The organism is Burkholderia sp. MSMB1588 (assembly GCF_001546925.1).
Classification (GTDB): domain Bacteria; phylum Pseudomonadota; class Gammaproteobacteria; order Burkholderiales; family Burkholderiaceae; genus Burkholderia; species Burkholderia humptydooensis.
This window is the reverse complement of record NZ_LNJS01000001.1, coordinates 2843064-2956481: the sequence shown is the minus strand read 5'-3', so window position 1 is coordinate 2956481 and position 113418 is coordinate 2843064. Positions and strand designations below refer to the sequence as shown.

The following is a 113418-nucleotide window of genomic DNA, read 5'->3' as shown; positions in this document are numbered from 1 at the left end:
TGAATCAGAGGCTTGTCGACGACCGGCAACATTTCCTTCGGGCTCGCTTTCGTCGCGGGCAGAAAGCGGGTGCCGAGGCCGGCAACGGGGAATACGGCTTTTGTGACTTTCAGCATCGGGCGTCGAACCTTCCATCGAAGACGTTAAACGTTTGCGTGCGAGCCGGCGGCGCGTAACTGAATATGAGCGATGCCGGCGATGCACACGCGGTAAAGCGATGGTAGGGCTGTTTGAATTGTTTGGTTACGCTAAATATAGGTTCAATCGGACAGGCTACTCACGATGCCGATTCGATCAACCGTCGATGGACGCACGTGCGAAGAGAAAGCTGCGGACATCCATGATGTTTGCGATGAGCGCGCCCGGCGCTCGGTGTAAGCGCGTCGCGTCGCGTCCAACTTGGAGCGAAAAAAAGGCCCGCCCGCAACGGCGCGCGCAGGCAGGCCAATTCCGAGTGATCGGAAGGTTCGCCGCTCGGGGGGAGCGGCTGGCCGGGAGCGAGTATGAGGGCGGACGCGCGAGCGCGCCTATCGTTCTGTCCGATTCGGCGTAGCAATTGACCGATGGCTACTGCAAGTCGATCGCGGATCGAGAGCCGATGCGAGACAGACGAGGCGCCCGTGGCGTCCCGGTCGATGCCAGTGAGGCTCGCGCGCGTGATGGCGCGGCGTGCGCGCGTTTGCGGATCGTCATTTGGCGGAATGCGGCGGGATTATGTCGGATGGGCGCGGCATGCATGCGTTAGTCTGCGCGGGCGAATGCGCATCGGGCAGGCGAGCGCGTTTGCGAGAACGTTTGCGGACATACGCGTTCGTCATCGAAACGGGGCAGACATGGAAGAAGAAACAGACGTGCTCGAGGAGATTGCGGAATTCAATCGGCGGTATCTCCGGCTCGCCCGACGTTTGCTGTGCGAGGACAACGAACGTACCCGGACAATGCTTGGCATCTCGAACGAGTTGGCGATTTGGCTCGATACGTTGACGCCGGCTCAACTCGAACGGCTCATGGACGGCGGCGAACTCGTTTGCCAGTTTCGTGCCGACGCGATGCCTGGGCGGGCGTGAGCCGATTCGATCGGCGAAAGGAGAACCGGGGTTGCGCTGGGACTTCGTCGGGTGTCACCAATGCGCACGTGCATGCGCGCTCGCAACCCAGCCAGCCCCGATCGTTCGCGATTTCGCCGCTTCGTATGGCGTAGGTCATGATGCGAGCGATTGCTCGCGCCGAGACTTGCCCGATCGCGGGGCGACCATACGCGAAAAATGGCTCTCAGCCAGTCCCCACGCTTCGGCCGTGAAGTCGCTCGTGCGCATATCCGTTGCGAACGTCGATGGCCGTGCCGTCGCTCGCACTTCGATTGCAGTTCCGGCTACGAATAGTCACCGTATCGACGCAATTGCATCGAAGTGTCGAGATCGGCGTTGATCCGCTGAAATCGAATCGCGTCGCGCCAGTGGGTGCGCTCGCCGCACAAGAGTCCGCGCAACAATCGGACGGCAGTCATGCCATGCGGGGGACGCGTGAACATGAATCGATTCGTGCCGGCAGGTATCGCGTTGATCGAAGGCGGGCTGATTGCGCTTGCGCTGGCCGTGGCCGCTTATGTCATACGCCGGGCGACGTTTGCGATCGAGGCGATGTGAACCGGAAAGGGCGGGGCGGTTGAGCGCGAAGCAGAGATTCGTTCGAGCGCGCCGTGTCGACGTGTCGAGTTGCGCCTCGCTCATGGGGCGGGCATCTCGTTGCGGCGCGCCGGCGTTTGCGGCGATGTGGATCGGGGCGACAGTGCGCGCGCCCGTTGACGTTGCCTGTTGATGCGAGGCGGACGTGAAGTGGCGCAGTTTGCCTTGCGTTGCTTGTCGTCGATGTCGCGGGGGCGATGTGCATCATCGGGCGTTGCTGACGCCTCGACTCGGCACAGACGACGCAGACACGAAAAGGGCCCGGCGCGAACGCCAGGCCCTCGATGTCTTTGGTAGGCCGTACTGGATTCGAACCAGTGACCAACGGATTAAAAGTCCGCTGCTCTACCAGCTGAGCTAACGACCCAAAAGAGGCAAAATTATAGCGGCCGCCCGGTGGGAATGTCAACCCATCGATCGGCCGCGTCGCACGCCGTCACTTGATCGCGTCCAGCTTGCTCTGTGCCGTTTCAGCCGCATTCGAGCCGGGGAACTGCGACACGACCTGCGCGAAAGTCTTCTTCGCGGCTGCCTTCTGGCCTTGTTCGAACTGATTGGTGCCGATCGCGATCAGCGCATCCGCCGCGCGGGGATGCTGCGGATAGTTCTTCACGATGCCTTGCCACGTCGCCGTCGACCCCTTGTAGTCGCGCAGCGCGTACTGCGCGTTGCCGAGCCAGTATTGCGCGGTCGGCTGATAGGGGCTTTGCGGGTACTTGGCGATGAACGCGCGGAACGAAGCCGCGGCGTCCTTGAAGTTACCGTTGCGGAACTGCTGCGACGCCGCGTTGAACGCGTCCGTTTCACCCGGCTGCACCGTGCCTTCGACGCCATCCACCGTCGTCTTCTGCGGCTCGAATTTTTTGAGCCGCGCATCGAGATCGGTGTAGTACTCCTTCTGTTGACGCTCGAGCGTCGTCAGACGGTTCGTCAGATCCTCGTTCTCGCCGCGCAGCGTCGCGACCTGCTGGTTCAACTGGTCGAGGCGGTTGGTCTGATCGAGGATCGTGCGTTGCGCGGCGCCGAGCTGGTTCGCGAGGCTGTCGGATTTGCTGCGCAAATCGAGCACCGCACGGCGTGCCTCGTCGTCATCGAAGAGGCCTGCGTGCGCCGGCGCGGCCGCGAGGGCCGCACCTGCCACGCACAGCGCGGCGGCCGTGCGCAGCCAGGAAAAACGGTGCGTCATACAGCGATTCTTCCGTTACTTACTGTTGATAGACGAGGTCTGCGCGGCGGTTCTGCGCCCACGACTCTTCGTCGTGGCCAAGCGCGACCGGCTTCTCCTTGCCGAGGCTCACGGCTTCCATCTGCGCATCTCCGACGCCGAGCAGCGACAGCGCGCGACGTACCGCTTCCGCACGCTTCTGGCCGAGCGCGAGGTTGTACTCGCTCGTGCCGCGCTCGTCGGTATTGCCCTGGATCAGGATGTGGCGCTGCGGATGGCTCTTCAGGTATTGCGCGTGTTGCTGCAGCAGTGACTGATACTGGTCCTGCACCGAGTAGCTGTCGAAATCGAAGTACACGCTGCGCTTCGCGAGCGGGCTGTTCGGATCGTTCAGCGGATCGACGGTCACTTGCGCGACGTTTTCGGGATTCGGTTGCGTGCTGACCGCGCCGCCCTGGTTCGCGTGCTCGTCGAGCTTCACGCCCGACTTACATGCGGCGAGCGCACCGATCATCAGCATCGCGAACGCCAGACGAAGTTTCTTCGACATCATGGTTACTCTCCTTGTGGTCATTGCATGAAGGGCCCCCAGGACGGCTCGCGGATCGCGCCGCCCTGAACGGACAAGATCTGCGGCGGCGCGCTGCCGTCGGACGGAACGGCAGCCAGCACGCTGCGGCCCCCCGATTGCGTAGCGTACAGAATGTACTGACCATTCGCCGCGAAGCTCGGCGATTCGTCGCGCGTCGTGTTGGTGACGGCGTTCGCCGCACCCGTTTGCAGATCCTGAACGTACAGCTTGAAGCCCCCGCCCGTGCGCGAGATGTACGCAAGCAGCTTGCCGTCCGGGCTGATGCGCGGACTCGTATTGTAGCTGCCGGTAAATGTCACGCGCTGAGCGGCGCCGGCGCTCTCGCCTTCGGCGGGCATCCGGTAGATTTGCGGCGCACCGCCGCGATCGCTCGTGAAATAGATCCACTTGCCGTCAGGAGAGTAGAACGGCTCGGTGTCGATCGAACTGCTGCGCGTCAAGCGGCGCAGCCCGGTGCCCGTCGAGCTGACGGAATAAATCTGCGTATTGCCCGTGAGCGACAGCGCGACGGCAAGCGTCTGGCCGTCCGGCGACCACGCGGGCGCGCTGTTGTTGCCTTTCTGATTCGAGATCACGTAGCGGCGGCCCGTCGGCAGATCGTGGATGTACACGACGGGCTTCCTCAGCTCGAACGACACGTACGCCACCTTCGTGCCGCTCGGCGACCATGCGGGCGAGATGATCGGCTCCTTGCTCGTCAGCGCGGGGATCGCGTTCTGGCCGTCCGAATCGGAGATCAGCAGCTTGTAGACGTTGCCCGTGCGCTGCACGTACGACAGGCGCGTATTGAAGACACCGCGCACGCCGAGCAGTTTCTGGTAGATGTAGTCGGCGATCTTGTGGCCGGTCTTGCGCATCCCCTCGTTGTCGTTCGACGTCGTGAGCGACAGCCCTCCGAGGCTTTGCTGCTTGATGGTGTCGTAGAGGATGAAATTGACCTTGTACTGGCCGTTTGGCTCGCGGTTCACGCTGCCCGCGACGAATGCGTTCGCGCCTTTCGCCTTCCACGCGCCGAAATCGACCGACGCCGTTTCCGGCACGGGCGTGCTGCCTGCATCGACGTTGGAGAATTTGCCGCTTCTCGCGAGGTCGGCGCGCACGACCGACGTGACCTGCTGCGGCAGGCTCGCTTCATTGACGAAATTCGCGGTGGCGATCGGAAACTGGGTGGAGCCGACGCCCGTGATCAGGACGTTCACCTGCGCGTGGGCGGCGCCCCCCGCGGCAATCAGACACGAGGCCACGAGTGCCCTGAAACCTAGCTTCGTCATCAAACTCATGCTTCTTGTTCCCGTATGTACGCTGCGCAACCGCAGAGACTCAAAAATACCCGATTCGTTCCCGGTGCGACGGCGGGAGTGTAAGCGCAAACGTGCTCATTCCGCCGCCTTGAAGGTAATCGTAATCTCGGATGGGGTGCGACCGTTGGTATCGGGCGGCAGCGGCACCGACGCCTGGATCGCGTTGATGACCGCCTGATCCCACCCCGAATTTCCGCTCGACCGGCGGATCGACGTGCTGAGCACATCGCCCGACGGCGTACAGCGGATCGCGACGACGGTCACGAGGCTGTCGCGCTCGCCCGCCCACACGATGTTCGGCTTCACGCGCCGGCGGACTTTGTCCGCATACCCCGGCGACGCCGCGTTGCCGCCCGAGCCCGTGCCGGTGCCGCTCTTCGCGAGGCCTTCGCCGCCGCCCGAGCCGCCGCCCGCGATGCCTTGCAACTGCGCGAGGCGCGCCTGGCGCTCCTTGTCGAGCTTCGCCTTCGCGGCGGCGTTCGCCTTGGCGGCCGCTGCGGCCTTCGCCGCTTTCTCGGCTTTCTCGGCGTCCGCCTTCTTCTGCGCGGCGAGTTGCTCCTGTTTCTTTTGCTGTTCGAGCTTTTGTTGCTCGAGCTTCTGCTGTTCGATTTTGCGCTGCTGCTCCGCCAACTGCTGCTGCCTGAGCTTCTCCGCCTGCTTCTGCTTCTCGCGCTCGGCGGTCTTTTGCGCAGCGAGTTGCTGCGCCTTCAACTGCTGCCGGCGCTGCTCCTCGAGCTGCGCCTCGCGGGCGGCCGCGGCCTGCTGCTCGCGCCGTTTCTGCTGCAGCGCGATGTCCGCTTCCTCGTTCTTTACGGGCGGCGGGGGAGGGGCGACTTTCACGGGCGGCGTCGGCACCGGCTGCGGCGTCGACGTGTCCGGCACCGACGTCCACAGCTCGGCTTCCGCACCGGCCGGCGTGCTGTTCTGCCAATGCACGCCGTGGTACAGGAAAAGCGCGAGCAGCACGTGCATCAGGGCGGCAAGCAGGAACGCGCGGCCTGTGCCGCGCTCGCGCGGCGGCCGGGGCGGATAGGCGGCGGTGCGCGACTGGCGAGGCTTCATTGCGATTTGACGAGCAGACCGACGCGCTTCACGCCGCGCGCCTTCAGATCGGACATCACGGTCATCACCGCGTCATATTGAACCGTCTTGTCGGCCGCGATCACGACGGGCTGATCCGGGTGGTCGGCCTGGCGCGCGGCAATGAAGCTGTTGAGCTCGGCCTTCGTCATCGTGTCTTCCTGCGACGCGCCCGAATCGCCCTTGTAGCGGACGCTGATCCTGCCGTCGGCCCGGATGTTGACGACGACGGGCGGCGTCTGTTCTTGCGGCGCGGCGTTGCCGACGGTCGGCAGATTGACGATCGACGGCGCGACGAGGGGCGCCGTCACCATGAAAATGACGAGCAGCACGAGCATCACGTCGATGTAGGGCACGACGTTGATGTCGGCCATCGAGCGGCGCGAGCGGCCGCCGCGCATGCTTGAACGAATGGGGGTGCCGGCCATCGCGTGCTCCTTATTGCGCCTGGCGCTGCAGGATGTTCGAGAACTCTTCGATGAACGTTTCGAAGCGGATCGCGAGACGGTCGATGTCGTGCGCGTAGCGGTTGTACGCGACCACGGCCGGAATCGCGGCGAACAGGCCGATCGCGGTCGCGACGAGCGCCTCGGCGATGCCCGGCGCGACGTTCGCGAGGGTCGCCTGCTGAACGTTCGCGAGGCCGCGGAACGAGTTCATGATCCCCCAGACCGTGCCGAACAGGCCGATGTACGGGCTCACCGAGCCGACGGACGCGAGGAACGACAGATTCGACTCGAGGACGTCCATCTCACGCTGGAATGATGCGCGCATTGCGCGGCGCGCGCCATCGAGGAGCAGCGCCGGATCGTTCAGACGTTTTTCCTTCGCCTTCAGGAATTCGCGCATCCCCGATTCGAAGATCCGCTCGAGCGCGCCGATCGTGTGGCGGTTGTTCGCGGCGCTCTGGTACAGCGCCTGCAGGTCGCCGCCCGACCAGAAGTCGCGCTCGAAGCGCTCGGTTTGCGCGCGGGCGCGGCGGATTGCGAACCATTTGCGGAAGATGAACGTCCACGACATCAGCGACAGGACGAGGAGAAGCCCCATCACCGCCTGGGCGAGCACGCTCGCGTTGAGGACGAGGGAAATGATCGACAGGTCTTGAGAAGTGTTCATAGAGGTTTGTGTAACGTCCCTTCGGGGAGGCCTGGCCAGGATGTATCCGGCCGGCGCGCTCCGGCGGCGTCCGGGTAGAGCGGTCGGCTGCGCGCCGCGCAGCCGGACAACTTTCCGCCGAACCCTGCTTAGTGGCGGATCATGGGGTCGAGTTCATCAGCTCTGTCTAAACGGCACTCACGCATACGCCGTTGACACGGCTGGCCGGCCGCTTGCGGCCGGTCCGCGCTCGAGCGCGGCGAAGACGGGGGGCGGAATCGCAGCCGGCTTGAATGCCGAGCGGTCGACGCAGCCGATCCGGATGCCGGCCGCGACGAGCAGCGTGTCACCCCGCCACGCCTGCTGTTCGAATTCGACGCTCGCGCGGCCGATGCGCGCGATTCTGCAGACGATTTGCAGCGTGTCGTCGAGCCGCGCCGGTGCGCGGTAGTCGAGGTTTGCGTGGCGGACGATGAAGATCGCGCCTGTTTCGTCGGCGACCCGGCTCTGGTCGATCCCGCATGCACGCAGCCACTCGGTGCGTGCGCGTTCGAAGAATCTCAGGTAATTCGCGTAATAGACGACGCCGCCGGCGTCGGTGTCTTCGTAATACACGCGGACCGGCCACGCGAAGTCGGGCGCCGCGTCGGGCTGTCGGCTGGGTTCGATCATGGCGCGCATTCTACCGGAACGGGCGACCCCGATTCCCCTGATTCGTAACGGAATGTTGCCTTCGCCGGACGGCCGCCGGACCGCGCGCGCGGCCCGGCGCCGCGCTTAGCCGCGGTGGACGGTGAGACCGGCGGGCGCCTGCGCGACGGGCATCATTTCGATCGTGTTGATGTTCACGTGCGCGGGGCGAGTGGCGATCCAGTAGATCGTGTCGGCGATGTCTTCGGCGGTGAGCGGCTGGACGTTCGCGTAGACGTTCGCCGCTTTCTCGTCGTCGCCGCGGTAGCGCACGTTCGAGAATTCGGTGCCGCCGCAGAGGCCCGGCTCGATGTCGGTGACGCGCAGCGGCGTGCCGATCAGGTCGGCGCGCAGGTTCAGGCTGAACTGGCGCACGAACGCCTTGGTCGCTCCATAGACATTGCCGCCCGGGTACGGATAGCTGCCCGCGACCGAGCCGAGGTTGAAGATATGGCCGCGGCCGCGCTCGACCATGCCGGGCAGCAGCGTGCGCGTGACCGTGACGAGGCCCGAGCAGTTGGTGTCGATCATCGTCTGCCACTCGTCGAGGCTCGCCTTGTGCGCGGGCTCGACGCCGAGCGCGAGCCCCGCGTTGTTGACGAGGACGTCGACCGCGGCGAATTCCGCAGGCAGCCCGGTCGGCACGGCCTCGACGGCCGCGCGGTCGCGCACGTCGAGCTCGATCGGCAACAGGGCGCCGCCGAGCTCGGCGGCGAGCGCGTCGAGGCGCTCCTTGCGGCGTGCGGAGGCGACGACGCGGTGGCCGCCCTTGACGAAGGCGCGGGCGATGGCGGCGCCGAAACCTGCCGACGCACCGGTGACGAACACGATCATTGCTGCTGCTCCTAAAACGAGGCTTGCTGGGGGGAACCCGTTAGCCTACTGGCATCGCGGCGGTGCGGCAAGGTGCGGCGGCGCTCGCTTGCGACACCCGCGGCAAACCCCCGCCCGGCGCGCCTCGTGGATTTGTCCCCCAATATGATTCGGGACAGCCGACGCGGTTGCCTATTCATGGCGCATCCAATAAACTAACGCGCTCAATACCCCCTGCGTGACTGGCGATACGGCCTTTCGGGGTCAAGGTGGAGCATCCCACCGTGAAGCGCAGGGCGTCGCTTTTGCCGTTCGCCTGGGCAGCCGTTGTGCGCGCCGCGTTGCGTGCTTTGCCGGTGGCTGTCCCGCCTCGCGTTCCTCGGAATCCTTCCGCCACGTCGAGCCGGTTGCGCCGCCGGCTGCGCGACGTCCTCGGCCACTTCGGTCAACCTGTACACACTTAACGGAAACCGTATGTTTGACAGAGCCCAAAGCACCATTGCGAACGTTGATCCCGAGATCTGGCAAGCGATCCAGCAGGAAAACGTCCGTCAGGAAGAGCACATCGAGCTGATCGCGTCGGAGAACTACACGAGCCCGGCCGTGATGGCGGCGCAAGGCTCGCAGCTCACGAACAAGTACGCGGAAGGCTATCCGGGCAAGCGCTATTACGGCGGCTGCGAATACGTCGACATCGTCGAGCAGCTCGCGATCGACCGCGTGAAGGCGCTGTTCGGCGCCGAAGCCGCGAACGTGCAGCCGAACTCGGGCTCGCAGGCGAACCAGGGGGTGTTCTTCGCGATGCTCAAGCCGGGCGACACGATCATGGGCATGAGCCTCGCGCACGGCGGCCACCTGACGCACGGCTCGCCCGTCAACATGTCGGGCAAGTGGTTCAACGTCGTGAGCTACGGCCTGAACGAGAACGAAGACATCGACTACGAAGCCGCCGAGAAGCTCGCGCACGAGCACAAGCCGAAGCTGATCGTTGCCGGCGCGTCGGCATTCGCGCTGAAGATCGATTTCGAGCGTCTCGCGAAGATCGCGAAGGCGGTCGGCGCGTACCTGATGGTCGACATGGCGCACTACGCTGGCCTGATCGCGGCGGGCGTGTATCCGAACCCGGTGCCGCACGCCGATTTCGTCACGACGACGACGCACAAGAGCCTGCGCGGCCCGCGCGGCGGCGTGATCCTGATGAAGGCCGAGTACGAGAAGCAGATCAACTCGGCGATCTTCCCGGGCATCCAGGGCGGTCCGCTGATGCACGTGATCGCCGCGAAGGCCGTCGCGTTCAAGGAAGCGCTGTCGCCGGAATTCAAGGCATACCAGCAGAAGGTGGTCGAGAACGCGCGCGTGCTGGCGGAAACGCTGGTGAAGCGCGGCCTGCGCATCGTGTCGGGCCGCACCGAAAGCCACGTGATGCTTGTCGATCTGCGCGCGAAGAACATCACCGGCAAGGCGGCGGAAGCGGCGCTCGGCAATGCGCACATCACGGTCAACAAGAACGCGATCCCGAACGATCCGGAGAAGCCGTTCGTGACGAGCGGCGTGCGTCTGGGCTCGCCGGCGATGACGACGCGCGGCTTCGGCCCGCAGGAAGCCGAACTCGTCGGCAACCTGATCGCCGACGTGCTCGAGAGTCCGGAAGACGCGGCGACGATCGAGCGCGTGCGCGCGCAGGTCGCCGACCTGACGAAGCGTTTCCCGGTCTATCGCTGATCGGCCATGCGCTGCCCGTTCTGCCGGCACGACGATACGCAAGTGGTGGATTCGCGCGTGTCGGAAGACGGCGCCGCGATCCGTCGGCGTCGGCGCTGCTCGGCTTGCGACAAGCGTTTCACGACGTACGAGCGCGTCGAGCTGGCGTTGCCGGCCGTCGTGAAGAAAGACGGCAGCCGCACTGAATTCGACCGCCGCAAGATCGTCGCGAGCATGCAACTGGCGCTGCGCAAGCGCCCGGTTGCAGCCGATGCGATCGACGCGGCGGTCGCCCGCATCGAATATCAGTTGCTCGCGTCCGGCGAGCGCGAAGTCCGCAGCGAGAAGCTCGGCGAGCTTGTGATGAACGAGCTGCGCCAGCTCGATACGATCGCCTACGTGCGTTTCGCGTCTGTTTACCGGCGGTTCGAAGACGTCTCCGAATTCGCGGACGTGATCGAGGAATTCCGCCGCACGGCGCCCGCGAAACCGCCGCGCAAGCGTTGAGCTTGCGCATTCCGTTTCCCGTTTCGTTTCCCATTCCATTCGTTTCTCCCGCGTAGCACGCGGTTGTGTGCTCGCCTGGGCGATTGTCGTGCGTCCGGCTGCGGCGCGCGACTCGGCCGTTCGGCAGATGGTCGGCGTTTGCCGGCGCGGGTACAGTCGGCGCATCGGATTCAAGGAGAGGTCGATGCGATCGGAGCGTGGCAGGCGAGCAATGGCGGGCTTCGTGCTCGTCGAGTTGATGGTCGCGCTCGTGCTGGTTGCGCTTGTCGCGACGCTGACCGTGCCGACGCTCGCCGGCGCTCGGATGCGTGATCGGGTCGACGCGCGTGCGCGCGTGTTCGGCGCATTGCTCGCCTATGCGCGCGGCGAGGCGGTGAGGCTCGGCAGGCGCGTAGTGCTGTGCCGCAGCGATGCGACTGCGAAATGTATTGCGGCGGGGCGGCCGTGCGACAACGGGGCGGCCGACTGGTCATGCGGCTGGACCGTCGCCGTCGCGGACGGCGAGCGCGGGACGCGCGTGTTGCGCCGTATCGCGCGTGATGTCCGAGTCGCCGTGACGGGCGCGACCGTCGACGTCATATTCACGCCGCCCGCGGGCCAGGTGATTGGCGGCTTCCGGAGTTTCGAATTTGCGCCGAGCGACGCATCGGGCGCGTGGCATGGCGAGCGCTGGCGCCGTTGCCTGCGGATCGCGGCGGGCGGTCGCGTGCGATTTGCCGAAGGCGGTTGCGGGGGGCCGGCATGACGTGTCCTCGGTCGATGCGCGGGAGCACGCTGCTCGAAGCGGCGATTGCGTGTGCGCTGCTCGCAGTCGCGGCGCTTGGCGTGGTTGCGGCATTGCTCGCGGCGATACGAGGCGAGCGCGACGCCTTGGCACGCGAGCAGGCGATGCTCGTCGCCGATTCGTGGGCGGAGATGGCGCGAGCCGGTGGGCCGTCGGGCATCGATTGGGACGCGTCGATGTCCGGATTGCGCCACGGGAAGCTCGTAGCGACGGCCTCAGGTGCGGGCATTTCGAGCGTACGGATCGAATGGGAACGGCCGGGGGCGGTCGCCGCGGGGCCGTTGCGTTGCGACGGCGATGTCGCGGCGGCACGCGCTGCCGCCAAGCCATGCGCGACACTCGCTTATGCATCGGCGGATCGCCTATGACGCGAGCGACACGCTGGCGCGCACACACGCTGATCGAGGTGATGATCGCGATGGCGCTCGGCTTGATGATCCTGCTTGCCGCGATGTCCCTCTATCGCGTGCAGCGGGCCGCCTATTCGGCTGCGGCCGATGCCGCGCGCTTGCGCGACGCGGCGCAGGCAGCGCTCGCGCTGATCGCGCAGCAGATCCAGATGGCGGGCTTCGTTCCGATCGACGCGCACGATGCGCGGCCGGTATCGGGGCTGTTCGGCTGCGCGGCGGGACGACCCGTCAACGCCGACGGGCACGCTGCATGCGATTCGCTGGCGAGCGGTTCGGACGGCCTCGTCGTCCGCTACGTAGGAGATGGCGTCTCCACGTGGCCGACGGCGGGCGGACAGGCGACGGACTGTCTTGGCCAGGGTGTCGGCGCGGCCGACACGCAGCCGCTGGTCGTCAACCGCTTTTACGCGCGCATCAGCGCGTCGACGGGCGAACCGGAGCTGTACTGCGAAGGCAGCGGCAGACCCGGCATCGCGCAGCCGCTCGTCGAAGGCGTCGAGCGCTTGCGTCTGCGCTACCGGCTGCACGGCGCCGCGCGATGGGCCGATGCATCGGCCTTGTCTGCCGACGACTGGGCCAATGTGACCGCTGTTTCCGTTTGCGTGCAAGTACGAGGCATGCGCACGGGGCGCCCGGTGCGTTACGTCGACTGCGAGGGGCGAATGGCGAGCGCGCCGGACACGCGCGCGAGACTTTCGTTGCGACGATATGTTGCGGTCCGTAATCGAGCCGGCACATGACGCGTTCCATAGTCGGGCTGCATGCGGAGCGACCACGGGTGGTCCGGAAACGTTCGACGCCGCGTGATGCGCCGCGGCGGCGCGAGTCGCCGATGCGCGGTTCGCGGGGCGTCGCGCTGCCGGGCGTACTCGCCTTGACGGCTTCGCTCATCGTGATGTCGTTCGCGTGGTTCGAGATCGCGAAGACGGAGGTCCAGCGCATGACGAGCGTCGCGAGCCGATCCATTGCATTTCGCGCAGCGGATGCCGCACTCGAAGCATGCGCGGACGCGCTGGAGAGTAGCGCGGCGCCATTCCCGTCGGCAAGCGGCGGTGGGACGCCGACGCGCGAGCCGAGCGGGTGGCGACAACCGGGCGTATTCGACGGCATCGGCGCATTCAGTCCGTACGCCGGATGGCCGGGCGCGGCGCAGGCGCCAAGCTGCTTGATCGAAGCGTGGAAGTTGCCGGCGCGCCCCGACGTGCGCGCCTACCTCGTGACCGCCCGCGGCGTGGGCGCGACGCACGATACGGTCGAGTGGCTGCAATTGCAGATTGCGATCGAGAGCGGGCGCGTCGAACGCAGGTGGCGCCGGGTCGTGGGAAGACCAGCATAGAAAGAAGAGGAAATAGCGATGTCGTGTACTGAACGCAGCGCGCGCTTGCGAGGCTTTACATTGATCGAAGTGGTCGTTGCGCTCGCGATCGTGGCCGTGCTCGCGGCGTTTGCCGTGCCGTCGTATCGCAGCCATGTCGAACGAGGGAACCGGCTGACCGCGATTGCCGCGCTATATCGCGCCGCACAGTACGCGGACGCGTTCGGTGAAGCGCCGCCCACCGCATTACCGGAAGGGATGAACCGGGCGCCCGATTCCGGCAAGGTTCTCTACGTGCTGCGGATCACGTTCGACGACGCGCGCGGCGGATACGCACTGGAGGCGAGTCCAGCCGCCGATGGAGCGATGCGCGACGACAAATGCGGCGTCTACGTGCTGCATGCAGACGGCACGCGCGAGAATCGCGTTGCCGAGGGAGGCACGTTCGATGGAGGCGCGCCGGGAACCGATGCGTGCTGGCGAGCCGGCTAGATGTGACGCGTCGAGAGCCGATTGCCCGACGCCGGAAACGGGGCAGCCGGTGCGATCGGATTCGCGGTCCGCGGCTGACGAGCGCTATGGGCGTGTGCTGCGCGGTGCCTCGGCGTCGGATGCGTCGTCGCCGTTCTTTGCCTGCTTCCAGATCTGGTAGGCCTCCCAAACCGCGAAGCCGACGGCGCCCCACTTGAGCGCGGGGCGCGCGCTCGCGCGCAGCAGCGCGCGCACGGGCTTTGCGAGCACGACGGACGCCAGCGAGCTCAACAGCGGATACTGGCTGACGAGCGCGCCGAGCATCGCGTTCACGTTCCTCGCCGACTTGCCGAGCGACCCGCCCGACACCCCGGGCACGAGAAGCTTCAGCCATTTGAAATGCGTGACGGACTGGCGCAGCTCGGCGCCCGCCTGCGCGAGCTCCAGGCGCTCGACGTCGGAGCGCAGGATCAGCAGTTCCTTGCGCAGCGCGCGGTACTGGGCCGCGCTCATGTGCCGCTTCTGCGAAGCGGCGTGGAATCGTTGTTCCGGGGCGGAGTGACTCATGGCGCGTCGACGTGGAGTGGGCGGGAAGAGGGGGAGCGCGGCCGCGCGTTCACGGCTTGCCGCGGAACAGCTCGCGGTCCTTTTCGAGTTCGTTCAGCGTCGCTTCGAACACGACGGGCGCGTTGCGCAGTCCCGAGCGCGCCCTCAGCCAGCAGGCGAACGCGCCGAGCGCGTAGAGCGCGGTGATGGCGGCGAGCGATTGCCAGCGGTAGGTATCCCAGAACGCGATCGCGACGAGCACCGTCAGGCTGATGAGCGCCATCGTCGCGAGCATCATCGCGGCGAGTCCGAGAAAGAGCACGCCCATCAGGCGTTCCTTCTCCTCGGCGAGCTCGATGCCGACGAGTTCGAGCCGGGTCTGCAGCAGAGCGAACACCGAGCCGAGCAGGCGGCGAAGCGGTCCGTGCCCGGACTGGTGCGATGAGGTTTCTGTCGTCATGGAAGAGGTGCTTGCGCGCGGAGAACGGCCGGCGCCGCAACGGGCCGGAGCGCATGGCCCCGGCCGTCGCGCGGAGGCGGGCGGGCCGGGGGCTGTCTCTCGCGGTGGCGTGCCGCGTTACTTGCGATTGATCAGAAGGCCGATCAGCACGCCGACGCCGGCCGCGACGCCGATCGACGTCCACGGATGCTCGTGCACGTAGTCGTCGGTGGCGCGCGCCGCCTTCTTGCCTTTCTCGACCACGACCACCTGAACGTCGGTCGCCTTCTCCTTCGCCTGTTTCAGGCGTGCAAGCGCCTTCTCGCGCAGCTCGGTCGCACGGTCGCCCGTGCTGCTCGCGGCCTGCTTCAGCAGGTCTTCCGCGTCCGCGAGAACAGTTTTGATATCCGACATCAGTTTCTCCTTGTTGACTTCAGACATTGCGACTCCCTTCTTGCCGAGGCGGGTTGTCCTACGGGCATCGTAGCGAAACCCGTGCCTGCGGGCGAGCGCGGCGGCCCGGCGCGCAGGCGGCGCAAGATCGCGCTTGAGTAGCATGGTAAACGACTTGCCGTGACAATAGAGAGCCGATCCGGAACGAAAAAGTTTCCGGGATTGTTAAATCGCGCCCGGCAAAAATGATAAAAAGGCATGAATATCTGACGGAATAATCGTTCGCTCCGGCCGCGGGATCACTTAAGCTAAAAAACTGTCCGGATGCATCGTGTGTCCGGGCACCCAACCCATGCAAGTTCAAGGAGCTGCAACATGAGTCTACGTCTTGGCGACATCGCGCCGGATTTCGAGCAGGATTCGAGCCTTGGCCGCATCAAATTCCATGAATGGCTCGGCAATAGTTGGGGTGTCCTGTTCTCGCATCCGGCTGACTACACGCCCGTCTGCACGACGGAGCTCGGCCTGACCGCGAAGCTCAAGGGCGAATTCGAGAAGCGCAACGTGAAGGTGATCGCGCTGTCGGTCGACAGCGTGGAGTCGCACAAGGGCTGGATCGACGACATCAACGACACGCAGGCGACGAGCGTCGGCTTCCCGATCATCGCCGACGGCGACCGCAAGGTCTCGGAACTCTACGACATGATCCATCCGAACGCGAACGAGACGCTGACCGTGCGCTCGCTGTTCGTGATCGATCCGAACAAGAAGGTGCGCCTCATCATCACCTACCCGGCGAGCACCGGCCGCAACTTCGACGAAGTGCTGCGCGTCATCGATTCGCTGCAGTTGACCGACAATTACAAGGTCGCGACGCCCGGCAACTGGAAGGATGGCGACGACGTCGTGATCGTGCCGTCGCTGCAGGACCCGGAAGAGCTGAAGCAGCGCTTCCCGAAGGGCTTCAAGGCGGTGCGCCCGTACCTGCGCCTGACGCCGCAGCCGAACAAGTAAGCGGCTTGCGCGCCGCGCGTTGACGCGGCTTGAAGGTCATGCGATAACGAAAGCCCCGGCACGGTCGCCGGGGCTTTTTCGTTTGCCGCGCCGCCTGGGCGATGCGGCCGCATCCGCGCGACGTTCGTCAAACTCAGAAGAACGCCTGAATCCCGGTCTGCGCGCGGCCGAGGATCAGCGCGTGAATGTCGTGCGTGCCTTCGTAAGTGTTCACCACTTCGAGGTTCACGAGGTGGCGCGCGACGCCGAATTCGTCCGAGATGCCGTTGCCGCCCAGCATGTCGCGGGCGAGGCGGGCGATGTCGAGCGCCTTGCCGCACGAATTGCGCTTCATGATCGACGTGATCTCGACGGCGGCGGTGCCTTCGTCCTTCATCCGGCCGAGCCGCAGCACGCCCTGCAGGCCGAGCGTGATCTCGGTCTGCATGTCCGCGAGCTTCTTCTGGATCAACTGGTTCGCGGCGAGCGGGCGGCCGAACTGCTTGCGGTCGAGCACGTACTGGCGCGCGATGTGCCAGCACGACTCGGCCGCGCCGAGCGCGCCCCACGCGATGCCGTAGCGTGCCGAATTCAGGCACGTGAACGGCCCGCGCAGGCCCTTCACGCCCGGCAGGATGTTTTCGTCGGGGACGAACACTTCGTCGAGCACGATCTCGCCCGTGATCGACGCGCGCAGGCCCACCTTGCCGTGGATCGCCGGCGCCGACAGGCCCTTCCAGCCCTTCTCGAGGATGAAGCCGCGGATCTCGTCGCGGCCGTCCTCGTCGAGCTTCGCCCAGACGACGAATACGTCGGCGATCGGCGAATTCGTGATCCACATCTTCGAGCCGGACAGCGAGTAGCCGCCCGGCACCTTCTGCGCGCGCGTGACCATGCTGCCCGGGTCGGAGCCGTGGTTCGGCTCGGTCAGGCCGAAGCAGCCGATCCATTCGCCCGTTGCGAGCTTCGGCAGGTACTTTTCCTTCTGCGCGTCGGAGCCGAATTCGAAGATGGGCACCATCACGAGCGACGACTGCACCGACATCATCGACCGATAGCCCGAATCGACGCGCTCGACCTCGCGCGCGATGAGCCCGTAGCTCACGTAGTTGAGGCCGGGGCCGCCGTACTGCTCGGGAATCGTCGGCCCGAGCAGGCCGACCTCGCCCATTTCGCGGAAGATCGCCGCGTCGGTGGTCTCGTGGCGGAACGCCTGCGTCACGCGCGGCGCGAGCTTGCCCTGCGCGTAAGCGTTCGCGGCGTCGCGCACCATGCGCTCGTCGTCGGTGAGCTGCTGGTCGAGCAGCAACGGATCGTCCCAATGGAAGGTTGCGGCAGCCATCTCGTCATCTCCTCACTTGACTATAGTTCCGCTATGCGGAACAATGTTTTGCAAATTGAACCCAGTGTATCACCGCATGAATTTTCCGACCATCGATGCCGACACGCTCGACGAACGCAAGTTCGTCGTCGCTCTCGCGCGGGGGCTCGATCTGCTGCGCGCGTTCAGGCCCGGCGAGACGATGCTCGGCAACCGCGACTTCGTCGAGCGCACCGGCTTGCCGAAGGCGACCGTCAACCGGCTCGCGTACACGCTTACCGTGCTCGGCTGTCTGCGCTACGACGACGCGCTCGGCAAGTACGCGCTCGATGCGGGCGTGCTGTCGCTCGGCTACGCGCTGCTCGCGGGCTCGGACACGCTCGCGCTCGCGCGGCCGCACATGCAGGCGCTCGCGCACGAGATCGGCGCGGCGGTGTCGCTCGGTTGCCGCGACGGGCTCGACATGATCTACCTGGAGACGATCCGCAGCGAGACGGCGCTGACGCTCGGGCTCGCGTCGGGGTCGCGGCTGTCGATGCTGACGAGCTCGATGGGGCGTGCGTATCTTGCGGTGCAGCCGCCCGACGCGCGCGCGGCGCTCTTTGCCGAGCTGCGCAAGACGGCGGGGAAGGGGCGGGCGGGGGCGGCGCTCGTCGACGCGGCGGAGCATGCGGTCGACGCATTCGCCGTCGATGGCTGCTGTTACTCGTTTCGCGACTGGCACGAGGACGTGAACGCTGCCGCCGTGCCGTTTCGCGAGCCGCGCGAAGGGCGCTGGCTGATTCTCAGTTGCAGCGGGCCGGCGTCGTCGATGGGCGAGGACGTGTTCCGCAGCCGGATCGGCCCGAAGCTGAAGGCGCTCGCCCGGCGGCTCGGGGAGCTGGGCTGAGCCGGCGCGGGACCGTCGCCGTTCGATTTGCCGCCGCGCGCGTCGAGGCGAGGCGGCATGCGGCTGCAATCGGTTGTATCGTAGATGCCGATTTTCATCGCTGTATCCCGGTGCCGCGTGAACAGGAGGTTTGTGATGTCGAGCTCGGAATCCCTGGAAGGCGGGTGCGCGTGCGGCGCAATTCGTTACCGGATCGTCGGCACGCCTGCGGACGCCGGCTTCTGTCATTGCCGGCTGTGTCAGCGGACGACGGGCGCCGCCGTGCTCGCCTGGGCGACGGTGCCGCTCGGCGCGTTCGAGTACGTGAAGGGCGAGCCGCGCGTGTTCGCGTCGAGCGCGTGGGGCGAGCGGCGCTTCTGCGCGCAGTGCGGCGCGCAGCTCGAATACCGGCGGTCGGATGCGCCTTCGACGGTCGAGGTCAATTACGCGACGCTCGACGATCCGTCGGCGATCACGCCGAAAGCGCATACGTGGTACGCGAGCCGCATCCCCGGCCTGGAAGTGGCGGGCGGTTTGCCGGTGCGCGACGACGGCGACCACTGAGCCGAGCCGGCGTCGCGCGAGCGCGGCCGCCCATCGCGCGCATTCCGCCCGGCGCGCGGCGCGCCGGGCGCTGCATCGCCCGCGAGCGCCCGCGTCCCGTCAGACCGCGGCCGGCTGCGAGAACACCGGCCCCTGCACGAGCCGCACGTCGTACTGACGCAGCAGCTCGAACTGCGCCTCGTCGACGACGTGATCGAAGATGAGCGGAATGCGCACGCGCTGCGCATAGCCGACGAGCGCCTTCACCATCCCTTCCCGCAGCGCGATCGCGGCGTCCATCTTGATGTAGTCGGGCCGCGCCATGTCCGATTCGACGGCGAGGATGCGCCCCGGATCGGGCAGCTTGTCGGCGACCTTGAAGCCGTAGTGCTGATAACTCTTCGTCAGATAGCCGAGGAACGTCTTGTGCGCGACGGCCGCCGCCGGCAGCTCGATCACGACGCGCTCGGGCGGTAGCCCGAAGCTCTTGAGCACGGTCGAGAAGTGCTTGCCGTGGTCGTACTTGACGCTCTTCAGCAGCCGTTCGTGCACGCGCAGGAACAGCAGGCCGTGCCGCTGCGCGCCGAAGAAGTTGATCGCGTGCAGGCTGCGCGCGAGCCGGTCGAGCGCGACGAGCTCCTGATCGTCGGCGACGGCGCCGATCGGATCGAACGGTGCGCCGCCCGCGTGCGTGACCGCCTGGAAGCCGAGTTCGTCGCCGTAGCGCTCGATCGCGTCGGAGAGCGACGTCGATTGCGGCGCGCCCGGCATCGACACGTCGTAGATCGGCTCGTAGACGCTCTCCAGCTTGAGACCGCGCAGGTGCGCGTATGCGCCCTGCGCGCCGTCTTCGAGCGCAAGGTGGTCGCACAGGAACGGGAGCTTGCCCGCGCGGGCGACGAGCTCGGGAATGGTGGGCGGAACCATGGACTCCGGAAGGAAGAAAGGCGGCCGAAACGGCCGCCGTATATGAACGATAGTAGCAGCGCCGCGCGCGATTGGCTGCGTGAGTTGCTCATATCGATATCGGTTCCGCGCCGACGCCTAGGGTATACGATGATTTCACTAATCGTAATTGGTTTTACTATTCGTAAATCATGATGTTGACGCAGATCAAGTAATCCGGTCAATCAGGCGCGCGGCTTGCCCGACGAAAGCGGCGCATCCCTCAATACGGAGCAAGGAGCGACAAATGGCGGGTGACAAGAAATTTGCATCGCAGGCGGATCTGGCCGAGAAGAAGGTGACGTTCGAGCGGCTGTCCGAGCACGCCTACGCCTATACGGCGGAAGGCGATCCGAACACGGGGATCGTCGTCGGCGACGACGCGGTGCTCGTCGCCGACACGCAGGCGACGCCCGTGATGGCCGAGGACGTGATCCGCCGGATCCGCGAAGTCACCGACAAGCCGATCAAGTACGTGCTGCTCACGCACTACCACGCGGTGCGCGTGCTGGGCGCGTCCGCGTACGGCGCCGACCACGTGATCGCGAGCCAGGACACATACGACCTGATCGCCGAGCGCGGCGCGGCCGACATGAAGAGCGAGATCGAGCGCTTCCCGCGCCTGTTCCGCTCGGTCGAGTCGGTGCCGGGCCTCACGTGGCCGACGCTCACGTTCAAGGGCGAGATGACGCTGCGGCTCGGCAGGCTCGAAGTGAAGATCATGCAGCTCGGCCGCGGCCACACGAAGGGCGACACGGTCGTGTGGCTGCCGCAGGACAAGGTGCTGCTGTCGGGCGACCTCGTCGAATACGGCGCGACGCCGTATGCGGGCGACGCGTACTTCCAGGACTGGCCGGCGACGCTCGACGCGATCGCGGCGCTCGGGCCCGAGAAGCTCGTGCCGGGGCGCGGCGCCGCGCTGAAGACGCCGCGGGAAGTCGCCGACGGCCTAGCGGGCACGCGCGCGTTCGTGAGCGAGCTGTACGCGAAGGTGAAATCGGGCGCGGCGGCGGGCCGGGACCTGAACGCGATCTACAAGGAGACCTACGCGCAACTGAAGCCGAAGTTCGGCGACTGGGTGATCTTCGACCACTGCATGCCGTTCGACGTGACGCGCGCGTTCGACGAGGCCACGCAATACCCGGACCCGCGGATCTGGACGGCCGAGCGCGACAAGGACATGTGGCACACCCTCGAAGGCTGAGCGCGGCGGGCGACATCATGACCATCGATTATCAGACGCTGAAGTTCGACTATCGCCCGCGCGCGGCCGGCGCGGACGAAGGCGAACCGCATCCGGCCGTCGTCGTCGGCGCGGGGCCCGTCGGGCTCGCGGCGGCGATCGATCTCGCGCAGCAGGGCGTGCCCGTCGTGCTGCTCGACGACGACGACACGCTGTCGGCCGGCTCGCGCGCGATCTGCTTCGCGAAGCGCACGCTCGAGATCTTCGATCGACTCGGCTGCGGCGAGCGGGTCGCGCAAAAGGGCGTGAGCTGGCACGTCGGCAAGGTGTTCCTGCAGGACGAGCTGATCTATGCGTTCGACCTGCTGCCGGAAGTCGGGCACGCGCGGCCCGCGTTCGTCAATCTGCAGCAGTACTACGTCGAAGGCTATCTGGCCGAGCGCGCGCTCGAGCTGCCGAACCTCGATCTGCGCTGGAAGAGCCGCGTGACGGGCATCCGGCAGACGCCCGAGCATGCGGAGCTCGACGTCGACACGCCGGAGGGGCCGTACACGCTGCGTGCGCGCTACGTGATCGCGGCGGACGGCTCGAAGAGCCCGCTGCGCGCGATGATGGGGCTCGACAGCCGCGGCCGCACGTTCAAGGACCGCTTCCTGATCGCCGACGTGAAGGTGAAGGCGCCGTTCCCGGCCGAGCGCTGGTTCTGGTTCGATCCGCCGTTTCATCGCAATCAGTCGGTGCTGCTGCACCGGCAGCCGGACGACGTGTGGCGCATCGATTTCCAGCTCGGCTGGGACGCCGATCCCGTCGCCGAGAAGGCGCTGGAGCGCGTGATTGCGCGCGTGCGCGCGCTGCTCGGGCCGAACGTCGAGTTCGAGCTCGAATGGGTGAGCGTCTACACGTTCCGCTGCCAGCGGATGGATAGCTTCCGCCACGGCCGCGTGCTGTTCGCGGGCGATTCCGCGCACGGCGTATCGCCGTTCGGCGCGCGCGGCGCGAACAGCGGCGTGCAGGACGCGGACAACCTCGCGTGGAAACTGAAGCTCGTGCTCGACGGCCGCGCGCCCGATCGCCTGCTCGACACGTATGCGCGCGAGCGCGAATTCGCGGCCGACGAGAACATCCGCAATTCGACGCGCTCGACCGACTTCATCACGCCGAAGAGTCCGATCTCGCGCGTGTTTCGCGACGCGACGCTCAAGCTCGCGCGCGACTGCGAGTTCGCGCGCAGGCTCGTGAACAGCGGCCGGCTGTCGGTGCCCGCCGTGCTCGCCGTTTCGCCGCTCAACACGCCCGATCGCGCGGGCGAGACGTTCGAGCGCGCGCCGGCGCCGGGCGCGGTCGCGCTCGATGCGCCCGTGCTCGCGAACGGCGCGCCCGGCTGGCTGCTGCCGCATCTGACGGGGGGCTTCGTCGGCATCCTGTTCGGCTCGATCGACGATGCGGGCGCGCTCGTCGACGCGACGCGCGGCCACGCGCTGCCCATCGCGCCCGTGCTCGTCGTGCCGAAGGGCGACGCGCGCGCGGTCGCGGGCGTCGACGTGATCGAGGACAGCGAAGGGCTCGCCGCGCAGCGCTACGACGCGCGCCCCGGCACGTTCTATCTGCTGCGCCCGGACCAGCACGTGTGTGCGCGCTTTCGCACGGCGGATGCAAACGCGGTGCGCGCGGCGCTCGCCCGCGCGATCTGCAACGCGTGAGCGAAAAAAAACATCGACCAAGACCAGGAGACACCCGATGCACCTCGACACCCGCTTGCGTCTGCCCGATCCGGACGCGTTCTACGAGGCGCTGATCGACATGCACCGCGATCTGCCCGACAGCGAGAGCCAGCTCGTCAACGCGAAGCTGATCCTGCTGCTCGCGAACCAGATCGGCGACATCGACGTGCTGCGCGAAGCGATGGCGCTCGCGCGCAGCGGCGCGGCCACGCTCGAAGGCGCGCCCGGCGCGCCTGCGCTGCGATGAGCGCGGGCGGGAGCGCGGCGCGCGTGCTCGAAGTCGAGCGCGTGATCGACGACACGCACCGGCCCGCGTTTCACGCGATGCTGCTCGCGCTGTGCGGGCTGTGCCTCGTGATCGACGGCTTCGACGCGCAGGCGATGGGCTACGTCGCGCCGAGCGTGATCGCCGAATGGGGCGTGAAGAAGCAGGCGCTCGGGCCCGTCTTCAGCGCGAGCCTGTTCGGGATGCTGCTCGGCGCGCTCGGCCTGTCGGTGCTCGCCGACCGGATCGGCCGGCGCCCCGTGCTGATCGGCGCGACGCTGTTTTTTGCGCTGACGATGCTCGCGACGCCGTTCGCGACGTCGATTCCGACGCTGATCGCGCTGCGCTTCGTCACGGGCCTGGGGCTCGGCTGCATCATGCCGAACGCGATGGCGCTCGTCGGCGAATGCAGCCCGAGCGCGCGTCGCGTGAAGCGGATGATGATCGTGTCGTGCGGCTTCACGGCCGGCGCGGCGCTGGGCGGCTTCGTCAGCGCCGCGCTGATTCCGGCGTTCGGCTGGCGCGCGGTGTTCTTCGTCGGCGGCGCGGTGCCGCTCGCGCTCGCGGCCGCGATGGCCGCGCGCCTGCCCGAATCGCCGCAACTGCTCGTGCTGCGCGGCCGGCACGACGCGGCGCGCGCGTGGCTCGCGAAGTTCGCGCCGCAGCTTGCGGTCTCGCCCGATACGCGGCTCGTCGTGCGCGAAGCGGGGCCGCAGGGCGCGCCCGTCGCCGAGCTGTTCCGCGCGGGGCGCGCGAGCGTCACGCTGCTCTTGTGGGCGATCAACTTCATGAACCTGATCGACCTGTACTTCCTGTCGAACTGGCTGCCGACCGTGATGCGCGACGCGGGCTATGCGAGCGGCACGGCCGTCATCGTCGGCACCGTGCTGCAGACGGGCGGCGTGATCGGCACGCTGTCGCTCGGCTGGTTCATCGAGCGGCACGGCTTCGTGCGCGTGCTGTTCGCGTGCTTCGCGTGCGCGACGGTCGCGGTCGGCCTGATCGGCTCGGCCGCGCACGCGTTCGTCTGGCTGCTCGCAGCCGTGTTCGTCGGCGGCTTTTGCATCGTCGGCGGACAGCCCGCGGTCAACGCGCTCGCGGGCCACTATTACCCGACGTCGCTGCGCTCGACGGGCATCGGCTGGGGCCTCGGCGTGGGCCGTGTCGGCTCCGTGCTCGGGCCGCTCGTCGGCGGGCAACTGATCGCGCTCGGCTGGTCGAACGACGCGCTGTTTCACGCAGCGGCCGTGCCGGTGCTGTGCTCGGCCGTCTTCGTGCTCGGCCTCGCGGGCGTGACGCGGCGGCGCGGCGCGCCCGCATCGAACGTCGCTTGAATGGAGAGAACGACAATTATGGCACTGAATTTTTCGAAACCGGGCGAAGCCGGCTACCAGAGCGGCTTCGCGAACGAATTCGCGACCGAGGCGCTGCCGGGCGCGCTGCCGCACGCGCGCAACTCGCCGCAGCGCGCGCCGTACGGGCTCTACGCGGAGCAACTGTCCGGCACCGCGTTCACCGCGCCGCGCGGCCATAACCGCCGGTCGTGGCTGTACCGGATCCGGCCCGCCGCCATGCACCGGCCGTTCGAGCTCGTGTCCGGCGAGCGCCGGATCGTCGCCGATTTCGGCGATTCGGACGACGTGCCGCCGACGCCGCCGAACCAGTTGCGCTGGGACCCGCTGCCGATGCCCGCGCAGCCGACCGATTTCGTCGACGGCTGGGTGACGATGGCGGGCAACGGTTCGGCCGCCGCGATGAGCGGCTGCGCGATCCACCTGTACGCGGCGAACCGCTCGATGCGCGAGCGCTTCTTCTACAGCGCGGACGGCGAACTGCTGATCGTGCCGCAGGAAGGGCGGCTCTTCATCATGACGGAGCTCGGCCGGCTCGACGTCGAGCCGTTCGAGATCGCAGTGATTCCGCGCGGCGTGCGCTTTGCGGTCGCGCTGCCGGACGGGCACGCGCGCGGCTATGTCTGCGAGAACTTCGGCGCGCTGCTCCGGTTGCCGGACCTCGGGCCGATCGGCTCGAACGGCCTCGCGAATCCGCGCGATTTCCTGACGCCGAACGCGTCGTACGAGGATCGCGAAGGCGCGTTCGAGCTCGTCGCGAAGCTCAACGGCCGGCTCTGGCGCGCGGACATCGATCATTCGCCGTTCGACGTCGTCGCATGGCACGGCAACTACGCGCCGTACAAGTACGATCTGCGTCACTTCAACACGATCGGCTCGATCAGCTACGACCATCCGGACCCGTCGATCTTCCTCGTGCTGCAGTCGCAATGCGACACGCCGGGCGTCGACGCGATCGACTTCGTGATCTTCCCGCCGCGCTGGCTCGCGGCCGAGGATACGTTCCGCCCGCCGTGGTTCCACCGCAACGTCGCGAGCGAGTTCATGGGGCTCGTGCACGGCGTCTACGACGCGAAGGCCGAGGGCTTCATGCCGGGCGGCGCGAGCCTGCACAACTGCATGTCGGGCCACGGGCCGGACGCGGAGACGTTCGAGAAGGCTTCCTCGATCGACACGTCGACGCCGAACAAGGTCGGCGACACGATGGCGTTCATGTTCGAGACCCGCACGCTGATCCGGCCGACGCGCTTTGCGCTCGACACCGCGCAGCTCCAGGCGAACTACTTCGAATGCTGGCAGGGCCTCAAGAAACATTTCAATCCGGAGCAACGATGAGCGCCATTCCCGACGCGCTGCGCGCGAGCCTCGATCCTTCCCGCAAGAGCTGGCTCGACGCGGCGAACGACGCCGCGTGCGACTTCCCGATCCAGAACCTGCCGTTCGGCGTCTTCAGCGATGCGCGCAACCCGTCGCGTCGCGCGGGCGTCGCGCTCGGCGACCGGATCGTCGACTTGGCCGAGCTCGCGCGCGCGGGCCTGTTGACGGTCGAGGGCGGGGCGGCCGTGTTCGAGCGGCCGGCGCTGAACGATTTCATCTCGCTCGGCCGCGACGCGTGGCGCAGCGTGCGCATCCAGTTGAGCGCGCTGTTCGAGCGCGGCTGCGCGCGGCTGCGCGACGACGCGGCGCTGCGCGCGCGCGTGCTCGTCGAGCAGCGCGACGCGACGCTGCATCTGCCCGTCGACATTCCCGGCTACACCGATTTCTATTCGTCGAAGGAACACGCGACGAACGTCGGCTCGATGTTTCGCGATCCGAAGAACGCGCTGCTGCCGAACTGGTCGGAGATGCCGATCGGCTACAACGGCCGAGCGTCGTCGGTCGTCGTGAGCGGTACGCCGGTGCGCCGGCCGAACGGTCAACTGAAGCTGGCTGACCGCGACCGTCCGGTGTTCGGCGCGTGCCGCAAGCTCGACATCGAGCTGGAGACGGGCTTCATCGTCGGCCGCGGCAACGCGCTCGGCGAGCCGATCGCGTGCGAGGACGCGGAGTCGCACATCTTCGGAATGGTGCTGCTCAACGATTGGAGCGCGCGCGACATCCAGCAATGGGAATACGTGCCGCTCGGGCCGTTCAACGCGAAGACGTTCGCGACGTCGATCTCGCCGTGGATCGTTACGCTCGACGCGCTCGAACCGTTCCGCACCGCGCAGCCGAAGCAGGCGCCGGAGCCGCTCGCGTATCTGCGTCACGGCGGCGAGCATGCGTTCGACGTCACGCTCGAAGTGCGGTTGAAGCCGGACGGCGCGGCCGGCGCGACGACGATCGCGCGCACGAACTTCAAGCACATGTACTGGACGATGGCGCAGCAGCTCGCGCATCACACGGTGTCGGGCTGCAACACGCGGGTCGGCGACCTGATGGGCTCGGGCACGATCAGCGGGCCGGCGAAGGATGCGTTCGGCAGCCTGCTCGAGCTGACGTGGAACGGCAAGGAGCCCGTCGCGCTCGCGGACGGCGGCACGCGCGCGTTCATCGAGGACGGCGACGAGCTGACGCTCGCCGGCTGGTGTCAAGGCGACGGGTATCGCGTCGGCTTCGGCACGTGCGTCGGGAAGATTCTGCCGGCGTTGAACCGATGATGCGGTAGGGCGCGCAGAGCGCCGCGACGCGACGGCGGCGATCACCGCATTGCGTCAACGCCCCTGCCGCGTGGCGCGCATCGGCAACGCGCGCCGCTCCCACAGCGCCGCGCCGACGAACGCGAGCGCCGACACGATCAGCACGCCGATCAGCGCGTCGCCGCCGAACTGCTCCATCAGCGCGCCCGCGACGAGCGGCCCGCCGAAGCTCGCCGCGCTCCACGACGCCGACACGAGCGAGCTCGCGGTCACGAGCGCCGAGCCGCGGAAGCGCTCGCCGCACGCGACGAGCGACAGCGTATAGACGCTGCCCGCCGCCGCGCCGAGCACGAAGAGGAGCGGCCAGCAGAGCCACGGCGTCGCGATGACGAAGGGCACGAGCGGCAGCAGCGCGAGCACGACGCCCCCCGCGCCGATGTGCACGCGCTCGCGGCCGAGCTTGTCGGCGAGCCAGCCGATCGGGAATTGCATCGCGGTGTCGCCGAACAGCAGGATCGCCGCGAACAGCACGGCCGCCTCGCTCGCGACGCCGCGCGCCATCGCGAAGAGCGGCAGCAGCGAGAGGGCAAGCGTGTCGAACAGCGCGAAGAACGCGGTGCCTGCGACGAGCGCGGGCATCTTAGGCATCACGCGCGTCCAGCGATCGTGCGCGTCGTGGTGCGGCTCGTCGGCGATGGGCGTCTTGCGGATCGACGCGAGCGACGGCAGCGCGAGCAGAAAGAGCGCGCCGCTCAACGCGAAGCGCACGTGCGTCATGCCGGCGATCTGGCTCACGAGCACGGGCCCGGCCATCTGGAACAGCGTGAAGTTCGTCGCGTAGATCGCGACGACGCGGCCGCGCGTCGCATCGTCGGCGAGCTGGTTGACCCAGGCCTCGCCGATCGTGAAGAGCAGCATCAGCGCGGCGCCGCAGACGACGCGCAGCACGCCCCAGACGGCGAGGCTCGACGTGAACTGCATCAGCGCGGTTGCCGCGGCGAGCACGATCACCGATGCGACGATCACCTGCCGCCCGCCGAGCCGCTTCGTGATTGCCGCGACGAACGGCACGACGGCGAGGCCGCCGCCCGCCTGCGCGGCGGTCAGCATGCCGACGATGCGGGTGCCGTGGCCCGCTTCGGTGAGCGCGAGCGCGGTGAGGGGGAGCGTCGCGCCCGTGCCCAGGCCGACGACGGCAACGCTGAGAATGAGCGCGAGAAAATCGCGGGTGAGGATCGTTTTCATGACGGCCGTGATGCTACCACCGGCGGATGGCCTGGCGTCGCGCCATTCCGAGCGATTCAAGCCGGCGCGCGACGCATGTCACGCGCATTCGGCCGGCCCCGGAACCGCGCGCCGCTCGAGCGACGCGGACCACAGCGTGAGCGCGAGCGCCGCCATCGCGAGCGCGGCGCCCGCCCACGGCAGTTTCGCGAGCGGCACGCCTGCATGGATCGCGGTGCCGCCGAGCCACGCGCCGAGCGCGTTGCCGAGGTTGAACGCGCCCTGGTTGAGCGTCGATGCGAGATTCGGCGCGTGGCTCGCGCGATCGACGATCAGGATCTGCAGCGGCGGCACGATCGCGAACGCGAGCACGCCCCACACGAAGATCGTCGCGAGCGCGGGCAGCGGCGCGCGCATCGTGCCCGCGAACGCGGCGAGCACGACGCCGATCGACGAGAGCGTCGCGACGAGCGACGGCATCCGCCGCCAGTCGGCGAGCTTGCCGCCGACGGTGCCGCCGACCGTCAGGCCGAGGCCGAACAGCAGCAGCACGAGCGTGACCTCGTGCGGCGTGAAGCCCGTCACGTCCTCGAGGATCGGCGTGATGTACGTGAACACGGTGAAGAGGCTCGCCGACGCGAGCACGCTGATGCCGAGCACCATCAGCACCTGCGGATTGCGCAATACGCTGAACTCGCGCGCGATGCCGGCCGCGGGCATCTCGAGGCGCTTCGGCACGCAAAAGGCGAGCGCCGCCGCCGCGAGCGCGCCGATGCCGGTGACTGCCCAGAACGTCGCGCGCCAGCCGAACGCCTGGCCGAGCGCGGTGCCGAGCGGCACGCCGAGCACGTTCGCGAGCGTCAGGCCCGTGAACATCAGCGCGATCGCCTGTGCGCGCTTGTTCGGCGCGACGAGGCTGCTCGCGACCACCGAGCCGATGCCGAAGAACGCGCCGTGGCAGAACGCGGTGACGACGCGCGCGACCATCAGCGTCGCGTAGCCGGGCGCGATCGCGCAAAACAGATTGCCGACGATGAACACGCCGATGAGCGCGAGGAGCGCCGCCTTGCGCGGCATCTTCGCGGTGACGACGGCGAGGATCGGCGCGCCGATCGTCACGCCGAGCGCATAGCCGGACACGAGCATGCCCGCCGCCGGAATCGACACGCCGAGGTCGCGCGCGACGTTCGGCAGGAGTCCCATGATGACGAACTCGGTGGTACCGATGCCAAACGCGGCAACGGCAAGGGCGAAGAGAGGCAGCGGCATGGACGACTCGCGGGAGGACCGCCGCGTCCGGCGCCGCGGGATGCGGCGCGCCGATGGAAGCGGGCGGAACAGCCGCGATTTTATCTCAGGGAAAACCCCGGTGTTTGGGGCCTGATCAGGTGTTGCGCGCAGGCGTCGGCGCGACGTCCCAGCCGTTTTCGTACAGGCACGCTTCGAGCGGCATCCGCGTGGCCCAGCGCTCCTCCTCGAGCATCGGCTTGGCGTAGAACGCGTCGACGTGGCCGAGGCACAGCACGGCGATCGGCTTGGCGCCGTCGGGCATCGCGAGCAGCCGGCGCAGCGCGTCGACGTCGAAGAGCGATACCCAGCCCATCCCGAGCCCTTCGGCGCGCGCGGCGAGCCACATGTTCTGGATCGCGCACGCGGCCGACGCGAGATCCATTTCCGGCAGCGTGCGGCGGCCGAACACGTGCCGCTCGCGCCCGTCGGCGAGCGCGACGACGAGCAGCTCGCCGCATTCGCGCACGCCTTCCACCTTCAGCCGCATGAACTCGTCGTGCCGCTCGCCGAGCGCGTCGGCGGTCGCGCGGCGCTCGGCTTCGACGAGCGCGTGGATCTGCTCGCGAAGCGCCGGCTCGGTCACGCGGATGAAGCGCCACGGCTGCATGAAGCCGACGCTCGGCGCGTGGTGCGCGGCGCGCAGCAGGCGCGCGAGCACGGCGGAATCGACCGGGGCGGACGTGAAATGGCGCATGTCGCGCCGTTCGAAGATCGCGCGGTAGACGGCGGCGATCGCGGGTTCGTCGAAACGCATGGTGGACTGGCAAGGCGGGTGAAGGCGAATCGCCGCAACGATAGCAGAGTCGCGCGGCGCGCCAATCAGGGTTCAGCCGATTCGTGGCGGCGCGGCGTCGTTCATGTCGAGGCGCGCGGCGCGCCGCGTCCGCCTTCGCCCGCCGCGCCGTCAGCCCTGCCGCCCGGCGTCGACGACGTTCCGCGGCGCGCCGTCCTGCCATGCGCGGATGTTCGCCAGCGTCGTGTGCGCGATCTCCGCGAGCGCCTCGCGCGTGAAGAACGCCTGGTGCGACGTGACGATCACGTTCGGGAACGTGAGCAGCCGCGCGAGCACGTCGTCCTGCAGCGGGCGGTCGGAGTGGTCCTCGAAGAAGAGCCCGCTTTCCTCCTCGTAGACGTCGAGCCCGAGATGGCCGAGCTGGCCCGTCTTCAGCGCGTCGATCAGCGCCTGCGTGTCGACGAGGCCGCCGCGGCTCGTGTTGATCAGCATCGCGCCCGGCTTCATCCGCGCGAGCGCATCGGCGCCGATCATGTGATGGGTCGCGGGCATCAGCGGGCAGTGCAGGCTCACGATGTCCGATTCGGCGAGCAGCGCGTCGAGCGGCACGTAGCGCACGCCGAGCGCGAGCAGCGCGTCGTCGTGCGGCGGCAGCGAATGCGCGAGCACGCGCATCCCGAAGCCCGCCATGATCCGCGCGAACACGCTGCCGATGAGCCCCGTGCCGATCACGCCGACCGTCTTGCCGAAGAGATCGAAGCCGAGCAGCCCGTTGAGCGAGAAGTCGCCTTCGCGGGTGCGCGCGACGGCGCGCGGCAGGCGGCGGTTGAGCGCGAGGATCAGCGCGACCGCGTGCTCGGCGACCGCATGCGGCGAGTAGGCGGGCACGCGCACGACGACGAGCCCGAGCCGGGCGGCCGCCGCGAGATCGACGTGGTTGAAGCCGGCCGAGCGCAGCGCGATGACGCGCGTGCCGCCTGCGGCGAGCGCTTCGAGCACGGGGGCGTCGAGCGTGTCGTTGACGAACGGGCACACGACTTCATAGCCGCGCGCGAGGATCGCCGTCTCCGCGTCGAGATGGGAAGGCTGGAAGTGCAGCCGGTAGCCGAACGACTGGTTGGCGGCATCGAACGAATCGTGGTCGTACTGCCGGCTGCTGAAAAGAATCACGCGCACGCTTTGCCTCCGGTAAAGGTGCGCATCAGTTTACTTCAGTCGGGCGTCACTGGAGTCCTGCGACGACGTCCGGGCGCTTCGCCGTGCCGGCTTCGCGCATGAAGTAGTGGCCGTTCGTCTCCGTCTTCTGCCCGCCGAGGTGATACAGCGCGTGCTCGACGAAGCTGCGGGTGCGCGCCGGCAGGAACTGGCGGTTCGGATAGACGATCGACAACTGCGTGTCGGGATCGTCGATCCGGTAGTCGCCGAGGATCCGCACCAGCTCGCCGCTTTCGAGCGCATCGGCGATGTAGCTTTCCGGCAGCACCGAAATGCCGGTGCCGGCGAGCGTCGCCGCGCGCACCATCGACGCGCTGTTGACCGTGTAGACGGGCTGCAGCGACACGACGTGCGTGAAGTGGTCCGGATCGACGAAGCGCCAGGTCGACGAGTGCTGGCCGGCCGGCAGCGCGATGCACGCGTGGCGCACGAGATCGTCGGGGCGGTGCGGCGCGCCGTGCCGCTCGATGTACGAAGGCGCCGCGCAGAGCGCGAGCGTGTTCGGCATCAGCGGATGGCCGATCAGCGCCGGATTGCCGTCGAGGCGGCCGCCCGTGACGAGGCCCGCGTCGTAGCCGGCTTCGATCACGTCGAGCGGCCCCTCGGTCAGCGTCAACTGCACGCGCACCTTCGGGTACTGGCGACGGTAGCTGTCGACGAGAGGGGTGATCCGGCCGGGCGACAGCAACCCGGACACGGCGACGCGCAGCGTGCCGACGGGCTCGTGCACCGCCCGTTCGACCGACGCCTCGAGTTGATCGAACTCCTCGAGGAGCGCCCGGCAGCCGTCGAGATAGCGGATGCCCGCTTCCGTCAGCGACAGGTTGCGTGTCGTGCGATGGATGAGACGCGTGTTCAGATGTGTTTCGAGCATCGCGATCGAACGCGTGACGAGCGCATTCGATACGCCGAGCTTGCGCGCCGCCCGGCGGAAGCTCTGCAGTTCGGCAACACATACGAAAACACGCATGGTCTGGATTTGGTTCATAGCTTTCGTTGGCCCATTAAATGATTATGTTGTGTTTTTCACCTTCGATCATGGCAAGCCGCCGGCTGTCGGATCAGCACAGGACTTGTCTTAAATAACGAATCATCGAAGGCTGGGCAAATTGTTCAATAAGCTGACAGCATCAGTCAACTAAATAATTATTTCATCCCGAATGTAATAAATCGGCCGCCGGCCCCGGCGATCCCCTATTTATGGGGCGTGAACCGATTCCGCGATTCGCGTGCGCGATATTCGGCGATTGGGCCGGTTTTAATCCCGGCAAGGCGGGCCGGGCGGTGCGCCGGCGCGGGACCGTTTCCATTTCGGGACTCCGCTGGTTCGGAGTGCGGCGCGCCGCGCGCAGGATGCCGTTCGCGTATTTTTTTGAGGATTTTTGTGTGCGAATTGCAATGAGGTGTACGGTTCTTTTCCTGCGCGGAACAAATAGTTTGCTGCGCCGCACAGAATGGTTAATGCAAGCTTTTACGGAAAGCTTGACGACTCGGCTTGCAAAAAATGATTTTTCGATTTAACGGGGAGTCGATTTGATGCCGGTTTGGCCTATTCGGGCGGGGCGGGCCGGAATTTTCCGGTGCGAGGCGCGAGAAAGAGTGCGGCGCCGGCATGTGCCGGGATGCGCGCGGCGGACGTCAACCCCCGATATGTCGCAGGGCGGCCCGGCCAGCGCGACCCGACGCCGCGCAAGCATCCGAAGCGCGCGTCGATCAAAACACTTGCGCATTGCATCGGTTCGCGGAATGATCGATCGATCACCGCTTTTTCCAACCCGTTGTCCTCCGCCAGCCCATGTCCACGACCGATCATTCGCCGATTCCCTGTCCCGTCGTCGTCCCGCTCGACGCGATCCTGCCCGAAGAACCGCTCCTCATGATGGGCGCCGGCCCGGTGCCGATCCCCGCCGCGGTCGCGAAGGCGAACACGATCGTGATCAACCACCTGGGCGCGACGATGGCGAAGATCATCGAGCAGGTGAAGGAAATGGCCCGCTACGTGTTCCAGACGCGCACGAAGTGGGTGCTGGGCGTCGCGGGGCCGGGCTCCGCCGCGATGGAGATGGCCGTCTCGAATCTCGCGTGGCCCGGCACGAAGGTGCTGTCGATCAAGAACGGCTTCTTCAGCGCGCGGATGGCCGAGATGGCGACGCGCGTCGGCGCGAGCGTCGCGACGATCGACGTGCCCGACCGCTCGGTCGCGAGCCTCGACGAAGTCGCCGGCGCGATCGCGCGCGAGCGCCCCGAGATCGTCACGATCGTCCACGGCGAGACGTCGAACACCGTGTGGAACCGCCATCTGAAGGAGATCGCGGCGATCGCGAAGGCGGCGGGCGCGCTCGTCGTCGTCGACGCGGTCTGCACGCTGTCGACGATGCCGCTCGACATGGACGCGTGGGGCATCGACGCGGTGATCACGGGCGGGCAGAAGGGGCTGTCGTCGATTCCGGGCGTGTCGCTGATCGCGTTCTCCGACGCCGCGTGGGAGCGGATGAAGAGCCGCCCGGAGCCGAACACGCACTGGTGCCTCGACATGGCGCTCGCCGAGAACTTCTGGCACAACGCCGGCTATCACTACACGGCGCCCGTGTCCGGCGTGCTCGCGCTGCACGAGGCGCTGCGGCTCGTCTGCGCGGAGACGCTCGAGAACCGCTACGCGCGGCATCTGCGCTGCTCGCTCGCGCTGCAGGCGGGGATCACCGGAATGGGGCTCGAGCTCTATGCACCCGAATCGTGCCGGCTGAACTCGGTCGTCGGCATCGCGGCGCCGGAAGGGCTCACGCCGGGGCTCATCTGCGGTCACATCTCGAAGCAGTATCAGGTCGAGATCTCGGGCTCGTTCGGCCTGCCGATCGTGCGGATCGGCCAGATGGGCGAGCAGTGCCGCGAGCACAATCTGTTCCGCACGCTGCACGCGTTTGGCCGCACGATGGTCGACCTGAAGGTGGACGTCGATCTGCCGTCGGGCGTCGCGGCGCTCGAGCAGGCGCTGTCGGGGCGCGCCGCGTGACGCGACGCGCGTTGCCCGGGCCGCCTACGTGGCCTGCATCGCGCGGCGGTACTCGCCGGGCGTCGCGCCATGCGTGTCGCGAAAGCGATGGCTGAGATGGGCGGCGTTCGCGTAGCCGCACTGCGCGGCGACCTGCGCGAGCGGCAGCGACGTCGTGCGCAGCAGCGTGCGCGCGCGGGCGAGGCGCTGCTCGGCGATCCACGCATGCGGCGCGCGGCCGAACGACACGCGGAACATCCGCGAGAAATGGTATTCGGACAGCGACGCGAGCCCGGCCAGTTCGCCGAGCGTCATCGGCTGCGTCAGGTACGTGTCGATGTAGTCGCGCACGCGTCGGCGCACGGCGGGCGCGAGCCCGCCCTTGAACGGCGCGTCGGCGTTCGTCATGCTCTGCCCGCGCAGCAGGAGGCTCAGCACCTCGTGCGCGGTTTCGTTCACGCGCAGCCGGCCGTCGGCGTCGTCCCAGCGCTCGAGCGCGAGCGAGCGGCATAGCGCGGCGACGCGCGCATCCTCGAAATACGTGCGATCGGCGAGCGTCAGCTCGCGCGGCTCGCGGTCGAGCTCGCGCACCGCGCGCTGCGCGAAGTGCTCGGGCAGGAAGTACAGGTGGACGAAGTGCATCTCGCCGCGCACCCACCAGCGCGATTCGTGGTCGCCCGGCAGCGCGCACAGCAGGCTCGGCGCGCCGTAGCGCGCGATCTTCTGCCGCTCGGTGCGGTAGCCGCCGTCCAGGTAGCACGACAGCGTGTGATGCCCGGGCTGCGCGTACACCGTCTCGCTTTCGTCGGTGACGCGCGTCCACTCGGCGATCGCGAGGTGATCGCCGAGCCACGCGAAGCGCTCGAGCCTCGCGTTCTCCTCGGAGAGCGTCCGGCAGACGGATTGCAGGCCGAACGGAACCTCGCCGCCGACGAAATCGGCGACGGGCACGGACAGGCGGGCGTCGAGCGGAGGCGAGGAGGGCGCGTGCATGATGGAGCGAGTATAAGCGCGCACGCGCGGGCGCAGCCCGGCCGCCGGCAAAAGACCGCAATTCCAGACAATCGGCGCCCGAAGCGAGGCGGCATAGTCGGAGTCCTCCTCTCGTCGTCGTGTTCGTCTTCGCACCGCTTTCGCTTTCGCCATGAATCTGTCGCTTTACGTCGTCACCGTGCTGATCTGGGGCACCACTTGGATCGCGATCAAATGGCAGTTGGGCGGCGTGCCGCCGCCCGTGTCGATCGCGTGGCGCTTCTGGCTCGCGGCCGCGGCGATGTTCGTGCTGCTGCGCGCGATGCGCAGGCCGATCCGGCCGCCGCGCGACGCATGGCGCTTTCTCGTCGCGCAGGGCGTCGCGCTCTTCTGCCTCAATTTCCTGTGCTTCTACTACGCGGAGCAGGTCGTGCCGAGCGGCCTCGTCGCGGTGGTGTTCTCGACCGCGCCGCTCCTGAACTCGATCAACGGGCGGCTGTTCATGGGGCGGCCGCTGCGGCAGTCCGCGATCGCGGGCGCGCTGCTCGGACTGACCGGCATCGGGTGCCTGTTCTGGCAGCAGATGGCGGGGCACGTCGACGATCGCGCGACCTGGATCGGCCTGGCAATCGCGTTGGCGGGCACGATGTGCTTCTCGGCGGGCAATCTGCTGTCGAGCCGGATGCAGGCGATGGGGCTGCATCCGCTCGCGACCAACGGATGGGCGATGCTGATCGGCGCGGCGATCCTGACCGCCGGCAGCATCGCGGCCGGACTGCCGCTCGCGCCCGATACGAGCCCGCGCTATCTCGCCGCGCTCGTCTATCTCGCGGTGCCCGGCTCGGTGATCGGGTTCACTGCATACCTGACCCTCGTCGGCCGGCTCGGGCCAGAGCGCGCCGCTTATTGCACGGTGCTGTTCCCGATCGTCGCGCTCGCCGTGTCGACCGTGTTCGAGGGCTACCGGTGGTCGCCGGTCGCGGTCGTCGGGTTGATGCTCGTCGTCGCCGGCAATCTGGTCGCGTTCGATCTGACGCGCCGGCTCTTCGTGCGGACCGCCTGAGCGGAGGGGCGTGGCGGGCCGTCGCGCGCGGGCGGCCTTTTCGTGTGCGTCGTCCGTTTCGTTCCGCAACCGGCGCGGCGCGCGGCCGCCGTCGGATGCGGCGTCGCCGGCCGGCCGCTCAGGCGGGCGCGCCGCTGCCGGACAGACGCGCCTGCCGCTGATACAGCGCCGTCGACAGCGCGACGCCCGCCGCCGCTGCGACGGCCGCGCACAGGAACACCTGCGGATAGCCGAACGCGCCCGCGACGTAGCCGGCGAGCGGCCCCGTGATCCCGAGCGACAGATCGAGAAACACCGAATACGCGGACAGCGCCGCGCCGCGGCTCGCGGGTGGCACGAGCGCGACCGCCTCGACGCCGAGCGCGGGAAAGATCAGCGCGAAGCCGAAGCCCGTCAGCGCGGCGCCGACGAGCGCGACGTGCGGCACGGGCGCGAGCCACAGCATCAAGAGGCCCGCGCATTCGAAGGCGAACGACACGATCGCCACGCGGAACCCGCCGTGCGTCTTGATCGTGTTCGCGAACAGCAGGCGCGCGCCGATGAACAGCGTGCCGAACACGGTCAGCGACAGCGCGGCATTCGGCCAGTGCCGCGCCGCGTAGTAGAGCGTGATGAACGTCGCGATCGAGCCGAAGCCGGCCGAGCCGAGCGCGAGGCCGAGGCCGTGCGGCAGCACGCGGGTGAACACGCTTGCATACGACATCCGCTCGCCGTGCACGAGCGGCACGGGCGCGATCCGCCGCGCGAGGCAGTAGCCGAGCGCCGCGAGCGCGATCACGAGCACGCCGAGCACCGCGGGAATCAGCGCATGTGAGATCGCGACGCCGACGGGCGCGCCGATCGCGAGCGCGCCGTACGTCGCGATGCCGTTCCACGAGATCACGCGCGCGTTGTGCGCGGGGCCGACGCGGCCGATCCCCCACAGGATCGCGCCCGTGCCGACGAGGCTTTCGCCGACGCCGAGCACGAGCCGGCTCGCGACGAGCAGCGCGATGCTCGCGGCCGGCCAGCGCGCGAACGCGAATGCGCAGAGCAAGAGCGCGCCGCTCGCGCCGCTCGCGGCGAGCCCGCGCAGCACGGTGCGCTTCGGGCCGAGCGTATCCGCGTAGCGGCCGGCGAGCGGCCGAGACGCGAGCGTCGCGAAATACTGCACGCTGATCGCCGCGCCCGCGACGACCGCCGAAAAGCCGAGTTCGTCATGAACGAAGCCCGGCAGCACGGCGAGCGGCAGGCCGATCGTCAGATAGCAGACGAACGTGAACGAGACGACGGAGACGATCTGCAGCGTCGTCGCGAACGCGCTGCGGGGGGAAGAGGCGGAATCGGCTGACATTGCGGGGACGGAACGAAGGCGAGCATCCGGTTGATGCGAAAGCCGAATTTTTACATGGAACCGGTTTTCCTGCAGGTACCGCTTAGTTAAACCACTGTGCAAGGCGGCATATCGCCGCAGCGATATAAACCGCATGCGCGGCCGGCTATGGGTTCCGGAATTTGACGGTGATAGCGTGCGAAATATGACGACGACGGCCGCGGCGGCGGTCCGCGCGCCGCTTGGGCACCGCTCGGGTGCCGCGCGCCGCCGCCGCGTCGGGTCGTGTCCCCATTTTCGAGAACGACGCAGCGAGAACGATGCAACATGAGTGAGCCGATTCGTTTCTATCATCGCCGGGCGATCCGCGAAGTCAGCGGCGCGGACGTGACCCGCACGGTGCTCCAGTATCTGCGCGAGGACGCGCATTGCACCGGCACGAAGGAAGGCTGCGCGGAAGGCGATTGCGGCGCGTGCACGGTCGTCGTCGGCGAGCTCGCCGACGCGGGCGGCGTCGAGTTCAAGGCGGTCAACGCGTGCATCCAGTTCCTGCCGACGCTCGACGGCCGCGCGCTTTTCACGGTCGAGGACCTGCGCCAGCCGGACGGCGCGCTGCATCCGGTGCAGGACGCGCTCGTCGAATGCCACGGCTCGCAGTGCGGCTTTTGCACGCCGGGCTTCGCGATGTCGATGTGGGCGCTCTACGCGCGGCACGGGCACGACGCGCAGCGCGCCGATCGCACGACGCCGTCGCGCGCTCAGATCGCCGACGCGCTCACCGGCAATCTGTGCCGCTGCACCGGCTACCGGCCGATCGTCGACGCGGCGGTGCGGATGTTCGACGCGCCGCCGCCGAAGGTTCACGTCGACGTCGCCGCGCTCGCGCGCACGCTGGAAGCGCTGCGCCGCGAGGGCACGTTCCACTACGAGCACGCGGGCCGATCGTTCGACGCGCCGCGCACGCTCGACGCGCTCGCGCGGCTGAAGGCCGAGAAGCCCGCCGCGCGCGTGCTCGCGGGCAGCACCGACGTCGGCCTGTGGGTGACGAAACAGTTGCGCGATCTGGGCGACGTGCTCTATGTCGGCCAGGTGCCCGAGCTGCGCCGGATCGCCGAGCGCGACGACTGGATCGAGATCGGCGCGGCCGCGACGCTCGAGGCCGCGTATGCGGCGCTCGCCGCGCATTATCCGGAGCTCGCCGAGATGTGGAAGCGCTTCGCGTCGCTGCCGATCCGCAACGCGGGGACGATCGGCGGCAACGTCGCGAACGGCTCGCCGATCGGCGATGCGATGCCGGGCCTGATCGCGCTCGGCGCGCGGGTCGTGCTGCGCGGCGGCGACGCAACGCGCGAGCTGCCGCTCGAGGCGCTGTATGTCGGCTATCAGAAGAAGGACATGGCCGAGCACGAGCTCGTCGTCGCGCTGAAGGTGCCCAAGCGCACCGGCGCGCGCGCGAACCTGCGCTTTCGCACGTACAAGTTGTCCAAGCGCTTCGATTCCGACATCTCGGCCGTCTGCGCGGCGTTCGCGTTCATCGCCGACGGCGATGCGATCCGCGCGCCGCGCATCGCGTTCGGCGGCATGGCCGCGACGCCGAAGCGCGCATCGCACGCGGAAGCCGCGCTTGCCGACGCCGTATGGGACGAGGCCGCCGCGCTCGCCGCGATGCGCGCGCTCGGTGACGACTACGCGCCGCTCACCGACATGCGCGCGACGAGCGCGTATCGGCTCGAGACCGCGAAGAACCTGCTGTACCGCTTCTGGCTGGAGACCCGCCCGCACGATCCGCTGCCCGCGTCGGCCGTGAACGTGCGCGAAGTCGCCGCCGAGCCGGCCGCCTCCTGACCGATCGACGCCAAGCGGAGCCATCGCATCATGAATCAGCAAGCCGAACCTTTCCTGAGCTTCACCGCCGACGCCGGGCGCGACGCGTTCAAGCAGGTCCACGTGTCGCGGCCGCATGAATCCGCGCATCTGCACGTGAGCGGGCGCGCGACCTACACCGACGACATCCCGCTCGTCGCGGGCACGCTGCACGCGGCGCTCGGCCTGTCCGCGAAGCCGCATGCGAGGATCGTGTCGATGCGGCTCGACGCGGTGCGCGTGGCGGCGGGCGTCGTCGCGGTGCTGACCGCGGCCGACATTCCGGGCGCGAACGATTGCGGGCCGATCGTCCACGACGATCCGGTGCTCGCCGACGGCGTCGTCCAGTACGTCGGGCAGCCGATGTTCGTCGTCGTCGCGGCGTCGCACGATGCCGCGCGCCGCGCCGCGCGTCTCGCGCAGATCGAATACGACGAGCTGCCGGCGATCCTGACCGCGCAGGCCGCGCGCGCGGCCGACTCGTACGTGCTGCCGCCGATGAAGCTCGCGCGCGGCGACGCGCCCGCACGGATCGCGCGCGCCGCGCATCGCGACGCGGGCGAACTCACGTTGGGCGGCCAGGAGCAGTTCTATCTCGAAGGGCAGATCGCGTATGCGGTGCCGAAGGAAGACGGCGCGATGCACGTGTACAGCTCGACGCAGCATCCGAGCGAGATGCAGCATCTCGTCGCGCACGTGCTGGGCCTCGCGTCGCACGACGTGCTCGTCGAATGCCGGCGCATGGGCGGCGGCTTCGGCGGCAAGGAATCGCAATCGGGCCTGTTCGCGTGCTGCGCCGCGCTCGCCGCCTGGAAGCTGCAGCGCCCGGTGAAGCTGCGCCCCGATCGCGACGACGACATGATGATCACCGGCAAGCGGCACGACTTCCATTACCGCTACGACGTCGGCTACGACGACGCGGGCGTGATCGAGGGCGTCTCGGTCGACATGACGTCGCGCTGCGGTTTCTCCGCCGATCTGTCGGGGCCCGTGATGACGCGCGCCGTGTGCCACTTCGACAACGCGTACTGGCTGCCCGACGTGTCGATCGTCGGGCGCTGCGGGAAGACGAACACGCAGTCGAACACCGCGTTTCGCGGCTTCGGCGGCCCGCAGGGCGCGTTCGCGATCGAGTACATCGTCGACAGCGTCGCGCGCGCGCTCGGCCGCGATCCGCTCGACGTGCGCCGCGCGAACCTGTACGGCAAGACCGAGCGCAACGTGACGCCGTACGGGCAGACGATCGAGGACAACGTGCTGCCCGAGCTGATCGCCGAGATCGAGGCGACGAGCGCGTATCGCGCGCGCCGCGCGGCGACGCGCGCGTTCAACGCGGCGAGCCCGGTGCTGAAGAAGGGCATCGCCCTCACGCCGGTGAAGTTCGGCATCGCGTTCAACGTCACGCATTTCAACCAGGCGGGCGCGCTCGTCCACATCTACACCGACGGCTCGATCCTCGTGAACCACGGCGGCACCGAGATGGGCCAGGGGCTCAACACGAAGGTCGCGCAGGTCGTCGCGCACGAGCTGGGCGTCGGCTTCGCGCGGATTCGCGTGACGGCGACCGATACGAGCAAGGTCGCGAACACGTCGGCGACCGCGGCGTCGACAGGCTCCGACCTGAACGGCAAGGCCGCGCAGGACGCCGCGCGCCAGTTGCGCGAGCGGCTCGCCGCGTTCGCGGCCGAGCATGTCGGCGGCGGCAACGCGTGCGCGGCCGACGTGCGCTTCGCGCACGACGAGGTGCGCGTCGGCGAGACGGCGGTGCCGTTCGAGGAGCTTGTCGCCCATGCGTATCGCGCGCGCGTGCAGCTCTGGTCGGACGGCTTCTATGCGACGCCGAAGCTGCACTGGGATCAGGCGGCGCTGCGCGGGCGGCCGTTCTTCTATTACGCGTACGGCGCGGCGGTGTCGGAAGTCGTCGTCGACACGCTGACGGGCGAGATGCGCGTACTGCGCGCGGACGTGCTGCACGACGTCGGCGCGTCGCTGAATCCGGCGCTCGACATCGGGCAGGTGGAGGGCGCGTTCATCCAGGGGATGGGGTGGCTCACGACCGAGGAGCTGTGGTGGAACGACGGCGGCAAGCTGATGACGCACGCGCCGTCGACATACAAGATCCCGACCGTCAACGACTGTCCGCCGGACTTCCGCGTGAAGCTGTTCGACAACCGCAACGGGGAGGACAGCATTCACCGCTCGAAGGCGGTCGGCGAGCCGCCGTTGCTGCTGCCGTTCTCGGTGTTCTTCGCGATCCGCGACGCGATTGCGGCGCTCGGCGATTACGCGATCAATCCGCCGCTCGCCGCGCCCGCGACGGGCGAGTCGATCCTGCGCGCGGTGCAGGCGGTGCGCGCCGCGCGGGCGGGGGCGTGATGCGGGGCGGTTGCACGGCGGCGTGATCGCGCGTCGCGCATTGGCGGGTGACATGCGTCGCGAGGCGCGGCAGCGCAATGCGACGATTGTCGCGACGCGCGAATGCGCAACGCAGAGACGCTGCGAAGCGAATTGAACCGATCCGTATAAACCTGCGCTTTTCAGCGGAACCGGTTTCCGCGAAGATGATCGTCGCTTTCTCCCCGACACCGATCGACACCGACGACACCGACGACACCGACGACGACGAAAACGATGAGACATCCCCTGACGAAGCCCATCGGCGCCGCGCTGCTGGCCGCGGCCGCCGCGCTCGCGCAAGCGCACGCGGCCGAGCTGCACGTGATGAATTCCGGCGGCTTCACGGCCGCGTACAAGTTGCTCGCGCCGAAGTTCGAGGCGGCGACGGGCAATACGCTCGACATCGCGTACGGCCCGTCGATGGGCGCGACGCCGGAGGCGATCCCGAACCGGCTCGCGCGCGGCGAGCCGGCCGACGTCGTGATCATGGTCGGCTATGCGCTCGACAAGCTGATCAGCGAAGGCAAGGTCGATCCGGGCTCGCGCGTCGAGCTCGCGGATTCGCGGATCGGCGCGGTCGTGCGCGCGGGCGAGCCCGTGCCCGACATCGGCACGCCCGGCGCGCTGAAGGCCGCGCTGCTGCAGGCGAAGTCGGTTGCGTACTCGGACAGCGCGAGCGGCGTCTACGTCCAGAACGAGCTCTTCAAGCGGCTCGGCGTCGAGGCCGAGGTCAGGCCGAAGGCGACGATGGTGCCGCGCATTCCGGTTGCGTCGAAGGTCGCCGACGGCGCCTATGCGCTCGGCTTCCAGCAGGTGAGCGAACTGCTGCCGGTGCGGGGCGTGACGTTCGTCGGCAAGATCCCGGAGTCGCTGCAATCGGTGACGCGCTTCGCGGGCGGGATTCCTGTCGGTGCGAAACATCCGCGCGAGGCGCGCGCGCTGCTCGACTATCTGGCGTCCCCCGCGTCGGCCGACGACGTGCGCAAGACGGGCCTCGACCCGGTGCCGGCGCGCTGATTCGTTGCGCCACCGGGGGCGACGCCGCGCATTGCGCCGACCATGCGCCGCGGGAGCCGGTACACTCGTCATCTCGCGCGCCACACGCGCCACACGCCGCTCGCGTCAACGAGGCAGACCCATGCAAGCGCATCAACCATATTTCGACGAAGTCGTCGCCGGCTGCGACGCGATCGGCGGCTGGCTCTCGGGCGACGTGTCCGGGCCTGGGGCGCTCGACGCGCTGATGGCGCGCTTCGCGCCGTCTTTCACGATGGTCGGCACCGACGGCGACGTCTACGATCACGCGGCCACGCGCGCGCTGTTCGCGCGGCTCGCCGGCCGCAAGCCCGGCTTGAGGATCACTTTTTCGGAGATGCGCGCGCTCGTCGCGGACGCGGCGCGCGGCGTCGTCAGCTACTGCGAGTTCCAGTCCGACGCGACAGGCGAGCTGCCGACGCGCCGCTCGACCGCCGTGTTCGAGCGCGACCCGCGCACGGGCGCGGTGTGCTGGACGCATCTGCAGGAAACGTTCTGCGCGAAGTGAGCCGTTCGCGATTCGGCGATGCGTGCACCGGCGAACGGGCGGCGCGCGGCGCAGCCAGCGACGGCCCGATGCTGATCGCATCGGCCATCACGCCGACCACCGGCAACTACCGCCGCTTCCCCCGCGCCGTCAATTCCGCCGACACATCGGCCATCAGCGCGCCCAGCCAGTCGACGTCGGTCGGCCGATCGGGCGCCGGGTGCCGGAGCTGATAGCACCGGATGCGCGGAAACGGCACGGGCGGCGCGACGACGACGAGCGGCAGCAGTTGCGCGTAATGGAGCGCGAAGCGGCGCGTCGTCGTGAAGATCAGGTCCGATTGCAGCAGCACCTGCGGTACGAGCCCGAAGTACGGCAGCGTCGCGGCGACGCGCCGCGCGATGCCTGCCCGCGCGAGGCCGAGCTCGATCGCGTTGTGCCGCGCGCCGATGTACGGCGCGGGCGCGAGATGCACGGCGCTCGCATACGCGTCGCGCGTGAGCGGCGCGCGCGCGAGCGGATGGTCGTGCCGCATCAGGCAGACAACGGTGTCCGAGAACAGGTCGGTGCGCACGAAGCGCGGATCGGGCTTCGGCCAGTTGCCGATCACGAGATCGAGCGCGCCCGAATCGAGCGCGGCCGCGTGATCGAGCGACGGATTCAGCGAATCGATCTCGATGCGCGCGTGCGGCGCGGCCGCGCGAAAGCGCGCGACGAGCGTCGGCATGAAGAAGTCGTTCAGATAGTCGGGCGCGGCGATCCGGAACGTGCGGCGCGCGGTATCGGGATCGAACGGGCCGTGCGGCGTCGAGACGAAGTCGACGTCGCGCAGCGCGCGCTCGGCCGCGTCGAGAAGCGACGCGCCGTACTCGGTTGGCACCATGCCCGTCTTGCCGCGCACGAGGAGCGGGTCGCCGAGCGCGTCGCGCAGCTTGCGCAGCGCGGCGCTGATCGCGGGCTGGGTCTGGTTCAGGCGCAGCGCGGCCTGCGTCACGCTGCGCTCGACGAGCAGCGTGCGCAGCACGCGCACGAGCCAGATGTCGAGCGACGCGGCGCGCTCCTGATCCGGTCGCATCGGCGGCGGGGAAGGCAACATCAGGCGCGCTCGCCGCGCGTCGCGCGAGCGCAGGGCAGCGAGGCGGGCAGCGTCATGCGAGCCCGGACGGCAGCGTGCTGATGCGCCTGACTTCACTCGATTCGAGCCAGCTCGGCGTGCGCGCGCAATAGAGCAGCATCGGCAGCGCGTCCTCGCCCCAGAACAGTTGGCGGTTCAGCCAGAACGTCGGCACGCCGAATACGCCGAGGGAGATCGCGTCGTTGGTGTTGCGGCGCAGTTGCGCGCGCGTTTCGTCCGACGTGAGCCGGTCGTCGTCGTGCGCGATGCCGACGCGGCCGCACAGCTCGGCGAAGTTGTCGGGCGCGGACGGATCGCGCCCCTCGCGCCAGATGAAGCGGAAGATCTCGCGGATCGCCTGGACGTCCGAATCGAGCGCGATCGCGAGCAGCAGCGCGCGCGTCGAATCGAACGGATGCGCGGGCGGCATCCTGAACGGGATGCCGAGCTGCTCGGCGCGAAAGAGCGCGTGCCGGTAGATGAAGACGCGCTTCGCGGGCACGCCGGACGCGGGGCGCTGGCCCCAGTGGCGATGCAGTTCGGCGAGTGCCACCGGCGTGAGCGCGAACGCGATGCCGGGCCATTTGTCGTGTTGCTCCAGCAGCAGATACGAGAACGGCGACAGGAAGTCGTAGAACCATATCGGCTGGGAGGCGTCGAGGCCGACGGTCATGGAGAGTCTCCTGAGGAATAGGACGCAACGCGCGGCCTCTTTGTTGAATGTTACGCGGCGGCGTGGGCAAATGCAGCCGTCGCGACGGATTTTCGGCTCAAGCGTCGCCCGACGCTCGCGTGCCGGCGGGCGGCGCGCCGGCGGCTTTCGGCGCGGCCGCGGCGGGCTGTGGCGTCTCGTGCTCGCGCGCGAGCAGCCGCTCGCGGACGAAGCCGATGTGCTCGCGCAGCACGTAGAACTGGCCGGCGTACGCAAGCGGCATCTTCATCCGGTTGACCGATTCCTCGACGTCGTCGAGCTTGTCGAGCAGCACGATGCGCTCTTGCGCGGTGTGCTCGCCAAGCGCGCTGCGCTCGAGCGCGATGAGCGCGCCGTACCACCGGTAGATCCGCGAGCGCACGCGCCAGCCGTACAGCGCCGGCACGAGCCGCAGCCCCGGAATCAGCACGACGATGAGCGGCACGACGATGAAGAGCAGCCGGTCGACGAGGCTCGCCACCCAGAACGGCAGCTTCCGGTACAGGAACGTCTTGCCCGACTTGTAGTAGCGCGCGGCGTCGTCGGACAACAGGAAGCTGCTGTGCGTGACGGGCGATGGAAATTCGCCCGCGCGCTGCAGGATCGTCGCGCGGCCGTGCACTTCGCGCGCGGCCTCGATGAGCAGGTCCGACAGCGCGGGATGCAGCGTGTCGCGCGCGATCAGCTCGACGGTCGGCGACAGCGTGTGGATGTCCGACGGCGGCAGGTTCGTGCCCGGATCGTAGACGCCCATCGGCAGCGTGATGTCGGTGAGGTACGGGAAGCGCCGCGTGTACGCCTCGGCCTGCGCAAACGAATAGAAATGCACGCCGGGCGCGCGGAACAGCTTCGCCATCACGGGAATCTGCGTCGAGTCGCCGGACAGGAACGCCGCGTCGATGCGGCCTTCCGTCAGCGCGCGCGCGGCGTCCTCGCCGGACAGCGGCAGCAGCGCGGTCGGGCCGCCCGGCGCGATGCCGTTCATCTTCAGGAGCGCGAGGCCGAGCTCGTGCGCGCCCGCGCCCTCGGCCCCGAGCGCGAGCCGCTTGCCCTTGAACTGCGACAGCCGCTCGATCACGGGCCCGCGATAGAGGATCGCGAGCGGCACGTAGCCGACGCTGCCGAGCGACACGAGATCCTCGTGCTTTTCCTTCTGCTCGATGCCGCTCTGCACGAAGCCGACGTCGACCTTGCGCGCCGGGTCCGACAGCCGCGCGAGATTCTCGGCCGAGCCCTCGGATTCGAGCACGTCGAGCATCACGCCGTTCTTCGCGAGGATCTGCTTGTAGCGCTGCGCCGCGCGCCAGTTCGTGCTGCCGGGCGGGCCCGCGGAGATCGTGAGCGACGTCGGCGGCGCGGGCTGGATCAGCGCGATCGCGAGCCAGATCGCGGCGATCGACAGCACGACGGTCGGCCCGATCGACATCGCGAGATCGCGCCACGACACTGCGATGAAGCGGGCGACGATGCGATGCGGCCGGTGGCGGCGGGTGGGTTCTGGCTTCATGAGGCTGACGGCGGGCGATCTGTTCGCGGCGATGGTACCCGAGTTCGGCGCCGCTGCGGCAGCGCCGCGCCGCAGCACGAGAACTTGGCGCACATGCGCACTGTGGATTACATTGTGCAGGGCGCGCCGCGCGTTCGCGTTCAGCTATCGAACGCGGCCGCGCGGGCGCCCTTTTTGCGCGGCCACGCCCGGCGCGACGCGGCCCGGTTCCGGGCCGGCGCTTTTCCCGCAACATCTCGCGCAGCCGTCGTGCGGCGTCGCGCGACGCCGCATCGCGGTCCGTTCATGACCGAGCATCGCCTGCTGTCGCGGTTCCCGTCGAAACAACCAGAACCAGGAGAACGCATGAAACCGATCGTATCGAAGGCTGTCGCAGGCATGATCGTCGCGGCGCTCGCATGCGGCAACGCACTCGCGCAGGGGAGCGACGCCGCGCCCGAGGCGAGCGCGCCCGCCGCCGCGCAGAACGCGTCGAAGGCCGCCGCGAAGACCGCGCGCAAGTCGAACCGCAAGCTCGGCTACGCGGTGCGCAAGGCGATCTCGAAGGCGAACGGCGTGAATGTGTCGAACATCACGGTACGCACGAAAGGCGGAATCGTGACGCTCGAGGGCTCGGTGCCGGACGCGTCGCAGATCGACAAGGCGGTCGAGGCGGCGAAGGGCGTCGCGGGCGTCGTGTCGGTCGACAACAAGCTGTCCGTGCAGCCGCAGTGACGGCGAGGCGCGGGCGGCGCAGCGACGCCGCCCGCCGCGCGCGCCGGCCGTGCCTGGGCGCGGCGCGCGCCGCCCGGCGAGCGGGCGATTCGACCCAATCAGGCAGACTGGGGGCAACAATGACGACGATCAGGGGCGGATCGAGGCGCGCGCCGATGCTGGCGCTCGCGCTTCTCGGCGGCGTGCTGCTCGGCGCGTGCCACAGCGACGACAACGCGCAGGTGAACGTGCTGCCCGGCTTCGTTTCGGGCAGCGTGCGCAAGACGACCTACGACGGCGCGAGCGATGATCTGCTGACGGCGGGGCTCGGCAAGACGGGCCTCGGCAGCGATACGCGGCCGGGCTTCGCGAATCCGGCGCAACCGAGCGCGGCGGAGCTGCGGCGCCTTGCGATCTACTCGAACTACCGGGCGCTCGTCGACATCACGCCGAACGGCGGCTACGGGCGCTTCTGGGGGCCGAACGTCGACCTCGCGGGCAACGACACGCTCGGCGAAGGCAAGATTCCCGGCACCGAATATCTCGCGTACTCCGACGACGGCAGCGGCCGCAAGAACGTCACGCTGCTCGTGCAGGTGCCGGCGAGCTTCGATCCGGCGAATCCGTGCATCGTGACGGCGACGGCGTCGGGCTCGCGCGGCGTCTACGGCGCGATCGCCGCGGCGGGCGAGTGGGGCCTGAAGCGGGGCTGCGCGGTTGCGTACAATGACAAGGGCGGCGGCAACGGCGCGCACGAGATCGGCACGGGGCTCGTCACGCTGATCGACGGCACGCTTGCGAACGCGTCGAGCGCGGGCAGCGCGAGCCTCTTCACCGCGAGCGAATCGAGCAGCACGCTCGCCGCGTTCAACAGCGCGTTTCCGAACCGCTACGCATACAAGCACGCGCATTCGCAGCAGAATCCCGAGCAGGACTGGGGGCGCGTGACGCTGCAGGCGGTCGAGTTCGCGTACTGGGCGCTGAACGAGCAGTTCGGCCCCGTCGTCGACATCACGCAGCACGGCATCCGCTATCGGCCGGGCGATATCACGACGATCGCCGCATCGGTCAGCAACGGCGGCGGGTCGGCGCTCGCGGCGGCCGAGCAGGACACGCGCGGCTGGATCACCGCGGTCGTCGTCGGCGAGCCGCAGATCAACGTGCGCCTTACGCCCGGCGTGACGGTCGAGCAGGGCGGCGCGAGAGTGCCGTCGTTCGGCCGGCCGCTCGCCGATTACGCGACGCTCGCGAACCTGCTGCAACCGTGCGCGGCGGCGGCCGTCGCCGCGACGGGCGCGCCTTACCTCAGCGCGCTGCCCGTCGGCGTCACGCAGGCGATCCGCACGCAGCGCTGCGCGACGCTCGCGGCGGCCGGGCTCGTGTCGGGCGCCGATGCGGCGACCCAGGCGAGCGACGCGCTCGCGCAACTGCATGCGGCCGGCTACCTCGCGGACTCCGACCTGCTTCAGGCGCCGATGTGGGATTCGCAGGCGATTCCGGCGATCGCGGTCACGTATGCGAACGCTTACACGCGCTCGCGCGTCACCGATAACCTCTGCAACTTCAGCTTCGCGACGACGAATCCGGCGACGGGCGCCGTTGCCCCGCCCGCCGCGTCGCCGATGACGAGCCTGTTCGGCGCGGGCAACGGCGTGCCGCCGACGAACGGGATCAATCTCGTGTTCAACGGCGCGTCGGGCGGCGTCGACCACCGGCTCGCGACGCCGGACGCGAGCTTCGCGGGCGCGTTTTGCCTGCGCCAGCTATGGACCGCGAGCCAGCTCGGCATCGGCGCGAACGTCGATGCGGTGCGTGTGGCCGCGAATCTGCAGCACAAGCCGGCTATCATCGTGCATGGCCGCAGCGACGCGCTCGTGCCCGTCAATCACGCGTCGCGCGCGTATGTCGCGCAAAACAGCGCGACCGAGGGCAGCGCGAGCCAGCTTGCGTTCTACGAAGTGACGAACGGCCAGCACTTCGACGCGTTCCTGGCGGTGCCCGGCTTCGACACGCGCTTCGTGCCGGTTCACTATTACGACGAGCAGGCGCTCAACCTGATGTGGAATCACCTGAAGAACGGCGCGCCGCTGCCGCCGTCGCAGGTGATTCGCACGGTGCCGCGCGGCGGCGTGCCGGGCGCCGCGCCCGCGCTGTCGACGGCGAATCTGCCGCCGATCGTCCAGTCGCCGGGCGCGAACGCGATCATCGTGAACGCGGGCGTGATCGACGTGCCGCTCTGACGCGCCGCGCACACTCGCTGGCCGCGACGGCCGGCCTGCACGCACGTGCGGCCGGCCGTTTTTCATTGGCCGGCGAGCATCCGCCGCATCGGCGCGATTCGCCGGTTCCGCTGTAACAAATTCTTACTTTACGTTGCGGGCGGGCGCTTCTAATATGCGCCGGTATTTGATCGCATTTTTAAAAATTACAGGCGACTCATGCATTTCAGTTTTATTAAATAATACTTTCGAAAACATTTTTTGGTCTTCGAAAAATCGAACTGAATTTCCGTTATTCGATTAATTGAAAATCGAAGGGGAGATTATTTTCCTGAAAACAATGTGCACGGCCGCCCGCGCTGCGCGCAGGGGCGGGCTTGTCTACTCGGAACGCAGGGGGCGTCCCGCACGATCGGTATTGCGATTGCCGATTTTATTCTGGAATTGATTCCAGTGCGTCGAGCCGGAAATACGGGCGGGTAAATAATTCCGTGCGCTGATGCCGCGCATGGAGAAAATGCTCGGGGTGCGCGTCGCATAACGGTCGCATTCCTGGCGAAGCGCGTCGATGAAATCATCCGTTTCAATCGGCGGAATTTATCGTTCTATTCGAGAGGGCAATAATGAAGATACAGAAGTCCTTGAAAGACGGTTTCGCGCTCGGATTGTTCAGGGCGGCACGGCCGGTCGCCGCTGCCGCGCTGGCCGCGCTGCTCGTCGCCGCATGCGGCGGCGATGACGGCGGCGGCGCCAGCCCGTCGCTCGCGGCAGCGAACGTCGCGAACACGAACACGTCGGCGAACGCGACGACGGCTGCCGACGCGACGACCAACGCCGCGCTGCCGCCGGATCAGCCGTATATCGACAACGACGTCTACGGCACCGGACCGAACGATTCAGTCACCGACGCGACGGAAGGCACGGCGGTCGTGCACCGGCAGGTGAAGATCGGCGACCAGATCCTCACCTACACGGCGACGGCCGGCCACCTCGTGACGATCGATCCGATCACGTCGAAGCCGAACGCGAAGATGTTCTACGTCGCGTACACGCTCGACAATCCGAATCCGGACAAGCCGCGCCCCGTCACGTTCTTCTACAACGGCGGCCCGGGCTCGTCGTCGGTGTACCTGCTGCTCGGCTCGTTCGGGCCGAAGCGTCTGCAGTCGTCGTTCCCGAACTTCACGCCGCCCGCGCCGTACCGGTTGCGCGACAACCCCGAGAGCCTGCTCGACCGCTCGGACCTCGTGTTCATCAACCCGGTCGGCACCGGCTACTCGGCCGCGATCGCACCGGCGAAGAACAAGGACTTCTGGGGCGTCGACCAGGACGCGCACTCGATCGACCGCTTCATCCAGCGCTACCTGACGAAGTACGCGCGCTGGAACTCGCCGAAATTCCTGTTCGGCGAATCGTATGGCACGGCGCGCAGCGCGGTGACGTCGTGGGTGCTGCATGAGGACGGCATCGAGCTGAACGGGATCACGCTGCAGTCGTCGATCCTCGACTACTCGAACGCGGTGAGCGCGATCGGCATCTTCCCGACGCTCGCGGCCGATGCGTTCTACTGGAACAAGACGACCGTCAGCCCGAAACCGGCCGATCTGGACGCGTACATGGCGCAGGCGCGCAACTACGCGGACAACGTGCTCACGCCGCTCGCGCAGGCGCCGAATCCGCAGGACGGCGGCTTCGTCAACGTGCGGCTGAACCTGAACCTCGCGGCCGCGCAGCAGATGGGCGCGTACATCGGCACCGATCCGGTCTCGCTGATCCAGACGTTCGGCAATCCGGCCGCGCTCGGCAACGTGCCTTCGTCCGACGACAACCCGCCGTACACGTTCTTCCTGACGCTCGTGCCGGGCATCCAGATCGGCCAGTACGACGGACGCGCGAACTACACGGGCAAGGGCATCGCGCCGTACATCCTGCCGAACTCGGGCAGCAACGATCCGTCGATCAGCAACGTCGGCGGCGCGTACACGGTGCTGTGGAACGACTACATCAACAACGACCTGAAGTACGTGTCGACATCGTCGTTCGTCGATCTGAACGACCAGGTGTTCAACAACTGGGACTTCAGCCACACGGACCCGACGGGCGCGAACCGCGGCGGCGGCAACACGCTGTATACGGCGGGCGATCTCGCCGCGACGATGAGCCTGAACCCGGACCTGAAGGTGCTGTCGGCGAACGGCTATTTCGACGCGGTGACGCCGTTCCACCAGACCGAGCTCACGCTCGCGCAGATGCCGCTCGATCCGGCGATCAAGTCGGCGAACCTGACGATGAAATACTATCCGTCGGGTCACATGATCTATCTGAACGATCACTCGCGGATCGCGATGAAGGCGGATCTCGCGACGTTCTACGACGGCATCCTCACGGACCGCAAGGCGCTGCAACGCGTGCTGCTGCGTCAGCAGAAGGCGCTGCAGTTGAAGCAGCAGAAGCAACAGCAAGAGCAAGAGCAGTGATGCGAGGCTAGCCGTTTTCGGCCGCGCCGCCCGCCGCCCGCCCGCCGCCGTCACGCGGCAGCGAGCGGCAGCAAGCGGCGCGGTTCACACAAACGGCGGCTTCGCGGCGATCTTCGCCTCGCGCGCGCATGGCGCTCGCGAGGCGTTTTTTTGCGATGGTGCGGCGGTTCGCCGGCGGCGTCGAGCGGGGTGAACGACGCGAAGGGGCGAAGGGGCGAAGGACGGCGGCGAGGCGTGCACGCGCCGCACGCCGGCGAACGCTGCTTGGCGCGCCGCCGTGCGTCAGGACAGCACGAGCTTCGCGCCGACTGCGACGAGTGTCGTCGCGAGAAGCCGGCGCAGCAGCCCTTCGGGCGCGCGCGCCGACAGATGGCTGCCGACGACGATGCCGGGCACCGATCCGATCAGCAGCGAAACCAGCATCGACCAGTCGACCGAGCCGAGCATCCAGTGCCCGACGCCCGCGACGAGCGTGAGCGGGACCGCATGCGCGATGTCGGAGCCGACGATGCGCGTCGTCGACAGCGCCGGGTACAACAGCAGCAGGACCGTCACGCCGATCGCGCCCGCGCCGACCGAAGTCAGCGACACGAGCACGCCGAGCACGGCGCCCGTGAGCACGGTCGCGGCGAGCGTGCGCGCCGGGCTGGGCGGCAGCGCGCGCGTGCGCTTCGCGGCGAACGCGGCGAGCTGCGGGCGGAACAGCAGCGACAGCGACGTGAGCAGCAGCGCGGCGCCGAGCACGAACTGGATCATCCGGCTGGTTTCCTGCGAGTGCATGCCGTGCGAATGCAGGAACCATAGCGTGATCGCGGCGGCGGGCACGCTGCCCGCCGCGAGGCGCCCGGTGATCCGCCATTCGACCGTGCCCTTGAGCCCGTGCACGAAGGTGCCCGTCGCCTTCGTGATCGCCGCGTAGAGCAGGTCCGTGCCGACCGCCGTCGCCGGGTGGACGTTGAACAGCAGCACGAGGATCGGCGTCATCAGCGAGCCGCCGCCGACGCCCGTCAAGCCGACGAGAAAACCGACGAAGAGGCCGGACAGGGAGTACAGCAGATCGATATGGGGCAACGACATCGGCGGAGAACGTTAGGCGTTTGAAAGCGACGGCGCGAAGTGAATCCGTCATTGTCGCAAAACTCGCAGATCGATGCGGGAAAGTGCAAAAAGATCGGGGCGAGCGCCGCGGATGCGGCGGGCGGCGGCGCTTTTCCCCGTTTAGTGAACAGCGCCTTGCAGTTCGGCCGCGGCGTCCGACTGCGCGCGGATGCGCAGCGCGAACGCGAAGCTGGCGGCCAGCGCGGCGAACGCCGCGCCGCATGCGAACGCGGCGTGATAGCCGCCGTTGAGCGCGACGGGCAGCGCCGCGTGCGCGGCGACGAGCGCGTCGGTGCGCGCGGACGCGACGCTCGCGAGCACCGCGAGGCCGAGCGCGCCGCCCATCATGAACGACGTGTTGACGATGCCCGACGCGAGCCCCGAATCGCTAGGCGCGACGTCGCTCATCGCGGCGAGCAGCACCGGATTGAACGCGACGCCCGCGCCGACGCCGACGAGCATCATGCCCGGCAGCACGTGCGCGGCGAAGCCGCCGTCGGCGGGCGCGCGCGCGAAGAGGGCCAGGCCGACGGCCGCGACGACGAGGCCGGCGCCGATCGCGCGGCGGATGCCGAAGCGCATCACGATCTTCGCGGACAGGCCGAGCGAGAACGCGGCCATGATCAGGTTCGTGGGCAGAAACGCGAGGCCGACCTGGAGCGGGCCGTAGCCGAGCACGCGCTGCATGTAGAGCGCGGAGAGGAAGAACCATGCGAACATCGCGGCTGCCCACAGCACGCCGATCGTGTTCGCAACCGCGACGTTGCGCTGCGTGGCGAGCGCGAGCGGCATCAGCGGATGCGCGACGCGCGTCTCGATCGCGATGAACGCGGCGAGCAGCGCGGCCGCGCCCGCGAGCGTCGCGACCGTCTGCGTCGACAGCCAGCCGGCTTCATTGCCGTTGACGATGCCGTAGACGGCGAGCATCAGCGAAGCGGTCACGACGATCGCGCCCGCGACGTCGAGCCGCGCGTCGGCCGCCTGCGCGCGCACCTTCGGCAGCAGCGCGGCGGACAGCGCATAGGCGGCGACGCCGATCGGCAGATTGACGAGGAAGATCCAGTGCCAACTGAGCATGCTCGTGAGGACGCCGCCGAGCAGCACGCCGAGGCTGCCGCCGCCCGCGCAGACGAAGCTGTAGACGCCCATCGCCTTCGCGCGCTCGCCCGGCTCGGTGAAGAGATTCATGATGAGCGACAGCGCGACGGCCGACACGACCGCGCCGCCGAGCCCCTGCACCGCGCGCGCGGCGATCAGCACGAACTGCGTCTGCGCGAGCCCGCAGGCGAGCGACGCGAGCGTGAAGAGCGTGAGACCGGCGAGGAACATCCGGCGCTGGCCGTACAGGTCGCCGAGCCGGCCGCCTAGCAGCAGGCAGCCGCCGAATGTCAGCATGTAGGCGTTCACGATCCAGACGAGCGCGGTTTCGGTGAAGTGCAGATCCGCGCCGATCGATGGCAGCGCGACGTTGACGATCGTCGAGTCGAGCACGATCATCAGCACGCCGAGACAGAGAACGACGAGCGCATACCAGCGCTTCGGGCCGTGCAGGCCGTGGGTCATCGGGAATGCCTCCGAAGGGTGGGAGGCAGCATTGTAAGCGTGTCGTGAGCCGTCTTCCTGCCGGTTGCTGACAGGCGCCTCGTTCGTGCGCGGGCCGCGGCGGCGCGCGGCCCGCATGCGGCGCGGCGCTTACCGCCGGAACGTGTCGACGGCGGTGCGGCCGACCGCGGGATCGTCGGTGAAGAAACCGTCGATGCCCGCGCGCAGATACGCCTGGATCTCGCGCACCGATCCCGCCGTGTTGCGCGCGCCCGGCGCGCCGCCGTCCTTCACCGACGCCGGCAGGAAGTTGTTCTCCGGCCGGAACGTATACGGATGCACGACGAGCCCCGCCTCGTGCGCGAAGCGCACGTAATGCGTCGGCTGCTGCAGCGCGCCGTCCGGGCCGACCGGGATGATCGACGTCTTGTACGGCCCGACGCCGTTCGCATACGTCGCGATCTCGCGCATCCCGCTTTGCGTCGACAGGTCGCCGTAGGTGCGCGCGTCGCCCGCTTTCACGAAGTCGTACGGCCGCTGCTTCGGCTCGTCCATCAGTTGCACGAGTTTCCAGTTCGGCTGGCTCGCGCCGATCCGCGCACGAATCGCCTTCAGGTTCGCGACTTCGAACGACTGGATGTAGACAGTCGCGTCGCGCGCGGTGTACGGGTTCTTGCGCAGCGCGTCGACGAGGCGGTCCTCGAGCGGCAGGCCGAGCGACTGGAAGTAGGTCGGGTGCTTCGTCTCCGGATAGAGGTAGATCGTGCGGCCGACCTGCGCGGACATCTGCTTCGCGAGCGCGACGATCTCGTCGAACGTCGGGATCTCGAACTGATCGTCGTACGTGGTGTTCGCCGGGCGGATCTGCGGGATGCGCTCGCGCGCGCGCAGCGTCTTCAGCTCGGCGAGCGTGAAGTCCTCGGTGAACCAGCCGGTGAGCTGCGCGCCGTCGATCGTCTTCGTCGTCTTGCGGCTCGCGAACTGCGGCAGCGCCGACACGTTCGTCGTGCCCGAGATCTCGTTCTCGTGGCGCGCGACGAGCACGCCGTCGCGCGTTGCGACGAGGTCCGGCTCGATCACGTCCGCGCCGTCCTCGATCGCCTTGCGGTAGGACGCGAGCGTATGCTCGGGGCGCAGCGCGCTCGCGCCGCGATGGCCGACCACCTGCACCTTCGCGGAGATCGGCTGCGTGTAGTCGGGGTCGTCGCCGCCGCAGGCAGCGAGCGCGAGCGCAGCCGCGCACGCGAGCGCGAGCGCGACCGGGGAGAAAGCGAACGAGCGCTTGAAGAACATGTCGTCGATCCTGTGAAACGAAAACGAGCCAGGGAAAAAGGGGGGCGTCGGCGCGGACGGAATGCGATCGTCGCAGCGGATGATTACATATGTATTACTTATTGCTGTCTATTTTTGTACGCCGCGCTGACGGCGTCGTGTCGGGTGCCGCAAGCCCGTCGCCGGCCGTGCGTCAGCGCTCGACGATCGCGACGATGCCGAGCGCGATGAAGAGCGCGCCCGCGAGATAGCGCCCGACCGTCATCGCCGCGCCGCCCGGCGCCGCGCGCTTGCGCAGCGGATGCGCGAGCGCGATGCAGGTCAGATCGGCGAGCGAGAACAGCAGGTTCGCGCCCGCGCCGAGCAGGAAGAGCTGCCAGCCGACGTTGAGCGAAGCGGACGGGTCGACGAACTGCAACAGGAACGACAGATAGAACAGCGCCGATTTCGGATTCGACGCCTCGATGAGCGCGCTCGACGAGATCACGTTCTTCGGCGCGGCGGACGGCGCGCCGTCGTCGCCGGCGGCGGCGCGCGTGCGGATACGCTGGATGCCGAGCCAGATCAGATAGCCGCTGCCCGCAATGCGCAGCGCGTGATAGAGCCACGGCGACGTGTCGAGCACGACGACCGCGCCGATCGCGACCGCGCAAATCTGGAAGAGCGCGCCGAGATGGATGCCGAGCGCCGAGAGCACGCCCGCGCGACGGCCGTGCTGCAACGTCAGCGAGACGGTTTGCAGCAGCGCCGGGCCCGGAATGAAGCCGAAGCCGACGCACGTCGCGATGAAGGCGAGAGTGGGGTTGACCGTCATGGGGAATCGCTCGTCGAGTAAACGCGGGGCCGGCCGTCGCCCATGCGCGCCGGGCCGAAGCGGCCGACGCGCGTTCCGGCGGCGCGCGGACGTTTGCGGAAACGGACAGGCGTCACGCGGCATGCATGGCGCGCGGCGCAATCCGCAGACGAAACGGCCGTCCGGATGAGCTTAAAGCACGGCCGCGGTGTCGGGCAATCGAAAGATGGCGGCGGGGGCGCGTGCGGCGCGAAGAAGCGCGCACAAGAAGGCACGAAGAAGGCGCGAGCCGTCGCTCAGATCTTCTTGTAGAAGAACGTCGTCGCACACGGCGCGCCGTCGGGCATCAGCGCGTAATCCGGCACGACGCCGACGCGCTGCCATCCCGCGCGTTCGTAGAGCCGCTCGGCGTCGCCGCCCGTCACGGTGTCGAGCACGAGGACGGTCTTGCCGGCCGCGCGCGCGGCGTCGTCGAGCGCGGCAAGCAGCCGCTGCGCGACGCCGCGCCGCCGCGCGTCGCGATGCACGAGCATCTTCGCGACGTCGGCGCGATGCGGCTGGTTTTCGGGCAGGCGCGTGATCATCTGGACGGTGCCGACGATGCGGCCGTCGGCGTGTTCGGCGACGAACAGCGTGCGCTCGCCGCGCGCGACGCCATTGGCGACGTCGCGCCAGAACGCGCGCGCCTTGTCTCGCGCGAGCGGCGCCATGAAGCTCACCGACGCGCCACCGTCGACGCAATCGATCAGCACGTCGGACAGCGCGTCGACGCATGCGGCCGCTTCGTTCGGGCCGATGCATCGCACGTCGATTGCATCGCTCAATCGATTCTCCCGGTACGGACGGCGTTCGCCGCGGCGAGCGCGACGATGTAGCGCGCGGCCTTGCGGCCCGGATTGAAAAAGATGGCCGGGCGATCGAGACGCATCGCGAGACAGTCGCCGGCCGCGACATGCCACGTCTCGTCGCCGCTCGCGATGTCCATCTCGCCCTCGAGCATCCAGATCTGCTGATGGAAGTCGGCGTTGCGCTCGCCGCTGTCGTACGCGACGCGCTCGCCCGGCGGAAACCTCACTTCGACGAGTTGCAGCGGCGAGGGCGCCGCGGGCGACAGGCTGCGACGCACGTAGCCCGACGCCGGATCTTTCCAGACCGGCTGCTCGGCCGCGCGACTGAGCGGCGACGCGGCGTGCGCGGCGCGATCGTCCTCGAACAGCGACGCGAGCGACACGCCGAGCGCGTTCGCGAGCCGCTCGAGCACGACGGCCGTCGGGCTGCTCTGCGCGCGTTCGATGAGCGAGATGTTCGAGCGGCTCACCTTGCTGCGCTCGGCGAGCGCGTCGAGCGAGTAGCCGCGAAGATCCCGAAGGGCGCGCACACGGCGCGCGATCAGTTGGTTGACATCCATGCGCTCCAGTATATTGGAATAAAATCCAGAATACTAGACTATGGTCGGGAAGACGAACACGAGGCCTGTGCGGTGGTTCGATGCGCTGACGCTGGCTTACTTCGCGTCCTCGATGCGAATCGTTCCCTTCAGATGCTGGAACTCGCCGTTGCGGTGCGCGATGTTCGTGTAGACGACGCCGTTCTCGAAATCTTCGACGTGCACGACGTTGTCGCCGCTCTTCGGCTCGTGCCAATGGACCATGAACACTTGCGGTCGGATCTGCGTCGCCTCGTATTCGACTGTGTCGGTTGCGCCCTGGTACTGGCCGGACGTGCCGACGAACGTCATCGTGTGGTCGTCCTTGAAGTCGAGGCGAAAGCCGATGTCGCCGAACTGCACGAGCGCCTTCTTGCCCGCGGCGGGGAACGCGGACGCCGCGCCGACGCCGACGGGCCACTGCATCTCGCCCTTGATGACCTTCGCGCTCATTTCGAGCGACGCCACGTCGGCGAGATTCGGATAGCGCGCCTTCATCGCGGCAATCAGTTCTCCGGAATTTTTTGCCTTCGCGGCTTCTGTTTCGAATGCGGCCAGGTAGTCGCGCGTGAACTTCACGGACGCGAGCGTGTACGGCTCGCTGCCGTCCGGATTCGCGAGGTAGTGGCCGGGCACGACGCGCAACGGACGCAGCGCCGCGATCCGGTCGAGCGTTCTGATCCAGTTGCGGCGCGACTCCGGCGTCTGCGTATCGGCAATCCACACATGGATGTTCGCCGCGACCGGTATGCCGCCGACGACCGCATGCGCGGACGGGATCGACACGAAGGTGCGGTCGGGCGACGGACCGCCGAGGCCGACGACGCGCAGTTCGTGGCCGTCGAGCGTGAGCCTGTCGCCGCCAAGCGGCTGCGGCACGACGAGCGCGCGCGGCGCGTTGTCCTTCAGGATCGGCCCCCAGTACGCGAGCTTGTCGTCCTTGGTCGCCTTGATCGCGGCGACCGTCTGCGGCGTCGCGACGATCTTCGCGTCCGGGAACGCGGCCTTGATCGTGTCGAGGCCGAAGTAGTAGTCCGGATCGCTGTGGCTGACATAGACGAGCTTGAGCGGCTTGCCGGTCGCCTTGATCCTGTTGACGAGCGCTTCGGCGTCGTTGCGCTGGAACTGTGCGTCGATGAGGATCGTGCCGGTCCTGCCCGTGACGATCTCGGACGAGACGGGAAAGAGGCTCTTTTCGCCGGGGTTGTAGACGTCGATCTGAAGCGGCGCGCCGGCGCCGGCCGCGTGCGCGGAGATCGCGCCGAGCATCGGGGCGGCTGCGGCGGCGAGCGCCACGAGAGAGCGTAAGAACATGAAGGATTCCCTGAGAAGTCTTGGTGTCGTATGGGCGACGCGAGCAGGCGATGCAGCGTCGTCGAAGCAGGACGGTGTCGTCGGAACGGTTTCTGGGCGCTCACCTCGCTGTAAGAAAGTTAGTAAAACGAATCGATGGATCGACGCGAAACCGATGATGTCGTCGATCACCGCGAAAGCCTTGCAGCGTGCGTCGATATACGTTGCGGCGCGGAAACGGGCCGTCGTGCAAACGGTGCTAGTATCTACGCCGCGGGTAGTTACCGGAAGAAACTATAGACTGGATGGCAACGATGCGAAAGAACGCACCCGATGGTGAGCAGATTACCGAGAGGAAACCCTCGCTGCTCGACGCGCCGAGCAAGGGCAACGTGTACGCGTCGGAATGCCCGACGCGGCTCGTGCTCGATCGCATTGCGGATAAATGGACCGTCCTGATCCTCGCGCTGCTGTCGCACGAGCCGCTGCGCTTCAACACGCTGCTGCGGCATATCGAAGGCCTGTCGCAGAAGGTGCTGTCGCAAACGCTCAAGCGGCTCGAGCGAGATGGGCTCGTCACGCGCACCGTATACGCGACGGTGCCGGTGTCTGTCGAATATGCGTTGACGCCGCTCGGCCACACGCTCGCGCGCTCGATCTCGCCGATCATCGTGTGGGCGGAAACGCACATCGACGCCGTGCTCGATGCGCGCACGGCCTACGACGCTCAGCAGGATCACGCGAGCGCCTGAGCGATCGCAGGCGTTCGGCGCATCGGCATCAGCGTTGCGGAAAATCGAGAAAAATAAATATCGCGGCGCTGTGATTTTCATTTCCGCCGGACGCTTTTCAAACGAATCGAATCATCGCCATTGTTTCCTCTGTCGTGCGAAACGAGAGAAAAGTGCGGAAAGGGTTGCCTTGGTGCGCTGCGTCATTCATCATGCTGACGAGAAAGCGATGCGAAAGCTGTTCGATCGGAATTTGACATGATCTGGTACGATGTTTGAAAAAACGTTGAGAGCATTGAACGGTCGAGGTTTGTCGTGGCCCGAATGTTTGGAACCATGTGTCGGTTTACATGGCCGATTCATCGGATCATAGTCATGGCAAATAAAGCAGCACGATAACTACGAGCGTACTTACGGAGACTGAGGATGATACGCACATACGAGGGGGCGGCGGAGCCGCTGTATTTTCAAATTCCCGTTCGGGAAGTCGTCGCACGCATTGCTTTCCTGCGCAATCGCATCGCCAATTAGCCGTCGATTTTCATTCAATTTTCCGCTTGAGGGCGCCGCATTGCCATGCCGCGCCGCGAATCGGCGCGCGCATTGAATTCCGCGTGCCGGATCAGCACTGTTCGCGCTTGCGGCCAGGCGTCGCGAATTGCCGCGTCGCCGACGGCGACACCGAAATACCAACCAGCCGGCGGGTGATCACGCTACGCCGGACGAGACCGGATTCGATCAAAAAGGAGGGGTGATGCTTTGCATTCCTAATCTTCGCGCAGCCGTGCTGTCCTGTGTGGTTGCCGCGATGCCGTTCGTCGCCGGCTGCGGCGGCGGGGACGATCCCGGCCCGATTCAGGTCGGGCAGTGCTCGGGAGGCTCGTGTCCGCCGAGCGGGCCGAGCACGACGCCGCCGACGGTGACGAAGCTGTGTCCCGACGCGCTCGATTACTCGACGACGTACACGGGCGGCTCGGGTAGCGGCGAATACGTGAAGGTCAAGTTCGATACGGCGAAGAAGACTTACCAGATGCAGTTCGTCGCATCGTCGGTGCCGACGTCGGCGGGGCAGATCAACAACACGCGCACCGGCCTCGCGATCAGCGGCACGTTCCACAACGCGACCGGGCTGCCGACCGCCGAGCAGAATCGCTGTGCGTTCGTGCTCGACAACGGCGCGACGAGCGACGGCACGTACTCGGTGACGATCAACCGCGCCGATCCGCCGATGCTGTTCGTCGGCATGGGCGTCGTGGGCGGCGGGATTCCGGGCGCGACGGTCGCGTTCCCGGGCCTCGAACTGTTCCCGGGGTTCACGATCGGCGCGGTGCCGTCGCGCACGTTCGATTTCTATCCGTTCATCGGCTTTACGGACACCGAAACGGACTTCACGAAAGTGGCGGGCGTGTACAACGAAGTCGGCGTGCATCTTCAGCCGACGGGCACGTCGTTCCAGACGGTGGCGCCGCAAGGCTGGCAGCCGGATGTCGTGAACTGGACGCAGACGCTCAACGCGGACGGCTCGTGCACGATCACGCCGGGCAGCGACTATTCGTGCCGCACGACGGGCACCCCGTGGACGCTGCGCAAGAACGCGGACGGCACGTCCGACAACGTGTTCGTGAGCCATCCGCAGCCGAACCAGCCGTATCCGTCCGCCGGGCAAGGGCAACCGCTCGTGATCGTGACGCCGAGCCAGGCGCAGGGCGTGATGATCGTCGGCAGGCTCAATGGCCAGCTCGTGCCCGTCGTCATTCGCGTCGGCTACGCGAACGTCGACTCGGGCAATCCGCTCGGATCGGTCGCGGACGCGGAGATCGGCATCTCGGTGCTCGCGCCCGCCACGCCGGTCGCGGCGAATTCGCTGCAAGGCGGCTACATCGGCGCGACGAGCGCGGTCGCGTGCGGCGTCGTGAGCTTCGGCGGCACCTCGACAGCCCCCGCCAACAGCGGTTCCGCGTTCGACAACACGGTGCCTCATCCCGAATTGCCCGGCACGTATCGAGACGGCTTCTTCTATCCGTCCGCCGGCAATTGCACGGATGGCTCGGCCGTGTCGACGCTCGCGGCGAACTATACGTCGACGCTGTTCCAGGGCGCGACCGCCGCGTTCCTGGACCCGATGACGTCGTCGGTGAGCGCGCAGTTCTCGGTGGACTACACACAGACGACGCCCGGCAAGATCAAGGTGACGGCGACGCGCGACTTCGACGCGCAAGGCAGCGCGGGCACGGTCGCGATCTTCAGGAAGGGAGATTACGGCTGGCTCATCAAGGTCGGCAACGTCTACGGGATGGTCGTCAACAACAGCCAGTACAACCCGTTCTTCACGGTCGGCGCTTTCGTTCAGTAACGCATGACTTCGCGGCGGCCGGCGCGCCGCCGCGGACTTCAAAATATCGAGGATTCCTATGTATTGGAGAAAATCGCTGGCTGCCGCCGTATTGGCTTCCGTCCTGAGCGCCTGCGGCGGCGGTGACGATCCGCCGCCCGCGCCCGTCGTCCGGCTGTGCCCGAAGACGATCGACTACAACACCGTGTTTACGGGCGGCTCCGGCTCGGGCGAGCTGGTTCGCGTGCAGCTCGACACGACGAAGATGACGTTCCAGATCACGTATCTCGCGTCGCCGGTGCCGGCGACGACGGGCACCGTGCAGCCGACCCGAGATACGCCGCCGAACAACATCGTGACGGGAACGCTGACGGACGAGACGGGCCTGCCGACCGAGAAGCTCAACCAGTGCACGTTCCGGCTGAACAACGCGAGCCTCGATCCGAACCGCCCGGCGCGCGTGTTCCTCGGCGAGGGCGTGCTGGGCGGCGCGATTCCCGGCGCGACGATTCAATTCGGCGGCGTGATCGGCGTCGGGCAGATTCCGAAGACGACGTTCCCGTACTATCCGTTCATCAGCTTCTCCGATCAGGAGACCGATCTTTCGAAGATCGCGGGCAACTACAACCAGCTCGGCTATCACCAGGTGCCGTCGCAGAACTTCGCGCAGGCGGCCGTCGACGCGAAGGTCACGATCAATGCGGACGGCACGTACGTCGAGACCGACAACTTCGGCAAGAAGAACGGCGGCCAGCCGCTCGCGTCGAGCGCGATCGTCAATCAGAAGCTGACGCTGCGCGCCGACGCGCCCGTGTTCCAGTCGCTCAACTATCAGCCGCAGATTCCGCCGACGCTCGCTTCGCTCGATCCTTCGAAGGCGGGCAAGGGCATCCTGATCGTCGGCAAGCTGCGCGATCAACTGGTGCCGGTCTTCATTCGCACCGGCGCGGCGAATGGCGATCTGACGCAAGGCGCGCCCGTCGCGGACGACGAATCGGGGATCTCGATCCTGAGCCCGCAGAAGACGCTCGCATTGGGCTCGCAAGACGGCGAGTACACGGGCGTCGACAGCCTGCTCGATTACCGCGCCACCGCGCTCGTCGGCGCGCAGGCGACGCTGCTCGATCCGTTCCATGCGTCGCAGGTCGCGCTCACGCGCTCGCTCAATCTCGACTACACGCAGGCCGTGCCGGGCGTCGTGACGACAGTCCAGACCAGTGCGGCGTCGGGGCCGCCCACCGGCAAGTTTGTCTTCACGGGCGGCGTATTCGGCTTTCTCGACATGAGCGATGTCAACAACCCGTACTTCACGGTGGGCGCGTTCGTGCAATAAGCCTCGCGCAAGACAGGAGACACACGGCGATGCGCGGCCCGCGGGCGCGCATCGCGCGATCGAAGTATCAGGAGACCTCATGAAGAAGCTGATTGCCGCGTGCGTCGTTGCCGGTGCATCGACGGGCGCTTTCGCACAGCAGGCGGGCGACTTGGTCGCGACGCTCGGCTGGCTCCACGTGATGCCGCAGGATTCGACCAACGGCCTCACCACCAACGTCGTGAACTCGCCGATCAACGGGCCGCTGCGGCTGCCCGGCTCGTTCACGTCGCCGGGCACGAGTCTCACGGTCAACAATGCGGACACGGTGGGCCTCACGTTCACGTATTTCTTCACCGATCACATCGCGGTGACGTCCGTGCTCGGGATTCCGCCGGAATTCGCGTTGACGGGGCACGGCGTGATCAGGCCGCCCGGTCCGTCGGGCTCGCTCGGCAACGTCGATCTCGGCAATCCGGCGAATCAGCCCGCCGTGAAGAATGCGCGGCAATGGAGCCCGACGGTCATCCTGAACTACTACTTCAATTCGCCGACCGCGAAGTTCCGGCCGTTCGTCGGCATCGGCGTCGCGTATAGCTGGTTCTCGAACATCGAGCTCAACGGAAATTTTGCCAAGGACATCAACGACAACCTCGGCAGCGTGCTCGCCGCGGGCGCCGGCAAGCCGGGGCCGACGTCGGTCGAGGGGAAGGCCTCGTCGTCGTTCACGCCGGTCTACAACATCGGCGCGAGCTACGCGTTCGCGAAAAGCTGGGCGCTGACGGCGACGCTGTCGTACATGCCGCTCAAGACGTACTCGTCGCTCGTCATCAAGGCCGCCGACGGCACGACGCTCGCAACGACGCGCACGAAACTGAAGGCCGATCCGCTCATCACGTTCGTGGGGATTTCCTACAAGTTCTGAGCCGCGGGCGCGCGGCGCCGGCGCCCGGGCTTCCTTGTGACCGAGCGGACCGAGGTTCGTCAGCCGCAACGTCACGCCACTGGCGGCAAGCCGCCATTCGTCAAGTGAGGCAGACCCATGCGTAACCGTAAATTTGTTCCGTTCGTTGTCGCGCTGGCATTCGCAGCGGCCGCAGCTACGCCCGCACTCGCCGTCACCGTGTCCCGCGCCGACGGGCAGCCGATGAACCCGAACGGCGAGCCGTTCTCGGCGACGTCGGCGCCCTACGAAACAATGCTGTCGAAGGGGGCGATCAGCGCGAACTGTGTCGCGACGTTCAACGGCACAATCACGCCCGCAGGCATCGTCAACATCACGTCGACGACGTTTACCGGCACCAACAGCCTGTGCAGCCTCATCAAGGGCAGCGCAAGCGGCCTGAATCCGTGGACGGGCCAGGCCGACAGCGCAACACAACTGACGATCAACAACGTGCAGGTCAACGTGTCGCTGCTCGGCCAGTGCGGCCCGAGCAAGGTCGTGACGGCGTGGAGCGATACGAACTCGTCGCTCACCTTCAGCAATGCGGCGCTGGCGCCGGACTGCAAGGTCACGGGGACGGTCGTGACGTCGCCGAAGTTCCACGTCCAGTAATTCGTCACGGTTTCGGCATAGGGCGGCTCGTCGATCATGAGCCGCCCGCGTGCATCGCGCGAACGCGGCTGCCAGGAGCCGCCGCGTTCGCAAGACGACGAGTGACGGGAAAGTCGCCTGACGCGAGGGCAGCCGCACATGCCGTTGTGCCGGCATGTGCGGCCTGGCGAGCATCGCGATCGCGCTGGAGGGGCAAGCGCGTCGCGCATGCGTGCACGGGGCGCACGCTGGTATGCGAGACGAGCATGAAGGCGAGGGGACCGTCGTGCCGATGCTTCGGAGCCCGATCGAGTGCAAGGCGGGCGCGAGTCGGCCGTTGTCGAAAAGAATGGGGCGACGCGTTCGAGCATCGACACGCCGCGCGGGACCGAGCCTTCGACGCATGGGCGAGGGCGGCGCGCGCGACGTGCAGCGACAGTTGCCGTCGCCCGAGTGCGGACACGATCCGCATCGCTATTTCTCGGATGACCCATGCCTGACAGTCATAATCATCGCGTCGACGCCGAAGGCCCGTCGCTCGGCAGCTTGCGCACGGCAGCATGGCTTCGGCATCTCCTCGATCATGCGGAGCGTTTCGCATCCGCTGCGGCGGCAAGCTGCGAAGCGCGCGTCGCGACTGCCGCGTGCAACACGCTCGCGAGAGCGGACGCGAATGCGCGGCGCGGGCCGACGGCCGACGCCGATCTCCTGAACGAACTGCTCGCGGCGCTGCGGGGCGACGGCACATCCGCCGACACGGCGCTCGCCGCCGAATATGGCGCATTGGCGCGCACGCCGACGAAACGGCTGCTTGCGGCCGTCGACCGCTACCTGCCGGGTTCGAAGGCCGTGTTCGACGGCGCGTATGGCGTCGCCGACGCACTCGGCTACGACGATCCCGAAGTCGGCTGGGCCGCGCTCGATTCGATCGAGCTTGGCATCGGGCGCGCGTTCGCGGCGGATGGCGAAGCCGCGGACGATGCGATGCGCGGCATCGTCAGCTTCGACGGGCCGGCGGCGGGGCGGGTGATCGACCGGGCGATCGCACGCATGTGGGGCGCGCACGAGAGGCGTGTCGACGCGTTGGCAGCGTTGGCCGCGTTTTCGGCGACGCTCGCGACGAATGCGACGGTCACCGTCGATGCATACGGCGGCGAGCACAACGGCGTCGCCGCCGCGATTCTTCGCGAGCGCCGGGACCTTGCGTCGACGGAAGGGCTGCTCGCCGCGCTTGCCGTTTGCCGGCTCGAGCGTCTGACGGGCGCGGGCAGCTTCTGGGCGTATTACCTGCTCGCGGGCGTGATGATCGCGGCGCCGCAGGCCGTTGCTTCGATCGCCGCGCGGTTTCATCGCGACGCGCTGAGCGCCTGGCTCGACATGCTGCTCGCGTCGCCCGCGCGCAGCGGGATCGGCGAGGCGGGCGAGGCCGCGCTGGCGCGCTTGGCCGCGTCGATGAGCTTCACGTCGCAGCACAATCCGATCGTTCACACGAGGCGCAGATCGATGCGCTGAACGGCGCGAGCCGCGCGCGCGGCGCGGCTCGCGCCGTTTTGCTCAGATCGACAGGCAGATCTTGCCGAAGTGCTTGCCGGCGGCCTGGTGGCTGAAGGCGTCGGCGATGTCGTCGAGCGCGTACGCGCGATCGATGACCGGCTTGATGCCGGTCGCGTCGATTGCGCGCACCATGTCGATCTGATGCCGGCGGCTGCCGACGATCAGGCCTTGCAGGTTCTGCTGGCGGGCCATCAGCGCGACGGTCGGCACGGGGCCGGCAATGCCGGTCAGCACGCCGATCAGCGCGATATGGCCGCCGATCCGGCATGCCTGGATCGATTGCGGGAGCGTGTCGGGGCCGCCCACTTCGATCACGTGGTCGACGCCGCGCCCGCTCGTTTGTTCGAGCACCTTCGCCGCCCAGTTTGCGTCGCGACGATAGTTGACGACGTGATCCGCGCCGAGCGCACGCGCCCGCTCCAGCTTCTCGTCCGACGACGACGTGGCGATCACGGTCGCGCCCATGCGTTTCGCGAACTGCAGCGCGAAGATCGACACGCCGCCCGTGCCGAGCACGAGCACGCTGTCTCCCGCCTTCAAGCCTCCGTCGACGACGAGTGCGCGCCAGGCGGTGAGGCCCGCTGTCGTCAGCGTCGCGGCTTCTTCGTGCGTGTAGCCATTCGGCGCGTGCGTGAACCAGTGCGCGGGGCGCACGACCGCCTCGCGCGCGTAGCCGTCGACGCCATCGCCCGGCACCGTCGTGAAGTCCGCGGTGGTCGGCCCGCCGTCGAGCCATTGCGGGAAGAAGGTCGACACGACAGCATCGCCGGGCGCGAACTCCGTGACGCCTTCGCCGATCGCTTCGACGACGCCCGCGCCGTCCGACATCGGAATGCGTTTGTCGGCAGTGCTCAGCCTGCCCGTGACGACGCCGAGGTCGTGATAGTTGAGCGAGCTCGCGTGAATGCGAACGCGGATTTCTCCCGAGGCGGGCGCGCCCGGATCGGCGAGCGTCACGCGTTCGAGATGCTCGAGGCCGGCGGGCTGGCGCAACATGACGGCTTTCATCAATTCGACTCCTGTGAGTGGCGGGCGCATCGCGCGGTGTGCGAACGATGCGCCCGGAACGGCCGGGTGGGGGCGGCCGGCGGGGGATGAGCAAATTGTCCGCATGTACTTCTTTCGATGCAAGAACGTACAATTAAAGCCGGTACTATCAATTTTGTAGGTATATGCGCGATGCGACCGAAGCGTTTCGACAGCAAGAGCGGGTGTTCCGTCGAGGTGACCCTTTCCGTCATCGGTGGATTGTGGAAGCCCGTGATCCTGTTTCATCTCTTGAAGGAGAAGAAGCGCTTCATGGAGCTCACGCGGCTGATGCCGAACACGACGCAGCGAATGCTGACGCTGCAATTGCGTGAGCTCGAGGCGGACGGGATCGTCGTGCGCCACGTCTACCCGCAGGTGCCGCCGAAGGTCGAATACGAACTGACGCCGTTCGGCAAGACGCTCGCGCCCGTGCTGATCAGCTTGCGCGAATGGGGCGATGCGTATCGGACACATCAGTTGGCCGCGGGTTCGACCGAGTCGGCGCGCGACGCGGCGACCTGCGACGCACCGGCTCGGCCACGCAAACGCACGGCCGGCGCGATGAAGGCCGCGTAGCGCGCCGATGGGCGCGGATCGGCCAGGCGCGCCTTCGCCTGATTTTTCAGGCCCGGATGCGGGATCGACGTCCACGGCAAGCACGTCGCGGGCGCTCATCTGGACGCCGGTCGAGATCTTCGGCGCGGGCTTTTCCCTTCTCGTCTTTGGAAGCGTGGATCGCCGTGCCAGATACCGACGAAGATGTCCGCTTCATGAACAGCCACGAGTTCATTCGATCTTTTTTTGCGCGAACGCGCATGATCCGAAAAATTTTCGGATCGACATTTCCTATTCATTTAAAACGGAATTTTGTGAAATTTTGGAAGGAATGCTTGCGCAGGATATGAGGATTTGTATTTCTATATGACAGGTAATAGCCGATGCTGTCCCGCTGCGTAGCGCATACGGGATGGGCGTTCAAGTCTGATGAACGCTGACCGGTCCCCTTGGGGGAAGGTTATGGAAGTGCGTTGACTCGCGCGACGTGTCGGCCGCTCTTCAGCGATCGTCGTGCTGAGGGGGCAGACAGGTTCGATGTGAGGTATCGGCAAAATTTTTATTGAATTTTCATTGGATTTTTATGGAATTTATGCATGCGTATTTCAACGGGATATTTGAACGTAGAGTGTAACGGAATGGAATGCGATGTTACGTTACGGCCTGCGTAACGGCGGCATCGGCTCAGGTCAACTATTCTGTTTGTGCGATGCATCGAGCAATTAAATTCGTCCTGATATTGTTTTCCTGATGGAAATAGTGCGCGATCGATCCGGCGCACATGCTGGCATGCTCCGTGCGATGACCTCGGCGCCGTAACGACGGCGGTACCTATCCACACGAGGTCACATATGAAACAAAACTTCAGGTTGACGAGCATTGCACTGTCCGCTGCGGTCGCATTTGGGGTCGCGGCTGCGACGCCGGCTGTCGCAGGCGGGTTGGACACGCTTCCGATTTCCGCTTCGGTGGCCGACCTTGGCGGTGCCGGTTGGGGCGGCGCGACGTTGGCGCTTGCCGGCGGAGCGCAACATGGATCGATCCATGCGAGCGCGCTTGGTTCGGCCGATGCCTCGATCAGCAACGGCGCACTCGACAACCTTGCTGGCGCGCTCGCGAACGCGGCGAGCCACAATCCGATTCAGGGTGTGGCGAGCGGCGCGGTCGGCACGCTAACGAATTTGGCGAGCAACAACCCGCTGCCGGGTGCGCTGAACAACGCGGTGAGCACGCTGCAAAACGCGGCGGCGAACAATCCGCTGTCTGGTGTCGCGAACACCGTGGTCGGCACGCTGACGAATCTCGCGAACAGCAACCCGGTGCCGGGTGCATTGAACAACGCGGTGAGCACGCTGCAAGGCGCGGTAGAGAACAACCCGCTGTCGGGCGTCGCGAACACCGTGGTCGGCACGCTGACGAATCTCGCGAACAGCAACCCGGTGCCGGGCGCATTGAACAACGCGGTGGGCACGCTGCAAAACGCGGCGGCGAACAACCCGCTGCCGGGCGCGCTGAGCAACGCGACTGGCGCATTGGCCGGCGCGGCCAGCAATGGCTCGGGCGCACTGGCGGGGGCCGCAAGCAACGTGGCTGGCGCGATCTCGGGGGCGGTGAGCAGCAATCCGCTGCCGGGCGTCGTGAACAACGTGGTCGGCACGCTCGCGAACGCGATCGGCGGCAATCCGATCACGCCGATCACGAGCGTCGTGAGCGGCCTGACGAGCGCACTTCCCGTCGCGAACCCGACGGCCACGTTGACGGGAGCGGTGAGCAACGTCGCGGGCACGCTCACGAGGGCTGCGAACGGTAATCCGGTCACGGGCGCGGTCGGCGGCCTCGTGAGCGCGCTGCCCGTCGCCAATCCGGCCGGCGCCCTGACGAGCACGGCGAACAACGCGGCAGGCGCGATTGCAACGGTCGCGGGCAGCAACCCGGCTGCCGCGATTGGCGGCGCTGTCGGCGGCATCGCGGGCGCGTTGACGGGCGCGGCCGGCACCGGCGTCGCGACGGGCTCGCAACTCGGAAGCGTCGGCTCCGCGCTGATGGGCTCGGGCGCGGCCTCGGCAGGCAAGGTCCTGACGTCGGGCAGCAATGCGTTCGGCAGCACGGCCGCGTCGACCGGCTCGCTGTTGTCGACGGGCGCCGCCGCCGCGAGCACGGTCGTCAACTCGGTGGGCTCGTCGGTCGGCACGGTGGTGGCGTCGCTGCCGAACCTGAGCGTGTCATCGTCGAAGTCGACGGCTGCGGCGTCGAATCCGCTTGCGCCGGTTTCCTCGGCGATCGCGACGCTCGCCGGCGCGCTGCCGAAGTAATGGCGCGCGGCGCGCCCCGGCCCGGTAGCGGGGCGCGCTCATCGTGGCCGGCCGGAAGACGAAGCAGGGCGGCATGGCGGCGACGCCATGCCGCCTTGTCGTTGTGCGCCCAGCATGGGCGCACTCCTGCGGGTGCAAGTCCCGCCATAAGCTGGTCGCGGCGAATGAAGTGAAGCGCAACTGCATGAGGGCGACCAAGTGTGGGGAGGAAGCGTGGATCGCAAATCGCGAGCCGATGAACAAGAACTGCATGGAAGGCGCCGCCGAGCAGGGATGGCGGGGTGGTCAGTGAGCGATACGAGGGCACACCGCAAGGTGGCCCACTCTCGCCGCTGCTGACCAATGTGTTGCCGGGTGTTGCTGGACGAGGTGGATCGAGCGTTGGGCAGACGCGGTGCCCCGGCTCTCGTAACCTCAACTGCTCGAACCGCCCGGTGCGGACCCGCATGCCGGGTGGTGGGAGGGGATCGGTCAGATCAACTGACCGCCCCTATCCCGATTCCACATCACGTCCGTCGTCTGGCCGACGATGCGGGCAAGGCCGCGACGCCAGCTTGCCGGCGCCGTTCCAGGCGCGTCAAGAAGGGGCGAACGACTGGCAGGGCTTCCGCATGAAGGCCCCCATGAATCAAGGCTGAGAGCGGAAAAGGTTGTTGTAAACATTTGGCGTCTCAGGTTTACTCTCGATTTTTGCCGGACGAGAGATGCCAACGATCATGGACGCGTTTGCCGAACTGCGAGACCCGCGCTGCCGCGCCTGCCGTTATCCGCTGGAGGAAGTCCTGTTTGCGGCGCTGTGCGCGGTGCTGTGCGGCGTGGAGGACTGGGAAACGATGACACTGTGGGGCCGCACGCAGCTTGCTTGGCTGCGTAGCCATCTGGCGTATGAGAACGGCGTGCCGTCGCCCGATACGTTCCGGCGGGTATTCGGCGCGCTCAGTGCGAAAGCGTTTGAGCGCTGCTTCATCGACTGGGTCGGGCAACTGTGTCCGGCGCTGGCTGGCCAGCATGTGGCGATTGACGGCAAGGCGGTGCGCGGCAACCGTAGCGGCACGCATGCGGCGCTGCATTTGGTGTCGGCATGGTGCTCGAACAACGGCTTGAGCCTCGGGCAAGTGAGCACGGTCGATAAGAGCAATGAGATCACGGCGATCCCGGAATTGCTGGCCGCGCTCGATCTGCAGGGCGCGACGATAACGATCGACGCGATCGGCACGCAGCACGAGATCGCACGCACGATCGTGGAGGCCGGGGCCGACTACGTTCTGGCGGTCAAGGACAATCAGCCGCGACTGGCCGAAGGCGTGCGCCAGTGGTTTGCGGCTGCCCAGGACGGCAAGCTCGAAAGCTCGTACTGGGAGCACACCGAACATGACAAAGGCCACGGGCGGCTGGAGACCCGGGTTTGCCGGGTCAGCGATGATGTGGCGTGGCTGAGCGGGACAGGACAGCACTGGGCGGGTCTCCAGCGGCTGGTGATGCTCGAGCGCACACGCCAGATTGGCGAGAAAGTGACGACCGAGCGCTGTTACTACATCAGCTCGAAAGCGGTGAAAGCAACTGAGATGGCTCCGATCATCCGTGCTCATTGGGGCATCGAAAACCAACTGCACTGGGTCCTCGATGTCTCGTGGGGCGAGGATGCCAGCCTGATCCGCGACACCCTGGCCGCCCGCAACATGGCCAGTCTGCGCAAGATCACACTCAATCTCGCCCGGCTGGCTCAGAGTCGGCAGCCCAAGAAGGTGAGCCTGAAGAACATCCGTAACCTCGCCGCATGGGATACCGCTATGCGTGACTCCATCCTCGGCCTTGCCTGACATGCCTCTTCATGCGGAAGCCCTGGAACGACTGGAGTCCGGACTTGGACGTAAGGATTATGTATGCGATGATCATCCGCTCGGCGCCGGGTCGATCCGGGCGTGGAGTCGGCTTCGGTCTTGCTCCGGGAAAGACGCGCGTTCCTTCGTCCGGTATTCGCCAGGATTGCGTCGTGTCTTGACAAGTCATTGTTTCGATTGGATTTTTTGCTGATCGTTAGCGGCCTCTTCCGAGCGTTTCCCGCACATTTCGCGGTGCCGAAATTGTGGGGGGGCGCTCAATCTGAGCATTGATAAGCAAGGGGTGAAAGTGGCCGAAGCCCGCGTCGCACGGGCCGCTCGGCCATTTCGTGGGCTTTCGAGAAAATCCGAAAAACTATGCAAAAACCGAGCGGATTTTGCAAAAAAACCGAGCAGGCCTGCACGGAAGTGAGCGGATCGTGATCAGAGCGGCGGTATCACGTCGATTTGATATGACAGGGACAAATAACCTGTGAAAAACGACGGTACTAGCCTGCGGCGAGGGTTAAAGCATCACTAATCGCCTTGGTGTCGATCTTACCCGTGGCGACGAATGATCGATAGAGGAGGGCAATTGCGGCAGCTTTCTTCGCGGAAGAAATATCCTGTCCTGACTCCCGGAGAGTGTTTTCAACGCCTTCGAGAACGGCTTGGAGCGTCGTTTGTGACAACTCGTCACGCTTTGCAAGGGCGTCACTGACGATTCGTGAGACCAACTCATACGTTGCGACTGGGTCGGACTCGGACCGCTGCCATCCAGTCTCGTTACGCTCGTGTTCCTCAGCAGTTTTTACCGCTAGCTCGACCTGTTGATGGTCTAAGCCGAGGCGTTCCGTAATGTGGTTTAGGACCGTACGAAGTGCCATGGTGGCGATCATATCGCTGGTCGTGCGTTCTCCCAGCACTACGTACCACACGTCCACCCCAAGCCGTCCCGCCGCCTCGAGATAGGCGGCGTCAGGTGTCCGCTCGCCCGCTTCATAGGTGTATTGCGCAGTCTTGCCGATACCACAGGCCGCAGCAAATTTCGCTTGGCTAAGCCCCAACCGCTCCCGTTCTTCACGCAGACGCTCGTGTTGAGTGTTTCTCTTTTCTGACATAGGACCTGTTGACATGTATCGCGAACGCGAGTAAGTTCGCAAATGCGATACATGTTCGCGTTTGCGATATTCAATCTTAACAGGTGACATATGACGGTGAAACTCAAGACACGGGAGGAAGTGCTGGCCGACTTCAGCCGAAAGGGGGTCAGTGTATCGAGCTGGGCGAAAAGACACGGCCTCAACCCTGCCGTTGTGCATGCGGTTCTAAAGGGGACGCGGCAGGCAAGGATCGGGCAAAGCCATAAGGCTGCGGTCTTACTCGGCTTGAAAGAGGGGGAAATTGCCGACGACGTATGCGACACCTTCGACAGCAAAGGTGTCGCGCCTTCGCGGTCGCTGGCTGAGCGCCGCGACACCCATAAAACCCATGACGAATAAAGGCGAGAACGTGATCGGCAAAGGCGAGCGTGAATGGATCACGACGCGTGAAGCTGTCGCGCTTTTGGGCGTCGGTAAGGATGCAGTGATTCGTCGTATCAAGTCCGGCGAGCTTGACGCGGAGACGATTCGCGCGAACGGTGGCGAACAGTTCCGCATTCGCTTCGACAGCCTTCCTGCCACCGCGAAGGCACGCTATTACGTCGAACGATACAGGCTGGATCGCGACGAGCCAATCTCGACGGAGTCGCGGGCCAAGTCCAACGATTGCGCTACCGAGACATGGCGGAGGTTTGAGGACGCGTCCGACAGACTGAAAGCGCGCGCCGAACGAAACCTTGTCGCGGTTCTCTCGTGGTTCGAAGCGCTTGCAGCAGGGAAAAGCCGCATGGCAGCGTATGCCGACATTCAACGGGAGCACGGCATAGGTCGGATGGCGCTCAACCGCTGGTTGAAGGAAATCGACGGGCAACCGCGTGAACACTGGCTTGCGCTCGTTTGCCCGGACTACCGAATCGACAACGCAAAGAAAGCCGAGTGGTCGCCGGCAGCGTGGGAGTTCTTTTTGCGCGCTGCAATGGCACCGGGTGCGAAGGTTCGTACCGCATGGCGTCGCACGCAAGAGGCGGGTGCGTCCCTTGATTGGTCGATTCCGTCATATGACACGGCGAAGCGCGACTTTCTCCGAGTGCCGGAAGACGTCCGGACTCTGCTCAAGAGCGGTGGGACGGCCCTCAAGGCGCTGTCACCGACGCAGCGTCGCGATTACACCTCGCTCAGTTTGCACGAACTATGGTGCCTTGATGGTCGCCGGATTGACCTGATGGTGCGCGACGACGATGGAAGTCTCGGCGTCAAGGGGCGCGTGTTGCGTCCGTACGTGCTCGGCATTCAAGAGGTTCGTACGCGCGTCATTCTCGGCTACGCCATTTCCGCATCGCTCGACGCCGACGTTGTTAGACAGGCATTTCTCAGCGCAATGACTCGCACCAATCGAATCATCCCGCGCGGAATGTTGATGGACAACGGTATGGAGAACGCCGCGAAGGAAATTTCCGGCGGCGCGCCGTGGCGACAGCGCGGGAAGGTGAAAGACGACGAGATCATCGGCCTCTTTCCCATGCTCGGCGTTCAAATCACGTGGGCGATGACCGCACACGGCCAGTCCAAACCAATCGAGCGTGCATTCGGCACGATCAAAGATCGGACGGAGCCGCGCCCGGAATTTCAGGGTGCGTATTGCGGCCACAAGCCCGATGCGCGGCCGGAAGAGTGGGATGCACGTAAGGCGGTGCCGCTTTCCCTTTTTCGCAAGGTATTTGCCGACGAGGTAGACGCGTATCACCGGACTCCGCATCGGGGCCAAGGCATGGAAAAGCGCAGCCCTATGCAGGTATATGGCGAGTTGAGCCGCGAGGGCAGCACGGTTGCGCGGCGGATAACCGAAGCACAGGCACGTTTGTGCGCTTACTCCGCAGTGCCGGTCACGCTGAACCGTCGCGACCATTCGTTCACGATCCTCGGGAATCGCTACTGGTCGGAAAAACTGGCCGCGTTGCCGGGCGGCAGCGGGTACTACGTGCGTTACAACCCCGACGATCTTACGCAGGCGGTCTATCTGTACAGGGGCGAGAAGCTTATAGCCGAAGCGACGATGACGACGCTCACGCCGTTCCTCGACAAGCGCGCGGCGAAGGAGCATGCGAAGCGACGCGCCGACTACATCAAGAGTGTCAAACAGCAAGCAAAAGCGCTGCATGCGCTTCAGGCCGATCCCGCCGATTGGTTGGGAACCGAGGCCGATCCTGTGACGGGCGAGATTCTACCGATTCCGCAAGTCATCGAAATTGTGAACGCGCGTGCCGATGCGATGCCGCATCCGGACGGCGCAAAGGCTCAAGAGGATGCAGAGATTCAGAGGCTTGTCGATGAAATGGAAGAAACCCTTGCCGCCGAACGCGCACCCAAGCGCGCATTCGGCGGGGCTTAGCAGGGCCATGCGTCGGGCGTTAGCGCGCCCTTGCATGAATCGAGGTAGTTAAACCCCAAGCGAGAGAGGTAAGTGTAAATGACTTTAACGCAGACTAACAGCAGTACGCCCACGGGGACCACTGCGGAGAACGTTCGACCAATCCGGCAGAGCATTTCGGAAAGCTCGGCCCGTGGCCGCGTGTCGGAATTGATCGACGGCGGTATTGGGATGGGCCGGATCGCGGTCGAGGCCGGTGTGTCGAGCGCCGATCTGAAACGGTGGGTGGACGGCGCGAAGGCTGATGCGGTGAACGATGCGGTCGCTGTTTGGCTATCGGATATTGACGACGAAATGCGGGCGCACGCCGATGACTTCACGGAGACGCCAACCGCTCGTCGGATCATGCGAGCGTTCGATCAAGCGCGGCAAGCCAAGGACGATCGCGGCCAGCGCGGAATTGCGTTGATCTATGGTGCGTCCGGCATTGGGAAGTCCAAGACTGCGCGGTATTACGCGAAGCGTGAGAACGCCATGGGGCATGTCGGTTCAACGAACGTGGTGTACGTGCAGCTCGATGGCGAAAACACCACATGGACGGCCGCGCTCAACGCCGTTGTCGGCAGCGCGCGGGGAGCATATGGCCTTGACGCGTATAAAGAGCGGAATCTGCGGCAATGGATTACTCAGCATGTGCCGGAAGGCGGGATGCTGATCTTTGATGAGGCCCAGCTTCTGCCGACGCGACGCCTTGATGAACTTCGCATCTTTCCGGATGAGTGCGGGATCGCCGTTGCGTTCATGGGAAACACGGCTGGTTACAAGGCGTTGGAGTCGGCGAAGATCGCGCAGATCACGTCGCGTGTTGGTGGTGCGCGAGTTGTCGCAGATAAACCGAGCGAAGGCGATGTTGACGCCCTGTTGGAGGCTTGGAATCTGAGAGGGCGAAAGTTGCGCGAGCTGGCAGTCATGATCGGCACGCAGGACGGTGGCTTGCGGTTCCTCGGGGCAACGGTGCAGGCGGCGCGTGTCTACGCGAAGGCCAGTGGTCGTGATATTGACGAGCGCACGTTTAAAGCGGCGGCTGTCAGCGTCGGCGCATGGGGGATTCAGTAATGGCGGGCATTGCGGTGAAAGGAACTCGTCTGTACTTCGCGAAGCCTAGCCAGCTTCTCACCATTCGATTTTTGGTCGGGGCTGCTGGATTTAACGGGATGGACGATCCGGAGTTTCTGAAGATACTCAAGCGCATCGCGAAGGTTGACACGCTTGAGCAACTGTCGGTTGCGCGTGCAGACAGGGTCATCGAAGTGTTGAAAGGACGAATCTAACGGGGCGTGTATGAATAACGGTCAGCAAATCAATCTGAAGGTGGCGCATGTCAATGTCGCCGCGCCGCGCGAGAACTTGGTCAACGCAATTGGGGTGATTATGGGCGAAGCACATGACAGGTCACGGGGCCAGCGTCAGCACGATTTCGATTTCGAGGATGATGTGAATATCGCGACGCGGGCGCTCAAGGCCGTAAGCGGGTTGTGTGTATCCGGTGACAGGCCGGGGAGCTATCACCTTGACCATGTCAAGGGGGATCAGCTTGTCGCCCTGCTGGATCTGATTACGGATCGGCTCGAACGTTCTGCGCGATAGCCGCTATAAGCGGCCTGCTGTTCGGCTGGCACCCTTGGTATCAGATTTCTCCGCGAGGGGCGTTAAACCCCCGTTAAAAACGGTCCTAGCCATATCGGCCGCAAGGTGGTACGCATCACGGTGGCGACGCTCAAGCGTCGCCATTTTTTTGGGGCCGCATGTGACCGATGTAGCAATTTTCCCAGTGACATAGGCCAGCCTGTTTTTGCTTGGTGATTCGCGGTCAAATCTTGGCAACGGAAATGTTTCCGGTTCAGGAGCCCAAGTGAAAACTGTTGAAGAGGTACTTTTCCCCAAGGAGCGGGTGCGTCCCGAGGTGACGCGTTTCGAGCGCCTTAGCCGATTCATCGGCGAATACAACGCCAACAACCTGTGCGATGAGGTCGGCGGACAGGACATGATTATTCCGCGCTTGAGCGACAAATATACGCCGTTTGATCGACTGTTTGGCAAGAAGCTTGCGCGAGAGGTGCGGGCGCAGTTCGGCGGTATCGTCGTCTACGTACCGCAGCAAGTTGGCAGTGGGCATAGCGAACGCAATGCCGACATCTGTTCGCGCCGAAACGACGGGGCGACGATCGCCGCCTTGGCGCAGCGTTTTCAACTGACGGAGCGCCGCATTCGCCAGATCATCAACGAAGGAAGTGGGGAATAAGCGCGACCATGATTATCAACGGAACAAACCTCAACGCCATTTATACCGGCGTCAAGACGGCCTATCAAAACGGATTCGACGGTGCGTCGTCCGTATGGAAAGACTTGGCTACGAAAGTGCCGTCCAATACTCGCGAAGAGCACTATACGTGGCTGGGGCAGTTTCCACGCCTGCGCGAATGGATCGGTGATCGTGTCATCCAGAATCTGAAAGCGTACGAATACACGATCAAGAATCGGAAATTCGAGTCCACGATCAGCATCGAGCGAGACAACATCGAGGACGATACGTATGGCCTGTTCGCTCCGCTCTTCAAAGACATGGGCGGTGCGGCGGCGGTCCATCCCGACGAATTGTTGTTCGAATTGATCGCAAGTGGCTTCACTGCCAATTGTTACGACGGACTTCCCTTTTTCAGCGACCAGCATCCGGTCGGTAAAGATAGCGAGTCGAAAGCCTCGAACTGTCAGGTTGCAAAGAAGGGTGAGGAAAAGGCACCGTGGTATCTGTTGGATACATCGCGGTCCCTGAAGCCGTTTATTTTTCAGGAGCGTCGCCCGTATGCGCTTAATGCGCTGACGAACTTGAATGATGCTTCCGTGTTCCTGAAAGACGAATTTCTGTATGGCGTCGATGCGCGCGTCAACATGGGGTTTGGGTTCTGGCAACAAGCGTTCGGCAGCAATCTCGCATTGAACTCTGACAATTTCGACGCGGCATATGCAGCAATGACCAGCCTTCAATCCGATGAGGGACGTCCGCTCGGAATCAAGCCGACCATCCTGCTTTGCGGTATGTCGAATCGCAAGGCTGCATTTAATGTCGCGCAAGCGGATCGTCTTGCCGACAACGTGCCGAATCCGAACTACAACCTCGTACAAGTGGTTGTCACGCAGTATTTGCCGTAAGCGGCGAGAAGCATAGCAGTGCGGTTGTTCCGCAAAGGCGCGAGATAGGTTGACCATAGCGCCCGCGCGAGGGTTTACGGACCCATCCATGACCCATGGTCAACCTTGGAGCCGGTCGCAGTCCACCGCCAGAAATGGCGGCCCCCTGTGACCATCATCATTTTCAATATTATTCGCATAACGAATCAAATTTTTGGGTGAACGAGAATGCAAAAGATCAATACGCCGGATGGCAACTGGCATGCGGGCGATCCTTCGCAAGGCATCAAAGGATCGGTTGTCACACGAGAGTTCATGCAAGCTGTGCAGGATGAGCTTGTCGCCGTGCCGGAAAGTGTCGGCATCAAGCTCGATCCGGCCGACAACAGGCAAGTCCTCAAAGCGATTCAGAAGATCGTCGTCGATGCGGGCGCGAACTATCAGCCCAAGCTCGATTACATGCCGGTTCAACAAGGTACTGGTGCTGGTCAAGGTTCCAATACGGTGAGGATCGGTTGGGCGACGGATGGTTCGGGTCTGCGTGTGACGGTCGATACAACCGACGTCGGCGTGGTCGCGTTCGCGAGTCAACTTGCTGCATATGCGACGCAGCAGTGGGTGCTGAACAACGCCGTTCCCAAGGGCGGAGGCGCAATGACTGGTACGTTGGCGGTGCCACAGGTTCAGTTGAGCCTGGGGCATGCGGACAACGACGGCACGAAGCCGATGATCTACAACGACCCGTCCGTCAGAAACGTTGTTTTCCGAACTGGTCCATCGAACGCGTACACGTACACGGTGATCGATGAAAACGGCGTCATGAACCTTTCGACTCGACCGAGTTTCGCAGGATCGACTCCTTGGGACACTGGTAACTTCGACCCAAACTCGAAGCTGAACACGTCCGGCGGAATCGTTGGCGGCCGCTTAGCGCTCAGCAAACAAGGCTGGCAGGCGGACTTACAGCTTAGAAACTGGCGAGATGGCCAAGACGTTAGCACGTACCTCCGAGCGCGCGATGACGGCGGTTTCGAAATCATCAACAACGCCTACAGCGCAGTAACGTGGGCCGTGGATGATTGGGGCAACATGTTCTCGCGAGGCTCGCATCGCATGACGCCGGACGGAAACTGGTGGTTCGCAAACCGAGGCTGGTCGAACGATGTGCTGAACGACTTGTACAACCGGGACAATGGCAAAGCGAATGCAGGTGCAACGTGTCAGCCGTACGATTTTGCGGAATTCGGGCCGATCAAGAGTAACGGCGGTAATGGACCACATCAGGTGGATGCTCCAGACAGTTGGATAATGAAAGGCGTGCGATGTGGTGATTGGGTGGGGCCATCCGGAGACGCGGTTGGCTCGTTATACATCCGCTGTGTTCGACTGAGGAACCAATAAGGAGCATGTATGGTCGAGCATGAGTTGCTCATTTTGGCGATAGAGGAAAAGTGGCCCGATCTCGTCCACGGTCGTGACTATTGGGTCGGACATCCGCTTGACCCGGTCACGGGGCTTCAATCGGGAAACGCGTTCATTGCCGAGTGGAAGTGCGATGTCGATGAACCTGACATAGGCAGCCTGCTTTCACGCGCAGAGGAATTGCGGCCAGTCTTGGTTGCGGAAAAGGTACGTGCGCGCCGTGACTCGTTGTTGGCTGCGTCTGACTGGACGCAAGCACCCGACGTGCCGGCAGGCACCCGCGAGAAGTGGACAGCATATCGGAGCGCGCTTCGCGACATACCGAATCAGCCTGGCTTCCCATTCGATGTTGAGTGGCCGGAAGCGCCGACAGATTGATTGCGGACGTGCCTCGCAACAATGGGGGCGCGATAGCCCGCGCTGCCGACTCATCGCGGGCCATCCAGCGTCCTTTGGTCGCGTCAGTCGGGAGCTTGTAACGGCTGGAAGAACGAGTATATACGCCGATTGGGTCAAGCGCCTCGCTGACTGGGTCACTTACAGCGTTTACGGTCGGCCGCTCGGCGAGTGCAGTTCGAGCCGTGCCATCTTTCCATGTGCTAGGTTTTTCTGCATACGAATGCCAAGTTTGTCTGCGCGCTTACAGAAATTTTCCCGAATCGTGCGCATCGGCACTTCTTGAATTTGTCAAAACCCGTCCATATAATTAGCACTCGCTGCACGAGAGTGCTAACAAATCCTGCCGGACGGCTTGCCGACCGGTAGTTTCCCTCAGCGTTCTTCAGTCTCAATCAAGAGAGGAGTGAATATGAACCTTCGTCCGTTGCACGATCGCGTGATCGTCAAGCGCCTGGATCAGGAAACCAAGACCGCCTCGGGTATCGTCATTCCCGACGCAGCCGCTGAGAAGCCGGATCAAGGCGAAGTCCTGGCCATCGGCCCGGGCAAGCGCGATGACAAGGGCGCTCCGATCGCACTCGACGTGAAGGTCGGCGATCGTGTTCTGTTCGGCAAGTACGCTGGCCAAACCGTCAAGGTCGACGGCCAGGAACTGCTCGTGATGCGCGAAGAAGACATCATGGCTGTGGTCAACGCTCAGTAAGCGTTCACCAACGGATCACAATCTCAGAGATTTCAAGGAGTTAGAAGATGGCAGCTAAAGACGTCGTATTCGGCGATTCCGCACGCGCGAAGATGGTCGAAGGCGTGAACATTCTCGCCAACGCCGTGAAGGTCACGCTGGGCCCGAAGGGCCGCAACGTGGTGCTCGAGCGCAGCTTCGGCGGCCCGACGGTCACGAAGGACGGTGTGTCGGTCGCGAAGGAAATCGAGCTGAAGGACAAGCTCCAGAACATGGGCGCGCAAATGGTCAAGGAAGTCGCTTCCAAGACCAGCGACAACGCAGGCGACGGCACGACGACGGCAACCGTCCTCGCGCAATCGATCGTCCGCGAAGGCATGAAGTACGTCGCATCGGGCATGAACCCGATGGACCTGAAGCGCGGCATCGACAAGGCCGTCGCGGCCGCCGTCGAAGAGCTGAAGAAGATCAGCAAGCCGTGCACGACGAACAAGGAAATCGCGCAGGTCGGCTCGATCTCGGCGAACAGCGATTCGTCGATCGGCGATCGCATCGCTGAAGCGATGGACAAGGTCGGCAAGGAAGGCGTGATCACCGTCGAAGACGGCAAGTCGCTCGCCGACGAACTCGACGTCGTCGAAGGCATGCAGTTCGACCGCGGCTACCTGTCGCCGTACTTCATCAACAACCCGGACAAGCAAGTCGCCGTCCTCGACAACCCGTTCGTGCTGCTGCACGACAAGAAGGTGTCGAACATCCGCGATCTGCTGCCGGTGCTCGAGCAAGTCGCGAAGGCAGGCCGTCCGCTGCTGATCATCGCTGAAGACGTCGAAGGCGAAGCGCTCGCAACGCTCGTCGTCAACAACATCCGCGGCATCCTGAAGACCGTTGCGGTCAAGGCGCCGGGCTTCGGCGACCGTCGCAAGGCGATGCTGGAAGACATCGCGATCCTGACGGGTGGCCAGGTCATCGCGGAAGAAACCGGTCTCACGCTCGAGAAGGCAACGCTGGCGGAGCTGGGCCAGGCGAAGCGCATCGAAGTGGGCAAGGAAAACACGACGATCATCGATGGCGCTGGCGAAGCCACGAACATCGAAGCGCGCGTGAAGCAAATCCGCACGCAGATCGAAGAAGCGACGTCGGACTACGACCGTGAAAAGCTGCAGGAGCGCGTGGCGAAGCTGGCCGGCGGCGTGGCGGTGATCAAGGTGGGCGCTGCGACCGAAGTCGAAATGAAGGAAAAGAAGGCACGCGTCGAAGACGCGCTGCACGCTACCCGCGCTGCCGTTGAAGAAGGCATCGTCCCGGGCGGCGGCGTCGCGCTGATCCGCGCACGCACCGCGATCGCCAGCCTGACCGGCGTGAACGCCGACCAGAACGCCGGCATCAAGATCGTGCTGCGCGCAATGGAAGAGCCGCTGCGCCAGATCGTCACGAACGGCGGCGAAGAAGCGAGCGTCGTGGTGGCGGCGGTTGCCGCAGGCCAGGGCAACTACGGCTACAACGCAGCGACGGGCGAGTATGGCGACCTGGTCGAAGCCGGCGTCGTCGATCCGACGAAGGTTACGCGCACCGCGCTGCAGAACGCGGCTTCGGTTGCGGGCCTGCTGCTGACGACGGACGCGGCCGTTGCCGAACTGCCGAAGGAAGACGCTCCGATGCCGGGCGGCATGCCGGGCGGCATGGGCGGCATGGGCATGGACATGTAATTGGCTTGACGCCGATTGCATCGAAGGACGCGCGGCGACGCGCGTTCTCCCAAACGAAAACACCCGCAGCGATGCGGGTGTTTTCGTTTGGGGCGGCGTTATCGAATGCCGGCGGCGCGGGACGCGTGGCCCAGGGCCGATAGCCCGACGTCGGGAATCGGATATCGGAAGTCGGCGCGCGCTAGCCGTGGGGCGAGACGCCGAATGCCGCATGTCCCGGCGACGGCCTAGCCCGTGCCCGGGCCGGCGCACCGCGGCGTCAGTTCGTCCGCTTGGCGAGCCCGGACGGCGCGGGCGATTCGTCTTCGTTGCTGCGGGCCCAGAAGAAGCGATCCGGCAGGTAAGCGCCCATCCCGGGGCGAAACGCGTCGCGCGCCGCCTGATACAGATACTCCTGCGCTTCGCGCACCGCCTCCGGCGGCTCCTGGCCGTTCGCGAGCAGCGCGGCGATCGCCGCGCCGAGCGTGTCGGTGATGCCCATCAGCCGGTACGGCGTGCGTTCCCACAAGTCCTGCCGGATCTGGCCTTCCTCGCCGTACAGCGAATTGACGAGCCGGTGCGAGCCGGTCTCGGTCGCCAGAATGTACTCGCAGCCCTGGCCGAGCAGATGCGAAAGCGCGGCGTCGAGGTTCGGCGCCTCGGCGTCGCCGTCCGGCTGCGCGAGCGCGATGAGCGTCGCATGGTCGGCGACGAGAAGCGTCGTCTGCGGCGCGAGCAGATCGGCGATCGATTCGCGCAGGTCGTCGGCGGCGAGCACGTGCTCGTCGTCGAGCGTAAAGTCTGGTGCGAGGACGAGCGGCACGCCGTCGTAGTCGGCGACCACCTCGGCGATCGCGCTCACGACTTCCGCCCGCGTCGCCGCGCCGATCTTGAACGCCGCGACGGGCATGTCTTCTAGCAGCATGCGCGCCTGAGCGGCAACGGTATCGGGGTCGAGGCCGGTGACTTCGTCGCACGCGGCGGAGTCGCGCACCGTGTAGCCCGTCAGCACGGATACGCCGTGGCAGCCCATGCTCGCCAGAGTCATCAGGTCGGCCTGCAGGCCGGAGCCGCCCGTCGGATCGGACAGGCCGAAAGTGAGGACGATCGGAGGGGTGTTGCTGGACATGAAAATGGGGAATGAGGAAACGATGAAGCCGATTGACGGGATGCACCAGCCCAGTGCGCCCGCGCAGTCAATTATGCGGCGGATTCGGTCCGCTCGAAGCGTTTTTTTATCGCGTTGCAGCGAGCAAACGCGACTAGAGGTCGATTGCTAGGCAGTCCGCCGCCGACACGGTACCATCATGGCTCTCAAATCAACGGACTTTCCTTTACGCGGCTTAAGATGGAATATAAAAGCTGGATGTGCCTGATCTGCGGCTGGATTTACGACGAAGAAGCTGGGTTGCCGGAGGAGGGCATCGCCCCAGGCACACGCTGGGAAGACGTTCCCATCAACTGGACATGCCCCGAGTGCGGCGCGCGCAAGGAAGATTTCGAGATGGTTCAGATCTGACCGTCTCGCGTCGGCGGTTCGGCATCGAGCGAACCGCCCGCGCCGGCGCGGCAGCATCGACGGGTTGAGGCGCCGCTTGCGGCGCGGCTTCGTTTCTGGTGCTGACGCTCGTGCCCATTACCTCTGAAATCGCGACGGTTCCGGTTTTCGACGCCTTGCCCAATCCGCGAGGCGGCGCAGTGACCGCGGCCGAGGCGGCGCTGCGCGCCGCGCAACAGGCGTTCGAGCGGCGAGCCGATCCGGCCGGGCCGCTTGCCGCCGCTGCGGCGGCGCTGCAGGAGGCCGGGTGGCTCGCCGCGCAACGCTTTGTCGCCGCGCTGGCCCATGCTGCGCCAATCGCCGCGACCGAACTGCAGCCGATCGCATTCGAGGCCGCGCTGCGGGATTTCCGCGCGGCGCTCGAGCGGCACAATTTGCGCGAGCTCGCCTGCTCGCCGCTTCTCTTCGAGCATTACCGCGCGCTGCGCGCGCAGGCCGCGAGCGACTTGCGCATGGATACGCCGCACGGCGCGCTCGCGCTTGCCGGCCGGCCGGTGCCGCCCGCGACGCTGTACGCGCTGTCGCCGCATGCGCTCGCGCATCTGCGCGCGCGCTACGAGCAGGCGCTCCTCGGCGCGCTGCGCGCGTCCGAGACGGCGACCGACAAGGCGCTCGACGGGCTCGCCGATTGCGCGGCCGAACTCGCCGGCCCGTTTCCTTATGACTTTTGGCGTCTCGCCGGCGCGTGCATGCGGGTGCTGCGCGTGCGCGGCGGCGTCGAGCTCAAGCGTTTTCTCGCGCGCTGCAATCTGTTGCTCGGCGAGCAGGCGCGCGGATTGCGGATCGCGCCCGCGGCGCTCGTCGACGAGGCGCTTGCGCTTTTCTGGCGCGACTACGCGCTGTACGGCGCGGCGGCCGAGGACGTCGCCGACGTCGAACTGCTGCACGACTACGGGCTGACCGTCGCGTGGCACGTTGCGGGCACGCAGGCGTCCGAGGCCCTGTGGGAGGCCGGCGCCGCGCGCGCCGAGGCGGACGCGGTGCGGGCCGCTGCGGCGCGCGAGCTCGGCGTCGTCACGGTCAACGCTCAGGCGTATGACGATTTCCTGCAGACGGCCGATGCGTCGATGACCGAGCTGGCGCTCGATCCGCGCGCGGCCGACGCGGGCGCCGCCTTGCGGGCGGCGCAGGCCGCGTATCGCGTCGGCTCGGCCGCGTGCGCGCTCGGCCTCGGGCATACGGCACTCCTGGCCGACGCGCTCGGGCTCGCATGGCGCCGCCACGCGCATCTCGGCGCGACGGACGACGCATGCGCCGCCGCGTGCCGGCAGGCGGTCGACGCATTGCGCGCCGCATTGCACAGGATCGCGGCGGGGATGGCGCCGCCCGATCTGTCCGACGCGTGCGCGGCGCTCGCGGGCGCGTTGTCGGGGGCGGCCCGCGGCGCATGACGGGGCACGCGGCGGGGCGTGCCGCACGGCCGGATTCTTGCTTTCGGCCGATGCGGCGCAATCGCGCGCGGCGCGCGTGCCGATTGGTCGCGAACGCGTGATAGAGTGAGCGATATGTCGTGTCGACCCGCGCGGCGTACGAGGCCGCGACATGCGGCGCCCGTCGCGCCGCGAGGTCTTTGCTAAAATTCAAACCATGCCAAAGAGTTCCGATCGCATCAACCTCACCAACCAGTTTCTGATCGCCATGCCGAACATGGCGGATCCGACGTTTTCGGGAACGGTGGTCTATCTTTGCGATCACAGTGAGCGCGGCGCGCTCGGTCTCGTCATCAATCGTCCGACCGACATCGATCTCGAGTCGCTGTTCAATCGCATCGACCTGAAGCTCGAGATCGAGCCGCTCCTGCACATCCCCGTGTACTTCGGCGGCCCGGTGCAGACCGAGCGCGGCTTCGTGCTGCACGAGCCGGTCGAGGGCAGCTCGTACAACTCGTCGATGGCGGTCGAAGGCGGGCTCGAGATGACGACGTCGAAGGACGTGCTCGAGGCGGTCGCGACGGGCACGGGCCCGAAGCGCTTCCTGTTGACGCTCGGCCATGCGGGCTGGGGCGCGGGCCAGCTCGAGGAAGAGATTTCGAAGAACGGCTGGCTCACAGTCGCGGCCGATCCGCGGATCGTGTTCGACACGCCCGCCGAGGAGCGCTTCGAAGCGGCGCTCGGGCTGCTCGGCGTGAGCTCGTCGATGCTTTCCGGCGAGGCAGGGCACGCATGAGCGCGGCGCTTTCGCGCGACGCGACGCTCCTGGCGTTCGATTACGGCGAAAAACGCATCGGCGTGGCGATCGGCAATCTGCTGACGCGCACGGCCCGCGCGCTCGTCATCGTTCCCAATCTGAATCGCGAGCACCGCTTCAAGGCGGTCGGCGAGCTGATCGCCGAATGGAAGCCGGACGCGCTCGTCGTCGGCCTGCCGCTGCATCCGGACGGCGCGCCGCACGAAATGACGCAGCGGGCGAAGCGCTTCGGCAATCAGTTGAACGGCCGCTTCAACCTGCCGGTGAGCTGGGTCGACGAACGCTATTCGTCGGTGGAAGCGCGCGCCGGCCTGCGCGCGCGCGGCGACGCCGCGGATCGCGTCGACGCCGAAGCCGCCCGCGTCATTCTTCAACAATACCTCGACGGATTGCCCGATCATCATGAGTTCAATTGACGCCGAGGCGCTCTATCGCGTCCTGCTCGACCAGATTCGCGGCGCCTATGGCGACGCCGCGTTCGCCGAAGCCGGCGGGCCCGTGCTCGCCGGCATCCACAGCGGCGGCGCGTGGCTCGCCGAGCGTCTTGCGCGCGACCTCGGCGCGCCGGGCTTCGGCGTCGTCAACGTCGCGCTGCATCGCGACGATTACGCGAAGAAGGGGCTGCACAGCCAGGCAAGCCCGACGTCGCTGCCGTTCGAAGTCGAGGGGCGGCGCATCGTGCTCGTCGACGACGTGCTCTATACCGGGCGCACGGTGCGCGCGGCGCTCAACGAGCTTTACGACTACGGGCGGCCCGCGGCCGTCGAGCTCGCGGTGCTCGCCGATCGCGGCGGGCGCGAGCTGCCGGTCGCGGCGCGCTTCGTCGGCGGCACGCTCGCCGTCGACGCCGACGCGACGCTCGTGCTCGAGCGCGCGGACGCGGGCCGATTCACGCTTCGCACCGAGGCGCGCGGCGGCTAACGCGCGCGACGCATTCCGGCCGCCCGCGCGCGTCGCGCATCCGGGCGCCGTTTGGCAACACGTTGGAATCACGCACATCATGACGACCGACACCTCCGGCCGCACCGGCAATCCCGCTGCGGCCGCACCCGCCGAGCGCTTTCGCTACGGCTTCCTGAAGGGCAACCCGCAGCTCACGAAGAACGGCGAGCTCAAGCATCTGTTGACGATCGAAGGGCTGCCGCGCGCGATCCTCAACCAGATTCTCGACACCGCCGAGCAGTTCGTCAGCGTGACCGACCGCGAAGTGAAGAAGGTGCCGCTCTTGCGCGGCAAATCGGTGTTCAACCTGTTCTTCGAGAATTCGACGCGCACGCGCACGACGTTCGAGATCGCCGCCAAGCGCCTGTCCGCCGACGTGATCAACCTGAACATCAACGCGTCGTCGACGAGCAAGGGCGAATCGCTGCTCGACACGATCAACAACCTGTCGGCGATGCACGCCGATCTCTTCGTCGTGCGCCATGCGTCGAGCGGCGCGCCGTACCTGATCGCCGAGCACTGCGCGCCGCACGTGCACGTGATCAATGCGGGCGACGGCCGTCATGCGCACCCGACGCAGGGCCTCCTCGACATGTACACGATCCGCCACTACAAGCGCGACTTCACGAAGCTGCGCGTCGCGATCGTCGGCGACATCCTGCATTCGCGCGTCGCGCGCTCGGACATTCACGCGCTGACGACGCTCGGCGTGCCCGAAGTGCGCGCGATCGGCCCGCGCACGCTGCTGCCGGGCGGGCTCGAGCAGATGGGCGTGCGCGTGTTCCACAATCTCGACGAAGGCCTGAAGGACGTCGACGTGATCATCATGCTGCGCCTGCAGAACGAGCGGATGAGCGGCGCGCTCCTGCCGTCCGCGCAGGAATACTTCAAGAGCTGGGGCTTGACGCCCGAGCGCCTCGCGCTCGCCGCGCCCAACGCGATCGTGATGCACCCGGGGCCGATGAACCGTGGCGTCGAGATCGATTCGCAAGTGGCCGACGGCCCGCAATCGGTGATCCTGAACCAGGTGACGTTCGGCATCGCGGTGCGCATGGCCGTGATGGGGATCGTCGCGGGCACGAGCGACTGACGCGGCGCGGCGTCGCGGACGTTTCTCGCCCGCGCGCCGGCTTCGACGAAATCAACGCAATCAACGCATCAACAGGCAGCGCATGAAGATTCATATCAAAGGCGGCACGCTCGTCGATCCGGCGGCCGGCACGCAGCGGCAGGCCGACGTGTTCGTCTCGGCCGGCAAGGTGGCCGCGATCGGCGCGGCGCCGGCCGATTTCAACGCGGCGAAGACGATCGACGCGACCGGGATGATCGTTGCGCCGGGCTTCGTCGACTTGTCGGCGCGGCTGCGCGAGCCCGGCTACGAGCACAAGGCGACGCTCGAATCCGAGATGGCGGCGGCGGTCGCGGGCGGCGTGACGAGCCTCGTGTGCCCGCCCGACACCGATCCGGTGCTCGACGAGCCGGGCCTCGTCGAGATGCTGAAGTTTCGCGCGCGCAACCTGCATCAGGCGCACGTGTATCCGCTCGGCGCACTGACGGTCGGCCTGAAAGGGCAGGTCATCACCGAGATGGCCGAGCTGACCGAGGCGGGCTGCATTGGCTTCACGCAGGCGAACGTGCCCGTCACCGATACGCAGGTGCTGCTGCGCGCGCTGCAGTACGCGAGCACCTACGGCTATGCGGTGTGGCTGCGGCCCCTCGACGCGTTCCTCGCGAAGGGCGGCGTCGCGGCGAGCGGGCCCGTCGCGTCGCGGCTCGGCCTGTCGGGCGTGCCGGTCGCGGCCGAGACGATCGCGCTGCATACGCTCTTCGAGCTGATGCGCGTGACGGGCGCGCGCGTGCACGTCGCGCGGCTGTCGTCGGCGGCGGGCGTCGCGCTCGTGCGCGCGGCGAAGGCCGAGGGCCTGCCCGTGACCTGCGACGTCGGCGCGAATCACCTGCACCTGATCGACGTCGACATTGGCTACTTCGACGCGCAGTTCCGGCTCGATCCGCCGCTGCGCGCCGAGCGCGACCGCGAAGCGATCCGCGCCGCGCTCGCCGACGGCACGATCGACGCGATCTGCTCGGACCACACGCCCGTCGACGACGACGAGAAGCTGCTGCCGTTCGCCGAGGCGACGCCCGGCGCGACGGGCCTCGAACTGCTGCTGTCGCTGACCGTGAAGTGGGCGCGGGAAGCGGGCGTGCCGCTGGCGCGCGCGCTCGCGACGATCACCTCGGCGCCCGCCGACGTGCTGAAGCTGCCCGCCGGCCGCCTCGGCGAGGGCGCGCCGGCCGACCTGTGCGTGTTCGATCCGAATGCGCACTGGCGCGTCGAGCCCCGCGTACTGAAGAGCCAGGGCCACAACACGCCGTTCCTCGGCTACGAGCTGCCCGCGCAGGTGTGCGCGACGCTCGTCGCGGGGCAGGTCGCGTTCGAACGCCGCTGACGAGAGCCACATCATGAGACCCCTACGCAAGGCGCGCCTCGTCCTGCATCTGCTGCGCGGGATGGCGCTCGTCGCGCTGCTCTTCGAGCGCGTGACGCCCGAGCGCCGCCAGGACATCACGCGGCGCTGGACGTTGAAGATGCTGCAGCTCTGCGGGATGCGGCTCGTCGTGCACAACGACGCGGCGCGGCTCGATGCGCGCGCGCTCGTCGTCGGCAATCACGTTTCATGGCTCGACATCTACGTGATCAACGCGTGGCGGCCGACGCCGTTCGTGTCGAAGGCCGAGGTGCGCGCATGGCCCGTCGTCGGCTGGCTCGCCGAGCGCCTCGGGACAGTGTTCATCCAGCGCGAGAAGCGCAGCGAGGCGAAGCGGATCATGCACGAGCTGTCCGAGCGTCTCGGCAACGGCGAGCTGATGTGCGTGTTTCCGGAGGGCACGACGTCCGATGGCCTCGGGCTGCTGCCGTTCCATTCGAACCTGTTCCAGGCGGTGGTGTCGGCGGGCTGCTCAGTGCAGCCGATCTGCCTGATGTATGAGGACGCGCACGGCCGGCAGTCGGTCGCGCCCGCGTATGTCGGCGACCTGCCGCTCGGCAAGTCGCTCGATATGGTATTGGCGAACGGGCCGCTCACAGCGCACCTCTACGTAGGCGAGCCGATCGCCGCGACGGGCGACCGGCGCGAGATGGCCGCGCTCGCGCGCGCCGCGGTCGCCGACGCGCTCGCACGGATGCAGCGGGACGTCGAGCGTCCGCTCGACGCCGATCTCGCGCGGCTCGCGGCCGCCGCGTACCCGGCGCCCGCGGAGTCTGCCGGTGAACCCGAGGCCGCGGCCGAGCCCGAAGTCGGCGTCGACGCGATCCCGCGCCGCGAAGGATAGGCGCGTCGGCGCATCGGCCGGCCGACGCGCGTGCGCCCGCTGCCGTGCGCGGGCGGGCGCGCTGCCCGCGTGACCCGGCCCTGGACTATTCGTCCGCCGCTTCGCAGCGCTCGCACGCAACCTGCGTGACCTTGCGCGCGGCCGGGGCGTCGGCGAGTTGCACGGCCGACAGCCGGTTGCCCCACACGCATCCCGAATCCAGCGCGACCAGGTTCTCGCGCAGCATCAGCCCCAACGCGGCCCAATGGCCGAACACGACCGTCACGTCGGCGGTTTTTCGCCCGGGCGCGTCGAACCACGGCAGATAGCCGGGGGGCGCGGACGCCGGGCCGCCGTTCGCCCGAAATTCCATTGCGCCTTCCGGCGTGCAGAAGCGAATGCGCGTGAACGCGTTGAACGCGACCCGCAGCCGGTCCGTCTTCTTCAGATCCGGGCTCCAGCAATTGGGGTCGTTGCCGTACAGGCTGCGCAGCGTGTCGCGCCAGTTCGGCGCGCGCAGCGCGCGCTGCAACTCGTCGGCGAGCTCGAGCGCGAGCGTCGCGTCCCATTGCGGCAGCAGGCCCGCGTGCACCATCAACATGCCGCGCTCGAAGTGCGCGAACGGCCGGTGGCGCACCCATTCAATCAGATCGTCGGCGTCGGGCGCATCGAGGATCTCGCCGATCGTGTCGCCCGGCTTCAGCGTGCGAATCCCGGCCGCGACCGCAAGCAGGTGCAGATCGTGATTGCCGAGCACCGCGACCGCGCGCTCGCCGAGCGCGACGATCTCGCGCAGCGTCGCGAGCGACGCGGGGCCGCGGTTGACGAGGTCGCCCGCAAACCAGAGCGGGGTGTCGGCCGCAGGAGAGAGCTTGCCGAAGAGCTGCAGATACGCGGCGTGGCAGCCTTGGAGGTCGCCGAAAGCGATCGGCGGGCTGCTGGAGAAATTTGTCATTCCTTTGCATTCGTGACGAAACCGGGTTCACGGTATCACAAGAAACCACATCGATCCGAGTGGATCGGCGACGGAGAAAATTTAACCTTGCATCGATCTCTGCGGTAGAAACATTCTCGAAAATGGCAGATCGACAGCAAACTTATCGAGCTGTTTCAAGATGTTAGAGGGATGTTTTTTCACTTCCTTGCCCGTATAATTGCGGCCTTGTGGGGCAGTAGCCGTGCACTGCCGACTTGGGCGCATGGCTCGATCGAGCCACGCGGCCGCAACCGGCGGTGACATTCGAGCGACCAACGGCATTCTCCCGAACATGCCGGCCATGCTGCATCACGCCGGTTGTTTGACCGACTCCCAATTTCAGCAAAGGAATTCCATGATCTTGGTAACGGGCGGCGCCGGTTTCATCGGCGCCAACTTCGTGCTTGACTGGCTGGCTCAATCCGACGAGGCGGTGCTGAACGTCGACAAGCTGACATACGCGGGCAACCTCGGCACGTTGAAGTCGTTGCAGGGGAATCCGAAGCACGTGTTCGCGCGCGTCGACATCTGCGATCGCGCCGCAATCGACGCGCTGTTGGCGCAGCACAAGCCGCGCGCGATCCTGCACTTCGCCGCCGAAAGCCATGTCGACCGGTCGATTCACGGTCCGGCCGATTTCGTGCAGACGAACGTCGTCGGCACCTTCACGCTGCTCGAAGCCGCGCGCCAATACTGGAGCGCACTCGACGCCGACGCGAAGGCGGCGTTCCGCTTCCTGCACGTGTCGACGGACGAAGTGTTCGGCTCGCTGTCGCCGGCCGATCCGCAGTTCTCCGAAACCACGCCGTACGCGCCGAACAGCCCGTACTCGGCGACGAAGGCGGGCTCCGACCATCTCGTGCGCGCGTATCACCACACGTACGGGCTACCCACGCTCACGACGAACTGCTCGAACAACTACGGCCCGTATCAGTTCCCCGAGAAGCTGATTCCGCTGATGATCGCGAACGCGCTCGGCGGCAAGCCGCTGCCCGTCTACGGCGACGGCCAGAACGTGCGCGACTGGCTGTACGTCGGCGATCACTGCGGCGCGATTCGCGAGGTGCTCGCGCGCGGCGTGCCGGGCGAGACGTACAACGTCGGCGGCTGGAACGAGAAGAAGAACCTCGACGTCGTGCATACGCTGTGCGATCTGCTCGACGAGGCGCGGCCGAAGGCCGCCGGGTCGTACCGCGATCAGATCACATACGTGACCGATCGCCCCGGCCATGATCGCCGCTACGCGATCGACGCGCGCAAGCTCGAGCGCGAGCTGGGCTGGAAGCCGGCCGAGACGTTCGAGACCGGCTTGAGGAAGACCGTGCGCTGGTATCTCGACAGCCAGGAATGGGTCGACGAGGTGGTGTCGGGCGACTACCGCAAATGGGTCGAAACGAACTACGCGCAACGCGCGTAAAGGTTGAATCGATGGCGCGCAAGGGCATTATTCTCGCCGGCGGTTCCGGCACGCGGCTGTATCCGATCACGCACGCCGTGTCGAAGCAGTTGCTGCCGGTCTACGACAAGCCGATGATCTACTACCCGCTGTCGACGCTGATGGTGGCGGGCATCCGCGACGTGCTGATCATCTCGACGCCGCAGGACACGCCGCGCTTCGAGGCGATGCTGGGCGACGGCAGCCAGTGGGGAATGAACCTCCGCTACGCGGTGCAGCCGTCGCCGGACGGGCTCGCGCAGGCGTTCATCATCGGCCGGGAATTCGTCGGCCGCGATCCGTCGACGCTGATTCTCGGCGACAACATCTTCTACGGCCACGATCTCGCGAAGCAGCTCGAGCGGGCATCGGCGCAGGAAGCGGGCGCGACGGTGTTCGCTTATCACGTGCACGATCCGGAGCGCTACGGCGTCGTCGAGTTCGACCGCGACTTCCGCGCGCTGTCGATCGAGGAGAAGCCCGCGAAGCCGCGTTCGAATTACGCGGTGACGGGGCTGTACTTCTACGACAACCAGGTGTGCGACATCGCGGCGGACATCAAGCCGTCGGCGCGCGGCGAGCTGGAGATCACGGATGTGAATTCCCGCTATCTCACGGCGGGCGCGCTCGACGTCGAGATCATGGGCCGCGGCTACGCGTGGCTCGACACCGGCACGCACGATTCGCTGATCGAGGCGGCGACGTTCATCGCGACGCTGCAGAAGCGCCAGGGGCTCGTCGTCGCGTGCCCGGAGGAGATTGCGTACCGGCGGCAGTGGATCGACGCGGAGCAGGTGCTCAAGCTTGCGCAGCCGCTCGCGAAGAACGGCTACGGACAATATCTGAAACACATTCTCACGGATCAAGTTGCATGGCCATCCAAGTAACGCCGACGGCGCTGCCTGAAGTCAAGATCATCGAGCCGAAGGTGTTCGGCGACGCGCGGGGCTTCTTCTTCGAAAGTTTCAATGCGCGCGAGTTCGCCGAGCAGGTGGAGGCGGGCGTCGAGTTCGTCCAGGACAATCATTCGCGCTCGGCGAAGGGCGTGCTGCGCGGGCTGCACTATCAGATCCAGCATGCGCAGGGCAAGCTCGTGCGCGTGGTCGAAGGCGAAGTGTTCGATGTCGCGGTCGATATCCGCAAGAGCTCGCCGAACTTCGGCAAGTGGGTGGGCGTCGCGCTGTCGGCCGAAAATCACCGGCAGCTTTGGGTGCCGCCCGGCTTCGCGCACGGCTTCGTCGTGCTGTCGGAGTCCGCGCAGTTCCTCTACAAGACGACCGATTACTGGTATCCCGAATTCGAGCGGAGCATCGTGTGGAACGATCCGACGATCGGGATCGAATGGCCGATCGATTTCGAGCCGCTGCTTGCCGCGAAGGATGCGGCGGGCAAGCGTTTTGTCGACGCCGAACATTACGCATGAGGTGGGCATGACGGTACGCGAGCGGGTGATTCTGCTGACGGGAATCAACGGGCAGGTCGGTCACGAACTAGCTCGTAGTTTGCAAGGCCTGGGTCGGGTCGTCGCGTTTGATCGGTGCGAACTCGACTTGTCGGATCTGGACGCGACGCGTCGGGTCGTGAGGGACGTTGCACCTGACTGGATCGTGAATCCGGCGGCTTACACTGCGGTCGACAAGGCGGAAGCAGACGTGGCTGCGGCAATGCGCCTGAATGCAGAGGTCCCCGGCTTGTTGGCCGAGGAAGCGAAGCGTCTCGGTGCCGCGCTCGTCCATTACTCGACCGATTATGTATTCGATGGCACGAAAGTGGGTGCCTACGTCGAGGATGATTGCGTCAATCCGCAGAATGTTTACGGCAAGGGCAAACTGGCCGGCGAGCAGGCCGTCGTGGCTTCCGGCTGTCATCACTTGATTTTCCGCACAAGCTGGGTGTATGGAACCCGAGGTCGGAATTTTCTGCTCACGATGCTGCGACTCGGGGCGGAGCGCGAGGAGTTGAGCGTCGTGGCCGACCAGTTTGGCGCGCCGACATGGTCGCGCACGATCGCGGAGTTGACCGCACATGTGCTCGCACAATCGGTAGTAACAGGTGCTCAGCAAGTCGATTGGTGGGGAGAACGTTCCGGCGTATATCACCTTACGGCGGGAGGCGTGACGTCCTGGCATGCGTTTGCCGAGGCGATCTTCGCATTTTCCGATTTGATGAATAAGCCGGTTGTGCGTGCGATTCTGTCGTCGTCCTACCCAACGCCGGCGGTGCGGCCGCTCAATTCCCAGCTTTCGAATCAAAGACTGGCCGAGACTTTTGGCGTGTCTGCACCAGATTGGCGCGACGCGCTGCGACTATGCCTGGGAACGGATTGAGCGACGCTGTCGGTGATTGTCCGCGTACTGGCGCGGTGATCGTTTTTTTTCATCCCGACGAAGTATGCATTGCGAGGGCCAATCGTCTTGCTAACGCGATGCATTGTGTGGTCGTCGACAATACGCCCGTCGCCCGGGAGCGCGATGCAATTGGCTTGTCCGAGTCGATCGAGTACGTGGCGAACGGCGAGAATCTGGGCATTGCAGCCGCGCTGAACCGAGGTGTCGACGCACTGATTCGCGGCGGCTTCGAGATAGCCATTCTTTTCGACCAGGACAGCGATCCGCCGATGAACCTGCTCTCGGAGTTGCCGCGCGTCTTGCTGGACACGAATGCCACGGGTCTGCAGGTGGCGCTTGCCGGTCCGGCTTACGAGGATCGCCGGTTGCGCGGCGTCGCGCCGTTCGTTCGCTTCGGGTGGGGCAAGCTCAAGCGTATTCCGCCCGTCGGCGACGTGCCCATTGATGTCGACTTTCTCATCACGTCGGGCTCTTGCATCAATCTTGCTTGCTGGTCGGACATTGGCGTGATGGACGAAGCACTATTCATTGATTTCGTCGATCTCGAATGGTGCGTGCGAGCCAAGCAAAAGGGGTATCGGGTCGTCGGAGTGCCATGGCTTCGGATGACTCATGAACTCGGCGGTGAGCCGGTTCGCGTGCTGGGCCGCGCCTATCCGATGCACGGACCGTTGCGGCACTATTACCAGTTCCGCAACGTGGTCGCATTAGTCAAGCGGGCGTCGATGCCGATGACGTGGAAGACGACGGAACTCGTCAAGTTGCCGGTCCGTCTGCTGGTTTACTGCTTTTTTCCCACCGACCGGAAAGCACACCTGAAGATGGCATGGCGCGGCATTGTTGACGGTTGGCGCGGCCGACTCGGAGCGTACCGCGTCCATTGATTTTCTCGAGAATCGACTGACCGACGCAGTTCAGTCGAACATGCGCACGCGCGGCGGATCGGCGAGCGTGAAGGGTAAAACGTCAGTGCCTAGCGACAGATTCGGGTTGTAGGCAGGATCGCGTTCGAGCGCGGCCCCCCAGCGTTGCTCCATCCAGTCGACTTCCCTTGCAAAGCGTGCGTACTTCTCCGGCGCCATGTCAGAGCCGCGCGTCGCCGATTCGTGGTGATAGAGCTCGGCGTAAGGCGTCCACACGTTTGCGTAACCTGCTTCGCGAACCCGCAAGCAGAAGTCGACATCATTAAATGCGACGGCGAGTTCCTCGTTCATCCCGCCGACTTCGTCGAATACAGACTTTCGAATCACGAGGCAGGCGGCGGTGACCGCAGACAGATTCTGCATCGTCACTGCACGATTGAAATATCCGAGATGCCCACGCCTCAACATGTGATGCATATGACCAGCGATGCCGCCGAGGCCGAGCAGAACACCGCCGTGCTGGAGCACGTCGTTCGGATACCAGAGCGCAGCGCCGACCGCGCCGTTGCCAGGCTGTGACGCGAGGCCCACCATCTCATCAAGCCAATCGGGCGAGATAACCTCGGTATCGTTGTTCAGCAAGCAGAGATAGGCACCGGTCGACACGGCCGCCGCGCGATTGTTCAACGCGGAGAAGTTGAATGGTGAATCGTCGCGCAGAATCCGGACGTTCGGCCGCTGTCCGATTTCGGCGAAGTACGCGAGCGTTTCGTTTTCGAAACTGCCGTTATCGACAACAATGATTTCATAGTTGGGGTAGAGCGTTTTTTGCAGGACGCTGTCAATGCACTGCCGCACGAGGGCGACGCCATCCCGAGTCGGAATGACGATCGAAACTCGTGGCGCTGGGCTTGGAATCGTATAGCGAATACGCAGGATGCCGAGCGAATCGAATGGCTGTTCGACCGTGGCCGCAATGCCGGTCCGCTTCAGATGCTCGTCGACGGCGCGAAGCGCCGCTTGCGCTGCGTAGGGTTTTGCGTCACGGGTCCCGGCGGTACTGCTCGGCGTGATCCGCCAGTGATAGAGCACATGCGGAATATGGACCACCTTGGCGTGCCCGGCGATTTCGACACATCGCCACGCCAGGTCGTAATCCTGGCTGCCCTCGAAGCCCGGGCGAAAGCCGCCTGCGGCTTTGACCAGCGCCGTCTCAATGACGCCGAGGTGAGAGAACATGTTCTGCGTCGCAAACATCGCCGGATTCCAATCGCTCTTGAAGTACGGCATCGTCCGCTTGCCGTCCTCGGTGAGCTTATCCTCGTCGCTATAGAACATGCGTGCGTCGGGGTGGCGATTCATGTATTGGGCGACGACGAACAGCGCATGGGCGGGCAGGATGTCATCGTGATCGAGCAGCGCAATGTACTCGCCTGTCGCAAGCGTCAGCGCACTGTTGCTGGCTTCAGAGATATGGCCGTTCGTTTCGCGGAACACGGCCTTGATTCGCACATCTTCGGCTTGGTGCTGGCGGATGATCCGACCAGGCGCGTCACTTGTCGACGCGTCGTCGGCAAGGCAAAGTTCCCAGTGCGGATAGATTTGTGTGCGCACCGACCGGATCATCGCGTCCAGCAGCGACGGGTCGCTGTTGTATGTCGGCACGACGATCGAAATCACCGGTTTGCGCTTGAAGGCCTGCATCAGCGTCTGTGCTTCCAGGCGCTGCGCATCACCGAGCGTGTCGTATTTGTCGATCCATGCGTGATAGACAGCTTCGGACGGCGGGGCGTCAGCAAATCCCATGCCGCCGCGCAAACGTCGAAGGCGAGCGAAAAAGCCATCAAGGCCTTCGCGGCGAAGCGCTTTGCCGTAGTACATGAACGCGCCCACATAATTGCCCTGAACGTTTGCTTGCCGCTGAATTGTCTCGCTGACGATGCGCACGATTCGCGCGACGGCCGCGATTTGCCTCAATGGTGCTGTGATGCGCCAGGATACGGATTGGCGCAGCGCAGCCAATTCGCGTTCCAATTGCTCGCGTTTGCTTTCTGCCGACAGATGGCGCACGAGGTCCGCGCGAAGGGTGACGAGTTCGTGCTCGAGTTCGGCGATGCGTTGAATTGCATTGCTTCGTTCAGGCTCGTGCTCAGCGCCCGCACGCGTATCGCTATGAGTTGGCGCGGTGGCCTGGAGATTGGAAGGTTGGCCGGATGTCATGTATGTTGGGCTGCATACGCAAGTCGAGTTGGACGGAGCGCTTCGCGGCCGCGCCGCTCAAATTTCCCCAGCGGACTCACGAACGTAGAGATCGATGCGGCTCATCGGTACGCCGATGAGGCCGGTCGCCACGCGGGACGCTTCGGACTTCACGATCAAAGCGTCGTGAATGCAATCGGCGACCTCGATTGGCCCGTTTTTGCAGGTCGTGCAGAAAACGGAGAATGCGTATTCGCCAGGAGGCAGAATCGGCATGTCGAACCGAAACTCGGCCATGATCGCGGGGCTCGCGTGTGCGCCAGCCTCGTCCGCAACCTGTGCGAACGAAGTGTCGTCGCCGAAAAGCGGTTCGCCGAGCCTATCCTTGACAAAAAACGCAATGGTGGGCGTTGAGCCGCAGTTGGGGCGTCGTACGAGGATACGAAGCACGACGTGCTCGCTGCCCATTACCCACGTGATAGGCGAGCCGTTTTCGTTGGTCAGGTGTGCCGATTCGATAAGCTCGCGAGTGCGGTGGATGGGAAGCGTATGCGGATCGATGCACATCCCTGTGTTTTGCGGGACAGGGACTGTTTGGCGCAACGGAAAAAGCAGCCGTTGATCCGCCGTCGCGATGTCCGAGACGCGCTCGGCCTGATCAACCGACGCCTTCGCGCTCACTTTCTCGTCATGCTGCCATGTGACGCCTTCGCCTTGCTGCTGCTTGTAGAACGCCTCGAAGTAGTGAGTGCATACTGCCTTGGCGCTACCCGATTCAAGTATCTGACCGCGATCGAGCCAAATGACGCGGTCGCACAACCCGCGGATCGCGGACGCGTCGTGACTCACGAAGAGTACCGTTCCGGTTTGCTGGAAACGCCGCAGAAAGCGCATGCACTTCTGGGTGAAGAAGGCATCGCCGACCGCCAACGCTTCGTCGACGACGAGAATGTCGGCATCGACGTGCGCTATCACCGCGAACGCGAGGCGCACGAACATGCCGCTCGAATAAATCTTGACCGGTTGATCGATGAAGTGTCCGATGTCGGCGAACGCGATGATGTCTTCGACGCGGGCGTCGATCTGCTCACGCGTTAACCCGTGAAGCTGGCCGTTGATGTAGATATTCTCGCGGCCAGTATATTCGGCGTCGAAGCCGGAGCCGAGTTCCAGCAACGCGGCAATGCGGCCATTCGTGCGCACGTCGCCTGTCGTTGGCGCGAGCGTTCCGCACACGATCTGTAGCAGAGTACTCTTGCCGGAGCCGTTGCGTCCGATGATCCCAACCGTTTCGCCACGGGCGATCTCGAAGTCGACGTCCTTGAGTGCCCAGAACATGCGAACGCAAGATCGTGCGTGCTTGAGCAGCCTGCGCCTTAGCGTGGCTAGCGGCGCGATGCCGCCTAGCAATCCGTAGACGCTTCGCTTCAGGCGATCGGCCGGCTTGCTGTACGACTCGAAACCCTTGCTCAGCGAAGTAGCGCGGATTACGACTTCAGATGACATCTGCAAAGCCCCTGCGGGTTTTTTGGAACCAGGCAAATCCGATCCAGGCGATGATTGCCGCCATCACCGAATAAGAAATCCAGTGATTCCAGTCGATCATGCGGCCCCAGACGAGCACATCGCGACTTTGCTCGATCGGGAACGTCATGGGATTAAAATAGACGAATCCTCGAAACCGCTCCGGCAGAGAGGAAACCGGAAAGAAAACCGGTGACAGGAACATCAGCGCCGTGATGGCGATGCCGACCGTTTGGCCGATGTCGCGCAAATAGACCCCCGTCGCGGCAAGCATCCAGCTCACGCCCATGATGAAGACGCAAAGGGGGGCGAGGACGATTGGAAACAGCAAGGCGGTTGTGGGTACGGTGCCAACGATGAACCATTCGGCAACGAGGAGAATGAGCACGCTGACGCAGAGGTGGAACAAAGCTGACAGTAGAGTCACACATGGCAGGACTTCGAGCGGAAACACGATCTTCTTGACGAAGTTCGTATTCGACAGAATCTGCGACGGCGCACGGTTGATGCATTCCGAGAACAGGTTGAACATGATCATGCCGGCGAATAGTACGACTGCGAACTCGCCTTTCGATGCGCTGTGCGCGGAATCGCTCCAGCGCGACTTGAAGACCTCGCTGAACACGAATGTATAGACGCTTAGCATCATGATCGGCGTGAGCAACGACCAGAGTATGCCGAGGAACGATCCTTTGTAGCGTCCGACGGCGTCGCGCCGTGCAAGATCGAGCATCAGACGCCGGTTCTTCACCAGCGATGCGGCGAGGTATCGCGGCGAAACGCTAAAGCTTTGCATAGATTCGATTGGCTATCTCAGCGGAAATGACAAAGGATGTCTGGCATTTAAACGATCGGCGCGACGGCTGGTCGCAACTTCGCGGGCATGGAGCAAGGGCGCCGGCATCTGTGTTGACTATCTCGAGGCGGCGTTGCGGGGCAAGGGCTCACTCGGCACGCGCAATTATCTCACACTGGATTTGCAGTTGATCGGGCGGGGCTTCGGCACCGTTTGTGTCGAAGTGTAAATGCTGAAATCGGTTGCGCATGCCGGAGGGGCCGGATTGTGCACCGACGTGGCAATGTCACAGTCGCAATAGCCCGTGGGATTTGGATGCCCGGCGCGTAGCCGCGAGCAGCGAACGAGGCCTACGCAGAATTTCTCATATTGTGAAATGGAGAAACGAGGTAGAATCACGGCCTATTTGCCATCGGCGTCGTTTCCCACGGCCGAAGCGTCACCTTTCGCGGGCGAGCATGTCGCACTCGGTTCGCCTTGCGACTCGCGAAGCCGCCTCGGGACCAACAGTTTACATGCCTGAAAACATAGCAATCGAAGCTATCCAGATCAGCAAGGGGTTCGCGTCATACGAACGGCCTGCCGATCGGCTGAAAAGAAGTGTGCTTGGAGCCGCAGCCAGGTTCGCGCCGAATGCGGCCGCGCGCAGTGCGGCACATCGCCGTGCGGACACGCTTTCAAACATGTTCTGGGCACTGCGCGACGTGAGCTTTTTCGTGGCCGCAGGCGAGACGGTCGGCATCATCGGTCGCAATGGCTCGGGCAAGAGCACGCTTTTGCAGATCGTGTGCGGGACGCTGGCGCCGACGGCAGGGGACATCGTGGTTCGCGGAAAGGTGGCTGCGCTCCTCGAACTCGGCTCCGGCTTCGACGTCGAATACACGGGCCGCGAGAACATCTATCTGAACGCGCAGTTGTACGGGCTGTCGCGTCAGCAGATCGACGAGCGCTACGATTCGATCGTGGCGTTCGCCGACATTGGCGACTTCATCGATCAACCGGTCAAGACCTATTCGAGTGGCATGTTCGTGCGCCTGGCGTTCGCAGTGATTGCACACGTCGATGCGGACATCCTGATCATCGACGAGGCGCTTGCCGTGGGCGACGCCTTCTTCAATCAGAAGTGTTACCGGTTTCTTCATGTCTTCAAGAAGCACGGAACCATTCTGTTCGTCAGCCATGATACGTCGACGATCAAGAAACTGTGCTCGAAGGTAATCTGGATCGATAGCGGGCGAATCGTTGCCGAGGGCGACCCTGCAGAAGTCTGTACTGCGTACTTGGAGGCGCGATATGGGGCGTCGAGTGCGCGGACTGCCAGCGGCACGCAGCGTGTCGAGCCGAAGCAGGTGCCCGCTGCGCACGACCAGCGTCGAGACATCATTAATGCATCGCCGCTGCGCAATGACATTCAGGTGCTGCCGTTCGATCACCATGCACGGGCGTTCGGCTCCGGTGGCGCGCAGATTGTCGACGTCTCGTTCGTCGATGGCGAGAAGCGGCGGCTCGAGTGGATCGTCGGTGGCGAGGCCGTGACGTTGCGCGTCGCCATCAAGGTGGACGATGCACTCGTGTCGCCCATCGTTGGCTTCTTTCTGAAGAATGAGCGGGGGCAGGAACTGATCGGAGATAATACCTACGCGAGTTACGCAGACAGGCCGGTTCGCTGTGACGGGGACACTACGCTTTGCGCGGAGTTTTCGTTCTTGATGCCCGTCTTGCCCGTAGGGCGTTTCTCGATCAATGTGGCCGTGGCGGAAGGCACGCAATACGATCACATCCAACTCCATTGGATTCATGATGCGCTGCCGCTCGACGTGCATACGTCGAGGGTCAGACACGCGCTCGTTGGTGTGCCGATGGCGCACGTCGAAGTTTCGCCGGCATCGTAGTGACGGGCGGATTCGATCGCGTCGCGTGATTGTCGCCGCTACCAGCGGAGGACCGCGGAGCAAATAATGAGATCAGTTCATCCAGGCTACGCCAGTTAGTAGAGCAGGATTTTTCAACATGACAATGCAAGCCCGAAGGTTTCGATTCAAAGGTGCAGAAAACGGCCACGAGTTTACCGGTGAGCGTTATCTGCCAGGGGTAGGCGGCCCGATTCAATACGAGCACTATCATCGCTATCTCTTCTCGACGGGGCTCTGCGCGGGCAAGGATGTGCTCGACATCGCATCCGGGGAGGGCTATGGGTCGGCACTGCTCGCGCAAGCTGCGAAGTCCGTGATCGGCGTCGATATCGACGCGCGAGCCGTACAGAACGCACGCGTCAGGTATGGCGACCAGGCCAATTTGCGATTCGAATACGGTAGCGCGACAAGCATCCCGCTGCCGGATGCTTCGGTCGACATACTCAATTCGTTCGAGACGCTAGAGCATTTCCGTGAGCACGAGGCTTTCATGCGCGAGGCCCGTCGCGTGCTGAAACCCAATGGTCTGATGATCATTTCGACACCCAATCGACCGATCTATTCGCCGCCGGGTGCGCCGCCGAACGAATATCACGTACGCGAACTTGATCGCGACGAGTTCGTCGAATGGTTGAAGAGTGGATTCAAGCATTTCGTTCTCTTCGAGCAGAAGCCGATCGCGGGTTCCGTGCTGCAGCGAGAAGGGAGGGTGGGCGCACGCGAGATCCATTGCTGGTCGGAAACTTCGATCGGCGAATATCGTTCGACGCTCGGCGTCGTGGATCCGGTCTATTTCATCGCGATCGCATCCGACGGCCCGATTCCGGAGCCGGGCGACGATCTCCTGGACGGCGGCGTGTCATTCGGCCGTTACGACAACGCCCGCAACGATCAGATCGGCGCCCAAGGCGCCGAGATCGTGCGCTTGACGACCGAGACGATGAGCCGTGCTGACGAAATCGGCCGTCTGGTGGCCGACACTGTCAGACTGACCGAAGAGGTGCTTAAGCGCGATGCGGAAATCGGTCGTCTAACGGTCGAAACCGTGAGACTTAATGAAGTCATCATCGAGGGCAACGCGCAGATCGCGAAGCTCACGAGCGAACTGGGCCGCCTGAGGGGGGGGGGCGATGTGCCTCGGGCGGTTGTCGTCGCGCAGCCTGCCGATGCAATGCCCGTTCGGGAAGTGCTGAATGCGCTCGCTGAGCAGAAAGAAGTGTCGAGGCAGCTGCTGTCGCAAGTCGACGAAATGGCGAGGTATGTGAAGCGCGCGAACGCGGGTGGGGTTGGTTCGCTGCACGCGTCTGCTGCCGGGCCGGCGGCTGAACCCGCGATTGAGCCTTCGATAGCGGCGCTGCTGCGTGAGAACGAAGGTCTGCGCCAACAAGCCGACATGATTTTCCGCTCGGCCTCTTGGCGCGTCACGAAACCGTTGCGTTTTGCTGCGCGGCGTCTGCGCACGGCTCGCCAGCGGCAAGCTGCGGCACGTTCGGATGCTGGTCCGGGAGGCCGTGTCGCCGAGGCCGTCACATCCACCGCCGTATCGGCGAGCACGCTGCGTCGATTCGAGCAATCTGCCGTGCCGCGCGCGATCGTGGTCGTTCAATCGACCGGTCGCGGCAAGGCGCTCGACCACTGTCTCGCTGCGTTGAGTCAGCATACGACGTCGGTTCCGTTCCAGGTATTGCTGGCCGGTCCAGCCGACGCGCGGCTCGTGGCCGACAGTGGGGTCCGCGCACTTGCGATCGTGGAGGCGGGGATGTCGCTCGCCACGCTGGCCGAGTTCATCGCGTCGCCGGACGAGGCATTCGTCGTGTTGATTTCGGAAGATCTCGCTGCACATCCCGGTTGGCTTGAGGCGATTGACGAGGTCTTCGCGCGCTTTCCCGATGCGGCGGCCGTGACAGGGCTCGTGCTCAACAGGCTCGGGCAGGTGCGGGCGGCAGGCGCCGTTGTCGATGCGAGCGCTCGGATGAAGCCGTTCGGCGTCGGCTTGGCGGCGGACAACCCGTTGATTCGCACCGTCGTTCCGGTGAGGGCGGCGAGCCCCGGGATCATTGCAATCCGCAAGCGCATCTGGGACGATATCGCAAGCGCGTTCGATCATGTGCCGCCGGTTTCGACTGGTCTTGTGTTGATTGCGCTCGAACTCGCCAAGCGCGGTGCGAATACGTATCTGCAGCCGTTCGCGCGGTTTACCGCACATGGTCCGGACGAGTGCGCCGACGTTCCCGTCAGTTCTACATGGGATGATGCGCATCAACGCTGGTCGCTTCGGCAGCGTTACGAAAAATTGTTCCGCGTTGATCGGGCGTTCGGTGACGTGCTGCCGCTGCCGCATCGTCCGAAGATCGTGATCGTCGATGCGTTCGTGCCGAAGCCCGATCAAGACTCCGGATCGGTCGACGCGTACTGGTACATGCGCATCTTCCGCGAGTTCGGATTCGACGTAAGTTTCATCGCGGCCTTCGAGCAGACGCCAGTCGAAAGCTATGCGGACGCGCTTCGGCGCTGGGGCGTGCGCGTGCAATATGCTACCGATCTTCCGTCGCTCAATCGTCTCGTGACAGAAGAAGCGAAGGGCGCCGCGGTTGTGATCGCACAGCGCATCATTGTCGCGCGACACGTGATCGAGCCGCTTCGCCATGATGTGCCGGGTATCAAGATCGTGTTCGGCACAGTCGACTTGCATTATCTGCGGGAAGAGCGAGCGGCGATTCTCGAGCGTTCGCCGGAGGCTCTCGAAGAGGCGCTGCTGTTGCGGCGAGCGGAGATTCAGGCGGTGTCCGAGGCCGACGCGACGATCGTCGTCAGTCGCCTCGAGGGCGACATCCTCAGAGACATCGTGCCGGACGCGAACGTACATCGAATTCCGATTCCGCGCTTGCCTACTCGGTCGACCCGTTCGTTCGACGAGCGCTCGGGCGTGCTGTTTGTCGGCGGTTTTGCTCACCGTCCCAACGTCGATGCCGTGAAGTTCCTGGTAAAGGACATTTGGCCGCTCGTGCGCCGCCGTTTGCCGGATGCGGAATTGCGCATCGTGGGTAGCGGCACGACAGATGAAGTGCGCACGCTCGATAACCCTGTCGCCGGCGTGACGATCGTCGGTTTCGTGGAGAACCTTGGAGAAGTGATGGACGCCGCGCGAGTTTCAGTCGCGCCGCTGCGTTTCGGTGCAGGAATCAAAGGCAAGGTTGTGTCCAGTCTATTGCACGGGCTACCGTGCGTACTGAGCAAGGTGGCGAGCGAGGGGATGGGGCTCGTCGCTGGCGAGCAGGTGCTCGAGGGCGACGGCGCGGAGGAGATCGCCGATGCGATCGTGAAACTGTACGAAGATCGCCAGCTTTGGCAGCATGTCGCCGATGCCGGCTTTGTGGCGGCGGCCGCCGAGTATTCCGTGGAGAGCGTCGCGAACCTGTTGTCGGGTTTGCTCGACTCCATCGGAGTCAAGGCGGGCTCCCGCAAACTCCGGTCGAACGCGTTCGATATTCACTGACGAAATACTGGACTTCATTCACATTCATGTTGCGCTCCTTGCTTTCAATGTTTCGTAAGCCGCCGCAGCGTCGCCCGCGTTCGGACGGCCGACTCGGCGTCGTGATCGAATTGGCGTCGTTCGATAAAGGCGGTCTTGAAAAAGTGGTGCTCGACTCGGCGATCGCATTCGATAGAAACCGATTCGACGTAACGATCGTCACGCCGGGCAAGGTTGGGCATCTCGGCGCTGTTGCGCGCGACGCTGGTTTGACGGTGGTCGGTCTGCCGTCTTCGAACACGCTTGCGGCGTACGAGCGCGTGCTCCGTGAATTGACCGCAGATGTCTCGATGTCTCACTTCTCGGATACCGGTTATCCGCTGTTCGCGCGGCTCGGCATTCCGAACATCACGTTCATCCACAATGTTTACGCGTTCTTTTCGGACGCGCAGGCGCAGTCGTTCGCGAGCAACGACCGGTACGTGGACCGCTACGTGTCGGTCTCGAAAAATGCGACGCGTTACGCGGTGCAGAAGCTCGGCGTATCGGAGAGCAAGGTCGTGACCGTGCCGAACGGGTTGATCCTTTCGGAGCACGAAGCGAGGGAGAGGAAACCGGCAAAGCTGACACGTGCGCAGCTAGGTCTCGCCGACACGGATTACGTCTTCGCGAACGTTGCGTCCTACAATTTGCACAAGGGGCACTACGTGATGGCGGATGCGATGCGCCATTTGCTGAAGCGCCGACGGGACGTAAAGATACTGTGCTTTGGCAATGTTATCTTCCCGCCGCACGTTGACGCGCTGCGCCAGTATCTTGTCGAACATGGACTCGAGCAGCATATTCTGATGCCGGGTTATTTCCCCGATGTCGAGGACGTGCATCGAATGGCGGATGCTTTTCTTCTGCCGTCGTTCATCGAAGGGTGGAGCATCGCAATGAACGAGGCGATGTTCTATCAAAAGCCGATGATCCTGACCGACACCGGCGCGTCGGCGGAAGTGATCGAGAACGGCGATATTGGCATACTGATTCCAAACGAATACGGCGATACGCCGAACCTGAACTCGAAACTGCTGGATGAACTTGCCTATGTGCCTCGGCAGTATGCGATCGCTCCGCGCCTTGCCGATGCGATGGACGAGATGGCATCGAATGCCGACGTGTGGCAAAAGCGCGGCATGCTTGGTCGTTGCAAGATCTATGAGCGATTCGATTTCGCGAATATCGTCAAGCGGTACGAGGAAATCATCGAGGGCGCAGTGAAGGCCGCGAATCGCTGAGCGGCGTGAGAGGGGGCGCATGATCCATTCGTTGAAGTCGTTCTGCCGTTTCGTCCGCTGGCGTTTCAAGCCGGCAGTGTGTTTTTATCTCGGCAATCACCTCTTCATGAACTACATGCCGTATCGCATCCGGCATTGGTTTTTGCGGCGATTCTGCCAGGTGCGGATCGGCCGGGATTCGAGCATTGCGATGGGATGCTTCGTTACCGGCTATCACATCTCGATCGGCGACAACACCGTCGTCAACCGCTACACGTATCTCGACGGCCGCGTGCCGCTGACGATCGGGAACAACGTCAACATTTCACACTACACGTTGATCCAGACCTTGACGCACGATCCGCAGAATCCGGATTTCGTGTGTCTATGCAAACCGGTGGTGATCGAGGATCACGCGTGGATCGGCGCGCGCGCGATCATTTGTCCCGGCGTACACATCGGCGAAGGGGCGGTTGTCGGTGCGGGGGCGGTCGTGACGCGTGACGTGGCGCCTTATACGATCGTCGGCGGAAATCCCGCGCGCTTCATCAAGGAACGAACGAGAGATTTGCACTACCGATCGCGCTACTTCCCGTTCTTCGATACCGATATTCAATGAACGAAGCACCGGCCGCTTGCGACCGGTCAGCATATACTGATTGACGAATATGTCGATTTTCCGATTCTGTCGTGCGACCTCTGCGGGAGCAGTAGAGGCCGCCACCATCTCGGTCGTGATCCCTCTCTACAATCATGCCCGTTACATCGAAAGCGCGCTGGATAGCGTGCTGTCGCAGACGTCGCAGGCCGACGAGATCATTCTGATCGACGACGGTTCGTCCGACAACGGCTTTGACATCGCGCAGCGCGTGCTGTCGAAGATTCCAAAGGCGAAGGCGTATCGACAAGACAACGCTGGAGCGCATAACACGATCAATCGCGCGATTGGCTTGAGCCGTGGTGACTTTGTCGCTGTTCTCAACTCCGACGACGTTTTTGTACCTACCAAACTCGCGCGTTGCAGAGCGATCGTGCGCGAGCAACCCGGCGTCGGTCTCATTGCGGGGCGAGTCAGCATCATGGATGACAACGGCGTTAGGCAGCATAGCGGCGCCGCGATCGATTGGCTGAGGCGGGCGCAGCAGTTCCTCGACGACACTAAGCTTGCTCAACTGGCGCTCCTGAACGAGAATTTTGTCGCGACGACGTCGAACATGGTGTTCGACCGTGCGCTGTGGCAAGCTGCGGGTGGTTTCCAGCCGTTGCGGTACTGCCATGACCTCGATTTCCTGATGTTTGCGTTTGCACACAGTTCAGTGTGTGTCGATGGCGATCATGAGCATATTGTCTACCGAGTGCACGAGCGCAATACGATCAAGGAAGATCTGAGCAAAGTACGGATCGAAATTGCGGCCGTGATTGCCCAAGCGTTGGCAATGTCCGGTCCGAGGCTCTTTTCCGCCGAGTTGGGCGCGGCGGATCTGGCCGCGTTCAAGCGTTTTCTCGACAACAAGGGCATGACGGAACTGCTGTGCTTCTTTCAGACGACGCTGCCAGCCTTTCCGACACGGGCGGCATTCTACGAATACGCCATCGACCCGCGTCACGCGGAAGCCTTTGGATCGACGGTAATTGGTTGACTATTGGAGCGTGATCGATGCCGTCGGCTCGTGAGCGTAAACGGTGTCATTGGTGGCGCAGCAAGGCGAGGGCGCGTTGGCGCCGTGGCCTTGCCAACGCGCACGCTCAGAGGTAGCCGAATGCTGCCATTGCCTCGGCCGCCGTGGTGACGCAATGACGGTTGATCTCTGGCGGGAGTTCGTTTTGCCAGGACTGCGCCCGTTCCTTGAGGAAGGGCTGCGACAGGTTCAGATGGCTCTGATCGTTGCGCAACACAGGCGCTCGTTGCGTATTGTCGAGCATGTTTTCCTCGAACGGCAGGCCGAGGAAAAACGTAGTGCACGATAGTGCGATGCGCGGATCGGACACGAGGTCTTCGTAGCGAACGAGCAGATAGTTCGTTCGCCCCTGCATCGCTTTGAAAAGATGCAGGTTGGTGTAGTTCCAGAGGCGGGGAAAGTACTCGTCGATCCCCTGGGGGGCCCACGTCACATTTCTCAGCGATGCCATCGCGCCGCGAACGTCGCGGACGATGTGGATGAACTTGAGATTTGAGTTGAGCAGGCCGACCTGTTCGAGCTTACGGATGGACAGCAGGTCGTCCGGGGTCTTGTCGCCGCAGACGTGTTTGCCCGTGTTGCTTGCGATGCGGCCGTAGATCGCTGACAGGACGCCCGCGAGCGTCGGTTCGGCTTGCGCAAGCACGGCTTCGACTTCCTGAACCGAGATGTACGGCTCAAGCACTTCGCGGTAGTCATCGGTCGAGACAATGATCTCGGCGATGATTTTGCGCGCGGCCGGCCAATCGCTGATGCAGCCGATGACGTGAGCGACCGGGCTGATGAACGTGGTTTGATTCGGAATGAATATCGCACTGTGGAGATTGAGGGATTCTTTGAAGAGGGTGGTGCCCGATCTCGGCGAGCCGAACAGGATGAACATTATGTTGCTGACTATCTAGAGGGATTTGGGAATGGGATTCGATCTCCGGCGCGGGGAGCGCTTCGGGCGAACGGCGCAGCCGGAGGCAGCTTGCTTCGTAAAAGTCGGGATGGCGCAAATTCCAACCGACACCGCAGACATGTCCGCTCGGAAGCGCGCCGCTCGACGCGGCTGTGTCGAGCGACATGACGTTCCGGAGTTGGGCATGCTGAACGAGTGACGTGCAAGCCTAATCCACTTAACTGCGCCGCCGAGACATGGCGACCATAGCGTCTAGTCCTTACGGCGGGCGGCGCCCGATGGTGTTGAAGCTAATCGTCTTCGTAGTGTAGCGCGGTTGGAGAGATGATGACGTTTTGTAATTTTTCATAATGAAATTCGCGGATTGTAACAACTGTAACGGTTTTGGAATTTGTGTTGGCATCCGGTGCGGGCGTATGGCGTGTAATCAATCGTGAGCGGGCTCGTGCGATGTTCTGACGAGCGCTTACGAGATTTCTTGCCACTGGACTGGGTGCGTAGAGGGCGCTTGTCGAGCGTGAGCCGGCTTGCTCGTTTCGCGACTTTTCATCAAACTTGCATTTTCGATGCATGACTCGCCTGCCAATTGGCAAGGGGCGAGTTTTCCTGATTCTGAAATGACTGTCTCCACGTTGCAGCCCGGATTTGGGCGGGGATTGACCATATCGATCGTCGTGTACCGGCCGGACATGACAGTGTTGATGCGGACCGCGTACAGTCTGTGCGTTGCCGTCGACAGACTTCGCAGCCGGTGGCCAGCATTGCCGATCTTCGTCTACCTCGTGGACAACGGCGGCGCACATGATCTCTCTCCGGCGTCAGATTTGCTGCGCGATCACGGCATCGGCAGCGCAGTCCTGTCAGGACACGGCAATGTCGGCTATGGATGCGGGCACAATCTTGCAATCGATCAGATCGACAGCGGGTATCACCTCATCCTGAATCCGGATATCGATCTCGATAACGATGCGCTGGCGTGTTCGCTTGACTTCTTCGACCGTCATCCCGCTCTCGGCTTGTTGTCCCCTTTCATTGCAGGCGAGGACGGGCACATTCAATATCTTTGTCGACGTGTTCCGACTGTCCTCGATCTTTTTGTGCGCGGTTTCCTGCCGGTTCGTTTGCGAAAGCCATTCGGCGCGCGTCTTGCGCGGTATGAGATGCGTGATCGGATCAACGAGCGGGACGTCGTTTGGGAACCGCCGATCGTCAGCGGTTGTTTCATGTTGTTTCGAACGGACGTGCTCAAATGGCTTGCTGGCTTCGATGCGCGCTACTTCCTTTATTTCGAGGACTATGATCTCAGCTTGCGCGCGCACGACGTGACGCGCGTCGCCTATGTTCCCGACGTGCGCATCGTGCATTACGGCGGAGGGGCGGCTCGTAAGGGATGGTTGCACGTCCGCTTGTTTGTCGCGTCGGCATTTAAGTTCTTTAATCGTTTCGGCTGGAGATGGTGGTGAGTCGAATTCTCGTGACTGGCGCGAACGGTTTTGTGGGGCGTGCGGCGTGTGAGTCCCTTCTGAATCGCGGACATCACGTGACAGGACTCGTCAGACGGGCGGGCGGTTGCGTTCATGGCGTAGTGGAATGGGTTGACGATCGCGCCGATTTCGTCGGTCTCGATGACAATGCATTTCGGTCGGGCGAGGTGATCGACTGCGTCGTCCACCTAGCTGCCCGTGTACATGTCATGCGGGATGGCGTGCGCGATCCACAGGCAGCTTTCGACGCGACCAACGTGGCTGGAACATTGCGGATCGCACGTGCTGCTCGCCAACTGGGCGCACGCCGCTTCGTGTTCGTGAGTAGCATCAAGGCGGTGGCGGAACGCGACGGCGGCGTGCCGTTGACCGAAGACGCCGAGCCGCGCCCCGAAGATGCCTATGGGCGTTCGAAGTGGAAAGCGGAAGAGGCGCTGCGACAGCTCGGGCGAGCGTCCGGAATGGAGATTGTGATCATCCGTCCACCACTCGTCTATGGGCCGGGCGTGCGGGCGAATTTCTTGAGTCTCATGCGTGTAGTTGCGCGTGGCGTTCCACTGCCGCTTGGAATGATCAGCGCACGGCGCAGCCTCTTGTACGTTGGTAATCTCGCCGATGTGCTGACATGCTGCGTGGACGATCCGAGAGCAGCCAATTGCACCTTTCATGTGGCCGACGACGACGCACCGACGGTGACGGATCTGCTGAAAATTGTTGGCGAGCAGTTGAACAAGCCAGCACGACTCTTTCCAGTGCCAACGCGAGCGCTGTACCTGTTGGGGCGCGTGATGGGACGCACGCCGCAAATCGAGCGGCTGACCGGCAGTCTTCGCGTAGATGCATCGCTGATACGTCGCACGCTCGACTGGCGCCCCCCATTTTCTACACGTGAAGGTTTGTGTGCGACCGCTCGATGGTATCGAACCACTTGTTCTCCCGAGTAGAATTCCGTCATGCTGAATGGTTTGGTTTCTCCGTGGCTGGGCGCCATTGGAATTTTCCTGTGCGCAGCGGCGGTGTGCGCTGC

At 65.4% G+C, this 113418-nt stretch carries 106 protein-coding genes, 1 tRNA gene and 1 riboswitch (2 of these 108 running past the window's edge); of the genes, 67 read left to right on the top strand and 40 right to left on the bottom strand.

Annotated features, from left to right (window positions below; genetic code table 11):
• Positions 1 to 116 carry the beginning of a UTP--glucose-1-phosphate uridylyltransferase GalU gene (gene galU / locus WS92_RS25230; RefSeq protein WP_015600755.1) on the bottom strand. 769 nt of this gene lie to the left of the window's left edge, so only the first 116 of its 885 coding nucleotides appear in the window; the start codon lies at positions 114 to 116; the stop codon falls past the left edge of the window.
• A gap of 717 nt (positions 117 to 833) precedes the next feature.
• On the opposite strand from galU, the gene WS92_RS25220 reads away from it, so the two are divergent.
• Positions 834 to 1067 (top strand): flagellar transcriptional regulator FlhD, encoded by a 234-nt coding sequence (locus WS92_RS25220; RefSeq protein ID WP_059930902.1) that lies wholly within the window; start codon positions 834 to 836, stop codon positions 1065 to 1067.
• A gap of 909 nt (positions 1068 to 1976) precedes the next feature.
• Here the strand turns inward: WS92_RS25220 and WS92_RS25210 are convergent.
• The 9 genes from WS92_RS25210 to WS92_RS25170 all read right to left on the bottom strand — a co-directional run bounded on the left by WS92_RS25210 (position 1977) and on the right by WS92_RS25170 (position 8442).
• Positions 1977 to 2052 (bottom strand) — tRNA-Lys (locus tag WS92_RS25210).
• Between the two features lie 69 nt (positions 2053 to 2121).
• Entirely contained in the window at positions 2122 to 2871 is a 750-nt protein-coding gene (gene ybgF / locus WS92_RS25205; protein WP_059930897.1) for a tol-pal system protein YbgF, read from the bottom strand.
• A 19-nt stretch (positions 2872 to 2890) separates the two neighbouring features.
• Positions 2891 to 3403, bottom strand: coding sequence for a peptidoglycan-associated lipoprotein Pal (gene pal, locus WS92_RS25200; protein ID WP_059930896.1), 513 nt, complete (start codon positions 3401 to 3403; stop codon positions 2891 to 2893).
• A 17-nt stretch (positions 3404 to 3420) separates the two neighbouring features.
• Positions 3421 to 4722 carry a Tol-Pal system beta propeller repeat protein TolB gene (gene tolB, locus WS92_RS25195; protein WP_009913444.1) on the bottom strand — a complete coding sequence of 434 codons (1302 nt, stop codon included), beginning with the start codon at positions 4720 to 4722 and terminating at the stop codon, positions 3421 to 3423.
• A gap of 96 nt (positions 4723 to 4818) precedes the next feature.
• Positions 4819 to 5805, bottom strand: coding sequence for a cell envelope integrity protein TolA (gene tolA, locus WS92_RS25190; RefSeq protein WP_059930894.1), 987 nt, complete (start codon positions 5803 to 5805; stop codon positions 4819 to 4821).
• Positions 5802 to 6251 carry a protein TolR gene (tolR, locus tag WS92_RS25185; protein ID WP_009913442.1) on the bottom strand — a complete coding sequence of 150 codons (450 nt, stop codon included), beginning with the start codon at positions 6249 to 6251 and terminating at the stop codon, positions 5802 to 5804. The genes tolA and tolR overlap by 4 nt, the downstream gene beginning before the upstream one ends.
• A 10-nt stretch (positions 6252 to 6261) precedes the next feature.
• Entirely contained in the window at positions 6262 to 6939 is a 678-nt protein-coding gene (tolQ, locus tag WS92_RS25180) for a protein TolQ (protein WP_006025431.1), read from the bottom strand.
• Positions 6940 to 7116: 177 nt separating this feature from the next.
• Positions 7117 to 7599, bottom strand: a complete 483-nt coding sequence (gene ybgC, locus WS92_RS25175; RefSeq protein WP_041861591.1) for a tol-pal system-associated acyl-CoA thioesterase — start codon at positions 7597 to 7599, stop codon at positions 7117 to 7119.
• Positions 7600 to 7695: 96 nt separating this feature from the next.
• The gene (locus WS92_RS25170) at positions 7696 to 8442 is read right to left on the bottom strand and encodes an SDR family NAD(P)-dependent oxidoreductase (protein WP_006025433.1); all 747 of its coding nucleotides are present in this window, start codon (positions 8440 to 8442) and stop codon (positions 7696 to 7698) included.
• Between the two features lie 207 nt (positions 8443 to 8649).
• Positions 8650 to 8750: riboswitch (ZMP/ZTP riboswitch) on the top strand.
• Between the two features lie 145 nt (positions 8751 to 8895).
• Between WS92_RS25170 and glyA the strand changes: the two genes are divergently transcribed.
• The 7 genes from glyA to WS92_RS25135 all read left to right on the top strand — a co-directional run bounded on the left by glyA (position 8896) and on the right by WS92_RS25135 (position 13630).
• Complete coding sequence (gene glyA / locus WS92_RS25165) at positions 8896 to 10143, top strand: serine hydroxymethyltransferase (protein ID WP_015602357.1); 1248 nt, start codon at positions 8896 to 8898, stop codon at positions 10141 to 10143.
• Positions 10144 to 10149: 6 nt separating this feature from the next.
• Complete coding sequence (gene nrdR / locus WS92_RS25160) at positions 10150 to 10629, top strand: transcriptional regulator NrdR (RefSeq protein ID WP_006025436.1); 480 nt, start codon at positions 10150 to 10152, stop codon at positions 10627 to 10629.
• Positions 10630 to 10813: 184 nt separating this feature from the next.
• Positions 10814 to 11374 (top strand): GspH/FimT family protein, encoded by a 561-nt coding sequence (locus WS92_RS25155; protein WP_041861592.1) that lies wholly within the window; start codon positions 10814 to 10816, stop codon positions 11372 to 11374.
• On the top strand, positions 11371 to 11781 hold the full coding sequence (locus WS92_RS25150; protein ID WP_015602272.1) for a hypothetical protein: 411 nt from the start codon (positions 11371 to 11373) through the stop codon (positions 11779 to 11781). The genes WS92_RS25155 and WS92_RS25150 overlap by 4 nt, the downstream gene beginning before the upstream one ends.
• The gene (locus WS92_RS25145) at positions 11778 to 12563 is read left to right on the top strand and encodes a type IV pillus assembly protein (protein ID WP_015601284.1); all 786 of its coding nucleotides are present in this window, start codon (positions 11778 to 11780) and stop codon (positions 12561 to 12563) included. Before WS92_RS25150 ends, WS92_RS25145 begins: the two co-directional genes overlap by 4 nt.
• A gap of 92 nt (positions 12564 to 12655) precedes the next feature.
• The gene (locus WS92_RS25140; RefSeq protein ID WP_171845241.1) at positions 12656 to 13159 is read left to right on the top strand and encodes a hypothetical protein; all 504 of its coding nucleotides are present in this window, start codon (positions 12656 to 12658) and stop codon (positions 13157 to 13159) included.
• Positions 13160 to 13177: 18 nt separating this feature from the next.
• Complete coding sequence (locus WS92_RS25135) at positions 13178 to 13630, top strand: type IV pilin protein (RefSeq protein WP_059930890.1); 453 nt, start codon at positions 13178 to 13180, stop codon at positions 13628 to 13630.
• Between the two features lie 84 nt (positions 13631 to 13714).
• Here the strand turns inward: WS92_RS25135 and WS92_RS25130 are convergent, their stop codons facing one another.
• The 3 genes from WS92_RS25130 to WS92_RS25120 form a co-directional block, all read right to left on the bottom strand.
• Positions 13715 to 14122 (bottom strand): DUF3318 domain-containing protein, encoded by a 408-nt coding sequence (locus WS92_RS25130; RefSeq protein ID WP_006025442.1) that lies wholly within the window; start codon positions 14120 to 14122, stop codon positions 13715 to 13717.
• Positions 14123 to 14225: 103 nt separating this feature from the next.
• Positions 14226 to 14615, bottom strand: a complete 390-nt coding sequence (locus tag WS92_RS25125; RefSeq protein WP_059930888.1) for a phage holin family protein — start codon at positions 14613 to 14615, stop codon at positions 14226 to 14228.
• A gap of 117 nt (positions 14616 to 14732) precedes the next feature.
• Entirely contained in the window at positions 14733 to 15035 is a 303-nt protein-coding gene (locus WS92_RS25120; RefSeq protein WP_006025444.1) for an ElaB/YgaM/YqjD family protein, read from the bottom strand.
• Between the two features lie 327 nt (positions 15036 to 15362).
• Here WS92_RS25120 and WS92_RS25115 point away from each other — a divergent pair, with 327 nt between their 5' ends.
• Positions 15363 to 16001 carry a peroxiredoxin gene (locus tag WS92_RS25115; protein ID WP_006025445.1) on the top strand — a complete coding sequence of 213 codons (639 nt, stop codon included), beginning with the start codon at positions 15363 to 15365 and terminating at the stop codon, positions 15999 to 16001.
• Between the two features lie 133 nt (positions 16002 to 16134).
• Here the strand turns inward: WS92_RS25115 and WS92_RS25110 are convergent, their stop codons facing one another.
• On the bottom strand, positions 16135 to 17322 hold the full coding sequence (locus WS92_RS25110) for an acyl-CoA dehydrogenase (RefSeq protein WP_009913435.1): 1188 nt from the start codon (positions 17320 to 17322) through the stop codon (positions 16135 to 16137).
• A 76-nt stretch (positions 17323 to 17398) separates the two neighbouring features.
• On the opposite strand from WS92_RS25110, the gene WS92_RS25105 reads away from it, so the two are divergent.
• A complete protein-coding gene (locus WS92_RS25105) occupies positions 17399 to 18190 on the top strand; it encodes an IclR family transcriptional regulator (RefSeq protein WP_059930886.1) in 792 nt (263 codons plus the stop codon).
• A 135-nt stretch (positions 18191 to 18325) separates the two neighbouring features.
• Positions 18326 to 18733 carry a GFA family protein gene (locus tag WS92_RS25100; RefSeq protein WP_059930884.1) on the top strand — a complete coding sequence of 136 codons (408 nt, stop codon included), beginning with the start codon at positions 18326 to 18328 and terminating at the stop codon, positions 18731 to 18733.
• Positions 18734 to 18832: 99 nt separating this feature from the next.
• Here the strand turns inward: WS92_RS25100 and WS92_RS25095 are convergent, their stop codons facing one another.
• Positions 18833 to 19639: an EAL domain-containing protein gene (locus WS92_RS25095; RefSeq protein WP_006025449.1), complete on the bottom strand. Its 807-nt coding sequence runs from the start codon at positions 19637 to 19639 to the stop codon at positions 18833 to 18835.
• 265 nt (positions 19640 to 19904) lie between these two features.
• Between WS92_RS25095 and WS92_RS25090 the strand changes: the two genes are divergently transcribed.
• The 6 genes from WS92_RS25090 to fahA are packed head-to-tail and all read left to right on the top strand — an operon-like array spanning position 19905 to position 26817.
• Positions 19905 to 20861, top strand: a complete 957-nt coding sequence (locus WS92_RS25090; RefSeq protein ID WP_006025450.1) for an MBL fold metallo-hydrolase — start codon at positions 19905 to 19907, stop codon at positions 20859 to 20861.
• Positions 20862 to 20878: 17 nt separating this feature from the next.
• Positions 20879 to 22540, top strand: a complete 1662-nt coding sequence (locus WS92_RS25085) for an FAD-dependent oxidoreductase (protein WP_059930882.1) — start codon at positions 20879 to 20881, stop codon at positions 22538 to 22540.
• 37 nt (positions 22541 to 22577) lie between these two features.
• Positions 22578 to 22808, top strand: a complete 231-nt coding sequence (locus WS92_RS25080; RefSeq protein WP_015600091.1) for a DUF2783 domain-containing protein — start codon at positions 22578 to 22580, stop codon at positions 22806 to 22808.
• Positions 22805 to 24160 (top strand): MFS transporter, encoded by a 1356-nt coding sequence (locus WS92_RS25075; protein WP_006025453.1) that lies wholly within the window; start codon positions 22805 to 22807, stop codon positions 24158 to 24160. Before WS92_RS25080 ends, WS92_RS25075 begins: the two co-directional genes overlap by 4 nt.
• Positions 24161 to 24178: 18 nt before the next feature.
• On the top strand, positions 24179 to 25513 hold the full coding sequence (gene hmgA, locus WS92_RS25070; RefSeq protein WP_015601085.1) for a homogentisate 1,2-dioxygenase: 1335 nt from the start codon (positions 24179 to 24181) through the stop codon (positions 25511 to 25513).
• Positions 25510 to 26817, top strand: coding sequence for a fumarylacetoacetase (fahA, locus tag WS92_RS25065; RefSeq protein WP_059930880.1), 1308 nt, complete (start codon positions 25510 to 25512; stop codon positions 26815 to 26817). The genes hmgA and fahA overlap by 4 nt, the downstream gene beginning before the upstream one ends.
• A gap of 54 nt (positions 26818 to 26871) precedes the next feature.
• Here the strand turns inward: fahA and WS92_RS25060 are convergent, their stop codons facing one another.
• The 5 genes from WS92_RS25060 to WS92_RS25040 all read right to left on the bottom strand — a co-directional run bounded on the left by WS92_RS25060 (position 26872) and on the right by WS92_RS25040 (position 32246).
• Complete coding sequence (locus tag WS92_RS25060; RefSeq protein WP_006025456.1) at positions 26872 to 28041, bottom strand: MFS transporter; 1170 nt, start codon at positions 28039 to 28041, stop codon at positions 26872 to 26874.
• 78 nt (positions 28042 to 28119) lie between these two features.
• Positions 28120 to 29289 (bottom strand): MFS transporter, encoded by a 1170-nt coding sequence (locus WS92_RS25055; RefSeq protein WP_059930878.1) that lies wholly within the window; start codon positions 29287 to 29289, stop codon positions 28120 to 28122.
• A gap of 115 nt (positions 29290 to 29404) precedes the next feature.
• Positions 29405 to 30064 (bottom strand): 5,6-dimethylbenzimidazole synthase, encoded by a 660-nt coding sequence (gene bluB, locus WS92_RS25050; RefSeq protein ID WP_059930876.1) that lies wholly within the window; start codon positions 30062 to 30064, stop codon positions 29405 to 29407.
• 150 nt (positions 30065 to 30214) lie between these two features.
• Positions 30215 to 31219 carry a 2-hydroxyacid dehydrogenase gene (locus WS92_RS25045; RefSeq protein ID WP_015601657.1) on the bottom strand — a complete coding sequence of 335 codons (1005 nt, stop codon included), beginning with the start codon at positions 31217 to 31219 and terminating at the stop codon, positions 30215 to 30217.
• A gap of 46 nt (positions 31220 to 31265) precedes the next feature.
• Complete coding sequence (locus WS92_RS25040; protein WP_015601929.1) at positions 31266 to 32246, bottom strand: LysR family transcriptional regulator; 981 nt, start codon at positions 32244 to 32246, stop codon at positions 31266 to 31268.
• Between the two features lie 807 nt (positions 32247 to 33053).
• Here WS92_RS25040 and WS92_RS25035 point away from each other — a divergent pair.
• Entirely contained in the window at positions 33054 to 34268 is a 1215-nt protein-coding gene (locus WS92_RS25035; RefSeq protein ID WP_006025461.1) for a pyridoxal-phosphate-dependent aminotransferase family protein, read from the top strand.
• Positions 34269 to 34292: 24 nt separating this feature from the next.
• On the opposite strand, the gene WS92_RS25030 is transcribed toward WS92_RS25035, so the two are convergent.
• Positions 34293 to 35240, bottom strand: a complete 948-nt coding sequence (locus WS92_RS25030) for a helix-turn-helix domain-containing protein (protein ID WP_059931128.1) — start codon at positions 35238 to 35240, stop codon at positions 34293 to 34295.
• Between the two features lie 151 nt (positions 35241 to 35391).
• Between WS92_RS25030 and WS92_RS25025 the strand changes: the two genes are divergently transcribed.
• Positions 35392 to 36282, top strand: a complete 891-nt coding sequence (locus WS92_RS25025) for a DMT family transporter (RefSeq protein WP_059930874.1) — start codon at positions 35392 to 35394, stop codon at positions 36280 to 36282.
• 118 nt (positions 36283 to 36400) lie between these two features.
• Here the strand turns inward: WS92_RS25025 and WS92_RS25020 are convergent, their stop codons facing one another.
• Entirely contained in the window at positions 36401 to 37615 is a 1215-nt protein-coding gene (locus WS92_RS25020; protein WP_015602092.1) for an MFS transporter, read from the bottom strand.
• 306 nt (positions 37616 to 37921) lie between these two features.
• Between WS92_RS25020 and xdhA the strand changes: the two genes are divergently transcribed.
• The 4 genes from xdhA (at position 37922) to WS92_RS25000 (ending at position 43397) form a co-directional block, all read left to right on the top strand.
• A complete protein-coding gene (gene xdhA, locus WS92_RS25015) occupies positions 37922 to 39439 on the top strand; it encodes a xanthine dehydrogenase small subunit (protein WP_015600133.1) in 1518 nt (505 codons plus the stop codon).
• Between the two features lie 30 nt (positions 39440 to 39469).
• The gene (xdhB, locus tag WS92_RS25010) at positions 39470 to 41833 is read left to right on the top strand and encodes a xanthine dehydrogenase molybdopterin binding subunit (protein ID WP_059930872.1); all 2364 of its coding nucleotides are present in this window, start codon (positions 39470 to 39472) and stop codon (positions 41831 to 41833) included.
• Between the two features lie 255 nt (positions 41834 to 42088).
• On the top strand, positions 42089 to 42871 hold the full coding sequence (locus WS92_RS25005) for a substrate-binding domain-containing protein (protein ID WP_059930870.1): 783 nt from the start codon (positions 42089 to 42091) through the stop codon (positions 42869 to 42871).
• Between the two features lie 121 nt (positions 42872 to 42992).
• Positions 42993 to 43397: a nuclear transport factor 2 family protein gene (locus WS92_RS25000; protein WP_006025468.1), complete on the top strand. Its 405-nt coding sequence runs from the start codon at positions 42993 to 42995 to the stop codon at positions 43395 to 43397.
• Positions 43398 to 43503: 106 nt separating this feature from the next.
• On the opposite strand, the gene WS92_RS24995 is transcribed toward WS92_RS25000, so the two are convergent.
• The 3 genes from WS92_RS24995 to WS92_RS24985 all read right to left on the bottom strand — a co-directional run bounded on the left by WS92_RS24995 (position 43504) and on the right by WS92_RS24985 (position 46688).
• Positions 43504 to 44451 (bottom strand): LysR family transcriptional regulator, encoded by a 948-nt coding sequence (locus tag WS92_RS24995; protein ID WP_015600195.1) that lies wholly within the window; start codon positions 44449 to 44451, stop codon positions 43504 to 43506.
• 73 nt (positions 44452 to 44524) lie between these two features.
• Complete coding sequence (locus WS92_RS24990) at positions 44525 to 45163, bottom strand: 2-hydroxychromene-2-carboxylate isomerase (protein WP_059930868.1); 639 nt, start codon at positions 45161 to 45163, stop codon at positions 44525 to 44527.
• Positions 45164 to 45260: 97 nt separating this feature from the next.
• Positions 45261 to 46688 carry a TAXI family TRAP transporter solute-binding subunit gene (locus tag WS92_RS24985; RefSeq protein WP_061083898.1) on the bottom strand — a complete coding sequence of 476 codons (1428 nt, stop codon included), beginning with the start codon at positions 46686 to 46688 and terminating at the stop codon, positions 45261 to 45263.
• Between the two features lie 345 nt (positions 46689 to 47033).
• Here WS92_RS24985 and WS92_RS24980 point away from each other — a divergent pair, with 345 nt between their 5' ends.
• The 3 genes from WS92_RS24980 (at position 47034) to WS92_RS24970 (ending at position 52077) form a co-directional block, all read left to right on the top strand.
• Positions 47034 to 47402: a BON domain-containing protein gene (locus WS92_RS24980; protein WP_009913409.1), complete on the top strand. Its 369-nt coding sequence runs from the start codon at positions 47034 to 47036 to the stop codon at positions 47400 to 47402.
• Between the two features lie 119 nt (positions 47403 to 47521).
• Entirely contained in the window at positions 47522 to 49621 is a 2100-nt protein-coding gene (locus tag WS92_RS24975; protein ID WP_059930866.1) for a D-(-)-3-hydroxybutyrate oligomer hydrolase, read from the top strand.
• Between the two features lie 602 nt (positions 49622 to 50223).
• The gene (locus WS92_RS24970; RefSeq protein WP_059930864.1) at positions 50224 to 52077 is read left to right on the top strand and encodes a S10 family peptidase; all 1854 of its coding nucleotides are present in this window, start codon (positions 50224 to 50226) and stop codon (positions 52075 to 52077) included.
• A gap of 282 nt (positions 52078 to 52359) precedes the next feature.
• Here WS92_RS24970 and WS92_RS24965 read toward each other — a convergent pair whose 3' ends face one another.
• From WS92_RS24965 to WS92_RS24930, 7 genes are all read right to left on the bottom strand, one after another.
• A complete protein-coding gene (locus WS92_RS24965) occupies positions 52360 to 53154 on the bottom strand; it encodes a sulfite exporter TauE/SafE family protein (protein ID WP_009913406.1) in 795 nt (264 codons plus the stop codon).
• Positions 53155 to 53295: 141 nt separating this feature from the next.
• Positions 53296 to 54738: a DHA2 family efflux MFS transporter permease subunit gene (locus WS92_RS24960; RefSeq protein ID WP_059930862.1), complete on the bottom strand. Its 1443-nt coding sequence runs from the start codon at positions 54736 to 54738 to the stop codon at positions 53296 to 53298.
• 129 nt (positions 54739 to 54867) lie between these two features.
• The gene (locus WS92_RS24955; protein ID WP_059930860.1) at positions 54868 to 56010 is read right to left on the bottom strand and encodes a glycerophosphodiester phosphodiesterase; all 1143 of its coding nucleotides are present in this window, start codon (positions 56008 to 56010) and stop codon (positions 54868 to 54870) included.
• A gap of 172 nt (positions 56011 to 56182) precedes the next feature.
• On the bottom strand, positions 56183 to 56803 hold the full coding sequence (locus WS92_RS24950) for a LysE family translocator (RefSeq protein ID WP_059930858.1): 621 nt from the start codon (positions 56801 to 56803) through the stop codon (positions 56183 to 56185).
• Positions 56804 to 57078: 275 nt separating this feature from the next.
• Positions 57079 to 57606 (bottom strand): GNAT family N-acetyltransferase, encoded by a 528-nt coding sequence (locus tag WS92_RS24940; protein ID WP_006025479.1) that lies wholly within the window; start codon positions 57604 to 57606, stop codon positions 57079 to 57081.
• On the bottom strand, positions 57603 to 58190 hold the full coding sequence (locus WS92_RS24935) for a helix-turn-helix domain-containing protein (RefSeq protein WP_059930856.1): 588 nt from the start codon (positions 58188 to 58190) through the stop codon (positions 57603 to 57605). The genes WS92_RS24940 and WS92_RS24935 overlap by 4 nt, the downstream gene beginning before the upstream one ends.
• Before the next feature lie 96 nt (positions 58191 to 58286).
• Positions 58287 to 59522, bottom strand: a complete 1236-nt coding sequence (locus tag WS92_RS24930) for a MoaF-related domain-containing protein (RefSeq protein ID WP_082743614.1) — start codon at positions 59520 to 59522, stop codon at positions 58287 to 58289.
• A 284-nt stretch (positions 59523 to 59806) separates the two neighbouring features.
• Here WS92_RS24930 and WS92_RS24925 point away from each other — a divergent pair, with 284 nt between their 5' ends.
• The 6 genes from WS92_RS24925 (at position 59807) to WS92_RS24900 (ending at position 66925) form a co-directional block, all read left to right on the top strand.
• Positions 59807 to 60253, top strand: a complete 447-nt coding sequence (locus WS92_RS24925) for a winged helix-turn-helix transcriptional regulator (RefSeq protein WP_059930853.1) — start codon at positions 59807 to 59809, stop codon at positions 60251 to 60253.
• A gap of 733 nt (positions 60254 to 60986) precedes the next feature.
• Positions 60987 to 62585, top strand: coding sequence for a DUF2957 domain-containing protein (locus WS92_RS24920; protein ID WP_059930851.1), 1599 nt, complete (start codon positions 60987 to 60989; stop codon positions 62583 to 62585).
• Between the two features lie 58 nt (positions 62586 to 62643).
• The gene (locus tag WS92_RS24915; protein ID WP_059930849.1) at positions 62644 to 63897 is read left to right on the top strand and encodes a DUF2957 domain-containing protein; all 1254 of its coding nucleotides are present in this window, start codon (positions 62644 to 62646) and stop codon (positions 63895 to 63897) included.
• 79 nt (positions 63898 to 63976) lie between these two features.
• Positions 63977 to 64801, top strand: coding sequence for an OmpW/AlkL family protein (locus tag WS92_RS24910; RefSeq protein WP_006025485.1), 825 nt, complete (start codon positions 63977 to 63979; stop codon positions 64799 to 64801).
• A 117-nt stretch (positions 64802 to 64918) separates the two neighbouring features.
• A complete protein-coding gene (locus WS92_RS24905) occupies positions 64919 to 65434 on the top strand; it encodes a hypothetical protein (protein WP_059930847.1) in 516 nt (171 codons plus the stop codon).
• A gap of 471 nt (positions 65435 to 65905) precedes the next feature.
• Positions 65906 to 66925, top strand: a complete 1020-nt coding sequence (locus WS92_RS24900; protein WP_015602339.1) for a hypothetical protein — start codon at positions 65906 to 65908, stop codon at positions 66923 to 66925.
• Between the two features lie 42 nt (positions 66926 to 66967).
• On the opposite strand, the gene WS92_RS24895 is transcribed toward WS92_RS24900, so the two are convergent.
• Positions 66968 to 67975 carry a zinc-dependent alcohol dehydrogenase family protein gene (locus WS92_RS24895; RefSeq protein WP_059931124.1) on the bottom strand — a complete coding sequence of 336 codons (1008 nt, stop codon included), beginning with the start codon at positions 67973 to 67975 and terminating at the stop codon, positions 66968 to 66970.
• A gap of 171 nt (positions 67976 to 68146) precedes the next feature.
• On the opposite strand from WS92_RS24895, the gene WS92_RS24890 reads away from it, so the two are divergent.
• The 3 genes from WS92_RS24890 (at position 68147) to WS92_RS24880 (ending at position 72683) form a co-directional block, all read left to right on the top strand.
• Complete coding sequence (locus WS92_RS24890; protein ID WP_015602382.1) at positions 68147 to 68572, top strand: winged helix-turn-helix transcriptional regulator; 426 nt, start codon at positions 68147 to 68149, stop codon at positions 68570 to 68572.
• Between the two features lie 830 nt (positions 68573 to 69402).
• Positions 69403 to 70863, top strand: coding sequence for a beta strand repeat-containing protein (locus tag WS92_RS24885; protein WP_059930845.1), 1461 nt, complete (start codon positions 69403 to 69405; stop codon positions 70861 to 70863).
• A gap of 704 nt (positions 70864 to 71567) precedes the next feature.
• Positions 71568 to 72683, top strand: a complete 1116-nt coding sequence (locus WS92_RS24880) for an ISAs1 family transposase (RefSeq protein WP_061083882.1) — start codon at positions 71568 to 71570, stop codon at positions 72681 to 72683.
• Positions 72684 to 73192: 509 nt separating this feature from the next.
• Here the strand turns inward: WS92_RS24880 and WS92_RS24875 are convergent.
• The gene (locus tag WS92_RS24875; RefSeq protein WP_059931295.1) at positions 73193 to 73804 is read right to left on the bottom strand and encodes a helix-turn-helix domain-containing protein; all 612 of its coding nucleotides are present in this window, start codon (positions 73802 to 73804) and stop codon (positions 73193 to 73195) included.
• 90 nt (positions 73805 to 73894) lie between these two features.
• Here WS92_RS24875 and WS92_RS24870 point away from each other — a divergent pair, with 90 nt between their 5' ends.
• The 11 genes from WS92_RS24870 to groL all read left to right on the top strand — a co-directional run bounded on the left by WS92_RS24870 (position 73895) and on the right by groL (position 83555).
• A complete protein-coding gene (locus WS92_RS24870) occupies positions 73895 to 74185 on the top strand; it encodes a DNA-binding protein (protein WP_063533486.1) in 291 nt (96 codons plus the stop codon).
• Positions 74175 to 76175: a transposase domain-containing protein gene (locus WS92_RS24865; protein ID WP_082743655.1), complete on the top strand. Its 2001-nt coding sequence runs from the start codon at positions 74175 to 74177 to the stop codon at positions 76173 to 76175. The genes WS92_RS24870 and WS92_RS24865 overlap by 11 nt, the downstream gene beginning before the upstream one ends.
• Before the next feature lie 180 nt (positions 76176 to 76355).
• Positions 76356 to 77270, top strand: a complete 915-nt coding sequence (locus WS92_RS24860; protein WP_059931299.1) for an AAA family ATPase — start codon at positions 76356 to 76358, stop codon at positions 77268 to 77270.
• Complete coding sequence (locus WS92_RS24855; protein ID WP_059931301.1) at positions 77270 to 77485, top strand: hypothetical protein; 216 nt, start codon at positions 77270 to 77272, stop codon at positions 77483 to 77485. Before WS92_RS24860 ends, WS92_RS24855 begins: the two co-directional genes overlap by 1 nt.
• 10 nt (positions 77486 to 77495) lie before the next feature.
• Positions 77496 to 77801, top strand: a complete 306-nt coding sequence (locus WS92_RS24850) for a hypothetical protein (RefSeq protein WP_059931303.1) — start codon at positions 77496 to 77498, stop codon at positions 77799 to 77801.
• 265 nt (positions 77802 to 78066) lie between these two features.
• A complete protein-coding gene (locus WS92_RS24845) occupies positions 78067 to 78456 on the top strand; it encodes a Mor transcription activator family protein (RefSeq protein WP_059931305.1) in 390 nt (129 codons plus the stop codon).
• Between the two features lie 8 nt (positions 78457 to 78464).
• Positions 78465 to 79364: a Mu-like prophage major head subunit gpT family protein gene (locus tag WS92_RS24840; protein WP_059931306.1), complete on the top strand. Its 900-nt coding sequence runs from the start codon at positions 78465 to 78467 to the stop codon at positions 79362 to 79364.
• 207 nt (positions 79365 to 79571) lie between these two features.
• Entirely contained in the window at positions 79572 to 80744 is a 1173-nt protein-coding gene (locus WS92_RS24835; RefSeq protein ID WP_082743657.1) for a hypothetical protein, read from the top strand.
• A gap of 9 nt (positions 80745 to 80753) precedes the next feature.
• Complete coding sequence (locus tag WS92_RS33275; RefSeq protein WP_082743658.1) at positions 80754 to 81143, top strand: tail fiber assembly protein; 390 nt, start codon at positions 80754 to 80756, stop codon at positions 81141 to 81143.
• A 430-nt stretch (positions 81144 to 81573) separates the two neighbouring features.
• Positions 81574 to 81867, top strand: coding sequence for a co-chaperone GroES (gene groES, locus WS92_RS24830; protein ID WP_009889537.1), 294 nt, complete (start codon positions 81574 to 81576; stop codon positions 81865 to 81867).
• Between the two features lie 47 nt (positions 81868 to 81914).
• Positions 81915 to 83555: a chaperonin GroEL gene (gene groL / locus WS92_RS24825; RefSeq protein ID WP_006025492.1), complete on the top strand. Its 1641-nt coding sequence runs from the start codon at positions 81915 to 81917 to the stop codon at positions 83553 to 83555.
• Positions 83556 to 83814: 259 nt separating this feature from the next.
• On the opposite strand, the gene WS92_RS24820 is transcribed toward groL, so the two are convergent.
• Entirely contained in the window at positions 83815 to 84663 is an 849-nt protein-coding gene (locus tag WS92_RS24820; RefSeq protein ID WP_059931310.1) for a hydroxymethylpyrimidine/phosphomethylpyrimidine kinase family protein, read from the bottom strand.
• Positions 84664 to 84882: 219 nt separating this feature from the next.
• Here WS92_RS24820 and WS92_RS24815 point away from each other — a divergent pair, with 219 nt between their 5' ends.
• The 8 genes from WS92_RS24815 (at position 84883) to WS92_RS24780 (ending at position 91554) form a co-directional block, all read left to right on the top strand.
• Positions 84883 to 85053: a rubredoxin gene (locus WS92_RS24815; protein WP_004186709.1), complete on the top strand. Its 171-nt coding sequence runs from the start codon at positions 84883 to 84885 to the stop codon at positions 85051 to 85053.
• Between the two features lie 179 nt (positions 85054 to 85232).
• Entirely contained in the window at positions 85233 to 86483 is a 1251-nt protein-coding gene (locus WS92_RS24810; RefSeq protein WP_059931312.1) for a hypothetical protein, read from the top strand.
• 196 nt (positions 86484 to 86679) lie between these two features.
• Positions 86680 to 87258, top strand: a complete 579-nt coding sequence (locus WS92_RS24805) for a YqgE/AlgH family protein (RefSeq protein WP_006025495.1) — start codon at positions 86680 to 86682, stop codon at positions 87256 to 87258.
• A complete protein-coding gene (gene ruvX, locus WS92_RS24800; protein WP_015600469.1) occupies positions 87255 to 87695 on the top strand; it encodes a Holliday junction resolvase RuvX in 441 nt (146 codons plus the stop codon). Before WS92_RS24805 ends, ruvX begins: the two co-directional genes overlap by 4 nt.
• Entirely contained in the window at positions 87682 to 88200 is a 519-nt protein-coding gene (gene pyrR, locus WS92_RS24795; RefSeq protein WP_006025497.1) for a bifunctional pyr operon transcriptional regulator/uracil phosphoribosyltransferase PyrR, read from the top strand. Before ruvX ends, pyrR begins: the two co-directional genes overlap by 14 nt.
• Positions 88201 to 88279: 79 nt before the next feature.
• Complete coding sequence (locus WS92_RS24790) at positions 88280 to 89311, top strand: aspartate carbamoyltransferase catalytic subunit (RefSeq protein ID WP_015600263.1); 1032 nt, start codon at positions 88280 to 88282, stop codon at positions 89309 to 89311.
• Between the two features lie 82 nt (positions 89312 to 89393).
• A complete protein-coding gene (locus tag WS92_RS24785) occupies positions 89394 to 90671 on the top strand; it encodes a dihydroorotase (protein ID WP_059931314.1) in 1278 nt (425 codons plus the stop codon).
• A 13-nt stretch (positions 90672 to 90684) separates the two neighbouring features.
• Positions 90685 to 91554: a lysophospholipid acyltransferase family protein gene (locus tag WS92_RS24780; protein WP_006025500.1), complete on the top strand. Its 870-nt coding sequence runs from the start codon at positions 90685 to 90687 to the stop codon at positions 91552 to 91554.
• A gap of 85 nt (positions 91555 to 91639) precedes the next feature.
• Here WS92_RS24780 and WS92_RS24775 read toward each other — a convergent pair whose 3' ends face one another.
• On the bottom strand, positions 91640 to 92488 hold the full coding sequence (locus WS92_RS24775) for a symmetrical bis(5'-nucleosyl)-tetraphosphatase (RefSeq protein WP_006025501.1): 849 nt from the start codon (positions 92486 to 92488) through the stop codon (positions 91640 to 91642).
• Between the two features lie 376 nt (positions 92489 to 92864).
• On the opposite strand from WS92_RS24775, the gene rfbB reads away from it, so the two are divergent.
• Genes rfbB through WS92_RS24750 form a run of 5 tightly spaced genes read left to right on the top strand, consistent with a single transcriptional unit; the run spans position 92865 to position 97176 of the window.
• Positions 92865 to 93926: a dTDP-glucose 4,6-dehydratase gene (gene rfbB, locus WS92_RS24770; RefSeq protein WP_059931316.1), complete on the top strand. Its 1062-nt coding sequence runs from the start codon at positions 92865 to 92867 to the stop codon at positions 93924 to 93926.
• Positions 93927 to 93937: 11 nt separating this feature from the next.
• Positions 93938 to 94831, top strand: coding sequence for a glucose-1-phosphate thymidylyltransferase RfbA (gene rfbA / locus WS92_RS24765; RefSeq protein ID WP_006025503.1), 894 nt, complete (start codon positions 93938 to 93940; stop codon positions 94829 to 94831).
• On the top strand, positions 94816 to 95367 hold the full coding sequence (gene rfbC, locus WS92_RS24760) for a dTDP-4-dehydrorhamnose 3,5-epimerase (RefSeq protein ID WP_059931318.1): 552 nt from the start codon (positions 94816 to 94818) through the stop codon (positions 95365 to 95367). Before rfbA ends, rfbC begins: the two co-directional genes overlap by 16 nt.
• A gap of 7 nt (positions 95368 to 95374) precedes the next feature.
• The gene (gene rfbD / locus WS92_RS24755) at positions 95375 to 96271 is read left to right on the top strand and encodes a dTDP-4-dehydrorhamnose reductase (protein WP_059931388.1); all 897 of its coding nucleotides are present in this window, start codon (positions 95375 to 95377) and stop codon (positions 96269 to 96271) included.
• A complete protein-coding gene (locus WS92_RS24750) occupies positions 96268 to 97176 on the top strand; it encodes a glycosyltransferase family 2 protein (protein WP_231755914.1) in 909 nt (302 codons plus the stop codon). Before rfbD ends, WS92_RS24750 begins: the two co-directional genes overlap by 4 nt.
• A gap of 30 nt (positions 97177 to 97206) precedes the next feature.
• Here the strand turns inward: WS92_RS24750 and WS92_RS24745 are convergent, their stop codons facing one another.
• The 3 genes from WS92_RS24745 to WS92_RS24735 all read right to left on the bottom strand — a co-directional run bounded on the left by WS92_RS24745 (position 97207) and on the right by WS92_RS24735 (position 101674).
• Positions 97207 to 99132 (bottom strand): glycosyltransferase family 2 protein, encoded by a 1926-nt coding sequence (locus WS92_RS24745; protein WP_006025507.1) that lies wholly within the window; start codon positions 99130 to 99132, stop codon positions 97207 to 97209.
• A gap of 300 nt (positions 99133 to 99432) precedes the next feature.
• A complete protein-coding gene (locus tag WS92_RS24740; protein WP_009913380.1) occupies positions 99433 to 100692 on the bottom strand; it encodes an ATP-binding cassette domain-containing protein in 1260 nt (419 codons plus the stop codon).
• 157 nt (positions 100693 to 100849) lie between these two features.
• Positions 100850 to 101674 (bottom strand): ABC transporter permease, encoded by an 825-nt coding sequence (locus WS92_RS24735; protein ID WP_006025509.1) that lies wholly within the window; start codon positions 101672 to 101674, stop codon positions 100850 to 100852.
• Positions 101675 to 102189: 515 nt separating this feature from the next.
• Here WS92_RS24735 and WS92_RS24730 point away from each other — a divergent pair.
• From WS92_RS24730 to WS92_RS24710, 5 genes are all read left to right on the top strand, one after another.
• Positions 102190 to 103566, top strand: coding sequence for an ABC transporter ATP-binding protein (locus WS92_RS24730; RefSeq protein ID WP_059931321.1), 1377 nt, complete (start codon positions 102190 to 102192; stop codon positions 103564 to 103566).
• Between the two features lie 118 nt (positions 103567 to 103684).
• A complete protein-coding gene (locus WS92_RS24725; protein WP_059931323.1) occupies positions 103685 to 107083 on the top strand; it encodes a glycosyltransferase in 3399 nt (1132 codons plus the stop codon).
• A 26-nt stretch (positions 107084 to 107109) separates the two neighbouring features.
• The gene (locus WS92_RS24720) at positions 107110 to 108345 is read left to right on the top strand and encodes a glycosyltransferase family 4 protein (protein ID WP_043282328.1); all 1236 of its coding nucleotides are present in this window, start codon (positions 107110 to 107112) and stop codon (positions 108343 to 108345) included.
• A 19-nt stretch (positions 108346 to 108364) separates the two neighbouring features.
• Positions 108365 to 108943, top strand: coding sequence for an acyltransferase (locus WS92_RS24715; RefSeq protein ID WP_006025513.1), 579 nt, complete (start codon positions 108365 to 108367; stop codon positions 108941 to 108943).
• A gap of 49 nt (positions 108944 to 108992) precedes the next feature.
• A complete protein-coding gene (locus WS92_RS24710; RefSeq protein ID WP_009913378.1) occupies positions 108993 to 109964 on the top strand; it encodes a glycosyltransferase family 2 protein in 972 nt (323 codons plus the stop codon).
• A gap of 106 nt (positions 109965 to 110070) precedes the next feature.
• Here WS92_RS24710 and WS92_RS24705 read toward each other — a convergent pair whose 3' ends face one another.
• Entirely contained in the window at positions 110071 to 110886 is an 816-nt protein-coding gene (locus WS92_RS24705; protein WP_006025515.1) for a sulfotransferase family protein, read from the bottom strand.
• Between the two features lie 638 nt (positions 110887 to 111524).
• Here WS92_RS24705 and WS92_RS24700 point away from each other — a divergent pair.
• The 3 genes in view from WS92_RS24700 to WS92_RS35225 are tightly spaced (at most 9 nt apart) and all read left to right on the top strand, a layout consistent with a single transcriptional unit that may run on beyond the window.
• On the top strand, positions 111525 to 112370 hold the full coding sequence (locus WS92_RS24700; protein WP_059931325.1) for a glycosyltransferase family protein: 846 nt from the start codon (positions 111525 to 111527) through the stop codon (positions 112368 to 112370).
• Positions 112367 to 113335 carry a UDP-glucose 4-epimerase family protein gene (locus WS92_RS35230; protein ID WP_009913376.1) on the top strand — a complete coding sequence of 323 codons (969 nt, stop codon included), beginning with the start codon at positions 112367 to 112369 and terminating at the stop codon, positions 113333 to 113335. The genes WS92_RS24700 and WS92_RS35230 overlap by 4 nt, the downstream gene beginning before the upstream one ends.
• Before the next feature lie 9 nt (positions 113336 to 113344).
• Positions 113345 to 113418 carry the beginning of an MraY family glycosyltransferase gene (locus WS92_RS35225; protein WP_059931328.1) on the top strand. The gene runs 940 nt beyond the window's last position, so the window shows 74 of its 1014 coding nt (coding positions 1–74); its start codon is at positions 113345 to 113347; the stop codon falls past the right edge of the window.

Bases quoted from the DNA above. Each gene is read 5' to 3' on its own strand.
- glyA (WP_015602357.1), top strand. From the start codon at position 8,896: ATGTTTGACAGAGCCCAAAGCACCATTGCGAACGTTGATCCCGAGATC.
- WS92_RS25075 (WP_006025453.1), top strand. From the start codon at position 22,805: ATGAGCGCGGGCGGGAGCGCGGCGCGCGTGCTCGAAGTCGAGCGCGTG.
- WS92_RS24880 (WP_061083882.1), top strand. From the start codon at position 71,568: ATGCCAACGATCATGGACGCGTTTGCCGAACTGCGAGACCCGCGCTGC.
- WS92_RS24740 (WP_009913380.1), bottom strand. From the start codon at position 100,692: ATGTTCTGGGCACTCAAGGACGTCGACTTCGAGATCGCCCGTGGCGAA.
- WS92_RS24935 (WP_059930856.1), bottom strand. From the start codon at position 58,190: ATGGATGTCAACCAACTGATCGCGCGCCGTGTGCGCGCCCTTCGGGAT.
- WS92_RS25130 (WP_006025442.1), bottom strand. From the start codon at position 14,122: ATGAGCGCGGCCCAGTACCGCGCGCTGCGCAAGGAACTGCTGATCCTG.
- WS92_RS24980 (WP_009913409.1), top strand. From the start codon at position 47,034: ATGAAACCGATCGTATCGAAGGCTGTCGCAGGCATGATCGTCGCGGCG.
- WS92_RS25220 (WP_059930902.1), top strand. From the start codon at position 834: ATGGAAGAAGAAACAGACGTGCTCGAGGAGATTGCGGAATTCAATCGG.
- pyrR (WP_006025497.1), top strand. From the start codon at position 87,682: ATGAGTTCAATTGACGCCGAGGCGCTCTATCGCGTCCTGCTCGACCAG.
- WS92_RS33275 (WP_082743658.1), top strand. From the start codon at position 80,754: ATGGTCGAGCATGAGTTGCTCATTTTGGCGATAGAGGAAAAGTGGCCC.
- WS92_RS25100 (WP_059930884.1), top strand. From the start codon at position 18,326: ATGTCGAGCTCGGAATCCCTGGAAGGCGGGTGCGCGTGCGGCGCAATT.
- WS92_RS24985 (WP_061083898.1), bottom strand. From the start codon at position 46,688: ATGAAGCCAGAACCCACCCGCCGCCACCGGCCGCATCGCATCGTCGCC.
- WS92_RS24805 (WP_006025495.1), top strand. From the start codon at position 86,680: ATGCCAAAGAGTTCCGATCGCATCAACCTCACCAACCAGTTTCTGATC.
- WS92_RS24990 (WP_059930868.1), bottom strand. From the start codon at position 45,163: ATGACCGTCGGCCTCGACGCCTCCCAGCCGATATGGTTCTACGACTTC.
- xdhB (WP_059930872.1), top strand. From the start codon at position 39,470: ATGAATCAGCAAGCCGAACCTTTCCTGAGCTTCACCGCCGACGCCGGG.
- tolA (WP_059930894.1), bottom strand. From the start codon at position 5,805: ATGAAGCCTCGCCAGTCGCGCACCGCCGCCTATCCGCCCCGGCCGCCG.
- WS92_RS24895 (WP_059931124.1), bottom strand. From the start codon at position 67,975: ATGAAAGCCGTCATGTTGCGCCAGCCCGCCGGCCTCGAGCATCTCGAA.
- WS92_RS25105 (WP_059930886.1), top strand. From the start codon at position 17,399: ATGAATTTTCCGACCATCGATGCCGACACGCTCGACGAACGCAAGTTC.
- WS92_RS25115 (WP_006025445.1), top strand. From the start codon at position 15,363: ATGAGTCTACGTCTTGGCGACATCGCGCCGGATTTCGAGCAGGATTCG.
- WS92_RS24970 (WP_059930864.1), top strand. From the start codon at position 50,224: ATGAAGATACAGAAGTCCTTGAAAGACGGTTTCGCGCTCGGATTGTTC.
- WS92_RS24820 (WP_059931310.1), bottom strand. From the start codon at position 84,663: ATGTCCAGCAACACCCCTCCGATCGTCCTCACTTTCGGCCTGTCCGAT.
- xdhA (WP_015600133.1), top strand. From the start codon at position 37,922: ATGAGTGAGCCGATTCGTTTCTATCATCGCCGGGCGATCCGCGAAGTC.
- groES (WP_009889537.1), top strand. From the start codon at position 81,574: ATGAACCTTCGTCCGTTGCACGATCGCGTGATCGTCAAGCGCCTGGAT.
- WS92_RS24885 (WP_059930845.1), top strand. From the start codon at position 69,403: ATGAAACAAAACTTCAGGTTGACGAGCATTGCACTGTCCGCTGCGGTC.
- WS92_RS24915 (WP_059930849.1), top strand. From the start codon at position 62,644: ATGTATTGGAGAAAATCGCTGGCTGCCGCCGTATTGGCTTCCGTCCTG.
- WS92_RS24700 (WP_059931325.1), top strand. From the start codon at position 111,525: ATGACTGTCTCCACGTTGCAGCCCGGATTTGGGCGGGGATTGACCATA.
- WS92_RS24840 (WP_059931306.1), top strand. From the start codon at position 78,465: ATGATTATCAACGGAACAAACCTCAACGCCATTTATACCGGCGTCAAG.
- WS92_RS25030 (WP_059931128.1), bottom strand. From the start codon at position 35,240: ATGCACGCGCCCTCCTCGCCTCCGCTCGACGCCCGCCTGTCCGTGCCC.
- WS92_RS24920 (WP_059930851.1), top strand. From the start codon at position 60,987: ATGCTTTGCATTCCTAATCTTCGCGCAGCCGTGCTGTCCTGTGTGGTT.
- WS92_RS24720 (WP_043282328.1), top strand. From the start codon at position 107,110: ATGTTGCGCTCCTTGCTTTCAATGTTTCGTAAGCCGCCGCAGCGTCGC.
- WS92_RS25150 (WP_015602272.1), top strand. From the start codon at position 11,371: ATGACGTGTCCTCGGTCGATGCGCGGGAGCACGCTGCTCGAAGCGGCG.
- rfbD (WP_059931388.1), top strand. From the start codon at position 95,375: ATGACGGTACGCGAGCGGGTGATTCTGCTGACGGGAATCAACGGGCAG.
- WS92_RS25155 (WP_041861592.1), top strand. From the start codon at position 10,814: ATGCGATCGGAGCGTGGCAGGCGAGCAATGGCGGGCTTCGTGCTCGTC.
- WS92_RS24965 (WP_009913406.1), bottom strand. From the start codon at position 53,154: ATGTCGTTGCCCCATATCGATCTGCTGTACTCCCTGTCCGGCCTCTTC.
- WS92_RS24955 (WP_059930860.1), bottom strand. From the start codon at position 56,010: ATGTTCTTCAAGCGCTCGTTCGCTTTCTCCCCGGTCGCGCTCGCGCTC.
- WS92_RS24975 (WP_059930866.1), top strand. From the start codon at position 47,522: ATGACGACGATCAGGGGCGGATCGAGGCGCGCGCCGATGCTGGCGCTC.
- WS92_RS24850 (WP_059931303.1), top strand. From the start codon at position 77,496: ATGAATAACGGTCAGCAAATCAATCTGAAGGTGGCGCATGTCAATGTC.
- WS92_RS24950 (WP_059930858.1), bottom strand. From the start codon at position 56,803: ATGACGGTCAACCCCACTCTCGCCTTCATCGCGACGTGCGTCGGCTTC.
- WS92_RS24910 (WP_006025485.1), top strand. From the start codon at position 63,977: ATGAAGAAGCTGATTGCCGCGTGCGTCGTTGCCGGTGCATCGACGGGC.
- WS92_RS24710 (WP_009913378.1), top strand. From the start codon at position 108,993: ATGTCGATTTTCCGATTCTGTCGTGCGACCTCTGCGGGAGCAGTAGAG.
- ybgF (WP_059930897.1), bottom strand. From the start codon at position 2,871: ATGACGCACCGTTTTTCCTGGCTGCGCACGGCCGCCGCGCTGTGCGTG.
- WS92_RS25005 (WP_059930870.1), top strand. From the start codon at position 42,089: ATGAGACATCCCCTGACGAAGCCCATCGGCGCCGCGCTGCTGGCCGCG.
- tolR (WP_009913442.1), bottom strand. From the start codon at position 6,251: ATGGCCGGCACCCCCATTCGTTCAAGCATGCGCGGCGGCCGCTCGCGC.
- WS92_RS25040 (WP_015601929.1), bottom strand. From the start codon at position 32,246: ATGAACCAAATCCAGACCATGCGTGTTTTCGTATGTGTTGCCGAACTG.
- WS92_RS24780 (WP_006025500.1), top strand. From the start codon at position 90,685: ATGAGACCCCTACGCAAGGCGCGCCTCGTCCTGCATCTGCTGCGCGGG.
- WS92_RS25020 (WP_015602092.1), bottom strand. From the start codon at position 37,615: ATGTCAGCCGATTCCGCCTCTTCCCCCCGCAGCGCGTTCGCGACGACG.
- WS92_RS24925 (WP_059930853.1), top strand. From the start codon at position 59,807: ATGGCAACGATGCGAAAGAACGCACCCGATGGTGAGCAGATTACCGAG.
- fahA (WP_059930880.1), top strand. From the start codon at position 25,510: ATGAGCGCCATTCCCGACGCGCTGCGCGCGAGCCTCGATCCTTCCCGC.
- WS92_RS25085 (WP_059930882.1), top strand. From the start codon at position 20,879: ATGACCATCGATTATCAGACGCTGAAGTTCGACTATCGCCCGCGCGCG.
- hmgA (WP_015601085.1), top strand. From the start codon at position 24,179: ATGGCACTGAATTTTTCGAAACCGGGCGAAGCCGGCTACCAGAGCGGC.
- rfbB (WP_059931316.1), top strand. From the start codon at position 92,865: ATGATCTTGGTAACGGGCGGCGCCGGTTTCATCGGCGCCAACTTCGTG.
- WS92_RS25080 (WP_015600091.1), top strand. From the start codon at position 22,578: ATGCACCTCGACACCCGCTTGCGTCTGCCCGATCCGGACGCGTTCTAC.
- tolQ (WP_006025431.1), bottom strand. From the start codon at position 6,939: ATGAACACTTCTCAAGACCTGTCGATCATTTCCCTCGTCCTCAACGCG.
- WS92_RS25025 (WP_059930874.1), top strand. From the start codon at position 35,392: ATGAATCTGTCGCTTTACGTCGTCACCGTGCTGATCTGGGGCACCACT.
- WS92_RS25140 (WP_171845241.1), top strand. From the start codon at position 12,656: ATGCGCGGTTCGCGGGGCGTCGCGCTGCCGGGCGTACTCGCCTTGACG.
- rfbC (WP_059931318.1), top strand. From the start codon at position 94,816: ATGGCCATCCAAGTAACGCCGACGGCGCTGCCTGAAGTCAAGATCATC.
- WS92_RS24730 (WP_059931321.1), top strand. From the start codon at position 102,190: ATGCCTGAAAACATAGCAATCGAAGCTATCCAGATCAGCAAGGGGTTC.
- WS92_RS24715 (WP_006025513.1), top strand. From the start codon at position 108,365: ATGATCCATTCGTTGAAGTCGTTCTGCCGTTTCGTCCGCTGGCGTTTC.
- WS92_RS24815 (WP_004186709.1), top strand. From the start codon at position 84,883: ATGGAATATAAAAGCTGGATGTGCCTGATCTGCGGCTGGATTTACGAC.
- WS92_RS24870 (WP_063533486.1), top strand. From the start codon at position 73,895: ATGACGGTGAAACTCAAGACACGGGAGGAAGTGCTGGCCGACTTCAGC.
- WS92_RS24995 (WP_015600195.1), bottom strand. From the start codon at position 44,451: ATGCGACCGGATCAGGAGCGCGCCGCGTCGCTCGACATCTGGCTCGTG.
- WS92_RS24785 (WP_059931314.1), top strand. From the start codon at position 89,394: ATGAAGATTCATATCAAAGGCGGCACGCTCGTCGATCCGGCGGCCGGC.
- WS92_RS25055 (WP_059930878.1), bottom strand. From the start codon at position 29,289: ATGCCGCTGCCTCTCTTCGCCCTTGCCGTTGCCGCGTTTGGCATCGGT.
- WS92_RS24960 (WP_059930862.1), bottom strand. From the start codon at position 54,738: ATGACCCACGGCCTGCACGGCCCGAAGCGCTGGTATGCGCTCGTCGTT.
- pal (WP_059930896.1), bottom strand. From the start codon at position 3,403: ATGATGTCGAAGAAACTTCGTCTGGCGTTCGCGATGCTGATGATCGGT.
- WS92_RS24735 (WP_006025509.1), bottom strand. From the start codon at position 101,674: ATGCAAAGCTTTAGCGTTTCGCCGCGATACCTCGCCGCATCGCTGGTG.
- rfbA (WP_006025503.1), top strand. From the start codon at position 93,938: ATGGCGCGCAAGGGCATTATTCTCGCCGGCGGTTCCGGCACGCGGCTG.
- WS92_RS25110 (WP_009913435.1), bottom strand. From the start codon at position 17,322: ATGGCTGCCGCAACCTTCCATTGGGACGATCCGTTGCTGCTCGACCAG.
- WS92_RS25035 (WP_006025461.1), top strand. From the start codon at position 33,054: ATGTCCACGACCGATCATTCGCCGATTCCCTGTCCCGTCGTCGTCCCG.
- WS92_RS25135 (WP_059930890.1), top strand. From the start codon at position 13,178: ATGTCGTGTACTGAACGCAGCGCGCGCTTGCGAGGCTTTACATTGATC.
- WS92_RS24725 (WP_059931323.1), top strand. From the start codon at position 103,685: ATGACAATGCAAGCCCGAAGGTTTCGATTCAAAGGTGCAGAAAACGGC.
- groL (WP_006025492.1), top strand. From the start codon at position 81,915: ATGGCAGCTAAAGACGTCGTATTCGGCGATTCCGCACGCGCGAAGATG.
- bluB (WP_059930876.1), bottom strand. From the start codon at position 30,064: ATGCGTTTCGACGAACCCGCGATCGCCGCCGTCTACCGCGCGATCTTC.
- WS92_RS25170 (WP_006025433.1), bottom strand. From the start codon at position 8,442: ATGATCGTGTTCGTCACCGGTGCGTCGGCAGGTTTCGGCGCCGCCATC.
- WS92_RS24905 (WP_059930847.1), top strand. From the start codon at position 64,919: ATGCGTAACCGTAAATTTGTTCCGTTCGTTGTCGCGCTGGCATTCGCA.
- WS92_RS25120 (WP_006025444.1), bottom strand. From the start codon at position 15,035: ATGTCTGAAGTCAACAAGGAGAAACTGATGTCGGATATCAAAACTGTT.
- WS92_RS25095 (WP_006025449.1), bottom strand. From the start codon at position 19,639: ATGGTTCCGCCCACCATTCCCGAGCTCGTCGCCCGCGCGGGCAAGCTC.
- WS92_RS25060 (WP_006025456.1), bottom strand. From the start codon at position 28,041: ATGAAAACGATCCTCACCCGCGATTTTCTCGCGCTCATTCTCAGCGTT.
- ybgC (WP_041861591.1), bottom strand. From the start codon at position 7,599: ATGCGCGCCATGATCGAACCCAGCCGACAGCCCGACGCGGCGCCCGAC.
- WS92_RS24855 (WP_059931301.1), top strand. From the start codon at position 77,270: ATGGCGGGCATTGCGGTGAAAGGAACTCGTCTGTACTTCGCGAAGCCT.
- WS92_RS24775 (WP_006025501.1), bottom strand. From the start codon at position 92,488: ATGACAAATTTCTCCAGCAGCCCGCCGATCGCTTTCGGCGACCTCCAA.
- WS92_RS24835 (WP_082743657.1), top strand. From the start codon at position 79,572: ATGCAAAAGATCAATACGCCGGATGGCAACTGGCATGCGGGCGATCCT.
- nrdR (WP_006025436.1), top strand. From the start codon at position 10,150: ATGCGCTGCCCGTTCTGCCGGCACGACGATACGCAAGTGGTGGATTCG.
- WS92_RS25125 (WP_059930888.1), bottom strand. From the start codon at position 14,615: ATGACGACAGAAACCTCATCGCACCAGTCCGGGCACGGACCGCTTCGC.
- WS92_RS24865 (WP_082743655.1), top strand. From the start codon at position 74,175: ATGACGAATAAAGGCGAGAACGTGATCGGCAAAGGCGAGCGTGAATGG.
- WS92_RS25000 (WP_006025468.1), top strand. From the start codon at position 42,993: ATGCAAGCGCATCAACCATATTTCGACGAAGTCGTCGCCGGCTGCGAC.
- WS92_RS25145 (WP_015601284.1), top strand. From the start codon at position 11,778: ATGACGCGAGCGACACGCTGGCGCGCACACACGCTGATCGAGGTGATG.
- tolB (WP_009913444.1), bottom strand. From the start codon at position 4,722: ATGAGTTTGATGACGAAGCTAGGTTTCAGGGCACTCGTGGCCTCGTGT.
- WS92_RS24930 (WP_082743614.1), bottom strand. From the start codon at position 59,522: ATGTTCTTACGCTCTCTCGTGGCGCTCGCCGCCGCAGCCGCCCCGATG.
- WS92_RS24790 (WP_015600263.1), top strand. From the start codon at position 88,280: ATGACGACCGACACCTCCGGCCGCACCGGCAATCCCGCTGCGGCCGCA.
- WS92_RS24875 (WP_059931295.1), bottom strand. From the start codon at position 73,804: ATGTCAGAAAAGAGAAACACTCAACACGAGCGTCTGCGTGAAGAACGG.
- WS92_RS24705 (WP_006025515.1), bottom strand. From the start codon at position 110,886: ATGTTCATCCTGTTCGGCTCGCCGAGATCGGGCACCACCCTCTTCAAA.
- WS92_RS25090 (WP_006025450.1), top strand. From the start codon at position 19,905: ATGGCGGGTGACAAGAAATTTGCATCGCAGGCGGATCTGGCCGAGAAG.
- WS92_RS24900 (WP_015602339.1), top strand. From the start codon at position 65,906: ATGCCTGACAGTCATAATCATCGCGTCGACGCCGAAGGCCCGTCGCTC.
- ruvX (WP_015600469.1), top strand. From the start codon at position 87,255: ATGAGCGCGGCGCTTTCGCGCGACGCGACGCTCCTGGCGTTCGATTAC.
- WS92_RS24890 (WP_015602382.1), top strand. From the start codon at position 68,147: ATGCGACCGAAGCGTTTCGACAGCAAGAGCGGGTGTTCCGTCGAGGTG.